The 91,153-nt window shown below is 60.5% G+C and carries 80 protein-coding genes, 1 pseudogene and 1 riboswitch; of the genes and pseudogenes, 42 read left to right on the top strand and 39 right to left on the bottom strand.

Annotation, left to right across the window (positions count from 1 at the left end; all coding sequences use genetic code 11):
- A partial coding sequence (locus GGQ66_RS19915) for a beta/alpha barrel domain-containing protein (RefSeq protein WP_502708728.1) occupies nucleotides 1-569 on the top strand: 569 nt, incomplete at its 5' end.
- Between the two features lie 268 nt (nucleotides 570-837).
- Here the strand turns inward: GGQ66_RS19915 and katG are convergent.
- The 9 genes from katG to GGQ66_RS19870 all read right to left on the bottom strand — a co-directional run bounded on the left by katG (nucleotide 838) and on the right by GGQ66_RS19870 (nucleotide 11,313).
- Entirely contained in the window at nucleotides 838-2,997 is a 2,160-nt protein-coding gene (gene katG / locus GGQ66_RS19910; protein WP_210287344.1) for a catalase/peroxidase HPI, read from the bottom strand.
- A gap of 200 nt (nucleotides 2,998-3,197) precedes the next feature.
- A complete protein-coding gene (locus GGQ66_RS19905) occupies nucleotides 3,198-4,115 on the bottom strand; it encodes a TIM barrel protein (protein WP_183794927.1) in 918 nt (305 codons plus the stop codon).
- Between the two features lie 25 nt (nucleotides 4,116-4,140).
- Nucleotides 4,141-4,887 carry a glycerophosphodiester phosphodiesterase family protein gene (locus GGQ66_RS19900; protein WP_183794925.1) on the bottom strand — a complete coding sequence of 249 codons (747 nt, stop codon included), beginning with the start codon at nucleotides 4,885-4,887 and terminating at the stop codon, nucleotides 4,141-4,143.
- Between the two features lie 27 nt (nucleotides 4,888-4,914).
- A complete protein-coding gene (locus GGQ66_RS19895) occupies nucleotides 4,915-5,739 on the bottom strand; it encodes an ABC transporter permease (protein WP_370686394.1) in 825 nt (274 codons plus the stop codon).
- A gap of 71 nt (nucleotides 5,740-5,810) precedes the next feature.
- The gene (locus tag GGQ66_RS19890; protein WP_183794920.1) at nucleotides 5,811-6,737 is read right to left on the bottom strand and encodes an ABC transporter permease; all 927 of its coding nucleotides are present in this window, start codon (nucleotides 6,735-6,737) and stop codon (nucleotides 5,811-5,813) included.
- A gap of 11 nt (nucleotides 6,738-6,748) precedes the next feature.
- The gene (locus GGQ66_RS19885) at nucleotides 6,749-7,732 is read right to left on the bottom strand and encodes an ABC transporter ATP-binding protein (protein ID WP_183794918.1); all 984 of its coding nucleotides are present in this window, start codon (nucleotides 7,730-7,732) and stop codon (nucleotides 6,749-6,751) included.
- Between the two features lies 1 nt (nucleotide 7,733).
- Nucleotides 7,734-8,732: an ABC transporter ATP-binding protein gene (locus GGQ66_RS19880; protein ID WP_183794916.1), complete on the bottom strand. Its 999-nt coding sequence runs from the start codon at nucleotides 8,730-8,732 to the stop codon at nucleotides 7,734-7,736.
- A gap of 102 nt (nucleotides 8,733-8,834) precedes the next feature.
- The gene (locus GGQ66_RS19875) at nucleotides 8,835-10,469 is read right to left on the bottom strand and encodes an ABC transporter substrate-binding protein (RefSeq protein WP_183794914.1); all 1,635 of its coding nucleotides are present in this window, start codon (nucleotides 10,467-10,469) and stop codon (nucleotides 8,835-8,837) included.
- 133 nt (nucleotides 10,470-10,602) lie between these two features.
- Complete coding sequence (locus tag GGQ66_RS19870) at nucleotides 10,603-11,313, bottom strand: HAD family hydrolase (protein WP_183794912.1); 711 nt, start codon at nucleotides 11,311-11,313, stop codon at nucleotides 10,603-10,605.
- A 140-nt stretch (nucleotides 11,314-11,453) separates the two neighbouring features.
- On the opposite strand from GGQ66_RS19870, the gene GGQ66_RS19865 reads away from it, so the two are divergent.
- Nucleotides 11,454-12,404 carry a sugar-binding transcriptional regulator gene (locus tag GGQ66_RS19865; protein WP_183794910.1) on the top strand — a complete coding sequence of 317 codons (951 nt, stop codon included), beginning with the start codon at nucleotides 11,454-11,456 and terminating at the stop codon, nucleotides 12,402-12,404.
- A 32-nt stretch (nucleotides 12,405-12,436) separates the two neighbouring features.
- Nucleotides 12,437-13,402: an adenosylcobinamide-phosphate synthase CbiB gene (cbiB, locus tag GGQ66_RS19860; protein WP_183794908.1), complete on the top strand. Its 966-nt coding sequence runs from the start codon at nucleotides 12,437-12,439 to the stop codon at nucleotides 13,400-13,402.
- Between the two features lie 7 nt (nucleotides 13,403-13,409).
- Here the strand turns inward: cbiB and GGQ66_RS19855 are convergent, their stop codons facing one another.
- Genes GGQ66_RS19855 through GGQ66_RS19845 form a run of 3 tightly spaced genes read right to left on the bottom strand, consistent with a single transcriptional unit; the run spans nucleotide 13,410 to nucleotide 16,762 of the window.
- Nucleotides 13,410-14,366, bottom strand: a complete 957-nt coding sequence (locus GGQ66_RS19855; RefSeq protein ID WP_183794905.1) for a glycoside hydrolase family 26 protein — start codon at nucleotides 14,364-14,366, stop codon at nucleotides 13,410-13,412.
- A 17-nt stretch (nucleotides 14,367-14,383) separates the two neighbouring features.
- Complete coding sequence (locus GGQ66_RS19850; protein ID WP_183794903.1) at nucleotides 14,384-14,890, bottom strand: DUF995 domain-containing protein; 507 nt, start codon at nucleotides 14,888-14,890, stop codon at nucleotides 14,384-14,386.
- 21 nt (nucleotides 14,891-14,911) lie between these two features.
- Entirely contained in the window at nucleotides 14,912-16,762 is a 1,851-nt protein-coding gene (locus GGQ66_RS19845; RefSeq protein ID WP_183794937.1) for a glycosyltransferase family 2 protein, read from the bottom strand.
- A 377-nt stretch (nucleotides 16,763-17,139) separates the two neighbouring features.
- Here GGQ66_RS19845 and GGQ66_RS19840 point away from each other — a divergent pair, with 377 nt between their 5' ends.
- Complete coding sequence (locus tag GGQ66_RS19840) at nucleotides 17,140-17,493, top strand: hypothetical protein (RefSeq protein WP_210287343.1); 354 nt, start codon at nucleotides 17,140-17,142, stop codon at nucleotides 17,491-17,493.
- 6 nt (nucleotides 17,494-17,499) lie between these two features.
- Here GGQ66_RS19840 and GGQ66_RS19835 read toward each other — a convergent pair whose 3' ends face one another.
- Nucleotides 17,500-18,273 carry a helix-turn-helix transcriptional regulator gene (locus tag GGQ66_RS19835; protein WP_183794901.1) on the bottom strand — a complete coding sequence of 258 codons (774 nt, stop codon included), beginning with the start codon at nucleotides 18,271-18,273 and terminating at the stop codon, nucleotides 17,500-17,502.
- Nucleotides 18,274-19,090: 817 nt separating this feature from the next.
- Here GGQ66_RS19835 and GGQ66_RS19830 point away from each other — a divergent pair.
- From GGQ66_RS19830 to GGQ66_RS19805, 6 genes are all read left to right on the top strand, one after another.
- A complete protein-coding gene (locus tag GGQ66_RS19830; protein ID WP_183794899.1) occupies nucleotides 19,091-20,107 on the top strand; it encodes a fibrinogen-binding protein in 1,017 nt (338 codons plus the stop codon).
- A 111-nt stretch (nucleotides 20,108-20,218) separates the two neighbouring features.
- Nucleotides 20,219-22,240 carry a hypothetical protein gene (locus GGQ66_RS19825; protein ID WP_183794897.1) on the top strand — a complete coding sequence of 674 codons (2,022 nt, stop codon included), beginning with the start codon at nucleotides 20,219-20,221 and terminating at the stop codon, nucleotides 22,238-22,240.
- 32 nt (nucleotides 22,241-22,272) lie between these two features.
- Entirely contained in the window at nucleotides 22,273-24,561 is a 2,289-nt protein-coding gene (locus tag GGQ66_RS19820; RefSeq protein ID WP_183794895.1) for a type I secretion system permease/ATPase, read from the top strand.
- A gap of 3 nt (nucleotides 24,562-24,564) precedes the next feature.
- Nucleotides 24,565-25,917, top strand: a complete 1,353-nt coding sequence (locus GGQ66_RS19815; protein ID WP_183794893.1) for an HlyD family type I secretion periplasmic adaptor subunit — start codon at nucleotides 24,565-24,567, stop codon at nucleotides 25,915-25,917.
- A 1-nt stretch (nucleotide 25,918) separates the two neighbouring features.
- Entirely contained in the window at nucleotides 25,919-26,449 is a 531-nt protein-coding gene (locus GGQ66_RS19810; protein ID WP_183794891.1) for a hypothetical protein, read from the top strand.
- A 108-nt stretch (nucleotides 26,450-26,557) separates the two neighbouring features.
- Nucleotides 26,558-28,180: a GNAT family N-acetyltransferase gene (locus GGQ66_RS19805; protein ID WP_183794889.1), complete on the top strand. Its 1,623-nt coding sequence runs from the start codon at nucleotides 26,558-26,560 to the stop codon at nucleotides 28,178-28,180.
- Here GGQ66_RS19805 and ocd read toward each other — a convergent pair.
- Nucleotides 28,177-29,235, bottom strand: coding sequence for an ornithine cyclodeaminase (ocd, locus tag GGQ66_RS19800; RefSeq protein WP_183794887.1), 1,059 nt, complete (start codon nucleotides 29,233-29,235; stop codon nucleotides 28,177-28,179). The two genes, GGQ66_RS19805 and ocd, sit on opposite strands and share 4 nt — an antisense overlap.
- 58 nt (nucleotides 29,236-29,293) lie before the next feature.
- Complete coding sequence (rocF, locus tag GGQ66_RS19795) at nucleotides 29,294-30,214, bottom strand: arginase (RefSeq protein WP_183794885.1); 921 nt, start codon at nucleotides 30,212-30,214, stop codon at nucleotides 29,294-29,296.
- Between the two features lie 133 nt (nucleotides 30,215-30,347).
- Here rocF and GGQ66_RS19790 point away from each other — a divergent pair, with 133 nt between their 5' ends.
- Complete coding sequence (locus GGQ66_RS19790; protein ID WP_183794883.1) at nucleotides 30,348-30,785, top strand: Lrp/AsnC family transcriptional regulator; 438 nt, start codon at nucleotides 30,348-30,350, stop codon at nucleotides 30,783-30,785.
- A gap of 3 nt (nucleotides 30,786-30,788) precedes the next feature.
- Here the strand turns inward: GGQ66_RS19790 and GGQ66_RS19785 are convergent, their stop codons facing one another.
- The 3 genes from GGQ66_RS19785 to GGQ66_RS19775 form a co-directional block, all read right to left on the bottom strand.
- Complete coding sequence (locus GGQ66_RS19785) at nucleotides 30,789-32,363, bottom strand: D-aminopeptidase (RefSeq protein ID WP_183794880.1); 1,575 nt, start codon at nucleotides 32,361-32,363, stop codon at nucleotides 30,789-30,791.
- Between the two features lie 21 nt (nucleotides 32,364-32,384).
- Nucleotides 32,385-33,098 carry an NAD-dependent deacylase gene (locus tag GGQ66_RS19780; protein WP_183794878.1) on the bottom strand — a complete coding sequence of 238 codons (714 nt, stop codon included), beginning with the start codon at nucleotides 33,096-33,098 and terminating at the stop codon, nucleotides 32,385-32,387.
- A gap of 80 nt (nucleotides 33,099-33,178) precedes the next feature.
- On the bottom strand, nucleotides 33,179-34,033 hold the full coding sequence (locus GGQ66_RS19775) for a PaaI family thioesterase (protein ID WP_183794876.1): 855 nt from the start codon (nucleotides 34,031-34,033) through the stop codon (nucleotides 33,179-33,181).
- A 144-nt stretch (nucleotides 34,034-34,177) separates the two neighbouring features.
- Here GGQ66_RS19775 and GGQ66_RS19770 point away from each other — a divergent pair, with 144 nt between their 5' ends.
- Nucleotides 34,178-35,005 (top strand): DUF1684 domain-containing protein, encoded by an 828-nt coding sequence (locus GGQ66_RS19770; protein WP_183794874.1) that lies wholly within the window; start codon nucleotides 34,178-34,180, stop codon nucleotides 35,003-35,005.
- A 2-nt stretch (nucleotides 35,006-35,007) separates the two neighbouring features.
- On the opposite strand, the gene GGQ66_RS19765 is transcribed toward GGQ66_RS19770, so the two are convergent.
- Together GGQ66_RS19765 and GGQ66_RS19760 are read right to left on the bottom strand one after the other, a co-directional pair.
- Complete coding sequence (locus tag GGQ66_RS19765; protein ID WP_183794872.1) at nucleotides 35,008-35,559, bottom strand: TetR/AcrR family transcriptional regulator; 552 nt, start codon at nucleotides 35,557-35,559, stop codon at nucleotides 35,008-35,010.
- Nucleotides 35,559-35,906: a DMT family transporter gene (locus tag GGQ66_RS19760; RefSeq protein WP_183794871.1), complete on the bottom strand. Its 348-nt coding sequence runs from the start codon at nucleotides 35,904-35,906 to the stop codon at nucleotides 35,559-35,561. Before GGQ66_RS19760 ends, GGQ66_RS19765 begins: the two co-directional genes overlap by 1 nt.
- 216 nt (nucleotides 35,907-36,122) lie before the next feature.
- On the opposite strand from GGQ66_RS19760, the gene GGQ66_RS19755 reads away from it, so the two are divergent.
- Complete coding sequence (locus GGQ66_RS19755) at nucleotides 36,123-36,602, top strand: 2TM domain-containing protein (RefSeq protein WP_183794869.1); 480 nt, start codon at nucleotides 36,123-36,125, stop codon at nucleotides 36,600-36,602.
- A gap of 63 nt (nucleotides 36,603-36,665) precedes the next feature.
- Here the strand turns inward: GGQ66_RS19755 and GGQ66_RS19750 are convergent, their stop codons facing one another.
- Both GGQ66_RS19750 and GGQ66_RS19745 read right to left on the bottom strand, forming a co-directional pair.
- Nucleotides 36,666-37,265 carry a biliverdin-producing heme oxygenase gene (locus GGQ66_RS19750; protein WP_183794867.1) on the bottom strand — a complete coding sequence of 200 codons (600 nt, stop codon included), beginning with the start codon at nucleotides 37,263-37,265 and terminating at the stop codon, nucleotides 36,666-36,668.
- 86 nt (nucleotides 37,266-37,351) lie between these two features.
- Entirely contained in the window at nucleotides 37,352-37,879 is a 528-nt protein-coding gene (locus tag GGQ66_RS19745) for an NUDIX hydrolase (RefSeq protein ID WP_237359000.1), read from the bottom strand.
- A gap of 181 nt (nucleotides 37,880-38,060) precedes the next feature.
- On the opposite strand from GGQ66_RS19745, the gene GGQ66_RS19740 reads away from it, so the two are divergent.
- The 7 genes from GGQ66_RS19740 (at nucleotide 38,061) to mctR (ending at nucleotide 45,075) form a co-directional block, all read left to right on the top strand.
- The gene (locus tag GGQ66_RS19740) at nucleotides 38,061-38,702 is read left to right on the top strand and encodes a DUF47 family protein (protein WP_183794865.1); all 642 of its coding nucleotides are present in this window, start codon (nucleotides 38,061-38,063) and stop codon (nucleotides 38,700-38,702) included.
- Nucleotides 38,702-39,706: an inorganic phosphate transporter gene (locus tag GGQ66_RS19735; RefSeq protein WP_183794863.1), complete on the top strand. Its 1,005-nt coding sequence runs from the start codon at nucleotides 38,702-38,704 to the stop codon at nucleotides 39,704-39,706. Before GGQ66_RS19740 ends, GGQ66_RS19735 begins: the two co-directional genes overlap by 1 nt.
- A 339-nt stretch (nucleotides 39,707-40,045) precedes the next feature.
- Complete coding sequence (locus GGQ66_RS19730; RefSeq protein WP_183794861.1) at nucleotides 40,046-41,038, top strand: TRAP transporter substrate-binding protein; 993 nt, start codon at nucleotides 40,046-40,048, stop codon at nucleotides 41,036-41,038.
- Nucleotides 41,039-41,103: 65 nt separating this feature from the next.
- Nucleotides 41,104-41,613, top strand: coding sequence for a TRAP transporter small permease (locus tag GGQ66_RS19725; protein WP_183794859.1), 510 nt, complete (start codon nucleotides 41,104-41,106; stop codon nucleotides 41,611-41,613).
- Nucleotides 41,614-41,677: 64 nt separating this feature from the next.
- A complete protein-coding gene (locus GGQ66_RS19720; protein WP_183794857.1) occupies nucleotides 41,678-42,961 on the top strand; it encodes a TRAP transporter large permease in 1,284 nt (427 codons plus the stop codon).
- A 96-nt stretch (nucleotides 42,962-43,057) separates the two neighbouring features.
- Nucleotides 43,058-44,449, top strand: a complete 1,392-nt coding sequence (gene mctS, locus GGQ66_RS19715; RefSeq protein ID WP_183794855.1) for a two-component system sensor histidine kinase MctS — start codon at nucleotides 43,058-43,060, stop codon at nucleotides 44,447-44,449.
- Nucleotides 44,446-45,075 carry a two-component system response regulator MctR gene (mctR, locus tag GGQ66_RS19710; RefSeq protein WP_183794853.1) on the top strand — a complete coding sequence of 210 codons (630 nt, stop codon included), beginning with the start codon at nucleotides 44,446-44,448 and terminating at the stop codon, nucleotides 45,073-45,075. Before mctS ends, mctR begins: the two co-directional genes overlap by 4 nt.
- Nucleotides 45,076-45,162: 87 nt before the next feature.
- Here the strand turns inward: mctR and ahpF are convergent, their stop codons facing one another.
- A complete protein-coding gene (gene ahpF / locus GGQ66_RS19705; RefSeq protein WP_183794851.1) occupies nucleotides 45,163-46,743 on the bottom strand; it encodes an alkyl hydroperoxide reductase subunit F in 1,581 nt (526 codons plus the stop codon).
- Nucleotides 46,744-46,824: 81 nt separating this feature from the next.
- Nucleotides 46,825-47,388 (bottom strand): alkyl hydroperoxide reductase subunit C, encoded by a 564-nt coding sequence (ahpC, locus tag GGQ66_RS19700; protein WP_183794849.1) that lies wholly within the window; start codon nucleotides 47,386-47,388, stop codon nucleotides 46,825-46,827.
- A 265-nt stretch (nucleotides 47,389-47,653) separates the two neighbouring features.
- Here ahpC and GGQ66_RS19695 point away from each other — a divergent pair, with 265 nt between their 5' ends.
- Both GGQ66_RS19695 and GGQ66_RS19690 read left to right on the top strand, forming a co-directional pair.
- Nucleotides 47,654-48,049: a hypothetical protein gene (locus GGQ66_RS19695; RefSeq protein WP_183794847.1), complete on the top strand. Its 396-nt coding sequence runs from the start codon at nucleotides 47,654-47,656 to the stop codon at nucleotides 48,047-48,049.
- Nucleotides 48,050-48,126: 77 nt separating this feature from the next.
- Nucleotides 48,127-48,822, top strand: a complete 696-nt coding sequence (locus GGQ66_RS19690) for a helix-turn-helix domain-containing protein (protein ID WP_183794845.1) — start codon at nucleotides 48,127-48,129, stop codon at nucleotides 48,820-48,822.
- A 12-nt stretch (nucleotides 48,823-48,834) separates the two neighbouring features.
- Here GGQ66_RS19690 and GGQ66_RS19685 read toward each other — a convergent pair whose 3' ends face one another.
- Nucleotides 48,835-50,691, bottom strand: coding sequence for a sensor domain-containing diguanylate cyclase (locus GGQ66_RS19685; RefSeq protein WP_183794843.1), 1,857 nt, complete (start codon nucleotides 50,689-50,691; stop codon nucleotides 48,835-48,837).
- Between the two features lie 390 nt (nucleotides 50,692-51,081).
- On the opposite strand from GGQ66_RS19685, the gene GGQ66_RS19680 reads away from it, so the two are divergent.
- Nucleotides 51,082-51,648 (top strand): isochorismatase family protein, encoded by a 567-nt coding sequence (locus tag GGQ66_RS19680; protein WP_183794842.1) that lies wholly within the window; start codon nucleotides 51,082-51,084, stop codon nucleotides 51,646-51,648.
- On the top strand, nucleotides 51,648-52,655 hold the full coding sequence (locus GGQ66_RS19675) for a GlxA family transcriptional regulator (protein WP_183794841.1): 1,008 nt from the start codon (nucleotides 51,648-51,650) through the stop codon (nucleotides 52,653-52,655). The genes GGQ66_RS19680 and GGQ66_RS19675 overlap by 1 nt, the downstream gene beginning before the upstream one ends.
- Here GGQ66_RS19675 and GGQ66_RS19670 read toward each other — a convergent pair.
- Nucleotides 52,645-54,492, bottom strand: a complete 1,848-nt coding sequence (locus GGQ66_RS19670) for a heavy metal translocating P-type ATPase (protein ID WP_183794840.1) — start codon at nucleotides 54,490-54,492, stop codon at nucleotides 52,645-52,647. The genes GGQ66_RS19675 and GGQ66_RS19670 overlap by 11 nt on opposite strands.
- Before the next feature lie 406 nt (nucleotides 54,493-54,898).
- On the opposite strand from GGQ66_RS19670, the gene GGQ66_RS19665 reads away from it, so the two are divergent.
- Nucleotides 54,899-55,897, top strand: a complete 999-nt coding sequence (locus GGQ66_RS19665) for a sensor domain-containing diguanylate cyclase (RefSeq protein ID WP_183794839.1) — start codon at nucleotides 54,899-54,901, stop codon at nucleotides 55,895-55,897.
- Between the two features lie 2 nt (nucleotides 55,898-55,899).
- Nucleotides 55,900-58,050, top strand: a complete 2,151-nt coding sequence (locus tag GGQ66_RS19660) for a putative bifunctional diguanylate cyclase/phosphodiesterase (protein WP_183794838.1) — start codon at nucleotides 55,900-55,902, stop codon at nucleotides 58,048-58,050.
- Here GGQ66_RS19660 and GGQ66_RS19655 read toward each other — a convergent pair.
- Both GGQ66_RS19655 and GGQ66_RS19650 read right to left on the bottom strand, forming a co-directional pair.
- Nucleotides 58,042-59,838, bottom strand: coding sequence for a monovalent cation:proton antiporter-2 (CPA2) family protein (locus GGQ66_RS19655; protein WP_183794837.1), 1,797 nt, complete (start codon nucleotides 59,836-59,838; stop codon nucleotides 58,042-58,044). The two genes, GGQ66_RS19660 and GGQ66_RS19655, sit on opposite strands and share 9 nt — an antisense overlap.
- Nucleotides 59,835-60,110 (bottom strand): hypothetical protein, encoded by a 276-nt coding sequence (locus GGQ66_RS19650; RefSeq protein WP_183794836.1) that lies wholly within the window; start codon nucleotides 60,108-60,110, stop codon nucleotides 59,835-59,837. The genes GGQ66_RS19655 and GGQ66_RS19650 overlap by 4 nt, the downstream gene beginning before the upstream one ends.
- A 269-nt stretch (nucleotides 60,111-60,379) precedes the next feature.
- Nucleotides 60,380-60,493: riboswitch (guanidine-I (ykkC/yxkD leader) on the top strand.
- 73 nt (nucleotides 60,494-60,566) lie between these two features.
- Here GGQ66_RS19650 and GGQ66_RS19645 point away from each other — a divergent pair.
- The 7 genes and pseudogenes from GGQ66_RS19645 (at nucleotide 60,567) to atzF (ending at nucleotide 70,254) form a co-directional block, all read left to right on the top strand.
- Complete coding sequence (locus tag GGQ66_RS19645; RefSeq protein ID WP_183794835.1) at nucleotides 60,567-61,640, top strand: putative urea ABC transporter substrate-binding protein; 1,074 nt, start codon at nucleotides 60,567-60,569, stop codon at nucleotides 61,638-61,640.
- Nucleotides 61,641-61,770: 130 nt separating this feature from the next.
- Complete coding sequence (locus GGQ66_RS19640; RefSeq protein ID WP_183794834.1) at nucleotides 61,771-62,589, top strand: ABC transporter permease; 819 nt, start codon at nucleotides 61,771-61,773, stop codon at nucleotides 62,587-62,589.
- Nucleotides 62,586-63,467: pseudogene (locus tag GGQ66_RS19635) on the top strand (ABC transporter ATP-binding protein). Before GGQ66_RS19640 ends, GGQ66_RS19635 begins: the two are co-directional and overlap by 4 nt.
- Entirely contained in the window at nucleotides 63,415-64,230 is an 816-nt protein-coding gene (locus GGQ66_RS19630) for an urea amidolyase associated protein UAAP1 (RefSeq protein WP_183794832.1), read from the top strand. The pseudogene GGQ66_RS19635 and the gene GGQ66_RS19630 overlap by 53 nt, the downstream one beginning before the upstream one ends.
- 17 nt (nucleotides 64,231-64,247) lie before the next feature.
- Nucleotides 64,248-64,898 (top strand): urea amidolyase associated protein UAAP2, encoded by a 651-nt coding sequence (locus tag GGQ66_RS19625; protein ID WP_183794831.1) that lies wholly within the window; start codon nucleotides 64,248-64,250, stop codon nucleotides 64,896-64,898.
- Between the two features lie 5 nt (nucleotides 64,899-64,903).
- Complete coding sequence (gene uca / locus GGQ66_RS19620) at nucleotides 64,904-68,440, top strand: urea carboxylase (RefSeq protein WP_183794830.1); 3,537 nt, start codon at nucleotides 64,904-64,906, stop codon at nucleotides 68,438-68,440.
- A complete protein-coding gene (atzF, locus tag GGQ66_RS19615) occupies nucleotides 68,440-70,254 on the top strand; it encodes an allophanate hydrolase (RefSeq protein ID WP_183794828.1) in 1,815 nt (604 codons plus the stop codon). The genes uca and atzF overlap by 1 nt, the downstream gene beginning before the upstream one ends.
- 79 nt (nucleotides 70,255-70,333) lie before the next feature.
- Here atzF and GGQ66_RS19610 read toward each other — a convergent pair whose 3' ends face one another.
- Both GGQ66_RS19610 and GGQ66_RS19605 read right to left on the bottom strand, forming a co-directional pair.
- The gene (locus tag GGQ66_RS19610; protein WP_183794826.1) at nucleotides 70,334-70,684 is read right to left on the bottom strand and encodes a KTSC domain-containing protein; all 351 of its coding nucleotides are present in this window, start codon (nucleotides 70,682-70,684) and stop codon (nucleotides 70,334-70,336) included.
- A gap of 219 nt (nucleotides 70,685-70,903) precedes the next feature.
- On the bottom strand, nucleotides 70,904-71,512 hold the full coding sequence (locus GGQ66_RS19605) for an FMN-dependent NADH-azoreductase (RefSeq protein WP_183794824.1): 609 nt from the start codon (nucleotides 71,510-71,512) through the stop codon (nucleotides 70,904-70,906).
- Between the two features lie 130 nt (nucleotides 71,513-71,642).
- Here GGQ66_RS19605 and GGQ66_RS19600 point away from each other — a divergent pair, with 130 nt between their 5' ends.
- Together GGQ66_RS19600 and GGQ66_RS19595 are read left to right on the top strand one after the other, a co-directional pair.
- Complete coding sequence (locus tag GGQ66_RS19600) at nucleotides 71,643-72,611, top strand: LysR family transcriptional regulator (RefSeq protein ID WP_183794822.1); 969 nt, start codon at nucleotides 71,643-71,645, stop codon at nucleotides 72,609-72,611.
- Nucleotides 72,612-72,697: 86 nt separating this feature from the next.
- Nucleotides 72,698-73,036, top strand: coding sequence for a hypothetical protein (locus GGQ66_RS19595; protein ID WP_183794820.1), 339 nt, complete (start codon nucleotides 72,698-72,700; stop codon nucleotides 73,034-73,036).
- A 22-nt stretch (nucleotides 73,037-73,058) separates the two neighbouring features.
- Here GGQ66_RS19595 and GGQ66_RS19590 read toward each other — a convergent pair whose 3' ends face one another.
- Nucleotides 73,059-74,327 carry a molybdopterin molybdotransferase MoeA gene (locus GGQ66_RS19590; protein ID WP_370686393.1) on the bottom strand — a complete coding sequence of 423 codons (1,269 nt, stop codon included), beginning with the start codon at nucleotides 74,325-74,327 and terminating at the stop codon, nucleotides 73,059-73,061.
- Nucleotides 74,328-74,487: 160 nt separating this feature from the next.
- Here GGQ66_RS19590 and fdhD point away from each other — a divergent pair, with 160 nt between their 5' ends.
- Complete coding sequence (gene fdhD / locus GGQ66_RS19585; RefSeq protein ID WP_183794818.1) at nucleotides 74,488-75,282, top strand: formate dehydrogenase accessory sulfurtransferase FdhD; 795 nt, start codon at nucleotides 74,488-74,490, stop codon at nucleotides 75,280-75,282.
- Between the two features lie 3 nt (nucleotides 75,283-75,285).
- Here the strand turns inward: fdhD and fdhE are convergent, their stop codons facing one another.
- From fdhE to GGQ66_RS19555, 6 genes are all read right to left on the bottom strand, one after another.
- On the bottom strand, nucleotides 75,286-76,185 hold the full coding sequence (fdhE, locus tag GGQ66_RS19580) for a formate dehydrogenase accessory protein FdhE (RefSeq protein ID WP_183794816.1): 900 nt from the start codon (nucleotides 76,183-76,185) through the stop codon (nucleotides 75,286-75,288).
- Entirely contained in the window at nucleotides 76,182-76,838 is a 657-nt protein-coding gene (locus GGQ66_RS19575) for a formate dehydrogenase subunit gamma (protein WP_183794814.1), read from the bottom strand. The genes fdhE and GGQ66_RS19575 overlap by 4 nt, the downstream gene beginning before the upstream one ends.
- Nucleotides 76,839-76,849: 11 nt before the next feature.
- A complete protein-coding gene (gene fdxH / locus GGQ66_RS19570) occupies nucleotides 76,850-77,737 on the bottom strand; it encodes a formate dehydrogenase subunit beta (protein WP_183794812.1) in 888 nt (295 codons plus the stop codon).
- The gene (gene fdnG / locus GGQ66_RS19565) at nucleotides 77,734-80,814 is read right to left on the bottom strand and encodes a formate dehydrogenase-N subunit alpha (protein ID WP_502708730.1); all 3,081 of its coding nucleotides are present in this window, start codon (nucleotides 80,812-80,814) and stop codon (nucleotides 77,734-77,736) included. Before fdnG ends, fdxH begins: the two co-directional genes overlap by 4 nt.
- A gap of 206 nt (nucleotides 80,815-81,020) precedes the next feature.
- Nucleotides 81,021-81,641 carry a molybdenum cofactor guanylyltransferase MobA gene (mobA, locus tag GGQ66_RS19560; RefSeq protein ID WP_183794810.1) on the bottom strand — a complete coding sequence of 207 codons (621 nt, stop codon included), beginning with the start codon at nucleotides 81,639-81,641 and terminating at the stop codon, nucleotides 81,021-81,023.
- Nucleotides 81,642-81,803: 162 nt separating this feature from the next.
- Nucleotides 81,804-82,577 carry an SDR family oxidoreductase gene (locus GGQ66_RS19555; protein WP_183794807.1) on the bottom strand — a complete coding sequence of 258 codons (774 nt, stop codon included), beginning with the start codon at nucleotides 82,575-82,577 and terminating at the stop codon, nucleotides 81,804-81,806.
- A gap of 139 nt (nucleotides 82,578-82,716) precedes the next feature.
- Here GGQ66_RS19555 and GGQ66_RS19550 point away from each other — a divergent pair, with 139 nt between their 5' ends.
- Both GGQ66_RS19550 and GGQ66_RS19545 read left to right on the top strand, forming a co-directional pair.
- Nucleotides 82,717-83,637 (top strand): LysR family transcriptional regulator, encoded by a 921-nt coding sequence (locus GGQ66_RS19550; protein WP_183794805.1) that lies wholly within the window; start codon nucleotides 82,717-82,719, stop codon nucleotides 83,635-83,637.
- Nucleotides 83,638-83,711: 74 nt separating this feature from the next.
- Nucleotides 83,712-83,948 (top strand): BrnA antitoxin family protein, encoded by a 237-nt coding sequence (locus GGQ66_RS19545; RefSeq protein ID WP_183794803.1) that lies wholly within the window; start codon nucleotides 83,712-83,714, stop codon nucleotides 83,946-83,948.
- A gap of 20 nt (nucleotides 83,949-83,968) precedes the next feature.
- On the opposite strand, the gene GGQ66_RS19540 is transcribed toward GGQ66_RS19545, so the two are convergent.
- The gene (locus GGQ66_RS19540) at nucleotides 83,969-84,952 is read right to left on the bottom strand and encodes an AraC family transcriptional regulator (RefSeq protein WP_183794801.1); all 984 of its coding nucleotides are present in this window, start codon (nucleotides 84,950-84,952) and stop codon (nucleotides 83,969-83,971) included.
- Between the two features lie 149 nt (nucleotides 84,953-85,101).
- Between GGQ66_RS19540 and GGQ66_RS19535 the strand changes: the two genes are divergently transcribed.
- From GGQ66_RS19535 to GGQ66_RS19520, 4 genes are all read left to right on the top strand, one after another.
- Nucleotides 85,102-86,544, top strand: a complete 1,443-nt coding sequence (locus GGQ66_RS19535; RefSeq protein WP_183794799.1) for an APC family permease — start codon at nucleotides 85,102-85,104, stop codon at nucleotides 86,542-86,544.
- A 115-nt stretch (nucleotides 86,545-86,659) separates the two neighbouring features.
- Nucleotides 86,660-87,799, top strand: a complete 1,140-nt coding sequence (locus tag GGQ66_RS19530; RefSeq protein WP_183794797.1) for an ornithine cyclodeaminase family protein — start codon at nucleotides 86,660-86,662, stop codon at nucleotides 87,797-87,799.
- Between the two features lie 60 nt (nucleotides 87,800-87,859).
- Nucleotides 87,860-88,282 (top strand): Rid family hydrolase, encoded by a 423-nt coding sequence (locus tag GGQ66_RS19525; protein WP_183794794.1) that lies wholly within the window; start codon nucleotides 87,860-87,862, stop codon nucleotides 88,280-88,282.
- Between the two features lie 38 nt (nucleotides 88,283-88,320).
- On the top strand, nucleotides 88,321-89,616 hold the full coding sequence (locus tag GGQ66_RS19520) for an NAD(P)/FAD-dependent oxidoreductase (RefSeq protein WP_183794792.1): 1,296 nt from the start codon (nucleotides 88,321-88,323) through the stop codon (nucleotides 89,614-89,616).
- Between the two features lie 41 nt (nucleotides 89,617-89,657).
- On the opposite strand, the gene GGQ66_RS19515 is transcribed toward GGQ66_RS19520, so the two are convergent.
- Nucleotides 89,658-90,884: an adenylate/guanylate cyclase domain-containing protein gene (locus GGQ66_RS19515; protein WP_237358999.1), complete on the bottom strand. Its 1,227-nt coding sequence runs from the start codon at nucleotides 90,882-90,884 to the stop codon at nucleotides 89,658-89,660.
- Nucleotides 90,885-91,153: the final 269 nt, after the last annotated feature.

Raw genomic sequence — 91,153 nt, 5'->3', positions numbered from 1 at the left:
GCGCCGACCTGCTGTGGATCGAAACCGAGAAGCCGCATATCGAACAGATCGCCGGCATGGTCGACCGCGTTCGCGAAGTCATCCCGAACGCCAAGCTGGTCTACAACAACTCGCCGTCGTTCAACTGGACGCTGAACTTCCGCCAGCAGGTGTTCGATGCCTGGCAGGAAGCCGGCAAGGATGTCTCGGCCTATGACCGCGCCCGCCTGATGAGCGTCGATTACGACGAAACGGATCTGGCCAAGGAAGCCGACGAGCGCATCCGCACCTTCCAGTACGATGCCGCGCAGCGGGCCGGTATCTTCCATCACCTCATCACGCTGCCGACCTACCACACGGCCGCGCTCTCGACGGACAACCTCGCCAAGGAATACTTCGGCGATCAGGGCATGCTCGGCTATGTCGCCGGCGTCCAGCGCAAGGAAATCCGCCAGGGCATCGCCTGCGTCAAGCACCAGAACATGGCCGGCTCCGACATGGGCGACGACCACAAGGAGTACTTCGCCGGTGAAGCCGCGCTGAAGGCCGGCGGCGTCCACAACACCATGAACCAGTTCGCCGCCGGCTAAGCCTGACGCGACGCCAGCAGGATCGGCCCTTCTCCCTCAACGAAGCGCCGATCCAAAAGCGAAAACCCGCTGCAGCCTCCTGCAGCGGGATTTCTTCGTCAATGGGATGGCGGTGACTACACTTTGGGTTCTCGGGAGCCGAAGTGTTACAGATGTGACGCAACGCTGCTAACCCTTCGCGAGGAACGGCGGGGACGGGTGGTCGTCCACATTCGAACCCGTAACGGAAAGCCGGCGCCGCAGACACTACGGCGCCGGGAGCATCTCATCAGGCGATGTCGAAGCGGTCGGCGTTCATGACCTTCACCCAGGCGGCGACGAAGTCGTTCACGAACTTCTCGCCGTTATCATCCTGGGCATAAACTTCCGCATAGGCACGCAGGATAGAGTTTGAACCGAACACCAGATCGACGCGCGTGGCGGTCCACTTCACCTCCCCGGTCTTGCGGCCGCGGATTTCGTAGAGACCGTTGCCAACCGAATTCCAGGTGTTGCCCATGTCGGTGAGGTTGACGAAAAAGTCCGTCGTCAGCGCACCGGGACGGCTGGTGAAGACACCGTGCCTCGTGCCGCCATAGTTGGCGCCGATGACGCGCAGGCCACCGAGGAGTACGGTCATTTCGTTCGCGGTCAGCCTCATGAGCTGGGCACGGTCGAGCAGAAGCTCTTCCGGGCTTACGACATAATCCTTCTTCAGCCAGTTGCGGAAACCGTCATGAATGGGTTCCAGAACGTCGAAGGAGGCAGCATCGGTCTGGGCGTCCGTGGCGTCGCCGCGGCCCGGCGCAAAGGGAACTTTCGCATCGAAGCCGGCAGCCTTGATGGCCTGCTCCAGACCGACATTGCCGGCCAGAACGATCACATCGGCCACGCTCGCGCCTGTCTCGGCGGCAATGCCCTCGAGAACGGCGAGAACCCGTGCGAGGCGGGCCGGCTCATTGCCTTCCCAATCCTTTTGCGGCGCCAGACGGATGCGCGCGCCGTTGGCGCCGCCACGCATGTCCGAACCACGGAAGGTACGGGCACTGTCCCAGGCGGTGGAAACGAGATCGGGAACCGAAAGGCCTGCATTCGCGATCCTCGCCTTGACGGCATCGATATCATAACCGGTGCTGCCGGCCGGAACCGGGTCCTGCCAGATCAAGTCTTCCGCCGGTACATCCGGGCCGATGTATCGGACCTTCGGCCCCATGTCGCGGTGGGTCAGCTTGAACCAGGCGCGGGCGAAGGTATCCGCGAAGTATTCGGGGTCGGACATGAACTTCTGGCAGATCGCGTTGTAGATCGGATCAACCTTCATCGCCATATCGGCGTCGGTCATCATCGGGTTGTGGCGAATGGAAGAATCGCTGGCGTCGACCGGCTTGTCCTCTTCGCGGATCGTGACCGGCTCCCATTGCTGCGCACCCGCCGGGCTGCGGCGAAGCTCCCATTCATGCCCGAAGAGCATATCGAAGAAGCCCATGTCGAATTTCGTCGGATGCGTCGTCCATGCCCCTTCAAGGCCCGACGTGACGGCACGGCTGGCAAGGCCATTCTGGTTGGGGTTTGCCCAGCCAAGCCCCTGCGCCTCAACGCCGGCGGCTTCCGGTTCCGGGCCAAGCACAGCAGCATTGCCGTTACCATGGGTTTTGCCCACGGTATGGCCGCCAGCGGTCAGTGCCACGGTTTCCTCGTCGTTCATGGCCATGCGGGCGAAGGTTTCGCGCACCTGCTGCGCTGTTTTCAACGGGTCAGGCTTACCGTTCACGCCTTCCGGGTTCACGTAGATGAGACCCATCTGCACGGCAGCCAGCGGGTTTTCCATGGTCGAGGGCACGTTCACGTCGCCATAGCGCGCATCGCTCGGGGCCAGCCATTCCTTCTCGGCGCCCCAATAAATGTCTTTTTCCGGGTGCCAGATGTCTTCACGGCCAAAGCCGAAGCCGAAGGTCTTGAGACCCATGGAGTCATAGGCAATGGTGCCGGCAAGGATGATGAGATCGGCCCAGGACAGCTTGTTGCCGTACTTCTTCTTGACAGGCCAGAGCAGACGGCGGGCCTTGTCAAGGCTGACATTGTCCGGCCAGGAATTGAGCGGTGCGAAACGCTGGCTGCCGGTGCCGCCGCCGCCGCGACCATCGGACAGACGGTAGGAACCTGCGGCATGCCATGCCATGCGGATCATCAGACCACCGTAGTGACCCCAGTCGGCCGGCCACCATTCCTGGCTGTCGGTCATCAATGCGTGCAGATCGCGCTTCACCGCGTCGAAATCGAGCGTCTTCACGGCCTCGCGATAGTCGAAGTCCTTGCCCATCGGGTTGGTCTTGGTATCGTGCTGGTGCAAGATGTCGAGATTGAGTGCGTTCGGCCACCAGTCGGTATTCGACTTGCCGGTCTCGGTGACGGCGCCGTGCATCACTGGACATTTACCGGTTGATTTCATGTCGTTTCCACCCATTTTTTCTCTCCGCGTTCCGCATGGCTGACCGGGGTTTGCAAAAGAGGCCCGGCCGGTCTTTTGTCCTCTTCACAGCAATGAGTAACAGAAACGATCCATAATTTATAATTGCATTTTCTATTTCCAGCGATAACAAATTATTATTGATAGACGCCCGCCGCTATGGGCGGCGGGCGCTATTCTGCTTATTCGGCAGCGGCTTGCATACCGATGGCGGCATTCAAGGCCATCAGCTTGCGGGCACGTTCCAGGCTTTCCGGCTGTTCGGCCCGGTAGCGGCGGCCAATCTCCATCATCAGCACCGTCCCCGGTAGGAAAGTGAGTTCGGAAAAGATGCTTTCCCAGTCAATATCACCCCAGCCGAGCGGCATGTGCAGATCGCCGATGCCGAGCGCCGTCGATTCCTGCGGATGGTAGGGAACGTAGAAGCCCTCCGGCCGACCGAACGAGTCATGCACATGCAGGTGGCCGGCAACCGGTGCCATGGCGCGAAGCTGGTCGCGGAAATCGAGACCGCGATAAGTGGATTCGATATAGGCATGGCTGAAATCGATCAGCGCCACCAGATGTTCATGGCCGACCGCCTTCACGGTTGCGGCAATTTCGGCCGGGGTCTGGCGATACTGGCCGGGTTCGGTGGAGAAGATGTTTTCAAGCGCGATGCGCACGCCATGCGGTCTGGCGAATTCGGCGAGTTCAAACAGTGCCTCGCGCTCGCGCTTGTCCGCCTCGGCCCGGTCGAAAATCTGGCTTGGGCGAAGTTCGCCGCCATGTTGGACAAGAATGCCGGCACCCAGCCGGTTACAGACTTCAACCAGCGCCTTGGCCGCCTGAAGCTGGAAACCGCAGGTGGCCGGGTCCATGAAGTTGGAAGAAACGAGGCCGTGCACAGTGTAACGGAAATCGAACTGCTTCGTGAGCGCGACGAGGCGATCGGCGCGGTCCTGAATGATACGGCCACCGGCAACGAGATCGAGGCTGGTTACGCCCAGTTCGACCGTATCGCAGCCGATGTCTGCCAGCGCACGCAGATCGCTTTCCAGCGAATGAAGTTCACCGTCGTCCGAACCAACGTTAAACCCCGTTCCGATAAGATTGCTCATAATGTTCTCCAAATTTTGCAATATTTTATGCTATTTCGCTAATTTCCGACCTCAGCCGAAGTGCAAGGTCGGGACGATCCGAAGTCAGGTGACCGATGCCGCGTTCGAGCCAGGAGCGGATCAGTTCCTCCTCGTTCAGCGTCCATACGCAAAGCCTCGACAGCGACAATTTCGATGTGACGAGATCCCACTCGGCACCCAGCAACTCGTGCTGGATCGCGACGATATCGACGAGATTATCGACCCGGTCGATGAAGGCGGAAAGCCCACCCTGCCGCTCGGCCCAGTCACGGTTTACGGAAACGAGGCGGGCGATTTCGGGGGCTTCACGGCGGCAATCTTCGAGGACGCCGGTGTCGAAAGAGGTCAGATGACTGCGCGCCGCCGCGCCGAAGCGGGCCACCTCCGCTGCCACTTTCGCAGCAATGTGCGGATAGGGCCTGCCGCTTTCGTCGATCTTGATTTCGACATGGAGGTCCTTGCCGGAAGGGGCCAGTACCTCCAGGACCTCGGCAAGGGACGGTACGACGTCGCCTGATCCCGTCAGATTCGTTCGTGTGCGGGCCTCCGGTGTAAGGAAGCGGACGGGTCCGCTCCCTTCGGTCGTGCGGTCAAGCGTCGCGTCGTGGATAACGATCAACTCCCCGGCATCGGTGAGATGAACGTCGAATTCGACGGCATCCACATCGAGCGCCAATACGTTGCGAAACCCGGTAAGGCCATTTTCGGGCCAAAGGTTGCGGGCGCCACGGTGGCCGGTGATTCTGGTCATGGGTGTCTCCTACGAATACGGTCAAAATCAGCGAAGCGTGGGGTCGAGCTTGTCGCGCAGCCAGTCACCGACAAGCGAGATGGATAGCGTCGTCAGCATGATGACGAGCGAGGGTGCCAGCATGATCCAGGGCGCACGGGTCAGATATTCCCGACCGAAACCGACCATGTTGCCGAGGCTGGTTTCCGGGGGCTGCACGCCGAGACCGAGAAACGACAGGCCGCTTTCCATCAGGATGATTTCCGGGAAGGTCAGCGTCATCGACACGATCAGTGTCGAAGCGACATTCGGCAGAATATGCTTGAGATAGACGCGCATTGGCGTTGCGCCGAGTTGCACGACGGCGGCGGCATAGCCCTGTGCACTGGCCGAGATCGCAAGGCCGCGCGCAATGCGGGCGTAGCGCTCCCAACCGTAAAAGCCCATGAGCACGATGAGGAGCGACATGGACGACCCGAAGAACGCCAGGATCGCAATCGACATGATGAGGAACGGGAGTGCAGCCTGAAAGTCGGCCAGTACCAGCACGAGATGCTCCACGACGCCCCGGAACTTCGCGGCAAGAAAGCCAAGCGTCGTGCCGAATATGGCGGAGATGATCGTGGCACCGAAGGCAATCACCAGGGACATGCGGATCGACTGGATAAGCCGGGACAGCACATCGCGGCCAAGTTCGTCGGTTCCCAGCAGGTGCGGAAAAGTGCCCGGCAAGGCAAGGCGACTCCGCAGGTCCATGGCGGTGATGCCATAGGGCCGGATCTGGTCGGCGAAGATCGCGATCAGCACCATGCCGGCAAGCCAGGCAATGCCGAAGCCGACGGAGAACGGCACCTGCCGAAGCGCCCTGCGCATGCGCGAGAGAACCGTGTTGTGGTCCGGCGTTACGGGTGCAGATGTGTCTGCAATCGTCATGATCGTTTTCCTCAATGGGCCGATTGGCTGCGCAGGCGCGGATCGAGCCAGCCGTAAAGCAGGTCGACGACGAGATTGGACACAACCATCGTGGCGGCGACCATCAGCAGAATGCACTGGACGACGGCGAGGTCGCGGTTGGTCACGGAAACCACGAGCAGGCGACCTATGCCTGGCCAGGAGAAGATCGATTCCACCACCACCGCGCCCGCGATCAGCGAACCGACCATGAAGCCGACGATGGTGACAATGGGCACGGCCGCGTTGGGCAGCGCGTGGCTCCACACGACGTCTTTCCATCTCAACCCCTTGGCGGAGGCGGTGCGAATGAAGGGTTGCCCCATCACCTCGATCATCGCCGAGCGGGAGAAGCGCGCGAGAATGCCGATCCCGCCGATGCTCATGGTCAGCGTCGGCAGGATGCCGTGCTGCCAGGTGTCCTGCCCACCCGAGGGCAATACGCCCAGAATGACCGAGAACAGCAGAACGAGCAGCAGGCCCATGACGAAGGAAGGAATGGTGAAGCCAAGTACAGCGCCGAAGATGACGCCCCGGTCGATGATGCTCTGGCGATGAAGCGCCGCATAGATGCCGGCGGGAATGCCGATGGCAAGCTTCAGCAGCAGCGCGGGAATGGTAAGTTGCAGCGTGGCGGGGATACGCTCGATGACAAGTTGGATGGCCGAGGCCTTATCCCGCATCGATACGCCGAAATCACCGCTGAAGATCGATTTGATATAGGCGACATACTGCACCCAGAGCGGCTGATCGAGCCCCCAGGCTGCCCGGAAGGCCAGCACGGTATCGTTGGGTGCATCGGGACCGAGCATCACCTGCGCCGGGTCACCCGACATCCGCAGCACGACAAAGGCAAAGGTAATAACCGCGAGAATGGTGATGAATGCGCGGAGGAGACGGGTGAGAATGAAACGGATCATTATCGGATTCCTCAGGCGGCCACGGCATCGGCCGGTGCCTCAACCATGTGACAGGCCGCCGTTCGCCCCTCGCCCGCGACAAGCAGCGCCGGCACGCGGCTGCGGCACAGGTCGTTTGCCAATGAACAGCGTGGATGAAAGGCGCAGCCCGATGGCCGGTTGGCCGGGTTCGGCGGTTCGCCCTGCAGAATGACGCGCCCCTCGAGCATCTTGCCCGGTACGGGTACGCTGGAAACCAGCGCCTTGGTGTAGGGATGCAGCGGGGTCTTGAAGATCACGTCGGAGGAAGCTTCCTCCACGATCCGGCCGAGATACATCACCGCCACGCGGTCGGCGATGTTGCGCACCACCTTGAGGTCATGGCTGATGAAGACCATGGCGATGTTGTTCATATCCTGCAGATCACGCAGCATGTTGACGACCTGCGCCTGAATGGAAACGTCGAGCGCGGAGACGGGTTCGTCACAGACGAGAAGTTTCGGCCGGGAGGCGAGTGCGCGGGCGATCACGGCGCGCTGGCGCTGCCCGCCGGAAAGCTCGTGCGGATAGCGCCCGCCCTGATCCGGGCGCAGCCCCACGGCGGCCATCAGTTCGGCAACCCGTGCGGCACGATGCTCCTTCGGGATGACCTTGTGAATGTCGAGCGGCTCGCCGATCTGCTGTGCGATCGTCAGACGACGATCAAGCGCTGCAAGCGGGTCCTGATAGACAAGCTGCATCCTCGCCCGAAGTGCGCGCCATTGCGGTGTGCCGAATTCGGGCATGGCTTGCCCCTCGAAGACCACGTCACCGCCCTGGGGAGCGTCAATGCCAAGCAGCATTCGACCAAGGGTCGACTTTCCAGACCCGCTTTCGCCGACGATACCAAGCGTTTCGCCCGGTCTGACGGTCAGGGATACCCCATCGACGGCGCGGACTGGCGTCGGCTTGCCGAGCAGGCCGCGGCGGACCTGATAGGTTCTGACGAGATCGCGTGCTTCAAGCAGATGAGCCATGTCACAGCGCTCCTTCGAGAACGGCGGGTGCTGCGGCAGGCCGCGCCTCGCCCACCGGACGCAGACAGGCCAGACGCCGGCCATCAGCCATGTCGGTCAGGTCCGGCCTGAGGTGACGACAGGCGTCGATCGCGCTGGAACAGCGGGGCGCAAAGGCGCATCCTTCCGGCAGGCGGCGCGGATCGGGCACGGTGCCGTGAATGGGAATGAGGCGACGGCGTTCGCCATCAAGCCGGGGAATGGCGTCGAAAAGACCGCGCGTGTAGGGATGGCGCGGCGCATCGAACAGCGCACCGATTTCGCCCTGCTCCACCACTCGCCCGGCATACATGACGAGGACTCGTTCGCAGACCTGCGAAACCGCACCTAGATCGTGGCTGATGAAGACCGTCGCCATGCCGGTTTCGCGGCGAAGGGCGATCAGCAGATCGAGGATCTGCGCCTGAATGGTGGCATCGAGCGCGGTGGTCGGCTCGTCTGCCACCAGAAGATCGGGATCGCCGGCAAGCGCCATGGCGATCATCAGGCGCTGGCACTGGCCGCCGGAAAATTCGTGGGGGAAGAGATCGAAGCGGCGACGCGCATCGGGAATGCCGACCATATCCATCAGGCGCAAGGCTTCCGTCCTTGCCGCTTCGCCCTTGAGATTGCGATGGAGCGCCAGCGCCTCGGTAATCTGGCGACCGATCCGCAGCACCGGATTGAGGGAGGATGACGGGTCCTGAAAGATCATTGCGATCCGCCCGCCGCGCACGGCTTCAAAGGCTGAGCGGGGCTGGCCCACCAGTTCGCGACCGTCGATCTGGACTGAACCCGAAATGCGCGCCTTGCCGGGCAAAAGACCAAGCGCTGCCAGCCAGGTGACCGACTTTCCGCAACCGGATTCGCCGACGAGACCGATGGCTTCGCCGCGCTTCACATCGAGATCGATGCCATGGAGAACCTGAACGCCATCGAAGGAAACCTTGAGGTCACGCAACTCCACGAGATTGGACGTCATCGCGCTCACCTTTTCATCGTTGATGGATTACATCGCCGCTCCTGCGGCGGAAACAGCTGCGCCAGCCGCCTTGTTCAGACGGCTGGCGCTTTATTCGACGGTTCAGATGAACCAGTTGTTGGAGCGGAAATCCATGGCGAAGGCGGGTGCGGCCTTCCACTTCAGCGACTTCTTCATGCCGGTGAACACGGCATTCTGGTGGAGAACCTGATAGGCGGGATCCTCGCGCTCGGCGATCTCCAGCATGCGGGCAATCGCCTTCTTGCGCAGCGCACGGTCCGTCGAGGTTTCCATGACGACGGAGAGCTTGTTCAGCTCTTCGTTCGACCAGTCCTTCTTCTGCTGCATTTCGCCGTTCGGGCCGAACTGCACGACCATCGGCGTGATCGGATCGTTGATCGTGTTCGAAGCCGACCAGTCACGCACGCCCTTGACACCCTGCGGATCGTGGATCTGCGCCCAGTTTTCCTTCATCTGGATTTCGACATTCAGGCCAACCTGCTTCCACATCTCGACCAGAATCTGCGCCGTGGGAGTCTGGTTGGTGTAGTAGTTGTTAAGCAGGCGATAGGGGATGGCATCGCCCTTGTAGCCAGCTTCTTTCAGAAGCTTCCTGGCGAGGTCCGGATTGTATTCCGGAACGGTCCAGCCATCGATGAACATATCCGTGGTCTTGAAACTGTCGAACTGCAGGCCCGCAGGAACAACCGTCTTGCCGCCCCAGAGCGCTTCGACGATGGCCTGACGATCGACCGCATGGGTGAAGGCGCGGCGAACGAGCGGATTGGCCAGAATTTCGTTCTGGGTGTTGAACACCGAGATACGATGGTTCCAGATGGTGGAGTTCTGCACTTCGAGGCCCGGCGCAGCGGCAATCGTGGCGATCTGGTCCGGCGGCAGGTCGCAGGCAAAGTCGTACTCGCCGGACAGCAGGCCATTGACGCGCGAGGCGACTTCCGGAACTTCCACGAAACGGATCTGTTCCAGCGGCGGGCGACCGCCCCAGTATTCATCGAAGGCAACCAGCGTCAGCGAAACGTCCGGCTTGTATTCGGCAACCATGTAGGGGCCGGTCGTGACCGGCTTGCGAGCCCAGTCGGCATAGGTTGCAGCTTCATCCCAGGCGCGGCGGTTGGCAATCTGGCTGCCGCCGGAATAAAGGCGACCTTCCAGCGTGACATCCGGCGTCGTGTTGTGGAAGCGGACCGTATACTTGTCGACAGCCTCGACGCCGGCAAGGGCCGGCCACAAACGACGACCGTTGCCGGGAACCGACGGCGGCAGTTCCTTGACGGTGGCCGGCTTGTTGTCGGTTTCAAAGATCGTCTTGCCGTTCTTCGGCTCGGTGTTACCGAAGACGCGTTCCTTCGAGAAGGAGAAGACAACATCTTCAGCGGTCAATTCATCGCCGTTGTGGAACTTGACGCCACGGCGCAGCTTCAGCTCCAGCGTTTTGTCGTCGATACGCTTCCATTCGGTGGCGAGGCCGGCGACCGGACCCTGGTTGCCCATCCAGTCACGCAGGATGAGGCCTTCCCACAGGTTCGGGAAGAACACGCGCTCGCCGACGTTGGACTGTTCGTACCAGATGTCCAGCGTATTGTTGTTGGTGATCTTCTGCACCGCGATGGTGATCGACGGACGCTTGGTCTGGCTGAACGACATGCGGGGCAGGACAAACGTGCCGGCGGCAGCGCCCATCAGGCCGAGAGCGTGGCGACGATTGATGGAAAGCATTGGAGATGCTCCTTCTTCAAGAGAGACAATGGAAAACGGGCTGACCGATTTTCTGTGCTTCAGGTGTCGGTCAGTTGATGGCTGTATGAATATTCGGTGACATTCACCTCCGCGAAGATCGCGGGGATAGCGCTCAGACAGCCGCGGGCGCGGCCTGATGATGTGTGCGGACCCGCCCAGCGCCGAGAACCGTTTCGAACGCACGAGCAAGGCCGGATGCTGCGGTTACGGTCATCACCGCGCCCGCGTCACGCAAAACCTCATGACGGCCTGCGCGAGGATCGGCGGGGTCGACAAAACCGATGGCCTTCATGCCCGCGGCAACGCCGCCGGCAATGCCGTGCGGGCTGTCATCGATGACCAGACAACGGGCCGGATCGACGCCGAGCGTTTCTGCGCACAGGAAGAAGAGGTCCGGTGCAGGTTTCGGACGCGCCACCATCTCGGCGCTGTAGATGTGCGGGGCGAAGTCCTTCCAGAGACCGAACAGGCCGAGGCTGTTACGCAACCTCTCCATCGTCGAATTGGAGGCGACGCATTTCATCTGGCGAACCGATGATACGACTTCGGCAATGCCCGGCATGGGTTGCAGCGAACGGGCAAACTCTCCGTAAAGCCGGGTGCTCATTGCCGAAAAGAGCGGCTCGGGATCGGCAATGCCAAGCTCGTCGCGGCAGATGATACGCGCATCGCTGTCGGAGTAACCGGTGAAGCGGCGGCGTACTTCACCCTCCGATAGTCCAATGCCTGCTGCGGTGAGGGTCTCGCTGAGGATGCGGCTGGCGACAGGTTCACTGTCGATCAGCACACCGTCACAATCGAATATTACAAGGTCAATCGTCATTGCACCGAAGAACTGTGTTCGTAAGAATCAGAGGGTTGTTTCGGAAACAGCCGGGTCACGGCTTGACTGTTTCCCTGTTGATGCGAAGAGGTAAGTTACAAGTGTTACGCCCGTGTGACATTTGATCGGGAGGGTGAAATTTGGATTTCGACCAGCTCATGGTGAGGGCGGCGTGGCTTTATCACGTCGAGGGCTTGACCCAGGCTCAGATCGCCGAACGGATGGACCTGACACGCCGCCGGGTGAACGAGCTTTTGGCCGCAGCCCTCGATCAGGGGGTCGTCCGGGTCAATTTCTCCACTCCGCTTGCCGAAAATATCGCGCTGGAAACCCGGCTTTGCGCGCGTTTCGGATTGGAGGAGGCCATTGTGACCTCCACGCCGGTTGATCCGAAGCAGATGCAGGCGGTGATCGGCCGCGCGACAGCCGGGTTTCTCGATCGGTTGATCCAGGTCCGCAAGCCCGCTTCCCTTGGTGTCGGCTGGGGAACAACGCTGAGGGAAACGGTGGAACAGATGACGCCGGCGAATGCGCCGGAGGTCAAGGTTCGTTCGATGATGGGGGCGCTTACGCGCGGTTCCGAAATCAACACATTCGAGATCGTGCGCCGTTTCGCCAAGGTGCTGGGCGGTGAATGCCATTACCTCGCCGCACCGATCTATGCCGACAGCGCCGCCTCTCGGGATGTAATCGTCGCTCAACCGGTGTTCCGGACGCTTCTGGAAGAGGCTGCGGCTGTCGATGTATCCTGTCTCAGTGTCGGCGACCTCAGTCATGAATCGCTGCAGGTCCGCTATGGCCTACCCTCGACACAGGTCATTGACGAGTTAAAGGAGGCCGGCGCGGTGGGCGACATTCTCGGTCGCTATCTCGACCGCGAGGGTGGGCTGGTCGATCACCCGATGAACCATCGGGTGATCTCGCTGGAATTAGAGGACTACCGCCGTATTCCATGCCGGATCATCGCTTCAGGCGGTGCCCACAAGCACAACACCCTGCACGCGGCGCTCAAGGCAAAGCTTGCAACTGCGCTGGTGACAGATGCGGATGCAGCCCGTTGGCTGCTGGCGCAAGGCGACGAACAGCGCTAGGAAGGCGCAGATTTCCTTTCCTGCCGGGTGCCATGGCCTTTTCGCTCGCTTTCATCGCCCTTCTCATCGAACGCGTCGCCGGCTATCCCGGCTGGCTTTTCGACGGTATCGGCCATCCCGTGACCTGGATGGGGTCGCTGATTGCCCGGCTTGACCGAAGCTGGAACAAGGATGCCGATGGCTTCGAGACCCGTCGCCGCTGGGGCGCGGCGGCATTAGTTGTCCTGCTCACGGTGACGGGTATTGCGGCCTGGTTTCTGGAAACGGCGTTGCTGGCGCTTCCCTTTGGCCTCGTCTTTGCGGGCTTTGCCGCCGCAAGCCTGCCGGCGCAAAAAAGTCTGGAAACGCACGTCATTGCCGTGGCCGTTGCGCTTGAGAGAGAGGGGATCGAAGGCGGTCGCCGCGCCGTATCCATGATCGTAGGGCGCGATCCCGATCAACTGGATGAAGCCGCCGTCTGTCGGGCCGCGATCGAAAGCCTTGCCGAGAGTTTTTCCGACGGCATAGCCGCGCCCGCCTTCTGGACCGCCATTGGCGGCCTCACCTGCGGCGCGATCTATAAGGCCGCCAATACCGCAGATAGTATGATCGGCCATAGAAGCGCGCGGTTCGAAGCCTTTGGCTGGGCCGCCGCGCGTTTCGACGATCTCATCAACCTGCCGGCTTCACGCCTGTCAGGTGTCCTGTTTCTGGTCGCCGCCAGCCTTGTGCCGGGCGCCTCGCCCGCCCGGGGCTGGCAGGCCATTCGCCGGGATGCTCACCACCATCGTTCGCCGAATGCTGGCTGGCCGGAAGCCGCGTTGGCAGGTGCGCTCGGCTTCGCGCTGGCGGGTCCGCGTTCCTACGGTGGCCAGATGATCGAGGCGACCTATATGGGCGAAGGCGGACGGCGGGACCTTTGCCCCGCCGACATTCGCCGTGCCGTTCGGCTCACCCGGCTTGCAAGCTGGTTGCTGATCGCCCTCTTCGGAGGCCTCGCGGTCCTGACGGCGACCTGAGGCAGTTTCAGACTGCCTCGCCCCGCACCACGCGCCAGTCTGGTCGGCCAAGATTGTAAGGCCACGGGTGAACCTCGCGGTCGTTGAAATAGACGACCTCGACCAGCCGGGGAAATTCGTCGTGGCGCGCTGTCACGGTGTCAATCCATGGCTGGATATAGGCGTTACCGCCCTCATAGCCGAGTTCGGCCACCCAGACCGGCTTCCCGTAATCTTGCACCCGATCATAACCTGGCTTCAGCTTCTCGACGAAATCCTGCGGCCCGCCATGAGCAATCCGGTCATAGCCTTCAAGCCCGAAAACGGAGAGGCCGACCTGATCGACATATTCGTCACCGGGATAGTATTCGCCGAGATTGGCGAGACCTTTCGGTGACCACATGCGCCCGACGCCCGGTGCTTCAGCCCGCGAAATGTCCATCATGCGGCGATAGGCGGTGATGTAGTCGCGCGGAGCCCAGCCCGCCCAGGAAAACCGGCCGGACGTGTCTTCCATTTCCTGACCCCAGCGCAGGATGGCCTTGCTTTGCATGCCGCCGATCAACCGGGCGATGGCCCGCATATTGGCGTCATACGCGCCAGCCAGAACCCTTTCGCGCAATTGCCCGGAGGTCAACCGCCAGCCCACGTCCCACGACCACGGCTCGACAGTGATCAGCAGGTCGCGGTTTCTTTGCAGCGCATAGGTATCTGCCGCCTTGAGCGATTCAAGATCGACATCCTCCCATGGCAGGAACAGGCCTTCGGTTGAAACGCTTGCCTGCGCGCCGAAATCGCCGTGCGGGTCGTAAGCGCCGAATTTCACGGCATTCGCATGAACGATGGGCCGCTTGTCGCGGATGGGTTGCGATGGATCGGCTGGTGCGCTTCCGCTGTTCTGGGCGCGCGAGGCTATGTATGAGCCGCCGACGACGAGCGAAGCCACTGCTCCCGCCGCGAAGGCTCTTCTCTTGACCCTGATCATGGTCTTTCTCCTTCCGGTCACTTTTTCATCATGCGTTGCTTGAGGTTCATGGCCTTGTCGCTCACCGGGTCGGCAGCGATCAGCTTGAGCGCTTCATCACCAGCCCGTTCCTTCGCGTGGCGGAAAACATACCAATGCCCGTTCGGGTAGCGGCGCTGGTAGATCGTGTTGCCGATCCGGACGTGGCCGAAGCAGGTTGCCCCGCCGCCCACGCCATCTGCCGCGTGCCACCAGGCACGAATGCAAAGTTTGCCGTTGTCATCAACATCCCAGCGCCCCTTTCCGTAGGACTCGCCACTCTTTTCCTTCACATAGGCGAGGAAACGGGAGTTTTCGGCGTTGAACCGTCCACCACCGGTCTTCCAGACCCAGGTCCGGTCGGCATAGAGCGACTTCAATTCCTTGGCAGTCAGTGGGTCAGTGTTTTTCCCGGCAGGTCCGGCAGCCATCGCCCAGACCGGCGACAGCAGCAGGAGGGCGAGTAGGGAGGTTACGCCACCCGACACTTTCGTTTTCGTTATCATTGCCCTCTCCTTTCTCTTCTCTCAGGCACGCGGTGCGAAACCGTTCAGACGGATCCGCAGTTTGGTAATTCGGTTCTGGCCACCGAAGCCGGCCCCGGCGACGGTGAATTCGCTATACGTGAAGCTGACAAGGTTCTGTCCGTTGCCCAGCGCCTCCAGCGCGCCAACGCCGTTTCGTCCGAGTTCGATGTTGCCGATGCCGAGCGCGAGAACCGACGCTGTCACGGCGGCGCCAAAGCCGGCATTGCGCGGCAGGGCGATCCAGCCGTTTTCACGGGCGTGGTGGATGACAATAAGTGCGGCACCGAGAGTATAGAGGATAACATTCAGCCATGCGAAGACATAGAAGCCGCGTGCCTGACTTTCGGCGGGGGCGAGAACCATCGCGCCCGCGGTCAGCCCAGCCAGCACGACGTAAGGTGCGATCAGGCGCACCGGGAGCAGCCGGGCCTGCTGACCGCCCTTCGGCGTAATGCGGAAATCGACAAAGCTGCGGGTGGCGACGTCGCGCACGGCGGCCAGACTTCCAGCCAGTGACCAGGGCCACCGCAGCAGCACGAAAACAATGCCTTCCCAGCCGAAAATCTTCGCATCGTGGGGCCGGTAGGTGCCGGTCGCCCGCCAGAACATGGCTAGCACGATCAGCACCAGCGAAACCGGCAGAAAGTGAAGCAGGAATTCCGGATACGTCACGGCAACGAGCGGCTTGCCGCCGATCAGCGGCACGAGCGGCAGGACGAAGGATAGCAGCATGAACAGGGAAAACAGGGGGTACCAGAGTTGCGAGAACAGGAACTGGAACTTCAGTCTTCCAGGCAGGCAAGCGACGAGCGGGCGCGAATACTGCAGCAGGATCGTCACGAGGCTGCGCGACCACTGGAATTCCTGAATGGCCAGATCGGCGAAAGTCTCCGGCCCGTCGCCATGGGCGATGGCATCAACAGCATGCACGCCGCGCCAACCGCCCGCATTCATCATCAGTGTCGTCGAATGGTCCTCGGCAAGTTCGGGCCCAAGCCCCCCGATTTCCTTCAGCGCTTTGGTGCGAACCGTGTAATGCGAGCCGATGCAAAGGGGTGCCCAGCCATTATTGTAGCCAAGCTGGAGGGCACCATGCATCGGCGCTTCGGCATAAAGCCGCCCGCGCGCCGACCAGCTTGATGCTGCATTCGCGTCGCAGATGCTGGGGGCCGAGACATAGCCCACGCCCGGATCGCAAAAGGGCTTCAACGCCTCGCGCAGATAATCCGGCTCGGGAACATGATCGGCGTCGAACTGCGCCACGAAATCATAGTTCTCATAGCCGTACCGATCGTAGAAATAGGCGAGATTGCCTTCCTTGCAGCGGGTGCGCCGGGGCCATTGTGAACGATGATAGTCCGCAACACCCTTGCGCGTCGAAATCCGCACCCCATGGTTCGCACACCAGGCCTTGGTCTCGTCGTCCGGATCTTCATCGGCCAGCCAAACATCGTGGGTCACCCCGCGCTGGACAAGCATTGCCGTCAGCGTTTTCCGTACAACGGCAAAAGGCTCGGAGGGCGCCTTGGTAACGACCATCGCCACCCGTCCCGCAGGCAAGGGAGCGTCGGGTCGAACCCGGCGGGCGCCAAGAAAGATGAGAATGAAATAGAGGGGGACGAGGCTGACCCAGGCAATGGCGAGCGTGACGACCGAATACCCCATCATTCCCACGATGTGGGAGTGGTCCAGCCACCAGATCCAGAACTGAAGAAGAGTCGCCAGCCACAAGGACAGGCCGAGACAATAGACAATCCGCTGACGTCCGGTAAAAACGGGCTCGAGAAAAGATGCGCCCGGATTCGGTGTATCACCTTGCGTGAGTTGGTCCCCCTCGTGGGAACCAGGCATATTATCCGAGAGCCTACGCATGACAGATGCCCCTCCTGCGCAACATCACGGCGTTCCCGTCAGCTAGAGCGGAACCGTCCTCCCCGGTTTGTATTGCGCCTTATGTGGTTCTATTCGCTTCATTACTGGAAAATTAAACGCCTCAACAACCGTAAATTCAATGTATTTATTTGAAATACGCACGATATTACTACAAATAATACGTTCGAATTACATAATATAACCCATTGTGATTATGGTATATCGGTAACATATATTTGGAAATTAAAGGGTCGGTAATTTGTTGATGGTAGCTTTTTCTCGAATCGTATTCCAATTCGGCTATGCGGCATGGTGCGCTTCAATCATACGAAATGAGTGCCGGAAGGAGTTCAGCATTGACGATCACGACCAGACAGCAGACTTTTTCTTCAACGGGCCATGGCCCTGGGCGCATTCTCGGGGTTGCGGCCCTTTTGGGCGCAGCAACTCTCTCCTCCTGCTCTTCCGTCAGCACGGCAAATATGACGGCGCTGACCGGCGAACCGCATCAACCTCGTGTCACGGTTGCGCGGAACGAAACAACACCGCGTGTGTTTGGCTACAGCACACCAGTCAAGCTGTCGCAGCCCGCTCCCGATCGTGCAAGCGATCCGATCGTCAAGCCGCGCAGGACAGCGTCACTGGGAAGCTCGCCCTATATCTGCTCTCCGAGCGGTTTCGGTCGAAAATCAACCTGTTTCCTGCGTTGAAGCGGATCAATGCCCCCGGTTGGGTTGGGGCGCCATTCGATCTGCATTGAAGAAGCGGGATGCGGCCTCCGTCCGGTTCCGAACGTGCATCTTCTTGTAGATGTTGCGGATGTGGACCTTGACGGTATTTTCCGACAGGTTCAGCCGGTCGGCGATATTCTTGTTCTGCGTTCCCTCGCACAGCATGTTGAGGATTTGCACCTCGCGGGTTGTCAAACCCATGCCGTCACTGCCGGGCCGCGACATAGCACCATCGAAGCGCGCGGCCTGATTGAACGAGGGATCGTATCGATTCGCCTGCCGAGAGGTTTCGCTATGCCGAAGCCGTTGCAAAAGAGCGGAAGGGAAATGCTCTCCCCCCTTTGCCAACAAATCGACCGCAGCAAGAAAGACGTCGAGCCTGAGATTGACAGGCAGGATACCTTCGATTTCGCGCGCCTCGACCAGCTCCCGGACATAGCGATCATCGAGGATCTGGGAACCGTCGGCCACGATGGCAACGGATGCGGTGTGGTTGGTCTTGCGGATGCGCTCGACGATTCCTGGCAAGGCGCCCGGCGCGATACGATAGAGAATGATGAGCCTTGCATTCCCCTCGTCCTCACCGGAAGTATCGCCGCCATGCAGCAAGACGTCCCATTCGGGGAATTTTCGCGAAAGTACCTCTGCCAGACATTCCGAAAACAGGTCGCATTCTGCGATCATCAGGATCGTGTTGCTGCCGAGCCCGCCGCTGAGCGAACGTGCGGCATCATTGAATAGAGATTCCGACATATACATCTATGCCTCCCTTGGCTGTTGTAGACGCTTGACTGGCTGCACAACGGGAAAGCCATGACGGACCGATAGACATTCAGGAATAACATCCTGCCCCCAGGATTAAGTCTTCATGCTAGGATGTCGGCTGTAAAAACAGACCTCCACAACATGCCACTCCCCCGGTAACGCGAGTGCTTTTTTCGCGGTGCACCGTGCTTGAAACACCTGAATGTCGACGGGCCCCAAGCCCCCCTCCTCCCTATTTATTGCTTAATTAATAGTTACTGTACTTCTAAAACTTCAGGTTGGAAATGACCTTTTCGGGCTAGGCTTTCTTGGCTGATCAGTTGAACCTGACGCAAACCTGAATATTTCCCTAAAATATCCATTCCGGAACGAGTCTTGCGTCGAAAATAACTTTGGCAGTGAACGCGCCCGGGCCGTTCCGACCGGGTGAGCATGACCCGTCAACATTCGTCGTTCTGCCTTGGGTGAGTAACCTCTTTTCGTGGCTATGAAGCCGGACTGTTTTGGTATTCAGTTGCTCCATCGGTCGCAACGGCCCGTTTTTGAAGTGTTTTGAGTTCAACGGGAACCGGAAAATCAGTCGTTTGCGCCCGGTCTCATGACGAAATGAAAAAGCAGGAAAGCCCCCGAAACAGCAATGTTCCGGGTCGGGACATCACGTTCAATAAATGCCCAAAAAACTCGAGCGCGGACGATTTGTACTTGCGGACGTCCGTTTACATCAACGATTACGGAGCGAGCGCGGAAAGATCCCATTCGAAATGTGAGGGATCCCGAAAAGCTGCTCCGGCTTTTTTCCGGAGGAACGACAATGGCTCACGACTACGATCCCAAGGGCTCTGACGAGACCACCAACACCACGAATGTCGGCGCTTTGGCCGATGGCTTCGCTAACAGCGCGATCAACTCGACCGAGGTCGATGACGGTTCGACCGGCTATGTTGGCGGCGTCGCCAACGGCGACAATCGCAACAACACCGACAGCAGCGTGGATGTCGATGTGGACGCCAAGCTTGATGTCGCAGTCGGCAACGGTGACAACCGTGACAACTCCTATGACTGGAGCTACGACGCCAAGTCCTACTCCAACACGGAAACCGACACCGACATCAAGACGGTGACAGACACGGACACCAAGACTGTGTCCGACAGCTTCAACTACTCGAATTCGGAAACGGATTACGACTGGAGCTATGACAGCAAGTCCTATTCCAACACGGAAACCGACATCAAGACGGTGACCGAGACGGACACGGATATCGACACCGACATCAAGACGGTGACGGAAACCTCGAACGCCACCACCACGACGACCGGCAGCTTCAACTCGGCCGATGCGGACAATGACTTCGCAACGCTCGATGACCTGAAGGACTTCGGTAATCTGGGCATCGCCGGTGGCGATCTTGCGTTCAACCTCGGCGACGACTTCTCCTTCTCGCTCGACGTTGACAACATTCTGAACGACTCGCTGAACGGCGCAGGCAATGATGCCGGTTTCAGCGCGGTTCAGGCCAATCACCTGGCCGATCAGGACATCGCCTATGATCTCCGGATGGAAAATGGCGGCGCCCAGAACCATCTGTCGGCCAATGGCGGCGGTGCGGACAGTGCCGAAGGCATGGAACTCGACGGAAAGACCTGGGATCTCAAGTCGGGCGATGATGTCTCTGGTGCAAGCACGGCGGATGCTTCGGCGATCCTTGCCAACTCGGGCTTCCATTTCGAATTCGTCCAGGGTGCAAACCTGCTGACGAACTCGATCGACAGCAGCGTCGTCGGCAACGATTCCAGCTACAGCAACGTCGGCGAAGACACCGACGCCTGACATCCATCCCGAAAGCAGAAGGGCTGCACCGGCCGCGTCCGGTGCAGCCTGACGGCATGAAGCCAGGACACCGCCATTGTCTCCAATGGCAGCCCGGCAGAGGAGGAGAGGATGCAAGTTGAGAGAACGTCCGCGATTATTGCGCATTTCATGGGCTATTTCGACGCCTTGACGGACGAGGCGCGCCTGCGCATCCACCATAATGACGGGCGGGTTCACGATGCGCCTGCCCTTCCCGACGATTTTCATGAACTGAGAGCGCCCAACTTCGCTTCGAACCTCACCCTTGAGGATTACGAACCAGATGTGAAATATCGCGCCCTGCCAGAGGATTTGACCTCGCCCCCGTTACGCAACGTGGCGGGACCTCACCTGTCGCGGCATCATAATGAAGCAGACGACGACTTTTCCGGCTCTCCCCGCCCACGCCGTGATAGTGCGCCCGGCACACCGGATACCGACGAAAAACTGGTCGTTTATGTCGGCCCCGGCTCGACCATTTCGCACATGGCCCAGGTCAATCTGCTTCAGGACGACGACCACCTCGACATGACCGGTGACCATTATGCGCGTCTCGACTTCGGCTTTACGGTCGAACGCGTTGCGGAGTATGCCGATAGTGCCTCCATCTACACTCCGTTTTCAGACTTCCATCGCACCGACAGCTACGAGGGCTTGACCGCGATCGCCGATGATGTGCGCGACTACGCCCATACGCTGACCGAAAACGAAACCACGGGCTTTGATGATGATGCGGCGGTTGATTTCGTAATGGCGGGTGAGGAAATTGAAGGGGTCTATATCAATGGCGAACTGGTCGATACCGCGCCGAAGCTCGACGATTTTCTGCCCGACCGGGGCTTGGCCGCCTCGCCGAAGGATCCCGCACCTACGGATGGCCCGCTTTCCGAGGTCGACGACGCAAAGGATGTGTTGACCGTCGAAGCCGGGGCCAATCTCGTCGCCAATATCGCGGCTTTCACGGATACCGGCATCATCTCACCGGTCATGAGCGTGATGGGTGACTATCACCAGATCGATGTCATCACACAGGCCTGGGTCTATAGCGACGATGATACGGTCGATCCCGCCTTTGCCACATCGACGGAAAAGGAAGCCGGAACGGTGGCGATGAACATTGCGAGTTTCAATCGCGACAGCTTCGTTACCCCGGATCAGGATGGGGGCGAGAACGTCAGCGGCTCGCCTCCGGTCTTCCCGCAATATTGGCGCGTAAGCGAAATCCAGGGCGACGTCTGTTTCGTGAAATGGATCGAGCAGTACAGCTTCGTCACCGATAATGACCGGTTGGTCGTGACCACTACGGGTACGGAAACGAGCGTTCTGACCGGCGGCAACACCGCAATCGATTTCGCGTCCTTCCTTGGTATTGCCAAGGCCTATGACCTCGTGATTGTCGGCGGCAATGTGCTCGACATGAACATCATCAGCCAGCTTGCCGTGCTCTACGACAATGACTGGGTGCTGGGTGCGGGCACCGCTGGCGCGGCGACCGCCTCGACCTCCGGTAACCTGCTCTGGAACCAGGCCTCGATCACCAATGTTGGGCTCAACGATCGGTTTGAGGATATGCCAGGTTACATGACCGCAGCACAGAACGCCATCGAGGCGCGGGACGCGGCCATGCCGGCAGGGCTCGGCACGGATCCGAACTTTGAAGGCCAGCAGGTTCTGGATGTCCTCTACATCACCGGCAACCTGTTCGATGTCACCTTTATCAAGCAGGTCAACATTCTCGGCGATGCCGATCACGTCACACAGGCGGCATCCGATTATCTGACGTCTGTCGGCGCCAATGCCACGGTCGAGATTTCCACCGGGGCCAACGCTGTCGTCAACATCGCCCAAATCGTCGATTACGACACGTTCGGCGCGACGACCTATCTCGCCGGCAATCTCTATTCGGACGCCGTTCTGATCCAGGGCGGCCTGATCGAACATGACGACACCATGCCTCAGGCGATGAACGGCCGACTGGCCAATGAAGTGATCGCATTTCTGGACAATGACAGCGATCCGGGTGGCTCGGATGACGCCGTTATAAACGGCGGCAACGATTATTCGTGGACGCTCGCCAGCCCGGCGGACGCCATGCAGACCGTTCTGGCCTGAAAAGACGAGAGAGAGAATGGGTGGGGAACGTCATGAATCAGTATTCGAAAAACGGGCTTCTCGGCACTACGTCGATTCCCGCCGGCAGCGGACGTCCATCCGACGCCGATGACGACGATCAACTGACGGAAGCCTGCATATCGGCGATCGACGCCGCCGTGGAGCGCCTGAAAACGCTCGCCGATACCCCGTCCTCGGACGGTCAGGTCGACACGCCGGAGCCGACGCCGATCGCCAGGGGAGCAAGCCCGGACGTAGACATCGCCACCGCCTCGCCCGGCCCCATACCCCTCACGGTCGTTCTGCCGGAGGTGCCATCTCCCGCGGCCGGGCAGCAGACGGTTGCCGTCTCGCCGCCTGCCGAGGTGAAGAAGACGCCGGACGCGGAACCTCTGGGCCGGACACGTTCCCGCGAGGGCGATCCGGTCCAACCCGCGCCGACAGTGCCCTTCGGCAGGACGATCGAGAGCGACAACGGGCCTATCCGCGAGAATGAGCGCCGGCCCCAGAATGGCGGCGGCGGGGGCGGTAACGCGCCGGAGGATGGTGGACGAGGCGGCGGCGGGGGCGGCGGAGGCGAAAACCGCGGCTTTCACAAGCGCAGTGGCCCGGTCAACTTTGCCGCCAGTCTCTCCCGCGCGCTGGCCGCCATGCGCCGCAACATGGCGGTGGTCATGCTCTTCACGATCGCCATCAACGTGCTGGTGCTGGCCATCCCGCTCTATCTCTTCCAGATTTCCGACCGGGTACTGACAAGCCGCTCCATCGATACATTGATCATGCTGACTGTGGCCGTGGTGGGCGCGATCCTGCTTCAGGCCTTTCTCGATTCCATTCGCCGTTTCATACTCATGCGAACGGCGGTTGAACTGGAAGTTCAACTGGGCGCACCCATCCTGAGCGCTGCGGCACGCGCCTCCCTGAACGGCAGTGGCAAGGACTACCAGACCCTGCAGGATCTCCAGCAGCTACGCTCTTTTCTAACGTCGGGAACGCTGATCTCCTTCCTCGATGCGCCGCTGATGCCGCTTTTCGTGCTGGTCGTTTATCTGGTCCATCCGCATCTCGGCATTATCATCATGTCCTGCTGCGTGACGTTGTTCATCATCGCCTGGTTCAACCAACGCTTCACCTCCCGCCCCTTCGCGGAAGCAAATGGCTACCTCACCCGCGCCAATTTTCATCTGGATTCCATGACCCGTAACTCCCAAATCATCAATGCACTCGCGATGATACCGGAAGCTGTTAAGATGTGGGGTCAGGAAACCTCCGGCTCGCTGAAGGCCCATGTGCAAGCGCAGGATCGCAACATCATGTTTGCCGGACTTTCCAAGGCTGCGCGCATGTTGACCCAGATCACCCTGCTTGGCTGGGGCGCGCATCTGTCGCTATCGGGTGAACTCACCGGCGGCATGGTGATCGCCGCCTCCATCGTTTCCGGCCGGGCACTCGCACCGGTGGAAGGCGCCATCGAAGGCTGGAACCAGTTCAACAAGTCGGCCGCCGCCTATGGCCGCATCCGCCAGCTTCTCGTCAACTCGCCGCTTAATTTCCCGCGCCTGCGCTTGCCGCATCCCGAGGGACGGCTCGATGTGGAGCGCATTCTCTTCGTGCCGCCGCCGCAGAAGAAGGTGATCCTCAACGGCATCTCGTTCTCGCTGCAAAAGGGGGAGTCGCTTGCCATCATTGGCAATTCCGGCTCGGGCAAGACGACACTCGGCAAGATGCTCGTCGGCTCCATCCTGCCAACCTCCGGCAATGTCCGCCTCGACCTCATGGACCTGCGCAACTGGGACCAGCGGCAGTTCGGCGAGTGCATCGGCTATCTGCCGCAGGACGTGCAGCTTTTCCCCGGCACGATCAAGGCCAACATCTGCCGCATGCGTGACGACGTGGAGGATCGTGAAATCTTCGAGGCAGCGACACTCGCCGATGTGCATGAGCTGATTGCGAGCTTTCCGCAGGGCTATGAAACCGTAGTCTCAGCCGATGGCTCGCCGCTTTCGGGTGGTCAGAAGCAGCGCATTGCGCTTGCCCGCGCCTTTTTCGGCAAACCGAAATTCGTGGTGCTGGACGAGCCGAACTCCAATCTCGACACGCAGGGCGAGGCAGCCCTTGCCCGCGCGCTCATTCATGCCAAGCGCCAGGGCATCACCACCGTCACGATCACCCAGCGCCCGGCGCTTCTGCAGGCGGTCGACAAGATCATGGTGCTGAAGGAAGGCACGGTCGCCCTGTTCGGCGAACGGGAAAAGGTTCTGAAGGCCCTGTCCGGCGGCAAGCCGGATGGCGGCCCCGCACCACGCATCGAAGGCAGGTAAACCATGGGCAAGGAACTCACGGCGACGAAAACGATTGCGGCGGAGACCGACTGGTATGTCGAGGTACCGCGCTCCATTCGCACCCACACCGTCATAGGTCTTTCCGTGCTGATGACCACCTTCGGCGGCTTCGGTTACTGGGCCGCGACAGCGCCGCTTGCCTCGGCCATCATCGCCCAGGGCAGCTTCGTTGCCACCGGCAACAACAAGATCGTTCAGCATCTCGAAGGTGGCATCATCAAGGATATGCGCGTGAGCGAAGGCGATGTGGTGAAGGAAGGCGACGTGCTTCTCACCCTCGACCAGACGGCGGCGCTTGCCAATGAGCGGGCATTGAAACTGAAGCTTCTACGGCTCGAGGCAGTGGTGGCACGGCTGCGAGCGGAAGCCGAGGGGGCCAAACAATTCAAGATGCCCGAACTCGTAATGAAATCAGCAAGCGATCCTGATGTCGCCTCGATCATTCAGGGACAGAACGTCATTTTCAACAGCAAGCGGGTTAAACTGGAAGAGCAGTTGAACCTGATCGAGAAGAACATCAAGTCGCTGGAATTCCGCAATGCCGGCTATCTCGGCCAGCGGGAAGCCTTCGACCGTCAACTTGCCCTTCTGACCGAAGAGCGCGACAGCAAGGCCAACCTGGTGAAGGTCGGCTATATCCGCAAGACCGACCTGATGGCCATTGAACGTGCCATGGCCGATGCCATGGGGGACATTTCCCGCCTTCAGGGCGAGGTGAACGAAGGTGAAGCGCAGATCGCCCGCTACCGTCAGGAGGCTGTGATCGCCGTCAATGCCAACCGTCAGGCCGCCCTCGATGCGCTCGATGCGGCCGAATCCGATCTTGATGGCGTGCGGGAGCAGATGCGCGAAGTTGCCGGCATTCTTGAGCGCACGGTCATTCGGTCTCCGGTCAGCGGCACGGTCGTTCGCGCCTATTACCATACGTCAGGCGGCGTCATCACCACCGGCAAGCCAATCATGGAAATCCTGCCGGCGGGCGTGCCGCTCATCATCGAAGCGCAGGTGTTGCGCACCTCCATCGATCAGATCCATGAAGGCCAGACGGCAGCGATCCGCCTTTCGGCGCTGAACCGCCGCACGACACCAGTGCTGAATGGCCGGGTCTTCTACGTCTCCGCCGACAGTATCGAGGAAGGTTCTGCCGTTGCGCCCAAGGATGTCTATATCGTGCGTGTGCAACTGACCGACGATGAAGTGCATCGGGTTCACGGTTTCCACCCCGTACCGGGCATGCCGGCGGATGTGCTGATCCAGAATTCGGAGCGCACCTTCTTCGAATATCTGTCAAAACCGGTGATGGACAGCATGTCCCGCGCCTTCAAGGAGCGCTGACATGCTGTCAACCGACACAGGTGCCGCCGCTTCCCCTCCGGTTGCCAACATGCAGGATGTTCTTGTCCGCGTCGGGCAGTTGAACTACGTCTGGACGAACACCGAAAGCCTGCTCATCTACGTGACCGCCCACCTCCTGAAGATCGACAAGGAGGCGGCAATCATCATCTTCCTGACGCTCAACACCACCCGCGCGCGTATCGATCTCGTGGAACGTCTGGCCAAGCGTCATACGGTATCCGACGCTGACCGTACGGCGGTTCTGTCTGCGATGGGGCGGCTGAAGCGTCAGGCCAAGGTGCGCAACAAGTATAATCACAGCATCTACTCCCACGACGGGAATGGCCGGATCTCCGGCACCCAGCTCATGCGGCTTGTCGAAACTGATCGCGCCATTCTCTATGGCAAGGAGGAGCGTCTGGATGCCCGCGAGTTGCGTGAACTGGAACGCGCCATCACGGAAATTGCCGCCATCAGCGAGGCGCTCTGGGCTTTCATTCGCGCCAGCGATCATCTGCGCGGGCTGGTGTAACCCCATCAGGCAGCGCCATTTCACCCGTTCCGGTCATATCTGGGCGGCTATGATTTGATTAGCATCAGTTTTGCAGCCGTATCGCAGTATCGTGTTCGGGAGGGAAAGATGCGGGTAGATGTGATCGATACGCCGGAGGGATTGGCGGGACTTCGCGAGGAATGGGAGCACATTTTCGCGGCGGACCCAGAGGCGCAACATTTTCTTTCGCATGGCTGGATCAGCCGTTATCTGGCAAAGAGGCGGCGCTGGTTCGTGCTGGCTCTGCGCCCCTCGGAAGGCGCTCCCGCCATCGCGCTCTTTCCTTTGCGAATGCAAAGCCGGCAGGATGCCGATGGCCGGTTCTTCGACGAGATCATCATGGCCGGCAATTACGCCGCCGACTATACTGGGTTCATTGCCCTGCCCGCTATCGCCGAAATCGCGGCCCGCGCCTTTGCGGCCTGGCTCTGCCGCCAGAACTGGACTCAGATCAAGTTCGACTATCTCGGTGGCAGCGCGGCCCGCACAGTAGCCCTTCTCGGCGCCATGGAGGGGCCGGGGGTGAAATTCCGTCGCAACGCGCCGCGCAACGAGCAGAACATCGATAACACCATCTGCCCCTATATCGCTCTGCCCGATACGTTCGAGGCCTATCTGGAAAACCACCTGAGCAGCCAGACGCGCCAGAAGATGCGGCGCTTCCTGCGCAAACTCGATGGTGTGGAGTACCGCATCACCCGCGCGACACCGGAAACAATCGAACGCGATCTCGATATACTTTTCAATTTCTGGCGCATCCGCTGGACGCCAGTCAAGGGCGAGGAGAAAACCGAAAAGCTGATCGTCATGTCCCGGCGGATGCTGGAGGATTGCTTTACCGATGGGGATCTGGATGTGCCGGTGCTGTGGGCCGGCGAACGGCCACTGGGCGCGCTTGCCAACATTCTCGACCGTAAGAAAAAGCTCGTCCTCTTCTACATCACCGGGCGTGACGAGGAATGGAAATTGCCGCCACCCGGCCTGATGCTGCATGGCGATGCGATCCGCAAGGCGATTGCCGAGGGCTACCGGGTCTATGATTTCCTGCGCGGCAATGAACCCTATAAATATGCATTCGGGGTTGAGGAGCGGCGCATTTCCTGCGTGCTGACGAAGCGAGAGAGCGGCAGAAAGGCCGGCATACCGCTGCATCCGTGGAGCATTCGCCCTGTTTACGAACAGGCACTGGGTTTCTATCATAAAGGCCGCAAGACCGAGGCCGAGATTGCCTTTTCGCAGATTCTGGAGGTTCAGCCTGCGCATGGCGGCGCGGCATTCGGGTTCGCAAACCTGCAATTTGAAAAGAGAGACTTTGCCAAGGCAGAAAGCATCTATCGTGCACTTCTGCAGCGGGGCGAACCACCCGTCCCCATCCTGTCACGCCTGGGCGATCTCCTCATTGCCACGCGTCGGTTCGATGAGGCGGCGGAAACCTATGCTGATATCTGCTGCGTTTCGCCTGAAAATACCGAGGCGCGCTACAAGCAGGGGGTAGCGCTTCTGGCCGATGGGGAACGTGAGAAGGCGGCTGCCGCCTTCTCGATTGCAGCCGATAACAAATCGGGTCTGCCCGAGCATGCCTACCACGCCGACAAGGCGAAGAAGGCTCTGGCGCGCCTGATTTTCTCTCAGGCGAAGGCCCCCGCGCCGCCCGTCTTTCCCCGCGATTTCCACGGATTGGCGGATGGCGTGAGGCCCGTCCTGCATTAAGCCGCCTTCTGCGCCGCCTCGGCGCGGATGAGCATGCCGAAAAGGTCACGCGGCTCGTCGGGATCGGCCACGAGGTCGAGATCCTGATAGAGTCCGGTTTCCTTCAGCAGCGAATGGACGAAGCGCAGCGCGGAAAAATCTTCTGTGGCAAAGCCGACGCTGTCGAACAGCGTGATGCGCCGGTCGTCACGGCGACCTTCCGCTTCTCCGTTAATGACCTGCCAGAGTTCCGTCACCGGATAATCCGGCGCGAGCTGCTGGATTTCACCTTCGATGCGGGTCTGCGGCGGATACTCAACGAAAATATCGGAGCGCAGCAGAATGTCGCGCGCCAGTTCCGTCTTGCCGGGGCTATCGCCGCCAACCGCATTGATGTGAACGCCGGGACCGGCCATGTTGTCGGAAAGAATGGTGTTCTGGCGCTTGTCGGCGGTCACGGTGGTGATGATATCCGCCCCTTCCACCGCTTCCTCGGCTGTCTTGCAGGCAACGATTTCGAAGCCGAAAGCAGACAGGTTGCGGCGGCACTTTTCAGTTGCGGCGGCATCGAGATCATAAAGGCGCAGGCGCTTGATACCAAGCAGGGCCTTGAAAGCCATGGCCTGGAATTCGCTCTGCGCGCCGTTGCCGATGATGGCCATGACGCTGGCATCCTTGCGGGCGAGATATTTTGCAGCAACGGCCGAGGTGGCGGCGGTACGTAATGCCGTCAGCAGCGTCATTTCGCTGAAAAGCATGGGATAGCCAGTGTGCACATCAGCCAGAACGCCGAAGCCAGTCACGGTCTGGCGGCCTTCCTTCATGTTCTTCGGATGGCCGTTCACATATTTGAAGCCGTAGAGATCACCGTCCGAGGTCGGCATCAGTTCGATCACGCCTTCCGCCGAGTGGCAGGGCACGCGCTCGCGCTTGTCGAATTGCGGCCAGCGGCGGAAATCAGCCTCGATGGTGTCGGCGAGGCCCTTCAGGAACGGCTCGATGCCGATCTTCAGGACCAGTTTCATCATGTTGTCCACGCTCACGAACGGAACGGTGTTGAGGCTGGCGGTGGTCATCTTATGTTCCCTCTTTTCGTTTCGAATTTCAGTTGACAGGCGTTATCACGCCAAAGATTCAGCCGGCGCGTGTCATACGGTCGAGTACGCTGCGGCCCATGAGACTGGCGGCGAGATCGACCATCAAAAGGGCAGTGCGGCCACGCTCATCGAGAAACGGATTGAGTTCCACGAGATCGAGGCTCGAAACCAGCCCACTGTCATGCAGCATTTCCATCACGAGATGCGCCTCCCGGAAGGTCGCGCCTCCCGGAACGGTGGTTCCGACCGCGGGCGCAATCGCCGGATCAAGGAAATCGACATCGAGGCTGACATGCAGCAGGCCATTGGCGGCCTTCACCTTTTCGATGAAGGCGCGGATCAATACGCCCACGCCGTGTTCATCGACGGCACGCATGTCATGTACGGCGACGGCGGTCTGGCGGATTGCGGCGCGCTCGGCCGGATCCGCACTGCGAATGCCGAGCATCGCGACGTTTTCGGTAGGCACGGGATGCGGAACCGGCGGGAAATAGCCGGAAAAACCGGAGCGACCGGTGAAGTAGGCAACCGGTGTACCGTGCAGATTGCCGCTTTCGGTCGTATCCAGCGTATGAAAATCGGTGTGGGCGTCGAGCCAGAGCACGAAGAGCGGACGCCCAAGTGCCGAGGCACGGGCCGCCATACCGCGCACAGTGCCGGCTGACAGCGCATGATCGCCGCCGAGAAAGATCGGCATGGCGCCATCGCTCTCGCGGAAGGCGGCATCCGAAAGCGCTTCCAGCCAGCCGGCAATTTCCGGCAGGTGGTGGATGGCACGGTTGGGATGGATAAGCGGACGCGGCGTGCGCGGCGCGACATTGCCGCAATCGATTACGGTGTGACCAAGACTGCTCAGCGCCCTGGCAATGCCAGCGACGCGCAACGCGGACGGCCCCATCTCGCAACCAAGTTGGCTCGCACCTTCCTGAAGCGGAACACCGATCAAACGCACATCCATGTCGCATCCTCGCCGACTTGAAATTTGTCAGCTTATTGGACCATGACGCCGTGGCGGAATGAACACTAAATATTGGCAAATAAAACCGAATGACTTATCATTTTGAGCAATTCAGTTTTTCAATGTGATTTCCATGGACGAGCTCGACACGAAGCTCATTACGCTTCTGAGGCATAATGGCCGACGCAGTATCTCCGATCTTGCCATCGAAACCGGCGCGTCACGCGCCACTGTTCGGGCACGAATCGAGAAAATGGAGAAGGAGGGCACGATCCTCGGCTACACCGTGATCCTGCGCGCAGACACCGTTGAACTCCCGGTGCGCGGCATCATGCTGATCGAGATCGAAGGCCATGGCACTGAACGTATCATCCGCGCGCTCGGCAATTATCCGGAGATTTCGGAAATCCACACCACCAACGGGCGCTGGGATCTGATCCTGGAACTTGGCGCGACAAGCCTCGCCGAATTCGACGCCGTGCTGCGCCGTATCCGCCTCATCCCCGGCATCACCTCCAGCGAAACGAACCTGCTTCTGTCATCACCCCGCTCGGCGCGCGCAAGGCTTTGAGCGTCATACCCGCTCAAAGACGTTGTGGCGGGCAAGCCAGCAGCCGGCTTCGATCCCGCTAACGCGGCCAGCGGCATTTCGCCGAACCAGCAGCGTGAAATCACCGGGCGCGGGCGCATCCATCGATCGTCGCACCGGCATAAGCCAGACATCCGGTGAAACTGGAAAGAGCGGCTGTACCGCCCCCTTTCCGAGAAAGCCGGAAAAAGCGGCGAAGGGCTGGCCGCCGGAAACGGTAATCTCCAACTCGGATTGAAGTTCGGGTGCGATATAGCGTCCGGCAATGTCGTCGGGACTGACAAGGCTTTCATCCGGCAAGGTTTCAAGCGGCTGCAGCAGGGAGGAGAAATTCTCCTGCGGGCGCTCCATGCGCAGACCTGCGCCGCCGGTGAGCAGAAGGGTGTGATCACCGCCCGCCGTCTTTTCATCGAGCAGGTTGAGGATTTCCGCTCCCGTGCCGTACCGCAGATGCAGGCTGCTTCCCGGCAGGGGCGTCAGCGTTACCGAAAGCCCGGTCTCGCGACAAAGGAAGTGTCCCTTGAACGCCTGATCGGCCAGGTGTGGTTCGCCCGGAACGGACGCCGAACCGCGGGCGGCATCAAGAACCGCGAAAGCCGCTGCCCGGGCATTGGCTTCATGGTTGAACATGACGACGACCGACAGCCGTTCAGAGGGTACATGAACCCGATGGCAGCGCCAGCCACGTAACGCGCCGCCATGACCTATGGTGTGAACGCCATGATGTTCCGCGTGGGCAAGGCCGAAACCGTAATAGGCCGGGTTACCATCTGCGAAGGTCTGCGGTTGCGAAAGGCGCGCATAGAGCCCGTCTGCTTCGTCGCGGGTCCGGTCGATGAATTTTTCCCAGGCGATGAGATCGTCAAGGCTGGCGACCATACCGGCGTCTCCTGCCCACCAGATGCGGTTGATGGCGGGAAAAAAGCCGGTGGTGGCGTTGCCTTCATAGCCCATCACATCACCGGGGCGTTGCGCCGTATCCGGCGCGAGGCGCGCGCTTTCCATGCCGGCGGGCGCCAGAATACGCTCTGACAGCAGTTCACCGAGATCGCGTCCGGCGCGCCCGGCGAGAATTTCGCCAAGCATATGGAAATTGCCGTTCGAGTAGGAATAGCTATGGCCGGGCGCAAAATGGGTCGAGCGAGTCCGTCCGATCAGTTCACGCGCATCCTTTGCGGTAAAAACACCTTCGGCCATCGCGCCGTGCAACACCGTCAGCGCCCAGTAGTCGCGCAGGCCTGACTGGTTATGCGCGAGTTGCAACGCGGTTGGACGCGGCCCTTCCATGAGCGGCAACCAGGCGGTCAGGTCACCATCAAGCACGGAAGGGTCCGGGAAGAGGTCTAGCATCAGGCCGCAGGTGAACTGTTTGGTCACCGAGCAGATCGGCATCAGGCTTTGCGGCGACATGAGAATGCGCCTGTCGAGATCGGCATAACCCCAGGCATGACGAACAATCGTTTCACCGTTGCGGATCACGGCGACGGCGCCGCCCGGTCCCCGCCATTGCACGGGAAGAGCAGCAACGGCCCGGTCTATCTGCGAAAATGTCTGCGGCATGGAAATTGTCCTGTGGCGGGGTCAGGGATACGGTTTGGCGATGAGGCGGTTGACGAAGTCGGGAACGGTTTCGCTCGCCCGGCCTTCGATGATCGTGTCGAAATGACCGCCGGAAGCTTCGAGATTCAGTTCCACCGTCCATGCGCCAGCCTGCTTGGCTTCACGCACGAAACCGGCGGCGGGATAGACCGTGCCCGATGTGCCGATCGAGAGGAAGAGGTCCGCGACCGCCAGGGCGTCGAAAATCTCCTCCATGAAATAGGGCATTTCGCCGAACCACACGACATCGGGACGGACCTTGCCGACTTCGGTGCAAACCGGGCAGCGACTCGCTTCGTCCATGTCGCCCTCGTGGGGAAAGCGCGCGCCGCAACCGGCACAGAGCCCGCTATTCAGCGCCCCGTGCATGTGACGCAATTTCCGCGAACCGGCACTTTCATGAAAACCGTCAATATTCTGTGTGACCAGAAGGAAACCGCCCGGCCATTCCTGTTCCAGCCGTGCCAGCGCCAGATGGGCGGCGTTCGGTGCGCGGCTTGCGGCCTCACGGCGACGCATGTTGTAGAATTCATGGACGAGCGCCGGATCCTGCCGGAAGCCTTCGGGTGTCGCAACGCGGCGATAATCGTATTTGGCCCAGATGCCCGAAGGATCACGAAAGGTATCGAGACCTGATTCGGCGGAGATCCCCGCCCCTGTCAGGATAACGATATTCCGCTCTTTGAACTGCTGCATGCCGCTTCCCCGGTCGAACGCTTCCGGGCGACTCTACACGCCCGGTCCCCGATTTGGAAATGGTCGGCAGGCGTGGAATATCAGGACGTGGCGCCGAGCGTGGCGTTGAGGCGGGCAATCACCACCCGCCCACCACCGGGCACGTCCTGTTCGACGCGGCCGGTGACGAAGGCGACGCGGTTTGCCGCACGCTCGGCGGCAATCGTCACGCTGAGATCGGCGGGACGCCCGGACGCGAGGTAATCGACCACGCCGTCATAGAGCGAAAGCGGTCGGGGAAGACTGGCGCCGAAGCGCGCCACCGCCGTGTAAAGTGCGGCGGCGATCAGACCGCCGTGCAGGGCGTTACGGCTGGAATTGCCCATGAACTGTGGACGGAAGGCGAGCCTGCCGACCAGTACATCGGCGCGTTGTTCCGTCACCATGCCTTCGGGCCCGGACAGTGGGTCTATGCTGAAATCGGCCCGAGGCGGAAAGGGTGCGCGGGCAGTTTCATCCAGTTCCACATCGCGAACGGCAATCATCCGGCCCTGCGAGAGGATAAGCGGTACATCGGGTGCATCCTCAGCGGCGATCATGATTTCGGTCAGCACGAAATCGCCCTGAAGAGGCCGGGCGCTGGCTGAAGCCACCAGTCCTTTCCCTCTGGGAATAGGACCGAGTACGGCTTGCTGAAGACTGACGGTTGCCACCTGTTTGCGCCATTCGAAGGCAGCCGCTGCCGCCTGCCCCGCTGCAACATCCGCCAATGCTGCCGCCATGGCAGGGGTAATCGCCCCGTCAGGGCCGCAAAGACGCGGCTGGAAAGGCATGACCGCACGGGAATCATCGACTTCCGCCGACACGTAACGCAGTCCGCACCAGTCATGAAAGGCGACAACTCCGTCATAGAGGGAGAAGAAGCGATGGCGGAGGCTTTCATGCATGGGGGTCATGGCTGGTCCTGACGGAGACACGGGGTCACGGGCGTTCCGTCTTCATAACCAGCCGCGCGCTTTGCGGCAATTTCGAATTTCAGCAGGTGAAACACAAGCCTCGGGCTGCTAGGAGAGGGAAAGCTGCAAAACGAGGACAAGAGCGTGACCCAACAGACTTTCGAAGCCGAACTGGAAACCTGGCGCGCCGGACGCATCTCCGCACTGACCGCCCCCGACGGCTGGCTTTCCGTTTGTGGCTTGATCTGGATCGAGCCCGGCGAATGGCGTTTTGGTTCCGCCCAAGACAACGACATCGTCATCGAAAAACTGCCGCCCGCAGCTGGCGTGTTGCGGCTGGCGGAAGACGGAACGGCCTCCGTTTCGTTGATCGCGGAAGGTACAATCGGTGGCGAACCAAAGCGCGACGGCATGTTGTTCGATGATCATGATCCGGCCAACGTGCCCGCCCGCGTTGCCTTCGGTTCGGTGAATTTCCACCTGATTGACCGCGAGGGCAAGAAGGCGCTTCGGGTTCGCGACAGCGAAAGTGCGGCACGGCTTGCCTTCACCGGCATCGATCACTTTCCGGCTGATCCCGCTTTCCGCATTGAGGCCGACTGGCTGGCGGTCGATCCACCGCGCGCCTTCGAGGTGGATAGTGTCGTCGGCATTTCGAGTACGGTTCTTGTGAGGCACAAGGCCGTCTTTACATTCGAAGGGGCCGAATACACGCTCTGGCCGACCCATGGCAGCGCAACCTCGCCGATGTTCGTTTTGCGCGATCCAACTGCCGGCAAGGAAACCTATGGCGCCAGCCGTTTTCTGTTCGGCATTTTCGAGGAAGACAAACCGGGCAAGATCGTGCTGGACTTCAACCGCGCCATCAACCCGCCCTGTGCGTTCACGCCCGCCGCCACCTGCCCGCTGCCGCCGGCGGAAAACCGCCTGCCTTTCCCTGTCCTCGCCGGGGAAAAGAAGCCCCGCGAATAAGCTCAGCCGCGCGTCATCGCCATCAGGTTCCTGCGGAGCGCTTCGGCGCTCGCGTCCGGTTCGTCGATGAGATAGGCATACCACGCGCCATCGGCGGCAAGCCGCACCACCTCAAGCACAGGTTCACCATCCGTATCCCGATGGCGATCGCACCGGGTGCGATACCAGTTCGCCCACAGCTCGCGCAGCATGGGATCGGCAGCCAGTGATGCGGCCATCGCCGCCCAGACGGTGTTCTTTCCAAATTGCTCGCGATCGAAAACGACGGCGACATAGGCGCGGGTGAAAACACCGTGCGGCTCCGGGTCTGCCGCAATGATGGTGTCGAGCATCAGGTCGAGCTTTTCGAGCTGGTCGGCGAACATGCCTTCGACAAGCACCTGCTTGTTGGGAAAGTGGTGGAACAACCCGCCCTTGGTGACACCAGCGGCAGCGGCGACCGCCTGGATTTTCAGGGCTGCAAAGCCGTGCCGGGCGGTGATTTCGGCGGCGCAATCCAGCAGCGCGCGGCGGACCGCTTCCGGTTCCTTCCGGCGGGCAAAATTGCCGTTCATCAGGAATGACCCGTGCTGTTCGACAGGAGATTGAGAACGAGAACGCCGCCAAGGATCATGCCTATGCCGAGCACGGCGTAGAAATCCAGCCCCTGCTTGAGCACGAAAACGCCAATGCCGGCAGTGAGAATGATGCCGAAACCGCACCAGACCGCATAGGCAATGCCGAGCGGCAGAACCTTGAGCGATTGCGACATGAGATAAAAGGACAACACGTAAAAGATCACCATGCCGGCCGTCGGCAACGGCCGGGTGAATTGCTCCGATTTCTGCAACAGTGTCGTCGCCGTCACTTCAAAGACGATGGCGAGCGCGAGAACGCCGTAAGCATAGAGAAGGTTTGGCATTAAGGGGAACCTTTCTTTCACAACAGGAACATACCAATCGGTTGGTTTTGTGGTCAAGGCCGCAACGCCATCTTGCCGGATCCAGGCCGCAGAAATGTGAAGGGTGCCGCTGTCGAAGCCGACATCAGCCTGACACGGGCACGACAGTCGGGTAAATGTCGTGGTGTTCGGTTCGGGCAACGGGCAGATGAGCGGCATCGAACTTGGAGAATGGCAATGCTGATACAGAAACTTCGGCTACAGCGGGGCTGGTCACAGGAACAACTTGCTGAGATCAGCGGATTGAGCGTTCGCACCGTGCAGCGCATTGAGCGCGGGCAGGCTGCCAGCCTCGAAACCATGAAGGCGCTGGCCTCCGTCTTCGAGATCGACATCGCGCAACTGACCGAACCCAAGGAGGCAGACGTGCCCGTCGTTCCCACCACCATCATTGAAACCGAGGAAGCGATCGCTTTTGCAAAGGTACGCCGCGTCAAGCGGTTCTACCTGCACCTCGTGCGGTATGTCGCCGTCATAGCCCTGCTTGCGGTCATCAATCTTGTGACCTCGCCCCATTATCTATGGTTCCTCTGGCCAATGCTCGGCGGGGCCATCGGCATTGGGGCGAAAGCGCTCACGACTTTCGAACTCGTGCCCTTCCTCGGCGCCCGCTGGGAAAAGGAACAGGTGGAAAAGCATCTCGGCCGCAAGCTTTGACAAAAAAAGCCGCCCGCGATGATGACGCGGGCGACCCGGAACAGAACAAATTGCGGTAGCGGCTCAGGCCATCGTCTTTAGCGCATGGGCGTGAACGCGGCGGAAGGCGGCTTCCGCACCGGCAACTGCGCGCATTTCCGCAGCGTTATCCAGTTCAACCGCATCGAGCGCGGCGGTGAACGTACGCCAGTGAAGACCGCGGCCTTCCGGCGCGCCGGCCAGATGGCGGGCACCAAAGGTTTCATCGAGGCCGAGTTTGGCGGCATCCTTCAGCAGAAAAGCTGCGCCGAGGTTAGACCCCTCGACCACGTAGAGCCAGCCGAGCGCCTCGGCCAGATCCGGCTCGCCGCCATTGGCAAAGATCGGGGCGCCGGCTTCCGGCACCGTAACGCCGAGATCGGCCAGATCCTGCTCCACCATCGCCAGACGGCGACGACCGATCAGATCGGGCAGCAGCGCATCCAGACGCGCATCGTAGAACAGCGCATCGAGATCACGATGAAAGAGATACTGCATCTGAACGAACCGGGCGAAGTTTTCCCGTGCCTCAAAGGGCTTGGCCTGCATGATGAAGCCATCCAGCGCGGCATGCGCGCCATGCGTGGCGGCCTTCATGCGCTTCACGCGGGAGGTCGTGTCGATGTCGCGTTGTGCAGCGGTCATTGAATACTCCGAAATTTATGAATTTATCTGGAGTACTGCAATCATATTTTTCTTGCAAGAGCGAAACCGAAACCGCATGTGGCGCTTCAAGCCTTTCGCAGTTTGCGCTCGGCAATCATGAACAACCCTTTCAGTTCGGGCTCGCGCACTCGCCGCGACGCTTCCGCGCAGGAAACCCACTCGATCCGGCGCTGACCTTTCTCGCGGAAGGTCGTATCGACGGACCGCGCCTCGACCAAATGCACCTCGACCGTACAGGGTGCGAGCGTGCCGTCATCCTTGGCCTTGAGATAGGTGAAGTAACCGAGCGGCTTCTTGCGGGCCTTGCCGCGCACGCCCGCCTCTTCGTGGGCCTCGATTTCTGCTGATCGGTGAAGTGTCTTGCCTTTGATGGGCCAGCCCTTCGGGATGATCCAGCGCCCGCTTTCCCGCGAGGTGACCAGCAGCACCTCGATGCCGCCGGTTGCTGCGTCGATGCGATGGCACAAGGCGCCGCACTGGGTTTCGAAGCCGTTGGAAAAAAGCTGGCCGGTGAAGGCGGCAAGTTCGCCCAGAAGGCCCCGCGCCTTGCCCTTCTTCATCCCCTTGCGCTCCATCGCCGCGTTCGTCCCCATGCGTCATCCGGCGCCTGCCGCTATTCCAATATTGTGCACGCGCGTGTGCGACAGAACTATGACAGTTTTGCATGTGCCCGAAACGCGAAAAACCTGCTGTTTTCGCGGGCTTTTCGATTCTTTCCCCTGTCCTTCATGACAAATTTGTGACAGTGGAGGCAAGCACAAAAGGAACGATGTCATGATGGGACTTTTCAGAAAGCTGCTTCCCCGCGAGGACGCTTTTTTCGAACTCTTTCAGCGTCACTCCCAGCGTATTGTCGGCGCAGCCGAGGCGCTGGAGCGGCTGCTGGCCGGCCACGACGTGGCGGCCAACGCCGAGCGAATCGTCAAGCTTGAGGATGAAGCCGATGGCATTACCCGCGAGGTTCTGCAGGCTGTGCGCCGTAGCTTCATCACCCCGTTCGACCGTGGTGACATCAAGGATCTGATCCAGTCCATGGACGATGCGATCGACATGATGCACAAGGTCGTCAAAACCATTCGCCTGTTCGAACAGACGAGTTTCGACCCGGGCATGCAGGAAATGGGCAAGGCCGTCGTTCAGGCCGCCCATCTCATCGCCAGCGCTATCCCGCTGCTGGACCGTATCAATGCCAACGCCGTGGAACTCGGCTCGATTGCCGAAGAGGTGATGCGCGTCGAAGGTCATTCGGACCATCTGCATGAACTCGGACTGAAGGATCTCTATTACCGCCACGGCCAGTCCAACCCGATGGCCTATATTGTCGGCAGCCAGCTTTACGGCGATCTCGAAAAGGTCCTCGACCGGTTCGAGGATGTCGCCAACGAGATCAGCGGCATCGTGATCGAGAACGTCTGATGGACGCCACAATCGCCTTTCCGCTGCTGATGGCGCTGATTGGCGTCGCGCTGTTCTTCGACTTTCTGAATGGCCTGCACGATGCGGCAAATTCCATTGCCACCATCGTCTCGACGCGCGTCCTCAAGCCGCAATACGCCGTAGCATGGGCGGCGTTCTTCAATTTCATCGCCTTTGCTTTCTTTGGCCTGCATGTGGCGAACACGCTGGGTACCGGCATCATCGATCCGCACATCGTCACCCCCCAGGTGATTTTTGCGGCCCTGATGGGCGCCATTCTCTGGAACATCATCACCTGGCGCTTCGGTATTCCCTCTTCCTCCTCGCATGCGTTGATTGGCGGGCTGGTGGGCGCAGGCATGGCCAAGGTCGGCCCTTCGGCCATCGTCGCCAGCGGCCTGCTCAAGACCGTCTCTGCTATCGCGCTGTCGCCGATGATCGGCTTCGTGCTGGCGTTGGTGCTGGTGCTGATCGTGTCCTGGGTCTTCGTGCGCCAGACCCCCTTTGCGGTGGATCGCACCTTCCGGTTCATGCAGTTCGTGTCAGCGTCGATGTATTCGCTCGGCCATGGCGGCAATGATGCGCAGAAGACCATGGGTATTATCGCTGTTCTCCTGTTCTCGCAGGGTTATCTCGGCTCGGAATTCCATGTACCCTTCTGGGTGGTCATTTCCTGCCAGTCGGCGATGGCGCTCGGCACCCTGTTCGGCGGCTGGAAGATCGTACACACCATGGGTTCGAAGATCACAAGGCTGAACCCCATGCAGGGCTTCTGTGCCGAGACCGGCGGCGCGCTGACACTGTTCGGCGCCACTTTCCTCGGCATTCCGGTGTCCACCACCCACACCATTACCGGCGCCATCATCGGTGTTGGCGCGGCCAAGCGCACCTCTGCCGTCCGCTGGGGTCTCGCTGGCAACATCGTCATCGCCTGGGTCATCACCCTGCCCTCCGCCGCGGCGATTTCCGCGCTGACCTATTATCTGAGCGGTCTTTTCGGTTAAGGGCTTCGCATGTGAACAAAGCCGGCGGCACCTTGAGTGCGCGCCGGCTTTTTCATGCTCGCAATCGCATCACGTAATTTTATTGCCTGCACTTTGGGCACATTGACCCAATCTTGCGTTAAATTGATTGAAGCAATCACCTTATTTCATGAATTCGGGCGGAATTGGTCCGGTCCGGCGCTTGACCTCGCGCGCCTTTTTCTGAAATGAAAGGTTAATAGCGGAGTACCGACGGGTTCGCCGGTTTACGGAGGAGTTGGGTTCAGCCCGCCACGATAAAAAGCAACAACTGGCGAAACCTGTATTGCATGCGGGTGAACCGCCGAAAAGGAGAGGAAAATGAAGTCGATTCTCGCCAACGTCGCGCTTGCCAGCGCTATCGTTACCACCTTGTGGACCAGCGCCGCTGCGGCCGATCCGGTCGAGGTCAAGATCGCCTACGCGCTGGCGCGCGACTCCCACTACGGCGCTGCCGCCGATGGCTGGGAAAAGGCTGTCAGCGAAGCTTCCGGCGGGCGCTACAAGTTTACGCATTTCCCCTCCTCTGCCCAGGGTGGCGAACGTGAAGTGCTCGAAGGCCTGCAGCTTGGCACCGGCGTTCAGGCGGCCGTCGTCTCTTCCGGCACGCTGTCCAACTTCGTGCCGGAAGCCGGTGTGACCGACATTCCCTTCCTGTTCCGTGACCTCGCCCATGGTCGCGCCGTGCTGGATGGTCCGATCGGCCAGTCGATCCTCGATAAGTTCGAGGATGCCGACCTGATCGCATTGGCCTGGGGCGAACAAGGCTTCCGCCACATCACGAACAACCGCCAGCCGATCGAAAAGCCGGAAGATCTCGCTGGCCTGAAGATCCGCACCATGGAAAATCCGGTTCACATCGCCGCCTTCAAGGCAGCAGGTGCGGCACCGACACCGATGTCCTGGCCTGAAGTCATTCCGGCGCTGCAACAGGGCGCCATCGACGCACAGGAGAACCCGCTTTCGGTCATCGTTTCCGCAAAGCTGTGGGAAGTGCAGAAATATCTGACACTGTCCGGCCACGTTTATTCGACCGCCATGCTTGTCGTATCGCCGGACTTCTGGAACAGCCTTTCGGAAGCCGACCAGAAGATCTTCCTCGACGGCGCCAAGGCTGGTCAGGCCGCCATGCGCGGCTTCGTCGACAATGCCGAGAAGAGCGGTGTAGAAAAGGCCAAGGCCGGCGGCATCCAGGTGAACACGCTGTCCGCCGAGCAGAAAGCCAACTTCCAAGCCGCCATGAAAGACGCCTATGAAGGCTATTACAAGACCTACAGCAAGGACCTGATCGACCAGATCATCGCGACGAAGTAATTCGCCGCTATTTATGCCGCCATCCCGCGCGCCGTGCGGGGTGGTTTCTTTTTCGGGGAAAGACAATGAAGACCGCTGAGAACATTTTTGTTGCTATCAACCGCTGGATCCTGATCGCCATTATGATCACGATGGCCGTGATCGTGTTCACGAATGTCCTTTTGCGTTTCTTCACCAATCAATCGATCACATGGTCGGACGAGGTCGCACGCCACCTGATGATCTGGCTGACTTTTCTTGGTGCGGGCATTACGCTGCGTCACGGCGCGCTGGTCGCTATCGACAACCTGCAGCTTGCCGCAAGCCCCCGTGTCGCAAAGCTTATGCGTATCATGGTCGCCATCATCCTGCTTGCCTTCTTCGTGGTGATGATCTGGGCGGGCAAGACTTACGTGGGCAAGACCATGCGCCAGCTCACGCCATCGACGCGCATTCCCTTCGGCTATATCTACCTGGCCATTCCCATCGGCTTTTCGCTGATGATCGCCCATTTCCTGCTGGTGATCCGCACTTTCATCGCCCACGGCATGGGCGGCTTGCAGCACGACGACGAAGCGCCGCCCGTGGCGGGTTGAGCAAGCTCTCCCGAAACCTCACCCTTTCGAGCGCCGCGCGCCACAGACAGTCGAAAATTCAGCCATGATCATCATTCTCTTCGCATCCTTCTTTGTCCTGCTCGCCATCGGCGTGCCCGTTGCCTTTACGCTAGCGATCTCCACCTGGCTGGCTGTCATTCTCGGCAGTAACTACCCGCAGATTCTGGTGATCAAGGAGATGTTCTCCGGCGTCGACAGCTTCCCGCTGCTTGCGGTGCCCTTCTTCATTCTCGCTGCGGAGCTGATGACAGGCGGCGCGTTAACGCACCATCTGCTGAGGCTCGCCATCCAGTTCGTCGGCCGTGCTCGTGGCGGCCTCGGCTATGCCAGCATTCTCTCGACCACACTGTTTGCCGGCATTTCCGGCTCAGCTCTGGCCGCCGCCGCGGGACCCGGCGCCATGACAATCCGCATGATGGAAAAGAGCGGCTACGACAAACGCTACGCTTCGGCGCTCGCCGCCGCCACCGCTGTGGTCGATCCGATCATTCCGCCTTCCATCACCATGATCATCTACGCCCTTCAGGATTCGAACGTTTCGGTCGGCGGGTTGTTTGTTGCCGGCGTTTTGCCGGGCATCGCCATTTCCATCGCCATGTGCGCGGTCAATTTCTATGTATCGCGCAAGCGCGGCTATCGATCGATGGAAGTGCGCCCCAGCCTGAAGGAAATGGTAGCCAACACGCTGTATGCTGTTCCCGCGCTGGCGCTCATCGTCATCGTCGTCGGCGGCATTCGTTTTGGCTATTTCACACCGACAGAGGCCTCGGTGATTGCGGTGTTCTATGCCTTTTTCTGCGGCATGTTCATCTATCGATCGCTGAAGTTGACGCATTTGCCGGACATCATTTTCCGCTCCGCCATCATCACGACCGGTATCCTGCTCATCCTCGCTTCGGCACGCGCCTTTGCCTGGGTGCTGATCAACGAGGGCGTGCCGCAGTTCCTCGCCGAAGTCATCGTAGGCTGGAACCTGTCGCCCATCGTCTTCCTGCTCGCGGTTAACCTGCTGCTCCTCGTATTCGGCATGTTCATGGACCCGCTGCCGGGCGTCATGATTCTTGTGCCGATCCTTGCTCCGATCGCCCTCCAGCTTGGCGTCGATCCCATTCAGTTCGCGATGATCGTCATTCTCAACCTCACCATCGGCCTCATCACGCCACCGGTCGGGGCCTTGCTCTTCGTCGTATCTGCGGTGGTGAAGATCAGAGTGAGCGAAATCACTCGCGAGATGGCTCCCTTCCTGCTGGCGTATCTGGTCATCCTGGGTCTAGTCACCTTTATTCCCGCCATTTCCACCTGGCTGCCCCACCTGACCGGCTTCTGACTATCTGCCGATAGACGCAAGCGCTTGCGGCATCTATGATCCCCTACCGAGGACGGAGATAGGTGTTGCCTTTCGGGGCAAGACCTTGGGGGCAACATGAATCTGAGGCAGCAGATCCTGGCGCTGGCCATAGTGCCGCTGGTGGTCGCAATCCTTGCGATCACGGCGCTGATTACTTGGCAATCCACGACGCTGGCACGCACCAGCATCGATGCGTTCGAGCAGAATATGCTGGACGCAAAGAAGACCGAGCTTCTGAACCTCACCAATCTCGCGCTCTCTGCCATCAAGAGCATATACGAAAAGGCCGGCCCGGACGACGAGGCAGCCAAGGAAGAAGTCAAGCGCATCCTCTCCAGCCTGGATTACGGCGATGACGGCTACTTCTTTGTCTATGACTATGACGGTTTCAGCGTCGTTCATCCACGGCAGACCTTTCGTCCCGGCCATAACTGGCTCGATTTAAAGGACCCGGACGGCAATCGCGTCATTGCCGAGTTGATTGCCCGCGCCAAGGAAGGCGGCGGCCTCTATCAATACAAATGGGAAAAGCCCTCAACACGGGAGACCGTCGACAAGCTCTCCTTTGCCGCCGGCCTCGACAAATGGCGCTGGATGATCGGCACCGGCGTTTATCTGGACGATGTTTACGCCACAACGACCGCCGCCAAGGGCGAGCTTCGCCGTTCGATCGGCAACACGTTTCTGATCGTTGCGCTGATGGCCGTCCCCGCGGTTCTCGTCGTCTTCTCCACCTGCATGGTGCTGAACCTGCGACAGCAACGCATGGCCGACAGCAAGTTGAAGGAACTGACCCAGCGGATCATCGATACGCAGGAGGAAGAGCGTTTCCGCATTGCGCGCGAGTTGCATGACGGCATCTCGCAGAACCTCGTCGGTGTGCGCTATGCAATCGACCTCGCCCGGCGCAAGGTGCCGCCTGAAAGCGAGGCGGCGGCAAGCGCCATCGAAAAGGGGTCGCTTGCGCTGAACGATGCGATCAAGGAAGTGCGTCGCATTTCCCACGACCTGCGCCCGCGCGCGCTGGATGACCTAGGTCTGACGGCGGCACTTGAGGCGCTGACCGCCGGGTTTGCCGAACGCACCGGCATTGCCGTGTCGCTGGAGTCCGTCGCTTTCAAGAACATGCTCGTGCCGGAGGCGCGTATTGCGCTTTACCGCGTGGCACAGGAGGCGCTGACCAATATCGAGCGCCATGCGGGGGCCACGCAGGCAGTACTTGCCTTTTCGATCCGTGCCGATAGCATCCGCATGGAAGTACGCGACAACGGTCACGGTTTCATCGAAGGTGAAGCCAAGGCCGGACAGCAGTCCGGCGGCCTCGGCTTGCGCAACATGCAGGAACGAATGGCCCATTTTGGCGGATGCCTCCAGATCGAAAGCTCGGAAAGGGGAACGACCTTGCGCGCCATCCTGCCGATTACAGCCCTGAAGAACCGTCGCGCGGTCATAGCGGAGGCGGCATGACAGCGTCGATCAAGGTTCTTCTCATCGACAACCACCCCCTTGTGCTGGACGGGCTGAAAGCAATTCTCGAAACCTACGACCATATCGATGTCGTCGGCACTGCGGCGAATGCCCTGGCCGGGTTGAGTGTCGCGGTGGAAAAACGCCCGGCCGTGGTGTTGATGGATATCAACATGCCGCAAATCAATGGCATAGAAGCGCTGGAACTCTTCAAGGAAAAGCTGCCTTCGACGCGAATGCTTATGCTTTCGATGCATGACAGTCGCGAATATATCTCGACCTCGGTGATGCACGGCGCGTCAGGCTACATCTTGAAGGATGTGGCAACCGACGAGATCGTCGCAGCCATTGAGGCTGTCGCGAGCGGTGGCACCTACTTTTCCTCGGGCGTCTACGATGTGCTGATGGAGCGCAACCGCGACATGGCACAGGCGCTGACATCGCGGGAACAATCGGTTCTGCTGATGATTGCCGGCGGCAAGAGTAATCGGGATACCGCGCTGACGCTCGAAATCTCTGAGCGCACCGTCGAGACACATCGCAAGAACATCAAGCGCAAGCTTGGCATTGCCACGACAGCAGGGCTGACGCGCTACGCCATCGAGAACGGCTTGATCGAGAGATAAGGGAAAAGCGGCGGGCCGGTGCTACACTCCAACACGCACGCGATCCTTTCGAACTGCGCGGTGTTGAAGTCGAACCAAAAAGGCCGTTTACGCCGCTTTTTCTTCGTTTTCCGCCGGCGCAGACACGCGAATAAGGTAATCGAAAGCCCCGAGCGAGGCCTTGGCGCCTTCGCCGACAGCAATCACGATCTGCTTGTAGGGAACCGTCGTGCAGTCGCCGGCCGCGAACACGCCTTCCAGCGAGGTGTCGCCGTGGGCGCGCGTGACGATTTCGCCGCGCGGAGAGAGATCGACCGTGCCCTTCAGCCATTCCGTGTTGGGCATAAGGCCGATCTGCACGAAGATGCCTTCCAGCGGCAGCGTATGCTTCTCGCCGGACTTGCGGTCTTCATAGACCAAGCCCGTGACCCGCTTGCCATCGCCCTGAACCTCTGTGGTTCTGGCGTTCAGCAGTACCGTCACGTTCGGCAGGCTCTTCAACTTGCGTTGAAGAACCTCGTCAGCGCGCAGCTTCGTATCGAATTCGATCAGCGTGACGTGGGCGACGATGCCTGCGAGGTCAATGGCTGCTTCGACTCCGGAATTGCCGCCGCCGATGACCGCCGTGCGCTTACCCTTGAACAGGGGGCCATCACAATGGGGGCAATAGGCCACTCCCTTGTTGCGATAGTCATTCTCGCCCGGAACCCCCATCTGTCGCCAGCGCGCGCCGGTGGAGAGGATGACGGTCTTCGATTTCAGTACCGCACCGCTCGCAAGCGCCACTTCGAAGAATGAACCATTGCGCGAAAGCTTCTCCGCTCTCTGCAGGTTCATAATCTCAACCGGATATTCCTTGACGTGCTGCTCAAGCGCCGTAGCGAAGGCGGGGCCTTCGGTATGCGGAACGGAAATGAAGTTCTCGATGGCCATGGTATCCAGAACCTGACCGCCGAAACGCTCGGCGACGACGCCGGTCCGGATGCCCTTGCGGGCGGCATAAACTGCGGCCGCGGCGCCGGCCGGGCCGCCACCCACGACAAGCACGTCAAACGGTTCAAGCCCCTTGAGCTTTTCTGCCGCGCGCTCGGTGGCCCCGGTGTCGATCTTGGCGAGGATCTGCTCGACTTCCATGCGGCCCTGACCGAAGACCTGACCGTTTAGATAGACGGTCGGGACGGACATGATCTGGCGGTCGGCGACTTCCTCGGGGAAAAGCGCGCCATCAATGGCGACATGTTTGATGCGCGGGTTCAGCACCGCCATCAGGTTCAGCGCCTGCACCACATCCGGGCAGTTCTGGCACGACAGCGAGAAATAGGTTTCGAAGGTAAAATCGCCGTCAAGGTCGCGAATCTGGTCGATGATCGCCTGCTCGACACGCGGCGGATGACCGCCAACCTGCAGCAGCGCCAGCACCAGCGAGGTGAATTCATGGCCAAGCGGAATGCCCGCAAAGGCAAGGTTGATGGTCTGACCGGGGCTGGTCAGTGCAAAGGACGGCGCGCGGGAGGAGGTATCCTCAACCGTCTCCACCGTGATCTTGTCCGTCAGGCTGGCGATGTCATTGAGGAGATCCAGCATTTCCCTGGACTTCGCCGAGCCGTTCACGAAAGCACGGACTTCGATGGGGCGAACGACTTTTTCGAGATAGGCGCGAAGCTGGCCCTTCAATGAATCGTCAAGCATGGCTCTCTCCGGAAATGCGAGGTCGGTGGATGGAACGGAACCGCCCCTTTGCAGGCTGGGGCGGCTCCGCAAGTGTGGATGTCAGATCTTGCCGACGAGCGAGAGCGACGGTGCGAGCGTCTTTTCACCCTCTTCCCACTTGGCCGGGCACACTTCACCCGGATGCGAACGGACGTACTGGGCAGCCTTGATCTTGCGCAGCAGGTCGGCTGCGTTGCGACCGATGCCTTCAGCGGTCACTTCGAGCGCCTGAATGATGCCGTCCGGATCAACGATGAAGGTGCCGCGATCGGCAAGGCCTTCACCTTCGCGCATATTTTCGAAGTTGCGCGTGACGGTGCCCGTCGGATCACCGATCATGTAATACTGGATCTTGCCGATGGTTTCAGACGTGTCGTGCCATGCCTTGTGGGTGAAATGCGTGTCGGTGGACACGGAATAGACTTCCACGCCAAGCTTCTGGAGTTCGTCATAATGGTCAGCGACGTCGCCGAGTTCGGTCGGGCACACGAAGGTGAAGTCGGCCGGGTAGAAGAAGAAAACGGCCCACTTGCCGAGGACGTCGGCTTCGGTGATTTCGACGAACTTGCCCTGCTTGAAAGCCTGGGCCTTGAACGGCTTGATCGGTGTATTGATAACAGACATGGTCTTTACTCGTCCCGGTTGGCGAAGGAATAAATTTTGCAGGGCACCATAGTGCGCGTGCGCCGCGCTGCAAACAAGAAACTGTCTTGTCGCACCCCGTCAATAACAGTTTTTTCCGATTAGAGTGATATTTCTTCAATGGATATTGCGATTTATAAAATGCACTTGGATCACCCGTTTCCCAACGACAGCCTGTCGGTTTGCCGCATTGCGAAGCTCGTGCGGGCGCGGTATCACGCTGTAACGTGAGACTTGGGAACGAGACATGGCGCTTTCCAGACGAATAAGGGCATATATGCGCGTTCTTTGCGCGCTGGCACTTTTCGCCGTCGGTTTTGCACACCAGCCACCTGTTATCCGGCAGGTGGCTTTTACATCCGCCGAGCTTGCGCTTTATACACTTCCTGATGGCACGCTGCCGGATTTCTGCCTGACCGGCAAGGATGGTGAAGGCAACCACCACGGTGTTTTTGGACCGGACTGCGAAGCCTGCAGAATCTCCACGACGATTGCGCTGCCCTGCCCTTCGGATATGGGCGGCGATGTTGTCCGACGTGAGTTCGCCCGTCTCCGACCGCCTGAGGATGTGCCGCCAGCGCGGTATATTCTGCCACCAAATGCCAAGCCCCGCGCACCACCTGCGCTTTCCTCGATGGCCTGAGCCTGTCCCGACGGGACGTCCTTTCCATTCCAGACCGGCCAGCGCCGCTTTGCGCAAAGGCCGCTGCAGGTGTGTTCATGTTCCACGAAACGCTTTCGGGTGCCCAGACATCCGCCACGCCGTTTAAATTCGCCTTGCCACACGTCGCTCCCGCCCCGCCCCCCGCGACAACGCTGGAAGCGCGTCGTTCTCTTGCGCTTCAAGGAGCGTTCCGGGCCGGAAACTTCCGCATACGGCAGGGCTGCATCGCACTTCATCAAAGTCTGGCGGATGGCCGCCGTCAGATTCTCGACATTCTCGGGCCCGGGCGTCTGCTTGGGTCGGATTTGATGAATGCACTGGTCTGCTCCGCTGAACCGATGACACCAACCATCATAGAAACCTTGCCGGCGGGTCCGGCTACCGATGCGGACGTGTTGCTGGCGCTGCGGCTTATGCTCAAACGCGCCCAGGCGCATGCGATGCTTTTGGGCCGCAAGACCGCGGCGGAGAAAGTTGCGTCGGCACTTATCGACCTTGCCGCACAGTTTGCCGGTGCCAAGCGACCGCGCAACGAACGTGCCATCACCTTTCGCCTTTACCTGACGCGCGCGGATCTAGCCGACTGGCTGGGCCTGACGCTTGAGACGGTGAGCCGGACATTGAACGCATTCAAGCGGGGTCAGGTCATCGATTTCCGCCATGCGGATATCATCACGATCAAGGATACAGCGGCGCTCGCCACCCTCGCCGCAGGCGAACTGCCCCGCCAAATGCTGGCGCAGGATCGCTGAGGTGGGTCGGCTTCAACCCGTCGCCTTGATCCGCGACGGGTTGAAACCATCTGTCTCGTCAGCGGCAACCCTATTGCGACCGTCCTCCTTGGCCCGATACAAGGCCTTGTCGGCGCGATGAAAAAGGGCTTCAGCGTCAAGCGGTTCTCTGGAACCTGCGGGCAGCGTTGCCACCCCGATCGATACGGTGACCACGCTCCACGGCTGGTTTGCACTATGCTGCAGACCAAGACTGGCGACACGCGTGCAGATCGATTGCGCCACCACCATGGCTCCCTCGAACCCGGTTCCCGGCAGAAGGACCGCAACCTCCTCGCCCCCAAAACGGGCCGCACAGTCCTCCCGACGTGAAACGCTCTGCATCACCGCTCCGGCGATGGCCCTTAGGCAGACATCACCTTCGGCGTGGCCATAGGTGTCATTGTAGAGCTTGAACTTGTCAGCATCGATCATCAGCAGTGACAGCGGTGCGGCGCGATCGCCCGTTCCCTCCGTCAGAAGACGCAAGCGGTTATCGAAGGCGCGGCGGTTGGCCAGTCCAGTCAGGGCATCGGTATTGGCCAGAGCGTCGAGTTGTTCCTGTTCCCGCTTCTGGCGGGTGATGTCGCGCGTGATGGCGACGAACCCACCAAGGCCATCGGCGGTGGTCGGCATGCGGCTGAAGGCAACCTCCAGCCAAACCTCCCGGCCATCGGGCAAGTCGCGTTTGAGAACAACCGTTTCACCCCGCGTACCGAACCGCAGTTTGTGCAACACGGCACCCACGTTAAGCGCGCTCTCTCGATCCAGTCCCTCGACGATGCTGTGACCAAGCAGCGCCTCGGGCGCGATTCCAAGCACGTCCGTTGCGGCCGGCGACACATAAACCTGCACGCCATTCGCATCCAGTCGCTGGATCATCTGAGAGGACGATTCCGCAAGAAGCCTGAACTCGGCCTCACGCGCGGCCAATGCCATTTCCCCGGCCCGGCGCAGGCGGGTCTGATGCGCCCAGCGCCAGGCCGCGACGCCTGCAAGCGCCAGGATCAGGCCAAACGACGTCCAGCGGATACGGGCCAAGGCAGACCAAGCGGCAAGCGTCTCAGGCCGCGACGCGGCTGTGAGAATAACGATGCCGGTACGTGGGCTGCGGGCAAAGGCGCCAAAACGCTTCTCGCCGTCCACCGGCGACTGGTACTCATAGACGCCGGAAGATGCGCCAACGAGACGACGCGTGAAGAGTTCATGGCTGGAAATATCCATCGCATACATGTCTTCCCGCTCCGGCGCACGCGCCAGCACGATGCCATCGCCACGCGTCAGCAGGAATGTACCCTTGGCGCCAATGTCGAATTTTCCAAAGAAATCGGTAAGATAGGTAAGCGGCAAGGCCGCTATGAGGACGCCGCCAAACGAGCCCTCCGGATGGTCGTAGCGGCGGCTGATGGTCAAAATCCACCCTCCGCCCAGCCGCGACCAGACAGGCTTGCCAATCAGTGCCTTCGGGCCGGGATTATCCCGGTGGAAACGGAAGTATTCGCGGTCTGACAGATCGACAGCGGGATCATAAGCCTCACGGGAGGAAACAGCGACCCGTCCGTTTTGATCGACAAAGGAGAAAAAGTCGATACGACCTGAAAGGCGGGCGAGCCGCTTCATTTCCGCAAGAAGGCGCAGGTTGCTGTGCCCGTCAATGTCCCTGGCCGTTATCGTACCAAGGAGGGCATCCAGCAGCGATTCCGTCATCTGCACGGTATCGTCGACGTGCTGTATGATGGCGCTTGAGGACTGGGTCAGATTCTGCTCGACCTGAGCGATCTTGCCGGTCCAACTCACATATTCATCATAAGCCACAATGGCGAGCAGGCCCAGAAAGACAAGGAGGACCATGCCAATATTGTATCGCCCCGAAGACCGAAAGATATGCGCTTCAAACAAAATTCAACCTCCACGAGAACGGTTGTTCTCGCCTCCCATCCATTATACTTCACTTCTCTTTCCGTTCCTCTAAGGCAACCCACATGGTAGCCATAGATTCGACGGGTTATTTCTTGCATATATCAGCGGTTCGGCTCCAAAATGGTGCTTTCCTGAAGAAAAATGGTTAAAGGGCCTTCATATCCGCACCCCAACAATCGCAACGTCAGGGCGAGTGGCCAACAAACAGGGAATGTCCCACTCAGTTTGGCGCGATTTGTCCGTCATCTGTCCGCATCCGGCATTTTCCCTTGCTATCAAGCCTTTAGAGTGTCTTCGTGTTCACCACATGGAGCGACAAAAATGTCCACTGATACCGCCCTCATCGTCATTGACGTTCAGGAATCCTTTCGCCATCGGCCTTATTTTTCCGCCGAGGCCCTGCCCGCCTATCTCGAACGACAGCAAGCGCTGATCGACGGTGCAAAGAAAGCCGGCATCCCGATTGTGCAGATCTTCCACGTCGAGAAAACCGGGCCCTTTTCAGAGGCCTCCGGCTATGTTGTGCCCCTCGAAGGGCTCCGGCTTGAAGCCGATGCGGTGTTCAGCAAGGGCCGCCACAGCGCTCTTGTCGGCACGGGACTCGATGTCTGGCTGATTGAGAACGGCATTCGCCGCCTCATCATCTCGGGCATTCGCACGGAGCAGTGCTGCGAAACGACAACCCGCCATGCATCGGACCTCGGTTATGCCGTTGATTACGTCGGCGAAGCGACGCACACTTTTGCGATGGTGGATGCCGCGGGGCGCTTGTGGACACCTGCCGAAATTCGCGAGCGGACAGAGCTCGTTCTGGACGGACGCTTTGCACGTGTTGTTACGGTTGAGGAGGCATTGGCCGGAACCGGCGAACAGAGAGCGTCCGCCTGATGGAGCCAGCCGGCACAACCCGTATTATCCCGGTCTTCATGGTGGTGCCGCCGCGCGCTCTGCTTCTCGATGTGGCCGGACCGATGGAGGCGCTGCGCAAGGCGAACATGGAGCAGGCGGCGGTACGCTTTACCGTCGCCTTTGTCGGCCCTGCAGACACGACGATCAGTTCCATCGGGCTCGACGTGACAGGTATTGCTCCCCTGCCCGAAACCCTGCCGGACGATGCGCTGGTTATTGTTTCCGGGGCGGCGGATGATCCACTGGGCGACAAGGTGGTGGACCGAGTTGCGCACGCAAAACAGGAGGCTGAGATCGTCGCCTGGCTGCGACGCTCGATCCGACCCGGAATACGGCTTGCGACGATCTGCTCCGGTGCATTGCTGGCAGCGCGAGCCGGACTGCTGGAGGGGCATGAATGCACGACGCATCACGGCACGATCGCAGAACTGACGCGCCTTGCGCCCACCGCCCGGGTGCGTGAAAACCGGCTCTTCGTGGAGGATGGCGAGCGCCTGACCAGCGCGGGGATTACCGCCGGTATCGATCTCATGCTGGCGATCATTGCGCGGGATGCAGGCCACAGGACGGCGCTGGCCGTCGCGCGCTATCTCGTTGTCTATCTTCGGCGCGGCGGGGCGGACCCACAGCTTTCCCCGTGGCTGGAAGGTCGCAACCACATTCATCCCGCCATTCACCGGGCGCAGGACGCGGTGACTGCCGACCCGACCCGCGATTGGTCGGTGGAGACGTTGGCAGATGTGGCCTGCACCAGCCCGCGCAATCTCTCGCGCCTGTTCAATGAGCATACCGGCATGAGTGTCACGGACTATCTGAACCGGATGCGCATTGCGCTTGCGCGGGAAATGATCACGTCTTCCCGCATGGACATGGAAAGCGTGGCGGCGCGCGCCGGGTTTGCCTCAGCCCGCCAGTTTCGCCGCGCCTGGAACCGTATCCATGGCACGCCGCCCAGCGCATTGCGTGAAGGGACCCTCAGGAATTGAGCCTTGGGCCGCCCAATGCGCGCAGCGCATTGACGATGACGGCGACATCGATGCCTTCTTGCAGCAAAGCGCCGGCCACGGGTGGAATGTGGCCAAAGGCCGCGACCACCATGGCAAGACCAGAAAGCACCAAGCCCACAACGATACTTTGCATGGCGACGGCGCGGGTGTGGCACGCGATGGCGTAGGCTTCGGCGACACGCTCGACATTGTCCACGAGAATGACGATATCGGCAGCTTCGGAGGAGGCGGTAGCCCCGCGTGCGCCCATGGCAATGCCAACCCGGGCGGCGGCAAGCGCCGGCGCATCGTTGATGCCGTCGCCGATCATCATCGCTGGACGATGTGCTTCTTCCTCCGCGACCGCAGCGACCTTCTGACCGGGATCGCAATCAGACAGGACACCATCGAGGCCCAGCGCCGCCGCGACCTGTGCGGCGGTTACGGAATCGTCGCCTGTCACCATCACTATCCGCGAGATGCCGAGGTCACGTAGCGCGGCGAGCGCACGGGGCGTTTCCTCCCGCACGGCGTCCGCCAGCAGAACGACACCGACCAGTTCGCCATCGACAGCGAGATAGACGGAAAGCGCCGAACTATTCGCCGCCATATCAGCGGCATCCGTCGCCCAATCCGGGAGAGGATCGCTTCCGAGCACCAGCGAACGGGAGCCGGCCCGCACGAAACGCCCATCGACCGTGCCCTCGAGGCCGGAGCCGCGAAATTCGTGCACTGCCTGTGGGTGCGCCAGGGAGAGCCCCCGCGATCGGGCGGTATCGGTGATCGTCGCCGCGAGAACGTGATGCGAGGCCTGTTCCAGCGAGGCGAGCAGACGCAGCATCTCGTCTTCCTCCACCCCTGGCGCTGTGGCGATGAGGGACATGCGCGCGCCACCTTCCGTCAGCGTGCCGGTCTTGTCAAAGATCGCGGTCTCGACGCCGGACAGGGCTTCGAGTGCGGCGCTTCCCTTCATGAGAATACCGGAGCGCGCGGCGCGCGATACGCCGCCAATGAAGGCAACGGGTGCCGCGAGAATGAGCGGACAGGGCGTTGCAACCACAAGCACGGCGAGCGCGCGCGTACTGTCGCCCGATAGCCACCATGCAAGGCCGGCAACCATGAGCGTGATCGGCAGCAAAATGAGCGCGAAACGATCGGCAAGACGCATGAAGGGCGCCTTGGCGGTCTGAGCCGCTTCCACCATCCGCACGATACCGGCGTAAGTGCTTTCCCCGGCGCTGGCGGATGCCTGAAACCGGAAGGCCTCACCGGCGTTCACCGTGCCGCTCCGCAGTTTTTCGTCACGCAAGCGGGTGACCGGCAGGGGCTCCCCGGTGACGGCGGACTCGTCAATGGACGCTCGCTCGTCCAGAAGCCGTCCATCGACCGGCAGAAGCTCGCCACCAAGCACAAAAAGTTCGTCGCCGGGACATACGACTTCGACCGGGATATCCGTCAGCCGCCCGTCGTCCCGACGATGGGCAATGCGCGGACTGCGGTCCCGCAGCGCCTTCAGATCGTGCTCGGCCCGACCGCGAGCGAAATCCTCCAGAATATTGCCGCCCGTATACATGATGGCGACGACTGTTCCGGCCAGAGGCTCCCCCATCGCCACTGCCGCCGTCATGGAAACCAGCGCAATGGCATCGACCCCAAGACGACCGATGAGAATATCGCGAATCATGGAAACCGCGAGAACGACGATGACAGGAATGGCGGCGAGGCTCCACACCCACGGTGCCGCCTCATGCCAGCCGAACACGGGTGCGACAAGCCCGGCGATGAGGCCTGCAATTGCGAGAAAGAAGAAAAGTGTGTGAACGCTTCGCCCGCTCATTTCTTTTCCCCCGGGGCATGACGGCGTGCAGTTTAAAGTCGTTCTAAACCAGAATATGCCGGCGGGGAAGGGTATGTGATTGCGACATCATTGCAGGCGTGTTCCACCGCGATGACACTCAATATATTAGCAGTTTTTCTCCCAGATTTATACGTTTTATTGAGAATGCGGCTTCTAGCTTATCGTGCGATCGATCGCCTAGACTTCGACATGCTGCTGGACAACGCCGATTCGATGGCAGACGCACATGATTTTGCGCCTTAATATTGATGATTGCTAATACTTACTACATGCAAGGCTCTTCCTCTGCCATGAATTGCTCTATCATTATTTCTCCTGGAACCGATTTTATCGCTTTGCGTGCCGACGCACTCACAAGCGCGCCCCGTCGGTACGGCGAGGGTGCATGAGCAAGGACGCGCCCACCCGACTGCCCACGAACGCGCAAAGACTGGCCGACCGCTTCGGGCCTGCCGCACTTCCGGCATTACTGGATGGACTTGCTGCCAATGGCATGGCTATCGCGATCTTCGATCCTGAGGACAGGCTCGTGTTTTATGGCCCCGCCTTTCGCGATGCTTTCGATGTTCAGGATGGACCGCAGACGTTTGAAAGCGTGATCCGCCACTGCCATTCCACAATGCGCGGAGCGCTTATCCTGACCGATGATATCGATACGTGGCTGGCCACGGCGAATGAAAAGCGCCGCTCGATGCCCAACCGCAAGTTCGAGGTGGATCTAGCCGACGGTCGCTGGATGTGGGCCGTGGAAACGACCTATAATGACGGCTGGATTATGCTCGTCCTTCAGGATTTCACATCGCTCAAGCAACGGGAAATCGGGCTGGAGCATGCGCGCGACGCGGCGCTGCACGCTGCGGAAACGGATCCCCTGACAGGGCTGGCGAACCGCCGCGCCATCATGCGCTACCTTGACGACTGCGTGCAGTTGGCCAGCGAAGGCGTACCTCTGTCGATTGCTCTCATCGACATCGACTATTTCAAGAGGATCAACGACAGCTATGGCCATCACGCAGGCGATGACGTGTTGCGCCATTTCGGGCGTTACTGCACGCATATTTTTCGCAACAGCGACCGGGTCGGCAGAATTGGGGGCGAGGAGTTCCTGCTGATCATGCCGAACACGGGCGGGACCGCTGCCGTGACCGCGCTCCAACGTTTCAAACACCATCTGCACCGGGCCAGTCAGCTTCTGCCTCAACGGCTCGGTTTCACATTTTCCGCTGGCGTAGTGGAATGGCAAGCGCCCATGACCAGCAGCGATCTCTACAAGGACGCAGACGGAATGCTCTATCAGGCAAAGGCAGGCGGCCGAAACCTGATCATAGCCACCGGCAATGCGAGGCCGGACAGCCAGGCCGTCGCAGGACAGGGAGGGGTTTGAGGATGGCACCCTTGCACGAACTGGAGCGACTGAGGGAACTCGACCAATACGGCATTTTCGGAACGCCACCCGAAAGCGATTACGATCACATATGCCGACTGACAGCCGACATCTTTGAAGTCCCGATCGCGATGATCAATCTCGTGGCCCGCGATACGGTGTGGGTAAAATCCAAAATCGGACTTGAGGTTCAGGATCTTCCCAGAGAACTGGCGTTCTGTAGCCACGCCATTCAGGGGCGCGATCTGCTGGTGGTTCCAGACCTGGCCGCCGACCAGCGGTTCTGCGAAAATCCTCTGGTGGCGACATCGGAAGGCGGGCTTCGTTTCTACGCCGGAGCGCCTCTGGCGACGCCGAAGGGCTATGTTATCGGCACGCTGTGCATCCTCGACCGCCAGACCAGAGCGCAGTTTTCGCCGAAGGAAAGAGAGCGTCTGAAGAACCTTGCGACGCTCGTCATGGATCGGCTAGAAAAGCGACGGCTGGAACAACTCGAACTCATGACCTCCTCGCTGATGAATGCCGCCAGCGAAGGTATCATCATAGCGGATTCGACGTACAACACCCGGTATTGGAACCCCGCCGCCGAGAAAATTTTCGGCTTCTCAGGCGATGAGATGATCGAAAAGCCGGTCACGGCCATCACCACCGATCATGCAGATGCGACCCTTCTGATACAGGCACTCGAGGATGCTGTCGAAGGCCATAGCGGCCTACCATTGACGCTCACCACCCGCGCCAAGGACGGGCGTGCCATTTCCACCGAAGTCTCCATTGCAAGCTGGGGCAGTGGGGCCGGGAGCACGCCGGAAGGTCCGCTTGGCTTCGGCCTGATCGTGCGGGACGTGACGGAGGAGATGGCCGTAGCCGAAAAGCTTGCCTGGCTGGCCAGACACGATGAACTGACCGGCGTTTTCAACCGCAATCATCTGCGGCAGGTAATGAATGACGCGCTTGCCGCCCACGGCGATATCGCCGTCATCAGCATCAATCTCGACCGGTTCATGGCAATCAACGACACCTTCGGCCACCGGGTGGGTGATGCGCTCCTCAAAGTCGTCGCCCGCAGACTGGCGAGAGAACTGGGGCCAACCGATCTGCTGGCACGGATTGGCGGTGACGAGTTCACCATTTTACGAAGCGGCCAGACCGACCGCACCCAACTCGCATGCCTTGCCGCCCGACTGCAGTCGGCATTCGGTGAAACGTTCTCGGTGGATGGCCACCTTGTCACGACCACCGCATCGGTTGGCATCGCGACGTCCGACCTCGGCGAAGCCAATACGGATGCCTTGCTTAATGCCGCCGATCTGGCAATCTACCGGGCGAAGTCCGATGGCGGCAATGGCTGGCGCTTTTTCACGCCTGAGCACGATCGCCGCATCTCGGTCGTGCGCTCCATGGAAAGCGACCTTCGCGGCGCGCTGTCGCGCGGCGAGTTCACACTGAACTATCAGCCAAAATTCTGCCTCGTGACAGGCCGGCTGACCGGCGCCGAGGCATTGCTTCGTTGGACACATCCCGCCAAGCGGCCCATCAGTCCCGCCGACTTTATTCCGGTCGCAGAGCTTTCCGGCCTGATTGTTCCGATCGGTGAATGGGTTCTGGCTACGGCTTGCGAGGCGCTTACTCGCCTGCCCGCCGACTTCCGTGTGGCCGTCAATCTTTCGCCGGTTCAGTTCCGCCGCAGCGATGTCGCCGAGACGGTGGCCGCCAAGCTTGCGCTATCCGGCATTGCCCCTGCGCGGCTGGAGGTGGAGATCACCGAATCCCTGCTTCTGGAAAACAACCGCGCAACGGCTGGCGCGCTGGAAGCATTGAAGGCGCTTGGGGTCACCATCGCACTCGATGATTTCGGCACGGGTTATTCCTCCCTCGCCTATCTCTGCAAGTTCCCTTTCGACACTATCAAGATAGACCGCAGCTTCGTGCAGACGCTGGAAACCGAGCCAGGCAGCGCGGCCATCGTGCGCGCCGTTGTCGGCCTCGGTCGGGATTTCAGCCTGAAGGTGATCGCTGAGGGCGTCGAAACCGAGGCGCAAAAGCGCATGTTGCTCTCCTTCGGATGCGACGAGGGGCAAGGTTACCTGCTAGGGCGGCCCATGCCCCTCGAGGCGCTTCTTCAGATCGCGACGAACGCTGATTCAAGATGATTTCGGCAGGCCCCGCTGTGGTGCGTTGCCATAGAGGAAGACGCGTCCTGCATCGAGACCACCGACGAGTTCGTTGGCAAAGCGCTCGGCATCACGTCGGCGAATATCCTCGATCACCTCGACGCGCTCCTCCTCCTCGACATCCATGAACTCCAGTGCTTTTTCGGCAAGGGACAGGGCGGACTCGAAAGTTTCCCGAGCCTGGAAATCAACACCGGCATGCACCAGCTTCAATGCGTGCTCGCGATCGTAGGACCGGGCGATGACCGGAACCAGCGGAAATTCTGCCTTCATGAGTTCGACGATCTTCAGCGTGGCCTCGCGATCGTTCACGGCAACGATGACGACTTTCGCCTCTGCCGCCCCGGCAGCACGCAGAATGTCGAGCCGGGAACCATCGCCGTAATGCACCTTGAAACCAAAATCGCGCACGTCACGGATGGCGTCCGGATCATTTTCGATCATGGTGATGGAGCAAGCCCGGCCGAGAAGCGGCTGGCTGATGACCTGGCCGACGCGACCGAAGCCGATGAGCAGGACACTCGCCCGATGGCGATCCACGGCCTCGACCCCATCCAGCGAAGCTTCGGTACGCGGCATCAACCGGTCATGGAGAATGATCATCAGCGGCGTCAGCGCCATCGACACGATGATGGTTGCGGTGAGGATTGCATTGGCCTCACCATCGATAATGCCGGCGGCGGTGGCCGCTGCATAAAGGACGAAGGCAAACTCCCCGCCCTGCGCCATCAGCACCGCGCGTTCCAGCGCCTCGCGATGCGCGGCCTTGAACAGACGGGCAACCACGTAGATACCAAGGGTCTTGAGCACCATATAGGCGACGACGGCTTCCACGATCAGAGGCCAGTTCGCGGCGATCACCTTGAGATCGAGCGCCATGCCGACGCCGAGGAAGAAAAGGCCAAGCAGGATGCCGCGAAACGGTTCGATGTCGGCCTCAAGCTGATGGCGGAACGATGATTCCGACAGCAGTACGCCGGCCAGAAACGCGCCCATGGCCATGGAGAGCCCCCCGAGTTGCATGGCAAGAGCCGCCCCCAGAACCACAAAGAGCGCCGCCGCCGTCATCACCTCGCGGGCCCGGGCCTTGCCAAGCAGACGGAACATCGGATCGAGCAGATAACGACCCGCCACGACAAGTGCGACGATCGAGGCAAGGCCGATACCCACATCGACAAGGCGTTCGGAAATCGTCGTTTCCGCCCCGCCCGGCGCCAGAAAGGCGACAAGCGCCAGAAGCGGCACGATAGCAAGGTCTTCAAGCAGCAGGATTGCCACGACCCGGCGGCCCTTCGGCTCACCCATGGTGCCACGCTCTTCCAGCATCTGCATGACAATAGCCGTGGAGGTCAAAACGAAACCGGTGCCGGCGACGAAACTCTGTGCGACCGGATAGCCGAGTGCAAGTCCGACGCAGGTCAGTAATCCGATGCAGACACCGACCTGCAACAGGCCGAGCCCGAAGATTTCCCCGCGCATGGACCACAGCCGCGACGGCTGCATCTCAAGTCCGATGATGAAGAGGAACATGACGACACCCAGTTCGGCAACCGGGAGAATGGACTGCGCATCGGAAAAGACACCGAAGCCGAATGGCCCGATGACCAGACCAGCGGCCAGATACCCCAGCACCGAGCCGAGGCCTAATCGCTTGAACAGCGGCACGGCAATAACCGCCGCGGCCAGAAGAACGACGATCGGTACAATGTCGATGCCGTGATGACCGGCAGCGGCAGCATGATCTGCCACGGTGGGTTCAACCGTCATTCGACCACCCGCAGCATTTGCCAGATGACGAGACCGGCAAAAGCGGCAGGCACGGCGAAGACGATAAGGAGGATCGGTAGTTCCTGCGCGACGGTATAGCCGGCCTTTGTAACGCCGACCCACATATTGACCAGAGTGACGGCCAGCCAGACCGGAATGAAGAACTTTGCGCCCGTCGCGACGGCAGTGACGTCGCCACCCCAGAGCTTTCCGAACAATGCGAATACGGCCAGCAGCAGCCCGCCGCCGGCCATTACCTGAATCATGTGCATGGCACCCCCTTTTGGCTCCATGGCCCGGTCATCCTGACCATCGTCAAGATATAATGCATGAGCGCGTGGGTGTCTTTACAGGTCGCGTCGGAAATTTCCTTCAGCACACACACCAAATAATTGCACCAACAGCCCTAACGGGCATTGCCTTCATGATGGGCAATTTTGCACAAATTGCCTCAATATTTGGCACTTTTTCATGCAAAATCGACCGCAGCGCAGCATAATTCCGCTTGTCTTTTTCAGGCCTTGTGCTACACGTAGGGATAGAGTTTGGCCGCTAGGGTTCCGATGCACAGAATGTGCATGACTGGTCCGAGAGCAGCCACTGAACGGGGGAGACATCCTGTTCAGGTGCACGGCGGGACAAAAGCCCGGGAGACCTCGTTAGCCAAGGGATTGGCGGCGTTGGTCTTTGCCGATCCCTTTTTGATAACAAGCAAAAGGGGAATACCAATGCAAGCTTTCAGGAAAATTCTATCCATTACCGCACTGACCGCCTCTTTGGCGCTTTCGGCTGCCTTCACGGCAGAAGCCTCGCCGAAGAAGGATTTCAAGGTTGCCTGGTCGATCTATGTCGGCTGGATGCCGTGGGGCTATGCCGCCGACCACGGCATCGTCAAGAAGTGGGCCGACAAATACGGCATCAACATCGAGGTGACACAGTTCAACGACTATGTGGAGTCGATGAACCAATACACCGCCGGCGCCTACGACGCCGTGACGCTGACCAACATGGACGGCCTGTCCATTCCGGCTGCCGGAGGCGTCGACACGACCGCCGTCATCGTCGGCGACTTTTCCAACGGCAACGACGCGGTGATCCTGAAGGACAAGGCAAAGCTTGAGGATGTGAAGGGCCAGAACGTCAATCTGGTCGAATTCTCCGTGTCGCACTACCTGCTGGCGCGTGCACTCGAAAGTATCGGCTCTTCCGAGCGCGACGTGAAGGTGGTCAACACCTCCGACGCCGACATGGTCGCCGCCTTCCAGACACCGGATGTCACAGCCGTGGTGACGTGGAACCCGTTGGTTTCCTCGATCCTCGAAACTCCATCGGCCAGGAAGGTGTTCGACAGTTCACAGATCCCGGGCGAAATCATAGACCTCATGGTCGCCAACACCGATGTGCTGAAGGACAACCCGGATTTCGGAAAGGCACTGGCCGGCATCTGGTACGACACGATGAAGGTGATGACCGCCGAGAGCGCCGAAGGCAAGGCCGCCCGAGAAACCATGGGCAAGGCATCGGGCACCGATCTGGCCGGCTTCGAGGCGCAGATGGCCGCCACCAAGCTGTTCGACAAGCCAGCGGATGCGGTTGCCTTCACCGCCTCGCCGAACCTGCCGATGACGATGGACCTCGTTCGCACGTTTCTGTTCGAAAAGGGACTGCTCGGTAACGGCGCTCCGTCCGCCGATGTCATCGGCATCGAGTTCCCCGGCGGCATCGTTCACGGTGACAAGGGCAATGTGAAGTTCCGGTTCACGACCGACTACATGAACGCAGCCGCCAAGGGCACCCTGTAAAAAGGCCGCCCCCTGCCGCGTGGCAAGCCCTTCCCGTTTCGGGGAGGGCCGGGAGAAATTCACACCCTTGACACCACCACCGGGCGACCGCCCTGCCCGGTCCGTTTCCCTTCTCATCCGGGAGCTTCCCATGCGCTGGATCAATACGCGACCTTCCAACGGCGCGCGCCTTGCCCTTGCCGCGCTGCCGTTTGCGGCCGTGCTCGTTGCCTATACGATCGGCTCGGCGGCGAGGCTGGCAGAGAATGCCAATGACAAGCTCCTGCCCGGTCTTGCCGGCTTTGCCGATGCGATCAACCGCCTTGCCTTCGTGGCCGATGCCCGCACCGGCGATATCGTGTTATGGACGGATACGCTGGCAAGCCTCGTTCGCCTGTTTTCGGGGCTCGGCATAGCGACGGCAATCGCGCTCGTCATCGGCATGTTGATCGGCATGCTGCCCTATGCGCGGTCGCTACTGGCCCCCTTTGTCGCCGCCATCTCGATGGTGCCGCCGCTGGCGCTGCTACCCATCCTCTTCATAGCACTCGGCCTCGGCGAAGTCTCGAAAGTGGCGCTGATCGTCATCGGCGTTGCGCCCGTAATGGTCCGCGACCTCTCGCTTTTCGCGCTGAGCCTGCCCCGCGAACAGGTCATCAAGGCGGAAACGCTTGGCGGCTCATCCTGGCAGATCGCGCTCAGAGTGGTTTTGCCACAAACCCTGCCGCGCCTCATCACCGTGCTGCGGCTCCAGCTCGGACCCGCCTGGCTGTTTCTCATCGCGGCGGAAGCCATTTCCGCCGATAGCGGCCTAGGTTACCGCATCTTCCTTGTGCGGCGTTATCTCGCGATGGATGTGATCTTCCCCTACGTCGTCTGGATCACATTGATTGCCGTTCTCACCGACTGGCTACTCGATCGCATCCGTCTTGCCGTTTTCCCCTGGTCCGCATCGGAGAACAAGGCATGAGCGCGCTCAAGATCGAAAATGTCTGGAAGGAATATGGCGACCAGATCGTGCTGGAAAACGTCTCGCTGAATGTCGAATCTCGTGCTTTCGTTGCTCTTGTCGGCCCTTCAGGCTGCGGCAAGACCACATTTCTGCGCATGATCCTCGGGCAGGAAAAGCCGACCCGCGGCACCATCCTGCTCGATGGCGTACCGCTGCCGCCCGAACCCGGCCCGGACCGCGGTGTCGTGTTCCAGCGCTATTCGGTGTTCCCGCACCTGACAGTACTCGGCAATGTCATGCTCGGCAAGGAACTCAAGGCTTCACCGCTGAGTGGCAAGCTGTTCGGCGCAGCACGGAAGACGGCCATTGAGGAAGCCCGCGCCATGATCGCTGAAGTCGGCCTCACCGGTTCGGAAGATAAATATCCGGCACAGCTTTCCGGCGGCATGCAGCAACGTCTGGCGCTGGCGCAGGCGCTCATCATGCGGCCCAAGGTTCTGCTGCTGGATGAGCCTTTCGGCGCGCTCGACCCCGGCATTCGCCACGAAATCCACCTTTTGATGAAGCGGCTGTGGAACGAAACGCCGATGACGGTGGTGATGGTGACGCATGACATGCGCGAAGCCTTCACGCTGGCCACCCGTGTCATCGCGTTCGAGCGGCCGCGTGACCGGCCGGAGGAAAAGCTGCGCTACGGCGCCACCATTACCCGCGACATTCCGATCTGGCCGCCGCGCCGGGCCGGGGCTGCCGCCTGAATTTTCGAACAGCCCGGCCGGGACGACCCGGCCAAACGGGCCCGACACCACCGGGACGACCCGAACCAACGCCATGGAGCAAGCCATGCACATCAGACGTTCGTCCGAAGAAATCGCCGCCAACCGCGCGCGCTATGAAGATCATCAGAAGAAGGGGCTGGAATTTGCCCCTAAAGCCCTGCCGGGCTTCAGCGTCTTGCCGGAACCGGCCATCGAGGAGGCACAAGTCCTTCACCGCGAGGTCATTCCTGGCGGCTGGTACTACGCCACGAAAGTCCGCTGCGGCGAGACGCTGCGTGTCAGCCTGAAGGATGGCTTCTCTTCCGTCGCGCTGATCGCCTGGAGCACCGCCGACACCTCCGAGCGCCTCAACCTGCCCGATACGGTGAAGATGCAGTGGACGACCGGCCTGTCCAAGGGCCGTGTCATCTTCTCAGACATGGGGCGCGTGATGTTCTCCATCACAGAGGATAGTTCCGGTGCCCATGATTGCCTTGTCGGTGGTTCGACAGCGGCTACCAATGCCCGTTACAAAGGTGCGTTGCTGCGCGACACGCGTGACAACTTCGTGAAACTCGCCATGAAGATCGGTCTCGACCGCCGCGACATTCCCGCTGCCCTGACCCTCTTCGCTCCCGTGCGGGTCGACACTGAAGGCCGGTTTTTCTGGAACCCCAATCTTCTGAACAGCGGCGACTACGTGGACCTGCGCGCTGAAATGGACATGATCGTCGGTTTTTCCAACTGCCCGCATCCACTGGACCCGAACCCGGTCTATGCGCCGAAGCCGGTGACAGTAACGCGTCTTTCCGCCCGGCCTGTCGAGACGGATGACCTGTGCCGCACCGCGACCGCCGAGGCCATTCGCGGCTTCGAGAACAACGCGCTGGCCAGCCTTTGAGACAGGGAGATACGATCATGACCGACTTCATCCAGACAGCAACATCCCGCACGCTCGAAAACGCCGCGCAGGACCATTACATTCCCGCCGAAAAGCCCTTCTCCACCCTTGTCCGCAAAGGACAGACAGTGCGCATCGAGGACAGCTACGGCCAGCAGGCCATCGACACGCTGTTCTATAACGCAGACGACTATTCCGAGCGCTATTCCAATCAGCAAACGATGCGTGAGCAGAACGCCGCCTATATCTCCACCGGCACGAAGATCATGTCGAGCGAAGGCCGTGTGATGCTGAAGATGACCGCCGATAGCTGCGGTCGTCATGACACCGCTGCCGGTGCCTGCTCCTGCGAGAGCAATACCGTGCGCTTCGGCCACGGCACCAAGTATCTCCACGCCTGCCGCGACAACTTCGTGGCCGAAGTCGCGAAATACGGCATGGGCAAGCGCGATGTCGCTCCGAACATCAACTTCTTCATGAACGTGCCGATCTCGCCCAATGGCGAGATGACCATTGTCGACGGCATTTCCGCACCCGGCGATTATGTGGAACTGAAGGCCGAGATGAATGTGCTGCTGGTCATTTCCAACTGCCCGCAGATCAACAATCCCTGCAACGGCTTCGACCCGACGCCGATCCGCGTCCTCGTGTGGAACGAGGAAGGTTGATCGTCATGTTCAGAAAGGTCCTGATTGCCAATCGCGGCGAAATCGCCGTGCGCGTCATTCGCACGCTGAAAAAAATGGGCATCGCCTCTGTGGCGGTCCATTCCGACGCCGACCGCTTCGCCATGGCCACGCTGATGGCCGATGAGGCGGTTCGCCTTGGCCCCGCACCGGCCACCGAAAGCTATCTCAACGTCGAGGCGGTGATAGCGGCCTGCAAGGCAACCGGCGCCGAAGCCGTCCACCCCGGCTATGGCTTCCTGTCCGAGAATATCGGCTTTGCCGAACGGCTGGCTGCGGAGGGCATAACATTCATTGGTCCGAAGCCGGAGAATATCGCCGATTTCGGCTTGAAACACACCGCCCGCGCGCTGGCAAAAACAAGCGGCGTTCCACTTCTGCCGGGTTCCGACCTGCTCAGCTGCGTGGAAGAGGCGCTCGCCGCCGCCGAAGCCGTCGGCTATCCCGTGATGTTGAAGTCCACCGCCGGCGGCGGGGGCATCGGCATGCAGCTTTGCGCAGACGCCACGGCCCTCAAGGCCGCATTCGAGAGCGTCCAGCGTACGGCCAAGGCGAGCTTCGGCGATGCCCGGGTCTATCTGGAGCGGTTCGTGGCCAAGGCACGCCATGTGGAGGTGCAGATCTTCGGCGATGGAAAAGGCCGCGTTATCGCACTTGGCGAGCGCGATTGCTCGCTCCAGCGGCGAAACCAGAAGGTCATCGAGGAGACGCCTGCTCCCGGCCTCACCGAGGCGGTCCGTGCCCGTCTTCACGCAGCCGCCGTGGCGCTCGGCCAGCAGGTAAATTACCAGTCCGCCGGCACGGTGGAATTCATCTACGATCCGGCCCGCGAGGAATTCTACTTCCTTGAGGTCAACACCCGCCTTCAGGTGGAGCATCCGGTCACGGAATCCGTTTTTGGCATCGATCTCGTTGAATGGATGATCCGACAGGCCGCCGGCGAGGACGTGCTGACCGGCAGCGAAGCGCTGACCCCGAAGGGCGCGGCCATCGAGGCGCGCGTCTATGCGGAAATGCCCCATGCCGATTTCCGCCCCAGCGCCGGTCTTCTGACGGAGGTGGTCTTTCCCGAGGCGGCCCGCGTCGATGGCTGGATCGAGACCGGAACGGACGTCACCCCGTTTTACGACCCGATGCTGGCCAAGGTCATCGTCTCCGGCGAGAACCGTCAGGCCGCAATCGCCGCCCTTGAGGCCGCGCTTGCAAGAACCGCGATCTCCGGCATCGAAACCAACCTCGACTATCTCAAGGCCATCGCTGCTTCCGAGCTCTTCCAGAGCGGCGATGTCGCGACGACGGCACTGAAGGATTTCGTCTTTGTACCAGATGTGGTCGAGGTCATCGCGCCCGGTGCGCAGTCCAGCCTTCAGGAACTGCCGGGCCGTCTCGGTCTCTGGCATGTCGGCGTGCCGCCGAGCGGGCCAATGGATGAACGCTCCTTCCGCCACGCCAACCGCCTCGTCGGTAACCACGACCATACCGCGGCGCTGGAACTCACCGTTTCCGGCCCGGTACTGAAGTTCTTTGCGGATGTGACCGTGGCGCTGGCCGGAGCCGAAATGCCGATGAAGCTCGACGGCGAACCTGTTGCCCACAATGCGGCGATTGCCGTGAAGGCGGGACAGACGCTTTCGCTCGGCCAGATCGCAGGCGCTGGCCAACGCGCCTATCTCGCTGTGTCCGGCGGGTTCGATGCGCCGGTGGTGCTGGGTTCACGCGCCACTTTCGGGCTCGGCCAGTTCGGCGGTAACGCCACCGGCACACTGCGCGCCGGCCACGTGCTGCGCCTTGCCCGCGCGGTACAAAACGATGTGAAGCCCGCAAGCGAACCGGCTGACCTGACCCGCGAGTGGTCGGTCGGCGTGCTCTACGGCCCGCATGGTGCACCGGATTTCTTCCTTGAAGGCGATATCGAAACACTGTTTTCGACGGATTACGAGGTCCATTTCAACTCGGCCCGCACCGGCGTTCGCCTCATCGGCCCCGCCCCGAAATGGGCGCGCACGGATGGCGGTGAAGCCGGACTTCATCCTTCCAATCTGCATGACAATGCCTATGCCATCGGCGCCATCGACTTCACCGGCGACATGCCGATCATTCTCGGGCCGGATGGCCCTTCGCTCGGCGGCTTCGTCTGCCCGGCGGTGATTGCGGCGGATGAACAGTGGAAGATGGGCCAGTTCAAGCCGGGCGACACGATCCGCTTCCATGCGGTGCCCCGCACAGACGATCCTGTCGCCGGGCCGGTGGTTAAGCGCATCGGGGAAAATGCCGGTTCGCCGGTTCTGGCAAAGCGCGAGGATCGTGACGTGCCGGTCGTCTATCGCCGGCAAGGCGATGACAATCTGCTGGTCGAATACGGTTCGATGCAGCTCGATGTGGGCTTGCGCCTGCGGGCTCATATCTTGATGCAGGCTGTGAAGGAGGCCAGGATTCCCGGTCTCATCGACCTCACCCCCGGCATCCGTTCGCTACAGATCCATTATGACGGTTCACAGCTTGCCCGCACGCGGCTTCTCGGCCTGCTTTCGGAGATCGAGGACAGCATGCCTTCGGTCGACACGGTGAAGGTGCCCAGCCGCACCGTCTGGCTCCCCCTGTCGTGGAACGATCCGGATGCGGAACTTGCGATGCGGAAATATCAGGAGCTGGTGCGCCCCAATGCACCCTGGTGCCCTGACAACATCGAGTTCATCCGCCGCATCAATGGCCTTGCCGACGAACAGGCGGTGAAGGACACGATCTTCAATGCCTCGTACCTCGTCATGGGGCTGGGCGATGTCTATCTCGGCGCGCCCGTGGCCACGCCGCTCGATCCGCGCCACCGACTGGTAACGACCAAATACAACCCCGCCCGCACCTGGACACCGGAAAACGCGGTCGGCATCGGCGGCGCCTATATGTGCATCTACGGCATGGAGGGCCCCGGCGGTTACCAGCTTTTCGGCCGCACCATCCAGATGTGGAACACCTGGCGGCAGACGCCGGTCTTCGGCAAGGACAAGCCCTGGCTGCTCGATTTCTTCGATCAGGTGCGCTTCTTCCCCGTATCGCATCAGGAACTCACCGAGGCCCGCGCCGCCTTCCCCCATGGGGGCTATCCGGTGCGTATCGAGGAAGGAGAATTTTCCTATGCAGTCTACGAGGCGGAACTGCGCAGGAATGCTGCGGGCATCGGTGCTTTCAAGGCGCAACAGCAGGCATCCTTCGAGGCCGAGCGGCAGCGCTGGAAGGAACTCGGTCTCGACAGTTTCGTCACCGATGAAGGGGCTGGCCCCGGACTTGGCGGCGATATTCCCGACGGCTGCTTCGGCGTCGAAAGCGCCGTTCCCGGCAATGTCTGGAAGGTGCTGGTCGAACAGGGCCAGACCGTCGAGGCTGGCGAAACCTTGGCCATCATCGAATCCATGAAAATGGAAATCACCGTCACCGCCCATGCGCCCGGTCGTGTCCGCGATCTGCGTGCCGGGCCGGGTCGCAATGTCAAGGCGGGCGACGTGCTCGTCATTCTGGAGGATGTCTGATGTTTCCCGCTTTTCTCGACCTTGCTTCTCTGAAGGCCGCCTATGCCGGCGGTCTTTCCCCGCTCGACCTCGTGGAAGAGGTCATCGCCCGCATCGAAGCCTCCGACGATCCGGCAATCTTTATAAGCAGGACGCCGGCGGATGACCTCCGGCAAGCGGCGCGCGATCTTCTGGCGCGGGCGCCAGAGGCCAACAGCCTGTTGCTCTGGGGCGTGCCCTTTGCGGTGAAGGACAATATCGATGTTGCCGGCTTGCCTACAACCGCCGCCTGCCCGGCCTTCGCCTATCAACCTGAAAGGGACGCGACCGTCGTGGCTCGACTGAAGGCCGCCGGTGCGCTCGTCATCGGCAAGACCAATCTCGATCAGTTCGCCACCGGCCTCAACGGCACGCGCTCGCCCTATGGCGCGCCGCGCTCGGTGTTTGACAGCGCCTATGTCTCCGGCGGTTCGTCATCGGGTTCGGCGGTTTCGGTCGCTTCGGGGCTGGCAAGCTTTGCGCTTGGTACGGATACCGCAGGTTCCGGGCGGGTGCCTGCCGCCTTCAACAACCTCGTCGGCATCAAGCCGACGCCGGGGCTTGTGCCGAATGTCGGCGTCGTTCCCGCCTGCCGGTCGGTGGATGTGGTCACGGTCTTTGCCGGAACGGTGGGCGATGGCGTCGCCATCCGCAGGGTGATGGACGGCTATGATGCTGCGGATCCCTTTTCGAAGGTGGCGAAACCCGCACGTTTGCCCGTCTCCGGCCTTCGGATCGGTGTGCTGGCGGCAGATGAGCGGGAATTTTACGGCAACGCCGCCTATGAAGCGCTCTACGATGCAGCCATCGAGCGTGCGAAGGCACTGGGGGCGGAGATCGTGCCCTTCGACTACGCTCCTTTCCGGCTGGCCGCCGAACTGCTCTATAGCGGCCCGTGGGTGGCCGAGCGGCTGGCGGCGGTGAAGGACTTCATTGCCTCAAACGCCGCCGATTTCGACCCGACCGTGCGCACCATCATTTCGGGTGCGACGGCTTATGGCGCGGTGGACGCCTTCGAAGGGCTCTACAAGCTGGAAGCACTGCGCCAGAAAACGCTTGTCGAATGGCAGAAGGCGGATGTGCTGATGCTGCCGACCTCGCCCACAACCTACACCGTAGAGGCCATGCTGGCCGACCCCATCGCCAAAAACGGCCATTTCGGGCGCTATACCAATTTCGCCAATCTGTTCGGCTATGCGGCGATTGCCATTCCCGCCGGCTTCGATGCCGATGGGCATCTACCGGCTGGCATTACTCTCTTCGGGCTTTCCTTCTGCGACGATGCGCTGGCGCCCTTTGCGGATGCCATGCACCGGGCGCTCGCCGCCGGCATGGGGCGGGAACGAACGGCCGCGCTTCCGGAAGCTTCGAAGGTGGCGGAACCCGATGACGGGCTGGTGTCCATCGTTGTGGTTGGCGCGCACCTGACGGGCATGCTCCTCAACCACGAACTCACCGGCTCTGGTGGAAAGCTGGTGAAGGCCTGCCGTACGGCGGGCGATTACCGCCTCTATGCCCTGCCGAACACCACGCCGCCGAAGCCCGGCCTGATCCGTGATCCCGGCTTTTCCGGCAAAGGTCTCGCCGTTGAAGTCTGGCGGGTGACGCCTGAAGCGTTCGGGCGTTTCGTGCAGAATATCCCGGCGCCGCTTGGCATTGGCAAGATAACGCTGGACGACGGTTCGCAGGTTTCCGGCTTCCTCTGTGAGCCCTATGCGCTTGAAGGCGCCCGGGAAATCACTGATCTCGGTGGCTGGCGCGCTTACATCGCGGAACTCAAGGCCAGGAATGGTTGAAAGCTACGATCGCCTCGTGTGAGTTTCCTCTTCGGCCTTCCAACCGGAGAGGGAATAGCTCTTGTCGTTCGCAAGTCGCCTAGAGAACGCCCTTGTGGGCCAGGAACAGCTTGACGGACGACATGAGTTGGCCGCCGATCATCTGCTCAGATAGAGGAATGACCAGCATGGCGCCTACGGTACAGAGAAAGACGGCCGCAACTGCGAGGCGGCGGCCCGTGGTTCTGCGCCGTGCCACGGCGAGCGGCTGGATATAGTATTTGTAGTAAAACTCGGGCTCCTCGCTTTCCCTCAATGCATCATACATATGAGGGAGGACACCTTTGTGGCTGATGAATTTGTGACCTTTCATGATCACATCCAGCTTTTCCTGATCCGCATCGTAGCGGGTCCAGCGGATGGTCCTTGTCGGCAGCTTGTCCCAGGGCATGAAGCATCCTTTCGCACAGCAATATCGCATTAGCTCACCTTGAAAGGCATCCGTCAATACGAGCATTTACGGAAAAGAAACCATACTTGCCCGGCAACTGGCGCAGCAAGCCTCTCTCCGCAGGGCGTAGCCACTTGTGGCCATCGCCATTTTGCCGCAACGCGAAACGCCCGGCGGACTGGATCCGCCGGGCGTTTCTGTAAAGGGTCTGACTTGCGGTCAGGCAGCGTTTGCCAATTCCTGCGTCCTGGCAGTAGCGGCCTCAATGGCCTTGCTGGCAGCCTCAGGACCGAAGGCAAGGCCTTCCACCGGCACGACATCCACATCGGTCATGCCGAGGAAGCCGAGAACCGTCTTGAGATAGGGCACGGCGTGGTTCATAGCCGCGGCAGGGCCCTGCGAATAGACGCCGCCGGAAGCGAGAACCACATAGACTTTCTTGCCCTTCACCAGACCTTCCGGGCCAGCTTCCGTGTAACGGAACGTCACGCCTGCGCGGGCGATATTGTCCACCCAGCTCTTCAGCGTGGAGTAAAGGCCGAAGTTGATGAGACCAGAGGCGAGCACGATCGTGTCGGCTGCCTGAAGTTCGGCGACCAGCTTGTCCGAGAAATCGGCAGCGGCGGCCTCTTCCGGCGTGCGGTCGGCCGGCGCCTTGCGGATTGCGGCGGTCGTTACGGTATCGAGATGGGGAATCGGGCTCTTGCCCAGATCGCGAACCGTGACATTACCACCCTTGGCAATGGCCGTTGCGAGTTCGGACGCAACCTTGGAGGAAACGGATTCGGCGCCACGCGGGCTGGACGTTACAAGAAGAACGGAGGTCATTTTTGTCTACCTTGCAGGAGCTGGATGAGTTGGTCGGTAAAGCACCGCCGGTCTGGGAAAATAGCCATGGACATCCATCCAGAAAACCGGGATAATTTCGAAGAAACCCATCCATTTTATCGATGAGACAATGAACGCCAACCCCACGCTCGATCAGTTGCAGGTTTTCCTCGAAGTGGCTGAAAGCGGTAGCTTTTCGGCCGCCGCCCGTCGCTTGAACAGGGCACAGTCAGTAGTGAGTTACACCATCGCCAATCTCGAAACGCAGCTCGAAGTCACCTTGTTCGACCGCAGCACGGCGCGGCAACCGCAACTCACCGATGCCGGACGAGCCTTGATTTCCGATGCCCGGCGGATCGCGGCTGACCTGCAAGCCTTGCGCGCCCGTGCGCACAGCATCAAGCAGGGGCTTGAAGCGGACATAACACTGGTTTTGTCGACGATGGTCCCCTCGGAAGCCGTGGTCAAAGTTCTCAACGCCTTTCGGCAGCGGTTTCCAACTGTAGCGTTGAACCTGTCGGTCGGCGAACTCGGCAGTATCATGGACATGGTGGCAAACGACCACGCCGATATCGGCTTTGGTGGCACCTTGCCAGACGCGAACGACCGGCTTGAAGCAGAGAAGATCGGCCACTCCTACATGGTGCCGGTGGCTGCTGCGGACCATCCGCTCGTCCTGCTCGACCGGCCGCTGACCCTTGCCGATGTGCGGGAAGAGGTCCAACTGGTGGTAACCGACGCCTCCGGGCTCACCAACGGGCGGAACTTCAACGTCTTGTCCTACCGCATCTGGCGGGTTGGCGATATTCACACGAAGCATCTGCTCACTCTGGGCGGTCTTGGCTGGGGCGGGCTACCGGCCTCGATGATCATGGAGGATCTGCGCCTTGGGCGGCTGGTCGTTCTGCCGCTGGAGGCTTACCGGCAGGGTGAGTATCCCATTCACGCCATCACCCGGACGGCCAGCCCGCCGGGTCCTGCGGGCCGCTGGCTGATAGAACAGTTCCAGGCGCAACTTTCCGTCTGCCCGCAACCCGATGCCTTGGGCAGATTGCTTGTGCCGGCGCTTTACAAGAAAAATGCCATTGCGGCAGAGTAAACTTGCATGGCTCGGTAAACCGAAATGAAAGCATCCGTCATTACAACGTCAGATTGGCAGTCATGTGAGCATTTGGGGGTTCGTAGATGGGTGCATTTCAAAACAAGGCCGTTCAACTCGTCAAGGTTCGCACGGGGGAGGAACCGGCCTCGCAGGAAGACCTAGTTCGGGATCAGGTCTTGCGGTCGATGCTTGAACTCTATCAGGCAGCGGGCGGCTCACTGGATGAACTGATCGAGACGGCGCACCAGACTCTGCAGCCGCTGGCCGAAGTACCGCGTGTCGACGTCGCCATGGGCGATCTGATGCAATCGCTCGCCCTACTTGGTTATGTCCACGACATCGACATCATTCAAGCCGGCTACAACACGCTAGACGCCCAGATCAGGGAGCTTCGCCAGCGCCACGACCTGATGGATGATTGAGCAAACCTCCGCGCCAGCATCATCAGGTCGCGCGCGGGAAATAGTCCGCATCGAGGGGCATATTCGGTGCCACGGCTTCGAGGTCGGCAGGTAGCTTCACGAAGCCTTCAGCCGCCGCCAATGCCGAAAGATTGGCCGAGGAACCGGGCCCGAGGATCGAGATGACCGGCACGCCATCGGCGGCACGGTTCAGTGTCCGGAACGGCGCAAACTCCGTTCGCCCGCGTCTCTTGCCGCGAGCCTCATCAAGGCGCACGGCTGACCAGAATGTGCCGAAATCGGCAATGCCTGCCATGGCGCGGAGCGCTGGCAGGAGGATATAGCGGAGCGCGACCAGTGCCGCATTCGGATTTCCCGGTAGCCCTGCAAACAGGGTATCACCCAAACGTCCGATCTTGACCGGTTTGCCGGGGCGCATCGCCACCTTCATCACATCGAGCATTCCACCCATTTCAAGAAACGCAGCAGCGACATGATCTTCATCGCCGGCGGAAACCCCGCCCGTCGTCACGAGAACGTCGCAGGCGCCCGCAGCTTCTGCAAAAATATCGCGCATTCTCGCGCGGTCGTCATCCGCGGTACCGAAATCGATCAGATCGATCCAGCCCAGGGCCGATAAGGTGGCCTGCACCATGACGCCGTTGGAATTGTAGATCTGGCCGGGGGCGAGATCTTCGCCCGGCTGACGCAGCTCCAAGCCCGTGCAGACGACGCCGACGCGGAGTTTGCGGAAGACGGAAACGGTTGCAGCACCCGCACCGGCCAGCAATGACAACCGTTCGGGGGTCAGCACACATCCGGGTGAAAGCAATGTGCTTGCAAACGACACATCCTCACCCGCAAGGCGCACGTTTTCGCCCCTTTGCGGAAGGACGGAAAATGTCAGGAGGTCGCCAATGCGCTCACAACGTTCCTGCATGATCACGGTATCAAAGTTTTCGGGCAAACGTGCACCGGTGAGGATGCGCATCGCCGCCGGCGTGTCCGTCAGGGGGACGGTAACCGGCGCACCTGCGACCACGCTTCCCAGCACAGGCAGGGTCCATGGACCTTGCCCGACGAGCGTCGCATGGTTGATTGCATAACCATCCATGGCGGAGTTGTTGAACGGCGGAACCGCAATCTTCGACACCGGCGCGACTGCCAGAATACGACCTGCAGCGCTGAAGAGCCCAATGCATTCCATATCCGTCAACCGTCCCGCCACAGCGACAGCTCTTTCAACGGCGGCTTCCGCGGAAAGAGCCGCACCACTCGTGCCGGCTGTGCATGTTTCAAGAGGCGTCGTCACGGTGCGCTGGTTCTGCTTCGGTTGAGATCATCCGACCCATAGAACAGAACCGTCTATCCGCACAGCCACATATGCGAATTCTTGCCGGTGCACCGCATTGCGGCGCACCGGCCGGGTGCGATAATGTCACAAACGAACGGCACAACGGTATGGGCAGGCAATGACGGCAAGGCAAGGCGGGACCGGTTTCATCGAGATGGAAACCGCAGACGGTTATACCGCCTGTCTGGCCGAGGAGGTTCCGGTGGCGTTGACCTATAACGGCACCACGCAGGCCGTGATGATGGCAAGCCCTCTGGACCTTGAGGATTTCCTTGTCGGTTTCTCCATCACCGAGGGGCTGATCGCCGATTTGTCGGAGATTGAAACCCTGGAGATCATTGCCCACGAGGATGGCTATGAAGCCCGGGGCTGGCTTGTCGACCAGACGGCCTCAAACTTCACCGCCCGGCGCAGGGCGATACTCGGACCCGTCGGTTGCGGCCTGTGCGGCATCGACTCACTGGAACAGGCAGTCCGCCGTTTGCCTGTGAAGGCCGGCGAGGCGACGACCATGATCGCCGCCTCGACACCGGAACAGGCGCTGGAAGCGATGCGCGCGTATCAGGCGCTGCATGCCAGAACCCGTGCCACCCATGCCGCCGGTTTCTGGCGCGAGGGCGAAGGCATCGTGCTGCTGCGTGAGGATGTCGGTCGTCACAACGCGCTGGACAAGCTGGTCGGCGCGCTGCTGCGGGGCGGTATCGATATTGCGGACGGCGCCATCGTGATGACCTCCCGTCTCTCGGTCGATCTCGTCCAGAAGGCGGCGATGGTTGGCGCCCCCGTCATCATAGCTCCATCCGCACCCACGGCACTGGCTGTGAGGCAGGCCGATGAGGCGGGCATCACGCTTGTTGCCCGTCAGACCGGGCGGATCGGCACTTTTACCCATCCTCGACGTATCGCCGGTTGAGGATCAGCCCGGCAGGGCGAACGGATTGAAGCCGGTGCGCCGATAGCCCTCTTCCTCGACGGCGGCATCAAGCGCCAGCGTTGCAAGATCGTCCGCCACCACATCGGCCTGATGGTCGCGGTCGAGCGAGATGACCTTGAGATAACCCTTGCAATCGTCGCAGCATTCGGCACGCACGGAGGCTTCCTCCGTCTCGAAACTCAAATAGTCCAGCTTGCCGGCTTCGCCGCAATTGGAACACTTGGCGCGCACCATGTGCCAGTCGGTTTCGCACAGCGCGCAATGCAGGTAGCGCAGGCCATGCCGCGAACCGGTGAGAATGACGCTCGCCACCGGCGCCGTGCCGCATACCGGGCATTCGGCCTTTTCGGTGGCGGCCTCCTCCCCCTTGGCAGGCGGCTCAGTGCTGGCAGCCAGCGCCCGCATCCACACCGAAAAGGCGGCCCAGATAAACGGAGCGGTTTCGGCTGGAACATCCGCGAAGCCGCCGCCGGCGAGAGCCTTTGCCGCCGCAATGCGCTGATCGGCGCTCATGCTCGCAACCCGGTCGAGATGCGGCAGAACGGTTTCTGTGAGACGCGGACGCAATCCCTCCACCAGCGCATCCAGCAGCGGCAACCATAGACCGAGACTGGCTTCTGTCACGGGATCGATGGGAGCCGAGCGCTTGTCATCCAATGGCGTCAGTGTGGCGGCGATCTCCTGAACCTCGGAAATGTCCGCGGCGAAGCCGAGATAGGCCGACAGTTCGTGCCCTTCGGCAAGCTCCCGCAGCCGTCTCGCGCGGCTGGCGTAATAGGTGGAACCAAGACCCGGCAACATGACCGGATCGAAATGAACCCCGGGTGGCAGGGTTTCGAAGTCCACCTTCGGGCGCTCGACGCCTTGGGGTTTACGGCTCATGCCTTCGAATCCACCTTCTGCGCCGCGTCCTTGGCGGCAAGTTCATCATACCAGCGATCATGATGCTGACGCACCCAGGCGCGGGAGACGTACCCCGTGACCATGCCGGTAATCGAACCGCGCACCCAGATGGCCAGATAGATGTGGCCGAGGATGAGCAGGATGAGGCCGATGCCCGCCATCGCATGGGCGAGGATGGCAAGCCGCAGAACCGGGATGGGGAAGAGATGTGCGAAGTAGGCCCGCCACATGATAAGGCCGGACACCAGCAGCACGACAATGGCCGTCATAATGAGCCAGAACAGCACCTTCTGGCCGGCATTGTACTTGCCGATCTGCAGCTTCTCGTCATGCTTGTTGGCGATCACACCCGTTACACTGCGGAACCAGAGCAGGTCGGTCTTTGCAAAAAGGTTATATTTCGCGAACTTCACCAGCATGAAGCAAAGGGCAAGGAACACCACGATGCCGAGGAACGGATGCAGGATGCGGGCAAGCTGCGGCGAGCCGAGCAGGTTGCTCATCCAACTCAGCGAAGGATAGAACCACGAGAGGCCCGAAGTCGCGGTGAAGAAGAAGCAGATCACCAGAAACCAGTGGCACAGCCGCTCCGCAAATTTTGTGCGCAGGATGAGATCTTTTTTCTTGGCCATGTCGTCCTCCCTCACACCGTCTTGTCCGTTTCGGACGTGTCTTCTTCCTCAACATTGTTGGGGCCAACGCCAACGAAATGGGCCACCATGCCGGCAACTGCCGCCACCGTAGCGACGGCGGCAACCGGCTTCAGCACATCCTTCCAGCCTTCGACAACCGGACTGATCTGCGGTTCCTTGGGAAGCCCCGCATAAAGTGTCGGCTCGTCGGCATGGTGCAGAACATACATGACATGCGTGCCGCCAACGCCCTGCGGATCGTAAAGACCGGCATGCTCGAAGCCGCGTTCGTTGAGTTCGGCTACACGTTCGGCGGCCAGCGTCTTCATGCTCTCCTTCGAACCGAAGCTGATGGCGCCGGTGGGGCAGGTCTTGACGCAGGCCGGCTCCTGACCGACCGAAACGCGATCCGAACAGAGCGTGCATTTGTAGGCACGGTTGTCCTTCTTCGAGATGCGCGGCACGTTGAACGGACAGCCGGCCACGCAATAGCCACAACCGATGCAATGGTCGGACTGGAAATCGACGATGCCGTTTTCATACTGCACGATAGCGCCCGGCGCGGGACAGGCCTTGAGACAGCCGGGGTCTTCGCAGTGCATGCAGCCGTCCTTGCGGATCAGCCATTCCAGCTTGCCGCTTTCGTCTTCATGCTCGGTAAAGCGCATCAGCGTCCAGGTTTCCGGCGCGAGATCACGCGGATTGTCGTAAACGCCGACATTTTCCTCGACTTCGCCGCGCAGGTCGTTCCATTCGTTACACGCCACCTGACAGGCCTTGCAGCCGATGCAGGTGGTAACATCGATGAGTTTGGCCACCTCCATCTGGTGATCGCGGATTTGCGGCGCGGGCGTCAGGTCGCTGGTGGCGGAACAGCGGATGATGTTCTGAAGGTTCATGACCGGGCGGCCTCCAGCTTTTCGACATTGACAAGGAAGGCCTTGAACTCGGGCGTCTGCGAATTGGCGTCACCCACGCCGGGCGACAGCGTATTGGCGAGATAACCCTTGCGGGTCGCGCCCTCAAAGCCCCAATGACAGGGAATGCCGATCTGGTCGACTTCCTGGCCGGCGACCTGCAGCGTGCGCATGCGCTTCGTCACCACCGCCTTGGCAGTGATATAGCCGCGCTTGGTGGATACCTTAACCGTATCGCCATGGGCAATGCCCTTGGTGGCCGCGAGCTTTTCTCCGATTTCGATGAACTGTTCCGGCTGCAGCATGGCGTTCAGATGCGAATGCTTGGTCCAGTGGCGGAAGAGTTCCGTGACCGAATAGGTGGTCGCGACATAGGGATAATCGTGGCGATTACCCATGCGCTGCAGGTCCGACTGGAAGATGCGTGCGGTCGGATTATGGGTGACCTTCGAATGCAGCGGATTCTTGGCGATGGGGCTTTCCACCGGCTCGTAATGTTCCGGGAACGGCCCGTCGATCATGCCGTTGATAGAGAACAGGCGTCCAAGACCTTCCGGCAGCATGATGAAAGGCGCCGCCGGCGAACCGGGCGGGATGTTGGCAGGGAAGTCCGGCACGTCGATACCCGCCCATTTCGCGCCATCCCAGTGCAGGATGATACGGTTCGGGTCCCACGGATTGCCGTCCTCGTCCATCGAGGCGCGATTATAGAGGATGCGGCGGTTGGCCGGCCAGGCCCAGGCCCAGCCGGGCGTGTTTCCGAGGCCTGTATCGGTGTTGTCGCGATTGGCCATCTGGTTGCCGGCTTCCGTCCACGATCCGGCAAAAATCCAGCAGAAGCTCGCCGTCGTGCCGTCGTCACGTAACTGGCCGAAGCCGGAAAGCAGCGTGCCCTTCTTCGCGATGAGCTTGCCAGTATCGTCGAACAGGTCTTCCAGCGCATAGCCGTTGGCTTCCTTCGCGATTTCCTCCGGATGCGGATCGTAAGGATTGTGATAGGTGTGTTCGTCCCACGTCATGTGGAGAAGCTGTTCGGGGCAGGCCCCGCCCTCTTCCCGGTAGAGACGACGCAGTTCCATCATGATACCGCCGAGAATGCGCCCGTCGTGGCGCGCCTCGAACTTCGGCTCCTGCCCGGCATAGTGCCATTGCAGCCAGCGGCCGGAATTGACGATGGAGCCGTTTTCCTCGGCAAAACAGGAGGATGGCAGGCGGAAAACTTCCGTCTGGATATCCTCGGTCTTCACATCGTTGAAGGCACCTTCATGGCGCCAGAAATTCGAGGTTTCCGTTACAAGCGGGTCCATGACGACGAGGAATTTCAGCTTCGACAGCGCCTGCGAAGTCTTGTTCTTGTCCGGCATCGCCGCCAGCGGATTGAACCCCTGCGCGATGAAGCCGTTGACCTTGCCGGCATGCATCAGATCGAAATAGGCGAGCATGTCATAGCTGCGGTCCCACTTCGGAAGCATATCGAAGGCGAAATCGTTGTCCTTCGTGGCATAGGGGCCGTAGAGGTTCTTCATCAGCGAGACGAAGAATTTCGGCGTGTTCTTCCAGTAGTTGACCTGGCCAGGCAGCACATCCTTCGGCGTCGTTTCCGCCAGATATTGCGCCATGGACTGCTGCTTGTCGCTCGGCAGGTTCAGGTAACCCGGCAGGCGCAGCGAAAGCAGGCCGAGGTCGGTATAGCCCTGAATGTTGGAATGGCCACGCAGCGCGTTCACGCCGCCGCCGGACATGCCGATATTGCCGAGCAGAAGCTGGATCATAGCCGATCCGCGAATGATCTGCGCGCCGCCGGTATGATGGGTCCAGCCCAACGCGTAGAGGAACGTCGCCGTCTTGTCGCGGGCGGAACAGGTGCCGAGGATTTCGGCGATTTGCAGGAAATCCTCCTTCTTCGTGCCGCAGATCGTCTCGACCATTTCCGGCGTGTAGCGGGAAACATGCTGCTTCAGCAGGTTTAGCACGCAGCGCGGATGCGTCATGGTCGGGTCGCGTTTGGCGTTGCCGCTCTCGTCCAGCTCGTAGGCCCACGACTTCTTGTCATAGCTCAGCGTCTGCTCGTCATAGCCGGAGAACAGACCGTCATCGAAGCTGTAGTCTTCACGCACGATGAGCGCGGCATTGGTATAGGCACGCACGTAATCGCGCTGTATCTTGTCGTTCTGTAGCAGCCAGTTGACGACACCCATCAGGAAAGCCGTGTCGGAACCCGCGCGGATTGGCGAGTAGATATCGGCAACCGAAGCGGAACGGTTGAAGCGCGGGTCCACGACGATAACCTTCGCCTTGTTCTTCGTCTTCGCTTCGATCACCCACTTGAACCCGACCGGATGTGCTTCCGCCGGATTGCCGCCCATGATCAAGATGACGTTGGCGTTCTTGATGTCCACCCAGTGGTTGGTCATCGCGCCTCGCCCGAAGGAGGGCGCCAGCGCCGCGACCGTCGGTGCGTGACAGAGGCGAGCCTGACAGTCGAGACCAAGCATGCCGAGACCACGGGCAAACTTGAAATCCAGCACGCCGGTTTCGTTCGAAGCGGCCGAAGAGGCCAGCATGCCCGAACTCAGCCAGCGGTTCACAAGCTGACCCTTGTCGTTATGCGTTATGAAATTCCTGTCACGGTCGTCCTTGAGCAGGCGGGCAATCTTCTTCGTCGCCTCATCCCAGCCTATACGAACCCATTCCTTGGAGCCCGGCGCGCGGTACTCGGGGAACTGGAGGCGGTTCTTCGAATGGATCATGTCCAGAAGCCCCGCCCCCTTGGGACAGAGCGACCCGCGGCTGACCGGATGATCGGGATCGCCTTCGATGTGGAAGATCGACGGTTTGGCGTTCTTGGCGCCATCGCCCAGCGAATACATCAGAATGCCGCACCCGACGGAGCAATAGGTACAGTTGTTGCGCGTTTCCTTGGCACGCAGCAGCTTGTAGGGACGCGGACCATCGGCGCGTGCCGGTGTCGGCGCAAGGCCCATCGCCGTCGCGGTCAGGCCCGCACCACCAGCGCCCAGGATTTTCAGGAACTGCCTGCGTCCCATCTGCATGGCGATCTCTTTCATCTGCCGCTCCTATCGAAATCCAACTGCGTTAAAAGCGCCAAAGCGCTTTCAAATTTTGGCTATATACGCGCGCGATGCACGTCGCAATCAATGATCCGCTGGAAAGACTGTCAATCTAGCGTGAACCAGTATTCTATGCGACTCCGGCCCAAAATCCCGACTGCCATCGAGCAGACATCGTAAAATATATAATTTATTCAATACATTGCCGAATCGTTGAGCTTTTGGGCCTCATCGAGATCGGCGGCGCTGTTGACATTAAAAAACGGGTCGATGTCCGTCGATGGGAACGGAACGCTTTCGCTGCCGTGCCGATCCGCCCAAAGCACGATTTTCGACAGTCCAGTAGACAGTGACGACCGCAAATCCTCACGAAGGGACACGGGCCAAAGACCGAAAACCGGCTGCCGCAAAAGGCGTCCGTCTTCGGCTGAAGATGCGGCAAAGATAATCGGTGCACCACCCCTGGCGGCGGTATCTTTCAATCTGGCGACAAGATTCCCCGGCAGAAACGGCGTATCCACCGGCACAGAGGCAACATGGCTGAAGCCATTTTTGGCGCCATGGTCCATTGCCGACAGAATACCTGCAAGCGGCCCCGGATGCCCGCCGATGTCGTCGGGCACCACGGGAAGAGCATACCGGGCAAACCGGCTGGCGTCGCCATTGGCATTGACGACGAGCGCCTCAACCTGCGGCGCAAAGCGGGCGAGGACAGCATCGAGCAATGTCCCGGCGCCGAAACCCACAGAGGCTTTGTCCACGCCCCCCAGACGGCTGGCAAGCCCACCAGCCAACACAACGCCCAGCACTCGCATATCCGTTCCCGACTTCCGGAATTTGACCAAAGCTTCCGTTCCCTCAAGGGTTTGAGGCGATGACGGTTACCGACTATAACCCCTCTTGCGAGATTTGCCAGACCGTCAGGACGGCATTGAAACGCCACGGGGCCGATTGCAGGTCGGCCCCGTGGCTGGCGGTTACTTGGTCGTGTAACCGCCGTTGACGAGGATGGTCTGGCCCGTCATCCACCAGCCTTCCGTAGCCAGGAAGCGGATATAGGGAGCGATATCTTCGATATCGGTCAGGCCGGTCTTCGAGAAGCGCGACAGGGCTGCGGCGGTCTTGTGATAGGCCTGCGCCTCGACGCTTTCCTGACCATAGAAGAACGGCGTGTCCATTGGACCGGGACCGATTGCCGTCACAGAAATACCGCGATCGCCGAACTCCTTGGCAGCAGCACGGGTGAAATGCTCGACCGGCGCCTTCGTTCCGGCATAACTCGAGTAGAATGGCGTGAAAGCGCCAAGCAGCGACGTCACCAGAGTGATGATCGCGCCGTTGTCATTGAGGTGGCGACCCGCTTCCTTGAAGAAGAAGAAAGCCGACTTGGCGTTCACTGCGCTCATCTCGTCGAACTCGGCTTCCGAGATATCGAGAATCGGCTTTTTCAGTACCTTGCCGACGGTGTTGATGGCGATGTCCGGCTGGCCGAAGGCGGCAACCGCATCGGCAAACAGCTTCTCCATCGCTCCGGCCGTCGTGAGGTCGGCCTGGAAAGCTGCAGCTTCCGCACCTGCTGCCTTCACCGCAGCAACCGTTGCATCGGCATCGGCTTTTGCAGCCGCGCTGTTATAGTGGATGGCAATGGCCTTGGCGCCGTTCGCGGCAAAGTCGCGGGCAATCAGGCTGCCCAGATTCTTCGCGCCACCGGCGATGATCGCGGTCTTTCCCTTGAGGCTGTGGTCAATCATGTCGATATCCTCCGATCATGAGCTGCAACACCAGGCCGCAGCTTTCGTTAACCAGAGTTATATGTCCGCCAATTTCGGATAAAGTCGCCTGTTCTGACAGCACTTGTCAGCTTATCGGTACAATGCCATGATCGCGCTTATGGACAGGATTGATTTGTTTCGTATTTTTCTGCGGGTGGTGGATTGCTCCAACTTCACCAGAGCGGCAGACACACTTGGCGTTCCACGCTCGACCGTTTCGTCCGCCGTGATCGAACTTGAAAAGAAAGTCGGCGCCCGCCTTATACACCGCACGACGCGCCGGGTTTCGGCGACGCATGACGGCAAGGCGTTCTATGTACGCTGCCAGAGATTGATCGCCGACGTGGAGGAGACTGAGAACCTCTTCCGGCAGGCGGGTGCAAAACCCACCGGCAAGATCAGGATCAACGTGCCGGGCCGCATCGGCAGACTGGTCATTGCACCAGCCCTGCCAGACTTTCTGAAAACCTATCCGGATATCGACATCGATATGGGAGTGACAGACAGGGCGGTGGATCTGGTCGAGGATAACGTTGATTGCGTTCTGCGCGTCGGAACTTTGGGCGATTCCGGCTTGATCGCCCGGCCGATTGGCAAGCTGCCGCTCATCAATGTCGCCAGCCCAGCCTACCTAGCGCAGTTCGGCACACCGGAAACGGCAGAGGATCTGGAACGACACTGGGCGGTCAACTATGCCTCGCCTTCGACCGGGCGCGTCGAGGACTGGGAATGGATGGAGGACGGCGGCGTACGCAGCCTGCATGTGCGGGGGCGGGTGACCGTGAACAACGCCGAGGCATCCATCGCCTGCTGTCTCTCGGGGCTGGGCCTGATCCAGATTCCCGCCTATGATGTGCAGCAGCACATCGAAACGGGCGAACTGGTGGAAGTGATGCCCCATCAGCGGGCCGAACCTATGCCAATGGCGCTTCTTTATCTACACCGGCAGCACCTTTCGCGCCGCCTGCAGGTGTTTGCCGATTGGCTGGAAGCGCTTTTAAAGTTGAAACTGATGACCTACCCAGACCGTCCGGTCTAAACCATGTGCCATCACCCGTCTGGCGGCTCGCCCGGAGCGGATGTGATCGCATTACCTGCGCAAAGGAAATATCCATGGCAACAACACCCAGACGCCCCGTCAATCCCAAGGATGCAGCCGAAGCGCTGTTTGCCCCCAAAAAGAAAGTCGTCGCACCGGCAGTTGAGCGACCCGCGATCCCAAACGCCCGAGAACTGGTATCGCTCAAGATCGATAGCGACGTGCTAGCATATTTTCAGGGAGAAGGGCCGGGCTGGCAGGAGCGCATTAACGACGCCCTGCGAGCCGCGATGGAAAGCCGGAGCATTTAAGCCCGCGGCATAAAGCACCTTCATTCATCGAAATGACGCCAGCGCTTGCGGGCGCGCCATAGAACCGTGGAATCCGCATAGCCAAGCGTATCGGCTATGCGCATCTTCCTCGTCCCCGCTTTCATCTGCATCTCCACGATATCCCGCCGGTATTCCTCCACCAACGAACGCAAAGAGGTTCCCTCTTCCGCCAGCCGGCGCTGCAATGTGCGCGCGGCCATGCCGAGATCGGCAGCCAGAAGCGCGACTGTGACACGGCGGTGCCCAAGATGGATGCCGATCAGCGATTTCACCCGCTGCGCAAGCGAAGACTGTTCCGTGTCCCTGGCCTCGAGTTGCAGAATATGCTGCTCAAGCACCGTTACGATGTCGGTATCATCAGAGCGATAGACGCGCTCCGCATCAGCAGGCGCGATGATAAGGCGATTGCTGGACTGGCCGAACTTGAGCGGCGCCCTGAATATGGCCTCAAGGCGCTTGGTATCGGGTGGCTCGTCATGCTCGAAGTGCACCTCCAGCGGTCGCCAGTTCCTCGAAAAGCTGCTGCGGATAAGCTGGCATGAAGACGACAGCGTAAATTCGCTTTCCTGCCGGCGCGGCCACAGCTTGGCGGCCGATAACTGGTAGGTCCAGACATAATTGCCCTCGATCAACCGTAGCCCGTTTGTCGTCGAGCTCTGGATCGCCATGATGTGACGCGTGAGGCGAACCAGACCGTCCAGAATCGTGGGCGAGACCGAAAACAGGACGCCTGCCGGTCCCAGATCGCGTGGTGTGATCCGGGTGCCGAGCAAGGCACCCAGATGTGGCATGCCCAACAATTGCGCGGCATCTTCGAACAATGGAACATAGCGCGAAAGCGGCACCCGGAAATAGGGATCGGCGATCTGCGCTTTCATCAATCCGTGGCGCGCAAGCAGCGCATCGGCAGACAGGTTCGTCTGCTCTATTTGTTCGATCAGGTGAGCGAGGATCGAAGCCCGAATGACTGCAACTTTGTTCATGGCCAGACACCTCGATAGGCAAACTAAAAAATTGCACTTCAATTGAGCAATTGTGGCGCATTTTATCGAATAAATGGCGCATTAGGCAATTTAATTTCCGCTGGCTCAAGCCTACCCTTCAACAAAATACAGAACCATGAGGGGTCAACATGTCATATACCGAAAATCCGGGGCAGGCACCGACACGCCTTGCAAGGAACTCCATCGGCCTTGCCCATATCGTCTTTTTCGTCGTTGCCGCAGCCGCACCCATGACAGCGGTGGTTGGCGCCACGCCTCCGGCCTTTGCTTTCGGCAGCGGCGCAGGCGTTCCCGGCGCGTTCATTCTTGCCGGCATTCTTTACCTGCTCTTTTCCGTTGGCTTCACCGCCATGACGCGGCACGTTACCGGCGCAGGCGCCTTCTACAGTTATATTTCCCGCGGCCTTGGCGGCTCGGCGGGCATCGGCGGGGCGCTGATTGCACTTCTCGCCTACTTCGCAGTGCAGATCGCCATCTTCGCGCTCTTTGCCGTCTTCATGTCGGCCACGCTTGCGCCACTCGGTATCGAACTGCCCTGGTGGGTCTGGTCGCTGCTCATTCTTGTCGTCGTTGTCTTGTGCGGCCAGCGCAATATCGCGATATCAGGCCGCATTCTCGGCGTCTGCATGATTGCTGAACTGGTGATCCTGCTCCTGCTCGACATTGCCATCGTCATGAATGGTGGCGGGCCGGAAGGCTTGAGCCTGTCGGGCTTCTTCCCGTCAGAGGTTTTCGCGCCCGGTCTCGGCGTCACGATGGTCTTCGTGCTCGGCGCCTATGTCGGCTTCGAGGCAACGGCGATCTTCGGCGAAGAGGCGCATAATCCCGAGCGAACCATTCCCATGGCCACCTATGTCGCCGTGTTGCTCATCACCGTCTTCTACGCCATCTCGACCTGGGCGATCGTCCAGCATTACGGTCCGAGCCGCGTGCAGGAAGTCGCGGCCGGATCGCTGGAGGGCTTCTACTTCAACGCCGCCGGAGAACTGCTCGGAAACTGGTCGGTGCAGGCGATGAACATCCTGCTGTTGACCAGCCTGTTTGCCTGCCTGCTTTCCTTCCACAACACGCTGAACCGCTATTTCTACACGCTGAGCCATGAAGGCCTGGCATGGAAGCCACTCAGCAAGGTGCATACGCGCCACGGCTCACCGCATGTCGCCGGTTTCGTACAAGCCGGTTTCGTGACGCTCATCATCGCCGGCTTCGCTATCGGCGGCGCCGATCCCTACACGGTCGTCTTCTCCTGGATGTCGGCTCTCGCCGTGCTCTCCATCCTCGGTGTGCAGGTTCTGGTGTCGATTGCCGTCATCGTATTCTTCAGCCGCGAACGCTTTGGCCGCTCCATCTTCACAACGCTCATCGCACCGGTGCTCGCCACGCTTGGCCTTCTGGGCGCCTTCGCACTGGTAAGTTCCAACCTTTCGATGCTGACGGGCAGCGAAAGCCCGCTGGTGATGGCTTTCCCGGAACTGGTCATCTCGCTCGGTGTCGCCGGCCTCGGCATCGCGTTGTGGCTGAAGCGAGCCCAGCCCGATCTCTACGCTCGCCTTGGCCGCGCTTTCGACTGAAACTTGAATGCGCGATCCCGCATCGAGGTCGCGCCCCTCCCCTCCCGAACACCCGTCACGGACCGGCCAAGGCCAGTCCGACCGATAAGTTGCACCCCGTCTCAAGGAAAGACCAATGACCGAGAATACCCGGATCGATTTTATCTACCTCTCCGAACAGGACATGATCAAAGCCGGCGTGACCGACATGCCCGCCTGCGTCGATACGATGGAGGAAATGTTCGGTCTGCTCTATCACGGCGATTACCGCATGGCCGGCGCGAACAATGACTCCCACGGCGCAATGGTGATGTTCCCGGAGAACTCGCCTTTCCCGACCATGCCTAAGCCGACCGCCGACCGCCGCTTCATGGCGATGCCCGCCTATCTCGGCGGACGCTTCTGCACCGCCGGCGTCAAGTGGTACGGCTCCAACATCGCCAACCGCGAAAAGGGCCTGCCCCGCTCCATCCTGATGTTCACGCTGAACGACGCAGATACCGGCGCACCGTTGGCGCATATGTCCGCAAACCTGCTGTCGGCCTACCGAACCGGCGCGGTGCCGGGTGTCGGTGCCCGTCACCTTGCCCGCAAGGATTCGAAGGTTGTCGGCATCCTCGGCCCGGGCGTGATGGCCAAGACCTCCCTCTCTGCCTTCATGGCAACCTGCCCGGCGATCGATACGGTCAAGGTCAAGGGCCGTGGCCAGAAGAGCCTCGACAGTTTCCTGAGCTGGATTGCGGAAACCTTCCCGCAGATCACCACGGTTCAGGTGGTCGATACCATCGAGGCGGTGGTACGCGACAGCGATATCGTCACCTACTGCAATTCCGGCGAGGTCGGCGACCCCTCCACCTATCCGATCGTCAAGCGTGAATGGGTAAAGCCTGGCACCTTCCTTTCCATGCCGGCGCTCTGCAACATCGATGAAGGCATGGAAAAGTCGGACGTCCGCAAGGTGCTGGACAATACCGGCCTTTACGAAGCCTGGTTCGATGAACTGCCCAAGCCTGCCCATAAATACGTTCCGATCATCGGCGTAAAATTCATGGACATGATCGCAGAGGGCAAGATGAGCCATGACGAGATCGAGGATATCGGCAAGATCGTTGCCGGCGATGCGCCCGGCCGTCGCAACGATGAGGAAATCATCATCATGTCCGTTGGCGGCATGCCGGTGGAAGACGTCGCCTGGGGCACCGTCGTCTATCGCAACGCCGTCGAACGCGGCATCGGCGTCAAGCTTAACCTCTGGGACGTGCCTGTCCTGCGCTAAGCGCAACCGGCAGGCTCCCGCCGGGGCCTGCCCTTTATTTCCCCCCGCATTGGAGTGACCATGACGAAGATCGTCAAGCTGAAAACCGGTAACAAGTTCGAGGACCATGGCAGCTATTCCCGCCTTGTCGCCGTAGAGAATTTCATTTTTGTGTCCAACACCGCCGGACGCAATCCCGACACCAAGGAAATTCCGGAAGAGATCACCGAACAGACCTTGCAGGTCTTCGCCAATATCGAACGGGCGCTGGCATCGGTCGGGTCAAGCCTCGGCGATGTCGTCGCGTCGCGCGTCTTCATTCAGGATCCGGCCGATACCCATGCCGTGATGACCACCGTCGGCGAGAAGTTCCGGGGCATCGATCCGGCCAGTACCGTCACCTGCCCGCCACTCGGTTCCACCGTCTACAGGGTCGAGATCGAGGTAACGGCTTATCGCGGCGCGGCAAAGGCCGACGTCGAGACGATCCGGCTCACGCCGTAAGCCTCTCCTGAACAACACGTAAGCAGAAAGAACGTCCCATGGCGCCTGCAATCGCACCTGTCAAAACCTCCCGTGAATTCCCGGCATCGACCACGGTGGTCGTCATCGGTGGCGGCATTGTCGGATTGACCGCCGCCCTCACCCTCGTCGAACGTGGCATTCCCGTTGTCGTGCTGGAAAAGGGGCGGATTGCCGCCGAGCAATCGTCGCGCAATCTTGGCTGGGTGCGCAAGATGGGGCGGTCTGCGCCCGATGTGCCCATGTCGGTCGCCTCCGACCGGCTGTGGGCGGAAATGCCCGTGCGGCTTGGCGCGGATGTCGGCTACAAGCAGGCCGGCATCATGTATCTTTCCCGCACCGAAGCGGAAATGGAGATGCATCGCGGCTGGCTGAAGACAGTTGCCGATCTCGGGCTCGACTCCCGTCTCCTGACCCAAAAGGACATCGATGGGCTGGTTCCAGGCGGCAAGGAGCGATGGGCCGGCGGCATCTACACGCCTTCGGACGGCCGGGCAGAGCCTACGCTTGCATCCAGCGCCATCGCAGTGGCGGCCATCGCCAAAGGCGCGGTTGTCGTCGAGAACTGTGCCGTTCGCACGCTTGCGCTCAGCGCCGGAAAGGTGACGGGTGTCGTCACCGAGAGGGGAGAAATCCGCTGCGATCAGGTTCTGCTGGCCGGCGGCCTGTGGTCGCGGCGTTTTCTGGGCAATCTCGGTGTGTCGCTGCCGACCCTGCCGCTCATCTGCTCCGTCATCCGCACGGCTCCGATGGAAGGTCCGACGGAAATCGCCGTTGGCGGGCCGGATTTCTCCTTCCGTAAACGGCAGGATGGCGGCTTCACCATCACCCAGCGCGGCGCTCTCATCGCGCCGCTGTCGCTCGATCACCTGCTGCTCGGCCTCAAATACCTGCCGACGCTGAAGGGCACACGCGGACTCCTGCGCCTCAATCTCGGCCGCCACGCACTCCGCGACCTTGCCCTGCCACGCCGTTGGGGAAAGCAAAGCGTCTCACCCTTCGAGAAAGTGCGCGTGATGGACCCACCGACTGATGCGAGGATCAATGCCGAAGCCATGCGTAACCTCACTGCGGCGTGGCCCGGCTTTTCCAGCGCCGTGATCGAGGAAGCCTGGGCCGGCATGATGGATATCACACCGGATTCCCTGCCGGTGATCGGGCCGGTTGCGAAAATTCCGGGACTGACGGTCGCTTCAGGCTTTTCCGGCCACGGCTTTGGCACGGCGCCGGCCGCGGGCCAGCTCGCCGCGGATCTGGTAACAGATGGAACGCCGATCGTCGATCCGGCGCCTTACCGGCTTGAACGCTTTGCCTGACAAGCCCCGCAATCAAAAGGTGAAGCGGATGCGGATGGCTTTCATGCCGTCGGGATGGCCGGGATGCCGCCGGGCTTCAAGGCAAAGACGCTGACCGGGTTCGCAAGGCCGCGAAGAGCGTGTTCGCCCAGACCATCGACAAAGGCTTCGAACTTGCCTTGTTTGACGAAGGCTTCGGAGAAAAGGATCGGGTGATGGACCGTCTTCGTCAATGACTCGAGCCGGGATGCAACATTCACTGTCGGCCCGATGGCGGTGAAATCCAGGCGCCGCCGGGAACCGATATTGCCATACATCACCTCGCCGACATGCACGCCGATGCCATAGCGCAGAAGCGGCTTGCCCATGGCGAGATTGGTGGTGTTCAGATTGTCTATGGCCTGCCGTGTTTCCATTACCGCCGTAAAGATGTCGTTCAGCGCATGCTCGTTTTCCAGCGGAAAGACCGCGAGCAGACCATCACCCATGAATTTCAGGATCTCGCCCCTATGCTGTTCGATGGGTTCCGCGATCGCATCGAAATAGGTATTCAGCATGTCGATCACATCGTCACGGGACGATATGTCGGAAATGCTTGTGAAGTCACGGATATCGAAGATCAGCACGGCCGCTGACAGTGTCACGCCGCTGCCGCGCGTGGTTGCGCCCGCCAGGATCTCCTCACTGGCATGCGGGCCGACATAGGTCTGCATCAACGTACGCGCCAAAGCATTCTTGATTCTGACCTCGCTGACCAGAGACAGGATCGGCACCATTTCCCGAAAAATCCGGATGTCGTCGCAGTCGAAGCCGTCCGGCGCGTCACTTGCAAGCGTCATGACATGGCGCTTGCCGAGCGTATGGTCCAGCGGAAACGCGATGTAATCGGTGTACCCCTCCTGACGCAGTTGTTCGAAGATCGAATAAGGGCGTGAAAAATGCTCTTCGAGGAGGTTCTCTCTCACCTCGTCAGCACCGGACAATATTTCTGAGATCGGGCTCTGACGATACGCCTGTGTATTTTCAGTCCCATACTCGAACGTGTTGATCTGCGCCGCCTGCGCACCGAGAACCCACTGAATGCTTGCGCCGAGCCATTGCGGATTATTGATCTGGAAATGGAGCGTGGAGCGGGCAACGGGCACACCGAGGGAGCGGAGCCGTTCACACAACGAGACGAGGATGTTGTCGATATACCGTTCAGTCCGGGTTTCCTTCAGCAACCACTCGCGGATCGAATGGGTGATCATGGTGCTTCGGGCTGAGGGCACCCCGTCCTTTTCATTCATCGCGACATCCATCCTTCAGATCTTCCCTCTCATCCGCCGTCCCGGGCCATATGGCACACCACTGGTCAGGCATAGATAGGGTGCGACCATCGTGCATTAAAGCCTTCGTCAGAACCCGGTGCGATCAGTTTTGCGGGATGGCTTCACGGCAATCGCGTCCTGATTGACTGAACTGCGCCGGATTTACCGGCGACCCCAACGCGTGAGAAGTAGGGTCTATGACAAGCGGAACGACGAATAAGTTCTCTCCTGAAGTCCGCGCCCGCGCC

This window comes from Allorhizobium borbori (assembly GCF_014196535.1).
Lineage (GTDB): Bacteria > Pseudomonadota > Alphaproteobacteria > Rhizobiales > Rhizobiaceae > Ectorhizobium > Ectorhizobium borbori.
This window is presented reverse-complemented; position numbering and strand designations above follow the sequence as displayed.

Excerpts from the sequence above, each read along its gene's own strand:
- katG (WP_210287344.1), bottom strand. The coding sequence starts at position 2,997 with ATGAAATCAACCGGTAAATGTCCAGTGATGCACGGCGCCGTCACCGAG.
- GGQ66_RS19905 (WP_183794927.1), bottom strand. The coding sequence starts at position 4,115 with ATGAGCAATCTTATCGGAACGGGGTTTAACGTTGGTTCGGACGACGGT.
- GGQ66_RS19900 (WP_183794925.1), bottom strand. The coding sequence starts at position 4,887 with ATGACCAGAATCACCGGCCACCGTGGCGCCCGCAACCTTTGGCCCGAA.
- GGQ66_RS19895 (WP_370686394.1), bottom strand. The coding sequence starts at position 5,739 with ATGCGCAGGGCGCTTCGGCAGGTGCCGTTCTCCGTCGGCTTCGGCATT.
- GGQ66_RS19890 (WP_183794920.1), bottom strand. The coding sequence starts at position 6,737 with ATGATCCGTTTCATTCTCACCCGTCTCCTCCGCGCATTCATCACCATT.
- GGQ66_RS19885 (WP_183794918.1), bottom strand. The coding sequence starts at position 7,732 with ATGGCTCATCTGCTTGAAGCACGCGATCTCGTCAGAACCTATCAGGTC.
- GGQ66_RS19880 (WP_183794916.1), bottom strand. The coding sequence starts at position 8,732 with ATGACGTCCAATCTCGTGGAGTTGCGTGACCTCAAGGTTTCCTTCGAT.
- GGQ66_RS19875 (WP_183794914.1), bottom strand. The coding sequence starts at position 10,469 with ATGCTTTCCATCAATCGTCGCCACGCTCTCGGCCTGATGGGCGCTGCC.
- GGQ66_RS19870 (WP_183794912.1), bottom strand. The coding sequence starts at position 11,313 with ATGACGATTGACCTTGTAATATTCGATTGTGACGGTGTGCTGATCGAC.
- cbiB (WP_183794908.1), top strand. The coding sequence starts at position 12,437 with ATGGCCTTTTCGCTCGCTTTCATCGCCCTTCTCATCGAACGCGTCGCC.
- GGQ66_RS19855 (WP_183794905.1), bottom strand. The coding sequence starts at position 14,366 with ATGATCAGGGTCAAGAGAAGAGCCTTCGCGGCGGGAGCAGTGGCTTCG.
- GGQ66_RS19850 (WP_183794903.1), bottom strand. The coding sequence starts at position 14,890 with ATGATAACGAAAACGAAAGTGTCGGGTGGCGTAACCTCCCTACTCGCC.
- GGQ66_RS19845 (WP_183794937.1), bottom strand. The coding sequence starts at position 16,762 with ATGCCTGGTTCCCACGAGGGGGACCAACTCACGCAAGGTGATACACCG.
- GGQ66_RS19835 (WP_183794901.1), bottom strand. The coding sequence starts at position 18,273 with ATGTATATGTCGGAATCTCTATTCAATGATGCCGCACGTTCGCTCAGC.
- GGQ66_RS19830 (WP_183794899.1), top strand. The coding sequence starts at position 19,091 with ATGGCTCACGACTACGATCCCAAGGGCTCTGACGAGACCACCAACACC.
- GGQ66_RS19825 (WP_183794897.1), top strand. The coding sequence starts at position 20,219 with ATGCAAGTTGAGAGAACGTCCGCGATTATTGCGCATTTCATGGGCTAT.
- GGQ66_RS19820 (WP_183794895.1), top strand. The coding sequence starts at position 22,273 with ATGAATCAGTATTCGAAAAACGGGCTTCTCGGCACTACGTCGATTCCC.
- GGQ66_RS19815 (WP_183794893.1), top strand. The coding sequence starts at position 24,565 with ATGGGCAAGGAACTCACGGCGACGAAAACGATTGCGGCGGAGACCGAC.
- GGQ66_RS19810 (WP_183794891.1), top strand. The coding sequence starts at position 25,919 with ATGCTGTCAACCGACACAGGTGCCGCCGCTTCCCCTCCGGTTGCCAAC.
- GGQ66_RS19805 (WP_183794889.1), top strand. The coding sequence starts at position 26,558 with ATGCGGGTAGATGTGATCGATACGCCGGAGGGATTGGCGGGACTTCGC.
- ocd (WP_183794887.1), bottom strand. The coding sequence starts at position 29,235 with ATGACCACCGCCAGCCTCAACACCGTTCCGTTCGTGAGCGTGGACAAC.
- rocF (WP_183794885.1), bottom strand. The coding sequence starts at position 30,214 with ATGGATGTGCGTTTGATCGGTGTTCCGCTTCAGGAAGGTGCGAGCCAA.
- GGQ66_RS19790 (WP_183794883.1), top strand. The coding sequence starts at position 30,348 with ATGGACGAGCTCGACACGAAGCTCATTACGCTTCTGAGGCATAATGGC.
- GGQ66_RS19785 (WP_183794880.1), bottom strand. The coding sequence starts at position 32,363 with ATGCCGCAGACATTTTCGCAGATAGACCGGGCCGTTGCTGCTCTTCCC.
- GGQ66_RS19780 (WP_183794878.1), bottom strand. The coding sequence starts at position 33,098 with ATGCAGCAGTTCAAAGAGCGGAATATCGTTATCCTGACAGGGGCGGGG.
- GGQ66_RS19775 (WP_183794876.1), bottom strand. The coding sequence starts at position 34,033 with ATGACCCCCATGCATGAAAGCCTCCGCCATCGCTTCTTCTCCCTCTAT.
- GGQ66_RS19765 (WP_183794872.1), bottom strand. The coding sequence starts at position 35,559 with ATGAACGGCAATTTTGCCCGCCGGAAGGAACCGGAAGCGGTCCGCCGC.
- GGQ66_RS19760 (WP_183794871.1), bottom strand. The coding sequence starts at position 35,906 with ATGCCAAACCTTCTCTATGCTTACGGCGTTCTCGCGCTCGCCATCGTC.
- GGQ66_RS19755 (WP_183794869.1), top strand. The coding sequence starts at position 36,123 with ATGCTGATACAGAAACTTCGGCTACAGCGGGGCTGGTCACAGGAACAA.
- GGQ66_RS19750 (WP_183794867.1), bottom strand. The coding sequence starts at position 37,265 with ATGACCGCTGCACAACGCGACATCGACACGACCTCCCGCGTGAAGCGC.
- GGQ66_RS19745 (WP_237359000.1), bottom strand. The coding sequence starts at position 37,879 with ATGGGGACGAACGCGGCGATGGAGCGCAAGGGGATGAAGAAGGGCAAG.
- GGQ66_RS19740 (WP_183794865.1), top strand. The coding sequence starts at position 38,061 with ATGATGGGACTTTTCAGAAAGCTGCTTCCCCGCGAGGACGCTTTTTTC.
- GGQ66_RS19735 (WP_183794863.1), top strand. The coding sequence starts at position 38,702 with ATGGACGCCACAATCGCCTTTCCGCTGCTGATGGCGCTGATTGGCGTC.
- GGQ66_RS19730 (WP_183794861.1), top strand. The coding sequence starts at position 40,046 with ATGAAGTCGATTCTCGCCAACGTCGCGCTTGCCAGCGCTATCGTTACC.
- GGQ66_RS19725 (WP_183794859.1), top strand. The coding sequence starts at position 41,104 with ATGAAGACCGCTGAGAACATTTTTGTTGCTATCAACCGCTGGATCCTG.
- GGQ66_RS19720 (WP_183794857.1), top strand. The coding sequence starts at position 41,678 with ATGATCATCATTCTCTTCGCATCCTTCTTTGTCCTGCTCGCCATCGGC.
- mctS (WP_183794855.1), top strand. The coding sequence starts at position 43,058 with ATGAATCTGAGGCAGCAGATCCTGGCGCTGGCCATAGTGCCGCTGGTG.
- mctR (WP_183794853.1), top strand. The coding sequence starts at position 44,446 with ATGACAGCGTCGATCAAGGTTCTTCTCATCGACAACCACCCCCTTGTG.
- ahpF (WP_183794851.1), bottom strand. The coding sequence starts at position 46,743 with ATGCTTGACGATTCATTGAAGGGCCAGCTTCGCGCCTATCTCGAAAAA.
- ahpC (WP_183794849.1), bottom strand. The coding sequence starts at position 47,388 with ATGTCTGTTATCAATACACCGATCAAGCCGTTCAAGGCCCAGGCTTTC.
- GGQ66_RS19695 (WP_183794847.1), top strand. The coding sequence starts at position 47,654 with ATGGCGCTTTCCAGACGAATAAGGGCATATATGCGCGTTCTTTGCGCG.
- GGQ66_RS19690 (WP_183794845.1), top strand. The coding sequence starts at position 48,127 with ATGTTCCACGAAACGCTTTCGGGTGCCCAGACATCCGCCACGCCGTTT.
- GGQ66_RS19685 (WP_183794843.1), bottom strand. The coding sequence starts at position 50,691 with ATGGTCCTCCTTGTCTTTCTGGGCCTGCTCGCCATTGTGGCTTATGAT.
- GGQ66_RS19680 (WP_183794842.1), top strand. The coding sequence starts at position 51,082 with ATGTCCACTGATACCGCCCTCATCGTCATTGACGTTCAGGAATCCTTT.
- GGQ66_RS19675 (WP_183794841.1), top strand. The coding sequence starts at position 51,648 with ATGGAGCCAGCCGGCACAACCCGTATTATCCCGGTCTTCATGGTGGTG.
- GGQ66_RS19670 (WP_183794840.1), bottom strand. The coding sequence starts at position 54,492 with ATGAGCGGGCGAAGCGTTCACACACTTTTCTTCTTTCTCGCAATTGCA.
- GGQ66_RS19665 (WP_183794839.1), top strand. The coding sequence starts at position 54,899 with ATGAGCAAGGACGCGCCCACCCGACTGCCCACGAACGCGCAAAGACTG.
- GGQ66_RS19660 (WP_183794838.1), top strand. The coding sequence starts at position 55,900 with ATGGCACCCTTGCACGAACTGGAGCGACTGAGGGAACTCGACCAATAC.
- GGQ66_RS19655 (WP_183794837.1), bottom strand. The coding sequence starts at position 59,838 with ATGACGGTTGAACCCACCGTGGCAGATCATGCTGCCGCTGCCGGTCAT.
- GGQ66_RS19650 (WP_183794836.1), bottom strand. The coding sequence starts at position 60,110 with ATGCACATGATTCAGGTAATGGCCGGCGGCGGGCTGCTGCTGGCCGTA.
- GGQ66_RS19645 (WP_183794835.1), top strand. The coding sequence starts at position 60,567 with ATGCAAGCTTTCAGGAAAATTCTATCCATTACCGCACTGACCGCCTCT.
- GGQ66_RS19640 (WP_183794834.1), top strand. The coding sequence starts at position 61,771 with ATGCGCTGGATCAATACGCGACCTTCCAACGGCGCGCGCCTTGCCCTT.
- GGQ66_RS19630 (WP_183794832.1), top strand. The coding sequence starts at position 63,415 with ATGCACATCAGACGTTCGTCCGAAGAAATCGCCGCCAACCGCGCGCGC.
- GGQ66_RS19625 (WP_183794831.1), top strand. The coding sequence starts at position 64,248 with ATGACCGACTTCATCCAGACAGCAACATCCCGCACGCTCGAAAACGCC.
- uca (WP_183794830.1), top strand. The coding sequence starts at position 64,904 with ATGTTCAGAAAGGTCCTGATTGCCAATCGCGGCGAAATCGCCGTGCGC.
- atzF (WP_183794828.1), top strand. The coding sequence starts at position 68,440 with ATGTTTCCCGCTTTTCTCGACCTTGCTTCTCTGAAGGCCGCCTATGCC.
- GGQ66_RS19610 (WP_183794826.1), bottom strand. The coding sequence starts at position 70,684 with ATGCCCTGGGACAAGCTGCCGACAAGGACCATCCGCTGGACCCGCTAC.
- GGQ66_RS19605 (WP_183794824.1), bottom strand. The coding sequence starts at position 71,512 with ATGACCTCCGTTCTTCTTGTAACGTCCAGCCCGCGTGGCGCCGAATCC.
- GGQ66_RS19600 (WP_183794822.1), top strand. The coding sequence starts at position 71,643 with ATGAACGCCAACCCCACGCTCGATCAGTTGCAGGTTTTCCTCGAAGTG.
- GGQ66_RS19595 (WP_183794820.1), top strand. The coding sequence starts at position 72,698 with ATGGGTGCATTTCAAAACAAGGCCGTTCAACTCGTCAAGGTTCGCACG.
- fdhD (WP_183794818.1), top strand. The coding sequence starts at position 74,488 with ATGACGGCAAGGCAAGGCGGGACCGGTTTCATCGAGATGGAAACCGCA.
- fdhE (WP_183794816.1), bottom strand. The coding sequence starts at position 76,185 with ATGAGCCGTAAACCCCAAGGCGTCGAGCGCCCGAAGGTGGACTTCGAA.
- GGQ66_RS19575 (WP_183794814.1), bottom strand. The coding sequence starts at position 76,838 with ATGGCCAAGAAAAAAGATCTCATCCTGCGCACAAAATTTGCGGAGCGG.
- fdxH (WP_183794812.1), bottom strand. The coding sequence starts at position 77,737 with ATGAACCTTCAGAACATCATCCGCTGTTCCGCCACCAGCGACCTGACG.
- mobA (WP_183794810.1), bottom strand. The coding sequence starts at position 81,641 with ATGCGAGTGCTGGGCGTTGTGTTGGCTGGTGGGCTTGCCAGCCGTCTG.
- GGQ66_RS19555 (WP_183794807.1), bottom strand. The coding sequence starts at position 82,577 with ATGATTGACCACAGCCTCAAGGGAAAGACCGCGATCATCGCCGGTGGC.
- GGQ66_RS19550 (WP_183794805.1), top strand. The coding sequence starts at position 82,717 with ATGGACAGGATTGATTTGTTTCGTATTTTTCTGCGGGTGGTGGATTGC.
- GGQ66_RS19545 (WP_183794803.1), top strand. The coding sequence starts at position 83,712 with ATGGCAACAACACCCAGACGCCCCGTCAATCCCAAGGATGCAGCCGAA.
- GGQ66_RS19540 (WP_183794801.1), bottom strand. The coding sequence starts at position 84,952 with ATGAACAAAGTTGCAGTCATTCGGGCTTCGATCCTCGCTCACCTGATC.
- GGQ66_RS19535 (WP_183794799.1), top strand. The coding sequence starts at position 85,102 with ATGTCATATACCGAAAATCCGGGGCAGGCACCGACACGCCTTGCAAGG.
- GGQ66_RS19530 (WP_183794797.1), top strand. The coding sequence starts at position 86,660 with ATGACCGAGAATACCCGGATCGATTTTATCTACCTCTCCGAACAGGAC.
- GGQ66_RS19525 (WP_183794794.1), top strand. The coding sequence starts at position 87,860 with ATGACGAAGATCGTCAAGCTGAAAACCGGTAACAAGTTCGAGGACCAT.
- GGQ66_RS19520 (WP_183794792.1), top strand. The coding sequence starts at position 88,321 with ATGGCGCCTGCAATCGCACCTGTCAAAACCTCCCGTGAATTCCCGGCA.
- GGQ66_RS19515 (WP_237358999.1), bottom strand. The coding sequence starts at position 90,884 with ATGAATGAAAAGGACGGGGTGCCCTCAGCCCGAAGCACCATGATCACC.